This is a genomic window from Butyrivibrio sp. XB500-5 (genome assembly GCF_003625505.1).
GTDB lineage: Bacteria > Bacillota > Clostridia > Lachnospirales > Lachnospiraceae > Butyrivibrio.
In genome coordinates, this window is the sequence record NZ_RAIS01000004.1 from 230,686 (window position 1) to 339,823 (window position 109,138).

The following is a 109,138-nucleotide window of genomic DNA, read 5'->3' on the forward strand; positions in this document are numbered from 1 at the left end:
GGTCTATTCTCGTTTATCGCTTCATCAACCCATTCGTTGGTAAAATAACTTCTTACCATTCCTTCCTTGGGTGGAGCATCCTCGTCTGCCTCTTCCTCTGTCTCTTCTACAGATGCAGCCTCAACCGGCTGAACATCTTCCAATTTCTCAACACTGATGCCTATAACAGCATCGTCATTTTTCGCACCACAACCAATAAGCATAGATGCTATAAGTCCCACAAGCAAAAATGCCTCAACTTTTTTCATACTAAAATCCTCTCCCGGTAAAAATTATCTGCCTAAGTTTATCACATAATACGATCATTCGCCAAGGCCGGTCTCGATTGCCTGAATCATAGCATTCATAGCTTCTTCTTCATCCGGTCCCTCGCATTTAAACTCAAGTTCATCCCCACACTTGATACATGCGCCGAGCACACTTAACACGCTCTTTGCATTAGCAGTATTTTCCCCGTAGCTGAAAGTAATATGAGATTTAAAATTCATAGCCACCTTACATAAATTACCGGCCGGACGCAAATGTAATCCGGTAGGATTCGTAATGACTACCTTTTGACTAACCATATTACAGCATAACCTCCTCGATAAGCTTAGCAAGCTTATTAGCCTCTTTGTCGATCTCTGCCTGGTCTTTACCCTCGATCATTACTCTTACGAGAGGTTCTGTTCCGGAAGGTCTGATAAGTACTCTTCCGTCTCCGGCAAAATGTTTCTCCAATTCTTCGATAGCACCGGCAATTTCAGGATACTCCATGTATGCTTCCTTCTTGTGATTGGGAACATGAGCATTAACCAGCGCCTGAGGCATAACTTCCATAACTTTGGCAAGTTCTGAAAGAGGCTTCTTTGTGGCAACCATAACCTCCAAAAGATGAAGAGCAGATAACAAACCGTCTCCGGTAGTATTGTCATCCAAGAAGATAATGTGTCCGGACTGTTCGCCTCCAAGGTTGGCACCGATTTCTTTCATGTGCTCGAGAACGTATCTGTCTCCTACCTTGGTCTTATCGACACGAATTCCTTCTCTTTCCGCCATCTTAAAGAATCCCAGGTTACTCATTATTGTTGCTACTATAGTATCTCCGGAAAGTTTGCCCTTCTCCTTCATAAACTTTCCGATAATAGCCATGATCTCATCGCCGTCTACAAGCTTACCGTTCTCATCTACGGCAAGGAATCTGTCAGCATCTCCGTCAAAAGCAAGTCCTATATCTGCTTTCTCGGTAACAACCCTTCCCATCAACTCTTCCATATGTGTTGAACCGCAATTTGCATTGATATTGGTTCCGTCAGGATTGTTATGTATTACAATAACCTCAGCACCAAGCTGTTTGATCGCTTCAACAGAAGTGTAATATGATGCACCCTCAGCGCAGTCCATTACGACCTTCATTCCTTCAAGATTGATATCTACAGCTCTTAAGTTGTGGTTGATATATTCTTCTTTTGCATCACTTCTGTTCTTGATCTTACCGATTCCGGCACCGGTAGGCATCTTTACGCCTTCCATATTGTTCTTGATAAGTGCCTCGATCTCATCCTCAAGCTCGTCGGGAAGCTTATATCCGTTTCCGTCAAAGAATTTGATACCGTTAAACTCCATAGGATTATGGGATGCTGAAATAACTACTCCCGCATCAACTCTGTATTTTCTGGTAAGATATGCAACTGCAGGAGTGGGAATAATACCCACATTGACTACATCCGCACCTACCGAACATGCTCCTGCCATAAGTGCGCTGGCGAGCATATCGCCCGAAAGTCTTGTATCACATCCGACCATAATTGTTGGTCTGTGATTAACCTCTTTAGATAAAACATATGCGCCGGCCTGTCCAAGCTGCATAGCAAGAAGCGGTGTAAGCTCATCATTGGCTACTCCTCTTACACCATCTGTTCCAAATAATCTACCCATGATAAAAACCTCTTTAATCTTCTTTTTTAACTGTTATATATACACTAACGGGAGTCTTCTCTTTAATTCCGTTCGGAAGAACCCACTCTACCTCGGCACTGTATGTACCCTCGGCAAGTTCAGTAAGGTTGTTACTCTTCATGACCTTGTTAATATCCACTGTACCTCTGAGTGCATCGGTATTCAGAACGTTAAGCTTGCTCTCAAGTCCCTCAAGAGTAAGCGAAACCGTATCATATTCATTGTCATCGACCTTCACCTCAAAGCCTTCAGGTGCTTCGCCAACCGTAATGTTCTTAATGCTGACATCAACAGTCGATTCTGTAATGGCTCCTATATTTACTGCTATCATAGCCTTGCCATTGAATTTCGGATCTCCGAACGAGATGCCCGACGGAATATACTTAGTCAGGTCAACGCTATATAGCAGGTTATCTTTCAGTCCCGTTACATCAAGATCATCTGATTCAACCACGATCGAATCTACCTTTTTAAGGACATTGCTCTTACCGGCAATAAGTATTTCTCCCGGATCGGCCGCAACGTCACTGACTGCATATCCGTTTGCAGGTTGTCCCGAATATTTAACCTTGAGCGGTACTTTCTTGGTCTCCAATATCGGAACCTTGAATCCGACTTTTCTGATATTCATTTCCAGATTGGATTCATCCGGATCTATGACTTCGTTGTCATTGTCGTACAACACAATATCGCTCTCTGCGCTTACATCGTCCGCGTGTGCAAATCCGGTCACGTCAATATCTACCGCAGCCTTGGCAACGTTGTTCACAACCGATGCCGGACCGCTTATCTTGATCATATTCTGATTAAGCGCAACATCGCCCGTTATATAGCCGTCCTCAAGCTCTCCTGATGTTGTCGCCACCAATCTGAATGTTCTGGTTGCCTTTTTCTCAACATTTAGCTTGACCACATCTGAACTAAGTACTATGTTGTCTATCTTTTCACTGTACTTATTGGTAGTAACATTGATGCTTACTGTATTTGAAGGCGAAAGCTGCTGCATATCCGCAGTAGCAACTATATTATTTTTCTCAAGCTGCTCAACGATCGAACGCGCCGCATAAACAGTAACGGAACTAATGGTATTTGAACCGTCAAGAATAATTCCGACCTGTCCTCTTTCTTCAAGATAGTCGGGATTCTCTAATGTGACCGTCACATTACGGAAAGTCTTTGACTGCAGGGGATCGTTTATGTTGGTTACCAAAAACCACACAATAAATGCGAACAAAAGCGATACCAATTTAAGTACCCAGTTAGCCGTTAATTTCTTCATTTTTTCACCTTGGCCTTTCTGGCGAAGTACTTAATCGGTGCTTCCTCCTCATGTTTGTCCTGCAAGATACGGAGCCTCTCACGAAGTCTGTCACTGTCAAGAGCTCTTTCAAGCTCTCCTCCGTATGCCACGCTTATCTTACCTGTTTCCTCGGATACAATGATCGTAAGAGAATCGGTGACTTCCGAAACACCTACACCTGCACGATGTCTTGTTCCCAGTTCTTTTCCGATTCCCATATTATCAGAAAGCGGAAGATAGCATGTTGCAGACGTGATCCTGTCTCCTCTGATAAGAACCGCTCCGTCATGAAGCGGAGTATTATGCTCAAAGATATTGATGAGAAGCTGGCTTGAAACCAAAGCATCAACATCAATTCCTGTCCTCTCAAACTCTGTAAGCGGGTGATTCTGCTCTATAACTATAAGTGCACCCGTTCTGACTTTGGCCATCTCCACACTTGCTTTAACAATCTCATTTAAAGTATTGTCGGAAAACCTTCCCGACATTCTTGAATTACCGAGCGACAAAAAATTCGAGAAGAAATTCTTTCGTCCAAGCTCTTCAAGTGCCTTTCGAAGTTCCGGCTGCAATATAACAACCATCGCAATGATTGCAATACTGAACACTCTCTCAACTATCCACAAGATAGTCGACATTTCCATAAGTGTTGCAATAAGAATAAAAACAACGATGACAACTATTCCCTTAAGAAGCGACCATAATCTGGTGTTTTTTGCCCACACCAAAATATGATATACCAGAAATGCAATAATAATTATTTCCAGAATATCAGGGATTCTTATCATGGGCATATGAAGATTTGTTCTGTTTAGATCAAAAAGAGAACCCAAATCCAACTGTTTCATAGTGCTTCCTTAGAACATAGAATAATATCAGCGCTGTCCTGTGGCGCGATTTATCTTTTTAACCCTTCTGTTGGGTGCTGTAAGCGTTACCTTAGGTACCGCTTTTACATAGTAATAATAGTCGTCATCTTCAAACTGAACCTTCTCGGTCCTCGAATAATCAAGATTGAAGGAAAAGAACTCTATCACCAGCGTAAGAACTGCTGAAATGATGGTTCCGATTATAACTCCGGCGATGGAGATGTCTGCTTTGGTCGCAACCGCTCCGATTATCGCAACGATAACAAGAGCAATCGCACCGGATGCAATTGCGATTTTCCAACAATTATCAACTGAAGATCTGCGAATGATATATACAACCGCGATAGTAATTGCAAACGCAGCGATCATTACGATCATAGCCTTGTTTCCAAGCATTCCCGTGATCATTGATTTAAACTCAAGCGCTGCAGCTTCTACGTTTTCACTTCCCGCTCCGGTTGTCTTGGCCGAGAAGTACGATATCATGTACGAGATCACAAGTCCGAATGATACCGAAATTATAGATGCCGGTGTTCCGAGAAGTCCTGCTGCGATAGGTACCACATATGGAATATGCAGGAAGAAAAGCAGCGGAGTAAGAAGCACTGCCAAAGTATCTTTCGGTGAAAATCTAAAATACAAAAGAAACATAAGTGCAAACACTATAAGTGCAATAACTGCACACTCCGGTGCCAACGCAAACAGGTGTCCGATTATGAACACTGCCGCTATAAACACTATGAAATTGGCGGGAAGAATAGCACATAGCAATGATGCCATGAGAACAATAGCGATATTGTTGAGGCTACTCATATAGCCAAGCTTATTGTTGATAACCGCTATTGAGATAAGTGCCAAAAGGAACTTCCACAAATAAGTGATATAAACTTCGTTTTTGATATAAAATTTTCTAATAGCTTGTTTGATTTCTAGTAATGCTGTCATGTTACCTTTCCTTTTCGTACATTCTGGCGAGCCTCTTTAAGTCACCGTAATACCCCTTCATACTCTTACGCATCTTGGAATAGCGATAAGAATAAATAACGTATGATATAAGAGAATACACGCCAACAAGCAGGAGGTAGTAAATTAACAGCCTCCTGCCGGTATTTAATAAATTATTGGTATTGTAAACATCTGCCAAGACTTTCTCAAAGTCATACAAAACATAGGCCCCGACGATAATAACAAAGACGATAGTCGCGCTTATAACAGATTTGATCACATTCAATCCGATATAATCGCTCTTAAAATATGAATTTATCGCATCGTTCTTTTTACCCTCTCGGTCTATGAACGCAGCCATCCTAGTCATCAAGATGACTTTTTCTTCATTTAACATTCTTGCTCCTTAAGTATCCAGGAAGCGCATTCCGGCCTTGTTATCCTTTTTGACGGGCTGTTCAAGTGTAGGCTTGGGTCTGGCAAAGGTATTGTTGAGATTATTTGCCATTGTTGCCTTACATTTGGCACAAAATCTTCCTGTTAATATTGACGCGCCGCAGCTCTCGCACTGGAGCTGAATCGGTGAGCCTTCAGCAAACATCAGTCTCTCCTCACGGATCCACTGCTGGATTTGCTTAGATGATACCTCATTATCTTCTGCGATCTGTTTGAGACTTGCATGCGGATTATCCGCAATGTACTGCTTAACCTTCTGGAAATCCTCTTCGATAGCCTTCTTACAAGGTTCGCAGATTGGCTGACCTCCAATGTAATTAAACATCTTACCGCATCTTGAACAATTCCGTAAGTTCATAAAATGACCTCCATATATGTTAAGTAGTTTGCCCTATGGCAAGCGTAAGGACATAGATTCTGTCCACACCCGTCATACGAAACTCATGGGCGATCTCATCAACGGTACTTCCTGTTGTGTAGATGTCATCGATAATAAGTATACACCTAAATTTTACATCATTTCGCACTATATTAAAAGCTTTTTTCAAATTATTGCGCCTTGTTCGGGCGTCCAAACCCTTCATCGGTACTGTGCTTTTGACCCTTTTTATCACATCCGTGTAAGTGGGGATTCCGATTATCTCGGAAAGCTTCCTCGCATATATCTCCGCCTGGTTATATCCCCTCTCATTTCGCTTTTGTTCATACATCGGAACAGGTATAAGAGCTTGTATACCCAGGTTATTCAACCTTTTCCCAAGTCTTCTTACCGTTTCGGCCGCATAATAATCCGCATATTCGGCTCTTCCCGCATATTTAAACCTATAGATTGATCCTGATATGCTTCTGTACTTAAAAAGCGAGAAGCCTCGATCAAAATAATGCACATGTTTCCTGCAATCCAAGCAATATTCCTCATCCTCTTCAGTTTTCATCAGAGGTTTACCGCATTTCATGCATGTAACTCCCTTTACGGGCTTTGGTTTTTTCCTGCATCCATCGTGAATCAAGCCCCCACGCAATATTTTGCCATCCGAATATACAAAAGGTGGCACTATCCCGTCACATACAGGGCATCTTCTCGGAAAAAGAAGGTCAAACACGATACTCTGCGTTTCTTTTAGCTCTTTATTCTCTATCAACATCAAATACTTCTTTTATCCTATCCGCAAGTCCCGTATATCTCTTAAGCTGCTGCTCATTATCCACCATGTTCATGAGGGTAGCGCTGCTTCCGAGTATACATACCGTGCTCTTTGCTCTTGTAACCGCAGTATATAAAAGATTGCGATTTAAGAGCATCCTTGGTCCGCCAAGAATCGGCATAATAACTGCCGGATATTCACTTCCTTGAGATTTATGAATTGTTATGGCATATGAAAGTTCAATCTCATCAAGCTCAGAAAATGGATATCTGACTCTCCTGTTCTCATCAAATTCCACAACAACATCCTGTGAATATTCATTTATCTCTTTTACTATTCCCATATCGCCGTTAAAAACACCCATTCCCGAATCTATCGGAATATTATACTTTCCGATAACTTCCCATTGGGCTTGGTTATTGTTCCTTATCTGCATGACCTTATCACCCTCTCTTATGAGCTGGTCACCGTAAGCATGCTCTTTTTTGGACGACTCCGGCGGATTTAGGTACTTCTGAAGCACCTGATTGAGCTGTATTGCTCCCAACGGACCTTTTTTCATGGGTGTAAGAACCTGTATGTCGAGCGGTCCGGCGTCGACGTAGCTCGGCAATTTATCTCTGATAAGCTGTATCATGTGCTTGTATATTACATCTGCGTCACTTCTTTCAAGGAAAAAGAAATCTCGGCTCTTGTTATCCAAAACCGGTTTTTCTCCGTTGTGTATCCTGTGAGCATTCATGACAATGTCGCTCTCTTCAGCCTGTCTGAAGATCTTTTTAAGATATATGGTCGGAAATTCTCCGCTGCTAATCAGATCTCCAAGAATCTGACCTGGTCCGACGCTGGGAAGCTGCGAGCTGTCACCTACAAGTATTAGATGTACGCCGGGTACCAGTGCTTTCAAAAGTGCGCAAAAGAGATGAGTGTCAACCATGGACATCTCATCAATTATGATTGCGTCTGCTTCAAGCGGGTTGTCCGAATTCTTTTCAAATCTGGCTCCGCTATGTCTGTCATCGTCTTCTACCTGTCCTGACACTTCCAAAAGCCTATGGATCGTTCTGGCTTCATAGCCTGTCGCCTCGGTCATTCGTTTTGCCGCTCTACCCGTAGGCGCAGCAAGCATGATATCAAGCCCCTCGCTTGCATAGTAATTTATTATGGTATTTATCGTTGTTGTCTTTCCGGTTCCGGGGCCGCCCGTTATTATCACAACTCCGTTGGATATACTCTTTAAAACGGCCTCTCTTTGCAGCTCATCAAGCTCGAGACCTTTTCTTTTTTCAATATCCAGAATGCGCTTTTTATATACTTCTTCCTCAGATGCGGTTACTTTCTCCGATATGTTAAGGTCATGAAGCATCACGGCGCATGCCTGTTCCTCATAGAAATAGCCTGAAGCATAGATATTCCGGTTATTTTTGCACACAAGCTTCTTATCCATTATTAGGTTATCTATCTGCATAGAGATAGAATCGGTATCAATATAGTCTTCCGGACCGTTTCTCAAAAGCTGATCGGTCTTTGAAACAAGCTCTTCTCTCGGAAGATACGTGTTTCCATCCATTGAAGACTGCAAAAGAGTATAAAGAATACCGCTTCTTATGCGATATTCCGAATCCACTCGAATTCCCACTTTGCCCGCTATCTCATCAGCGATCTTAAAGCCGATTCCGCTTATGTCATCTGCAAGTCTATATGGATTCTCCTTTAATATTCCGTATATTCCGGTACCATATCTGTTGTATATCTTTACAGACATGGCATTACTGATCCCATATTGCTGAAGGAATATCATAGCGTCACGCATTTCTCTCTTCTCAGCCATCTGCATCGCTATGTCTATTGCCTTTTTCTCGCTTATTCCCTTTACTTCAGCAAGTCTTTCGGGCTCATCTTCTATGATCCTAAATGTATCGTTTCCGAACTTCTTGACTATCCTAGCCGCAAGAGCCTCTCCGATTCCTCTGATCGCCCCCGATCCCAGATATCTTTGCATCGATACGGCGTCATCCGGAATGGAAATTTTGTAATGCTCCGACTTCAGTTGGTGTCCATAGACGGGATGATCGACAAAAGTACCGGTTATCTCAAGGGTATCGCCGATATCGACATCCTTAAAATTACCGGTGCAGGTGAGTTCATCATCCTCTGTGACAAGATTGAGTACCGCGTAGCCGTTTTCCTCGTTCTTATATATAAAATGTTCTACATAACCTTTTATTGTTTCGTTTTCCATAGTGAATATAGTATAGCACAATAAAAAGCGCTCAATTCTTAAGTTTTCTTAAGAATTGAGCGCCTGAATTTTAGGCTTTATTCGTCCTTTTTCTCGGGAGCATTCGGGATGTCGTAATTGCGTTTTAGATTCTCATAAAGCATCTTGGCAAAACCATTACTCTGAGAATCTACAGAATCGGCACATATATCCTGAAGGGTCTGATCTTTAAAGAAATTGACCAGTGTATTTGTAGATCTGTCCTGAGTTTCCGGTTTAAGTGCATCTACCGACTTCTGCATCTCTTTGTACATCTGCTCAAGGAAATATGCTTCAAATCCTTTACATGCTGCCCAGAGCTCTTCGTCTGTCGACTCCTTGGATGTAGATGAAATCTTGTTCTGAAGCATCGATGCGGAAGCATTCTTGCTTTCCTGCATTGCATATTCAGTTATAGCAGTGGCATTGAGCCCCTTAATATCAAATCCTGCCATATCTATTCCTCATCTTACCTCTTAAGGCCGTTAGCTGTCTGCATCATCTCGTCGGTTGTCTGAATCGCTGTTGAGTTCATTTCATATGCTCTCTGTGCAACGATAAGATTAACCATTTCGGTTGCCACATTAACGTTTGATCCTTCAAGATATCCCTGAACGATCTCACTTCTCTTCATCTCGGCATCGCCTTCAAGCTCTGAAATAGGCTCTCCGCTTGCTGCAGTCTCCTGCCATGCTGCGCTTCCGACTCTCTCAAGTCCTTCTCTGTTTCTGAACTGCCAAAGTCCGATCTGAGCATCGCCTACCTGCTGAGGAACACCTTCCTCATCGGGATAATATATTCTGCCGTCACCGCCGATCGTAATACGGCTCGCAACTGCATTGTTTTCAACAAGAATAGGATTTAAATTCGCATCAAGAACAGGGTTTCCTTCTGCTGTTGTAAGCTCAAGAACATTACCGCCTGTCTCCTGGAGCGCCCATGTGAAGTTACCGTTTCTGGTATACTGCACTGTCTCTCCATCTGCTGCCATGTAAGCAAAGAAACCGTCTCCGCTTATGGCAAGAGCAGCCGGATTGTCACTGTTCTGGAAAGAACCCTGTGAAAAGAACTGATTTATTGTTGAAGTACGAACACCAAGTCCAACCTGTGAATTGGTTGGCTTAGGCGCACCGTTAGCTGTCGTAGTTACAGTTTGCAGCTCCTGATACAAAAGGGATTTAAACTGTGCTCCCTGTGCCTTGTAGCCTACTGTATTAACATTTGCCAAGTTGTTGGAAATGGTATCTACATTAGTCTGTTGAGCATTCATTCCTGTTGCTGCTGACCATAAACTTCTAACCATGTGTCACCTCCGATAATCAAGTTACCGTCCTCCGTGACTGGTAATTTTCATCTCTCTGACTATATATCGGCAAAAACCGAAAAAATAATTATAAAATTTTTATAAAATTTTATCCCATTCTTCCGAGCTGGTTAGCTGCGATATCAAGCGTATCATCTATTGTTGTGATAACTCTCTGGTTGGTATCGTAGTTTCTCTGCACTGCGATCATATTGACCATCTCATCAACAACAGATACATTGGACTGCTCCAAAAATCCCGCATAAATCTGACCATTTGCCTCTACGGGAGCGGTTCCTTCTATAGGAATAAACATATTCTCGCCGTAATGCTCCAGATTGTTATAAGCAATCCTTCCATCGGGATGTATTGTCTTTTCAAAATCAAAAAGACCTATTCTCGCAACTACATCTCCGTCCTGAATAACATCTCCCAATGTGTTGATCTCTACGGGAAGATTGGGATCGATCTCTATATGTCCGCCATCCTGTGAAAGAACGAAATCACCGTCCTGTGTAACAAGTGCTCCGTCAGCGGTAAGTGTGAAATTACCGTCTCTTGTGTACATAATATCTGTCTGGCTCGGAACATCTCTCTCGATGTTGACCGCCTTGTTGGTATATTCAATTCCGAAGAATCCGTATCCGCCGATAGCAAGATCAAACTTGTTGTTTGTCTCCTTCATCGGTCCTTCCGACCAATCAACATAGCCTTCGCCAATCTTAACACCCGGATTAATAATGCCCAGTCCACGAGCTGTGAACGGGGCATCAGTATAGTCTTTGATTTTGAGCGCAAGCTGATCACTGAAAGACTGTGCAGTTGCGCCTTCCTTTTTGTATCCGTTGGTATTGGCATTAGCAAGATTGTTGGTGAGCACATCCATTCTGTGCTGTTCATTGATCATTCCAGTGTAAGCTGTGTATAGACCTTTTACCATACAATTTCACCTCATACCGTCCTGGTCTTACTTATCCATTCAATCCCTGAACGGCGTTGCTGTTTTAATCTTGACGATAGCCAACGATGAATTCCACATAACGACCGGTTCCGATAGCAACCGCTGTCATGGGATCCTCTGCTGTCATTGTATTGATTCCTGTCTTGGAATATATAAGTTCCTCAAGTCCGCGAAGAAGTGCTCCGCCTCCTGTAAGTACGATTCCTCTGTCTGCAATATCCGCAGCAAGCTCCGGAGGAGTATTCTCAAGTACGCTGTGGATAGCCTCTATGATCTGGGATGTAGGCTCTCTGAGTGCTTCCTCAGTCTCCTCGGAAGATACTCTTACAGTCTTGGGAAGACCTGTTACAAGGTTTCTTCCTCTTACATCCATATAATCGTCCTCAGCTCTCGGATAAGCTGAACCGATCTTGATCTTGATATCCTCGGCTGTTCTGTCACCGATAAGAAGATTATGCTTCTTTCTCATGTAACGAACAATTGCCTCATCAAAGTCATCTCCGGCAACCTTAACGGAAGTGCTGACAACTGTTCCGCCAAGTGAGATAACCGCGATATCTGAAGTACCACCACCGATATCTACTATCATATTACCGCAGGGCTTAGTGATGTCGATTCCGGCACCGATGGCAGCCGCGATAGGCTCCTCGATAGTCTTAACATCTCTTGCTCCGCAAAGTCTTGTAGCATCTTCAACAGCCTTCTTCTCAACCTCTGTTGCTCCACTGGGAACACAAACCGCAATAAAAGGCTTTCTGTGAATTCTTTTTCCTATTGCTTTCTTGATGAAATATCTCATCATCTGCTCAGTTATCTTATAGTTAGAAATAACTCCCTGACGAAGCGGTCTTACCGCAACGATATTGCCGGGTGTACGTCCAAGCATAAGTCTCGCATCCTCACCGATTGCCTTGATCTCCTCGGTGTCTCTGTCGTAAGCCACAACTGATGGCTCTTTAAGAACAACTCCCTTTCCTCTTATATACACAAGAACAGACGCTGTTCCCAAATCAATTCCTATATCTGCATACTGCATAATCCTAGAATCCCCTTTCAAAAACTGTGTAGCATTTATTTCAGCGCATAAATGCGGATATTAATATAGTGATTATAATTTCATTGCCATTATAAACCAAAACAGCCAGTTTTAAAAGGGGCTATGCACTTTTATATATTATCGGCATGTTTTCAACATGTCTTTACTTCAGCATTTTCTTGATATAAGCGCCTGTGTAAGACTTCTTACATTTTGCAACTTCCTCGGGTGTTCCGCACACAACAACGGTACCTCCCTTTGATCCTCCTTCGGGTCCCATATCGATAATATAATCTCCCGTTTTTATAACATCGAGATTGTGCTCGATAACGACAACCGTATTTCCTTGTTCAACAAGTTCGTGCATGATCTTTACAAGCTTTTGAACGTCGGCAAAATGAAGTCCTGTCGTCGGCTCATCAAGAATATAGACCGTTTTTCCGGTGCTGACTTTACTTAGCTCGGTCGCAAGTTTAATTCTCTGTGCCTCACCACCTGATAATTCCGTGCTGGGCTGACCAAGTTTAACATATCCAAGTCCTACATCATAAAGCGTCTGTATCTTACGCTTTATTGTCTTTACATTCTCAAAGAAGGTAAGTGCTTCTTCAACGGTCATATTGAGTACATCATAAATATTCTTGCCCTTGTATCTAACCTCCAAAGTCTCGTGGTTATATCTCTTACCTCCGCAAACTTCACAAGGTACATATACGTCGGGAAGGAAATGCATCTCGATCTTTATGATTCCGTCTCCTCCACAGGCTTCGCATCTTCCGCCTTTTACATTGAACGAGAATCTACCCTTCTTGTATCCTTTTGCCTTGGCATCGGGTGTTCCGGCAAAAAGATCTCTTATCATATCGAACACGCCCGTATATGTTGCGGGATTGGATCTGGGTGTTCTTCCGATCGGAGACTGATCGATCGCGATCACCTTATCGACCTGGTCTATTCCCTCAATTGAGTCGTGCTTTCCGGGAATACATCTAGCTCTGTTAAGATCTCGGGCAAGGTGCTTATAAAGAATCTCATTGACAAAAGAGCTCTTTCCGGATCCGGAAACTCCCGTAACTATGGTCATCACTCCGAGCGGAACATCTATATCTACGTTCTTAAGGTTATTTTCTTTGGCGCCTTTTACTTTCAGCCATCCCTTAGGTTGTCTTCTCTCCTTCGGTACTTCTATCTTAAGTTTTCCCGAAAGATACTGACCTGTAATGGACTCTTTTACCTGCATGATCTCTTCTGCGGTTCCGACAGCAACAATCTTACCGCCTCTAGAGCCCGCCCCGGGACCTACATCCACAATGTAGTCAGCCGCTCTCATCGTATCCTCGTCATGCTCGACAACTATAAGTGTATTTCCAAGGTCTCTTAGATTCTTAAGAGTATTAAGCAGTTTATCATTGTCTCTTTGATGAAGTCCGATACTGGGCTCATCAAGGATATAGCATACTCCGCAAAGTCCCGATCCGATCTGAGTCGCAAGTCTGATTCTCTGCGCCTCACCACCCGAAAGTGTTCCCGTTGCTCTGGAAAGGGAAAGATAATCAAGACCTACATCCACAAGGAAGCCGACCCTTGCCTTGATCTCTTTTAATATCTGTCCTCCGACCATAAGCTGGTGCTCGGAAAGCTGCATATTTTCTAGATACTTCTGAAGTTCGTCGATAGACATTGAAGTAATCTCGTAAATATTTTTCCCGTCTATAGTTACGGCGAGTGCTTCTTTCTTAAGCCTCTGACCGTGACATGTGGTACAAGGAGTTATTCTCATAAACTCCTCATACTCCGCTTTGGCTGTCTCTGAAAATGTTTCTCTGTATCTCTGCTCAACATTTCTTATAAGTCCGTCAAAAAGAATAGGATAATCACCCTCTCCTCTTGAGCCCTTGTAATGTACATTGACAGTCTTATCCGCTCCGTATATGAGCATGTGTCTTACTTTCTCGGGAAGATCTTGATATGGCGTGTCGAGACTGAACTTATAAGCCTTGGCCAATGCCTTTAGAGTAGCGTTAGAAAAGCTGCCTTCTTTGTTGGAAGACTGCCATCCCATTACCACGATACATCCGTCATTAAGCGAAAGCGACTTATCGGGAATCATGAGATCTTCATCAAATTCCATCTTGTATCCGAGACCTGCGCAGTCGGGACATGCACCGAAAGGATTATTGAAAGAAAAGCTTCTTGGTTCGATCTCCGCTATACTGATACCACAATCGGGGCAGGCAAAGTTCTGGCTAAAACTAAGCTCTTTTCCTCCAAGAACATCAACCGTAAGAAGTCCATCGGCAAGTCCCAGTGCACTCTCAACAGAATCCGTAAGTCTGCTCCTAAGGCTGTCACTGTCCTCATGAACGACAATTCTGTCGACTATTATCTCTATGTTGTGCTTGATATTCTTATCAAGCTTGATCTCTTCATCGGTAAGGTCATACTGACTTCCGTCAATTCTCGCTCTTACATATCCGGCACGTATCGCTCTGTCGAGCGTCTTGGCATGCTCGCCCTTCTTGCCTCTTACAACGGGAGCAAGAATCTGTATCTTTGTTCCCTCACCCAGTGCAAGAATATGATCGCACATCTCATCCACGGTCTGTCTTCTTATTTCTCGTCCGCAGTTAGGGCAATGCGGGATTCCGATCCTGGCATAAAGAAGCCTGAAGTGATCATAGATCTCAGTAACCGTACCGACAGTTGATCTCGGGTTCTTGTTGGTCGATTTCTGATCTATTGATATGGTAGGAGAAAGTCCCTCTATTCTCTCAACGTTGGGCTTATCCATCTGTCCGAGGAACATTCTCGCATATGAAGAAAGAGATTCCATGTATCTTCTCTGTCCTTCGGCAAAGATGGTATCAAAAGCAAGAGATGACTTACCCGATCCCGAAAGTCCCGTAAATACCGTAAGAGTCTCTCTGGGAATCTTAACACTTACGTGTTTAAGGTTATGCTCATCAGCACCTCTTACCCTGATATAGTCATGTATATCTGAGGGAAGTATTCTCTTGGTCGTTGTATTTTTTTTGGTCATTCTGTTGTTATCAGACATATATTCTCCGATCTCACTTCTTTTTATCAATCCAAAGAGGTTATGATTCATTTGCCTTCCGTAAGGTCATTGTATATTTTTTTGAGATTTATCATCTCGTCGCGAAGCGTTGCTGCGGTCTCGAAATCAAGTTCCGTAGCCGCACGTTTCATCTTCTTCTGTATCTGAGCTATAAGCTTCTCAAGTTCTTCCTTATCCATTGATTCCGGATCTTTCTCAAACTTGACTTCTTCCTTAGCTATGGCCTTGGTAACGGCAATAAGGTCCCTTACCGCCTTCTTGATAGTCTGCGGGGTAATACCATGCTCCTCATTGTACTTTTCCTGAAGCGCTCTACGCCTTCTCGTTTCATCAATAGCCTTCTTCATGGAATCCGTCATGTTGTCGGCATACATGATGACACGACCTTCTGCATTTCTCGCAGCACGTCCTATCGTCTGGATAAGAGAAGTCTCCGAACGAAGGAAACCTTCCTTATCTGCGTCAATTATAGCAACCAGCGATATCTCCGGAATATCAAGTCCCTCTCTGAGAAGATTGATACCCACCAGAACATCAAACACATCAAGTCTCATATCCCTGATAATCTCCGCTCTTTCAAGCGTATCAATATCCGAATGGAGATACTTGACTCTTATACCGGATTCTGCAAGATATTCCGTAAGATCCTCAGCCATCCGCTTGGTAAGCGTGGTGACAAGCACCTTGTTCTTTTTATCTATCTCGGTTCTTATCTCACCGATAAGATCATCAATCTGTCCCTCGACAGGGCGAACCGAAATCTCAGGATCAAGAAGTCCGGTGGGTCTTATAACCTGCTCAGTCCTAAGAAGCTCGTGTTCCTCCTCATATTTACCGGGAGTTGCCGAACAAAAGAGCATCTGATCTATATGCGATTCAAACTCCTCGAAATTAAGCGGTCTGTTATCAAGCGCAGAAGGCAGTCTGAATCCGTAATCAACAAGAGTAAGCTTTCTGCTCCTATCGCCGTGATACATAGCTCCGATCTGCGGTATAGTCATATGTGACTCATCGATTATTATAAGAAAATCCCTGTCAAAGAAGTCCAAAAGAGTGAGCGGCGGCTCACCCGGCTTCATGAAATTAAGGTGCCTTGAATAATTCTCAATACCTGAGCAAAAGCCCGTTTCTCTGAGCATCTCTACGTCAAAATTGGTTCTCTCGGATATCCTCTGAGCTTCAATAAGTCTATCCTCACCCTTAAAGAACTTAATCTGCTCCTCGAGCTCTTTCTCAATATTGTCGCAAGCCGCATTGATCTTCTCCTGCGGAACAACGTAATGAGATGCGGGGTAGATCATAACATGGCTTAATTCGTTTCTGACCTTGGCGGTCACAGGCTCTATCTCCGTGATCCTGTCTATCTCGTCTCCGAAGAACTCAACTCTGATAAGATAGTCATCTGCATTGGCAGGAAATATCTCAATCGTATCTCCTCTGACTCTGAAGTTACATCTTCCGAGCTCCATGTCATTTCTGTTGTACTGAATGGCCACAAGCTCTTTGATCGTTTCATCTCTGTCTTTCTGCATGCCCGGACGCAGAGAAATAGACATCCCCTTGAACTCATCCGGACTTCCCAGTCCATAAATACAGGAAACACTGGCTACTACGATGACATCATTCCTCTCTGAAAGAGAAGCTGTCGCAGACAGTCTGAGCTTATCTATCTCATCATTTATCGAAGAATCCTTGGCTATATATGTATCAGTCTGAGGAACATATGCCTCCGGCTGATAATAATCATAGTAGGATACAAAGTACTCAACGGCATTTTCCGGAAAGAATTCTTTCATCTCGCCATATAACTGACCAGCAAGTGTCTTGTTATGTGAAATGATAAGTGTGGGTTTATTCAGGGCCGCAATAACATTGGCCATGGTAAAAGTCTTACCGGAACCGGTAACTCCAAGCAAAGTCTCAAACTGGTTTCCTTCACGGAAACCCTTCACAAGATCCTCTATTGCCTTGGGCTGATCGCCGGTAGGCTTATAATCAGAATGTAGTTTGAAGTCCATTATTTCTTATAACCTCATCTTCTATGGATAGACCTGAAACAAGTACGGTATACCATTCGTAGTATATCATTACGAGTGATAACTGTCTATAAAAATCTGAACATACGTTCGCGAGTTTCCTCAAGCAAAAGCCGTAGGCTTTTTATTTGCCTACGGCTTTCATCAATGCTCTTTCCTTATTTAGTTTGCAAATTCTTGGACAAAATATACTGTTCCGCCTTCAATATAGTATCCAAACCCAACGTATTTCCATGATGCATCCAACATATTCTCATTATGTCCGGAACTGCCTTTAAACAATCCCATTGAGTTTGAAATATTGGCTTGCGGATCGGTCGCACTTGAATAGATCATACCAAGGTTTTCACCGACAGCCTGCGTTGTATATCCAAGTTCTGTGTACGCTCCCGCAAAATCTGTACCGTTGGGACGATTATGCGAGAACTTCTTAGCTATCTCTTTTGCTCTTAAGTTTCCGACATCAACACATTTCTGGCTGAGTTCGAGCGCCGGCAATCCGTTTGATGTACGATAAGCATTGAGTTGTGCAAACATATCCAGCACATACTTATCCGCAACAACATTGCCCGCCTGATTTGGTCTGACCGCTCCCTGAACCGCTGCGGCTTCGTCCGGGCAGCACTTCCTGCCTTCTTTTTTGCCGAATGTGATATAGTGTTTTTTAAGCGCTTTCTCGTCATATCCGAAAGTCGCTTTCAGATCCGGGTACGTATCAGCGTAATAATGATAATCGAACTTCGAATCCGCCTGTGTTTCTGCTGCGTATGTGTCAGCAGACTTAGTACATATCAGCATTACAGCTATGGCAATAGTTGAAAATCCCTTTATTGCTGCCTTTTTGATTAGTAATAATTTCTGCTCTTTTTTCAACATAGGGTCCATTATACTTGAAATAAAATATAAAAAAACCTTTTTCACACTTTTTTGACACTTTTTTACTTAAATATTCAATTTTTTTATAGGTTAAAAGAGTCATATGTATAGACCATATCCTGCTCTATAACGAAATCATCCATGCTGATCCTGTCTTCAGGACAGTAAGTATCAAGCAGTCTTGTGGTACACATTGCAGCCGTCGCCTCGCCCTCCGTAATCTCCGCCGGGGCTTCACCCTCTCCGACCAGAAGACTTCCGACTCCCAAAATAAGCAGTAACGCTATAAAAATAACAACAAAAGTGTATATAAAAATAATCATTTAAACTCCTCTAAATATTCTTCAATCCTTATCCTAGCAACTCCGAGTCTCTCTTTGACCGCAGGAATTCTCTTTCTTGCATCCTCCTGCACATAGTCTTTTGCAGGTGTGTAATATGCCATTCCGGCAGATATTACCGCTGAAAGACAAGCTGCTGCTACACCGGCCTTTATAACCATTATCATCTTTCTGAACATGACCGTTCTCGGATATCTCATAAGCGCCGCTTTTATCTCATCACAGCTTTTAAACCTATCCTCTCTGTCAGGTTTAATACATTTATCGATCAATGACATAAGCTCAGGTGATACGCCTCGCACTCCCGCTTCTTTGGCTCTTGAAACAGCCACGTCATCTTTGGGATCGATCCCTGACACCATCTGCAAGAGAGTCATCCCAAAGCAGTATATATCTGTCTTTGGATCCGTTTGCCCAAGATGCCCGTATTGTTCGGGTGCAGCAAAACCGCATGTTCCCAGATAGGTACTGTCAGTTGTCTCTCCCTCTCTGTAAACTCTGGCAACTCCGTAATCTATAAGTGTCACGACATTATCATTTCCCAATATTATGTTTGACGGCTTTAAATCTCTGTAGATCACCGGTTCTTTTAACCCGTGGAGATAACCGAGTATTGTAACAAGCTCAGTTCCTATCCTGACCGCTTCTTTTTCCTTAAGTCTTCCGTTTTCACCTATTATGGTAAAAAGACTTTTCCCCGGAATATACTCTGTAGCTATATATCCTTCTCCGCAATCTATAAGCCTCGGTATTCCTTTGAATTTAAGCCTCTTAAGGATATCCGCCTCGTTTTTAAGACTCTCGCTTGCCTTTTTGTACCTTTTATCACCTGTATCTCTCAAGATCTTTAAGGTCACGAGTTTCCCGCCCGCTCTGTCGCGTGCAAGAAAAGCATCTCCGCATCCTCCTCTGCCGAGCAGCTTTATCCGCTTATATCTATGTAAAACCATATTATCCATACGTCAGAACTCCATGCAAAGCGCTGCTACGGAAACGTTGTCTTCTTCATTTCTTGAATATGCTCTTTCAGCAAGTTTTTTGCACGAATCAAGCATATCTTCAGATGTCACGCACATCTGAGGGCATAGCATTTTAAAGGCCTCATCACTGTTCATGGTCTTCCAAAAGCCGTCACTGCACGCCAGAACAGTTGAATTGCCGTCAAACTGCCCCACCTCTATTTCAGGCTCAGGCGTTCCTGACGTTCCGACACATTGCAAAAGAACGTTTTGCGCAATACTCTGATCCTTTGTAAGCTGCCTTACATCATCCTTCCCGGCGATATAGATTCTGGAATCTCCGATATTCATGAGAATATATTTTGTCCCTATCTGTAAAAGTGCGGTAAGTGTCGTTCCAAGCTTAATACGTCTGTGTTTTCCGTATCTTCTTATCTCACCGTTCACTCTTGCGATAAGTCTTCTCCAAGACTGCTCTATTACTTCAAACAATCTCTCGCCCTCTAGATCCTGCATAAGGCACAACTCTTCATGGAACCAGTTTTCCAAAGCTCTTATAACCTTGCAGCTTGCTACCTCTCCCTTAGACAAGCCTCCCAATCCGTCACAGACTGCGACAAAAGAGATTCTTCCCAAATTTTTAGTTCTTGCTACTTTTACCAAAACAGAGTCTTGGTTTACTTTACGGGCAATACCCGCATCCGTGTAAATACATGCTTTTACTTTCATAACTTACCTTTCAAAAACAAAAAATAACAGTGTGGAATACCGCCCGATACGGGCAAGAAGTATTAACCGAAATAAAAAGAAAAACTGTGCCAATGAATGACACAGTTTTGTATGGTACTCTCAATTTAATTATTTGTCAAGAAGGTCTTTCATAACCTCTACAGCCTTATCAAGCTGATTGTCTGTTTTATCCTCAGTATAAGCGTCGGCGTCAAATTCTACCTCAACATCAGGTTCAATTCCTATTCCGTGGATATTGTTTCCGTTGGGCGTAAAGTAACTGCTTACGGTAAGCTTCACTGCAGTTCCGTCATTAAGATTATATACACTCTGGACAATTCCTTTTCCGAATGTTTTGGTTCCGACAAGCTTTGCCAATTCGTAATCCTTTAAGGCTCCGGCCAATATCTCCGATGCACTCGCCGAATATCCGTTTACAAGAACAACGATCGGTATCTCCAGTTTGCTTTCATTTTTACATGTGTAATCTACTCGATTACCGTCTCTGTCCACGGTATATACGATCGTACTGCCTTTTGCAATGATCTGATCCGCTATATCACAGGCAGTCTTAAGGTTTCCTCCAGGATTACTTCTAAGATCGATGATAAGACCTTTCAAATCATCAGCCTTAAGTTCCGCCAATCTCTCTACAAACTGATTGTAGGTAACTTCATCAAATTCAGTTATCTGAATATATCCGATTCCGTCATCCAAGGACTTAGCTTCAACAGTGGGAACTTCTATCTTTTTACGATATACGTCCACCTCGACAGTTTCCTTGGCACTTTCTCTTTCAAGTGTCAGATGTACAGTCGTTCCTTCTTCGCCCTTTATTCTTGAAACAACCTCTTCAGTCGTAAGCCCCTGAACGCTTTCTTTGTTGACCTCGGTAATAATGTCATCAGCCAGAATTCCGGCCTCTTCAGCAGGTGTTCCGGGCATAACCTTGCTTATACGCGGCATATTGATTGTGGTGTCCATTGATATATAGGCACCTATACCGAAGTATATTCCCTGAGTTTCGTTCTCAAACACTGTAAGATCTTCTTCGGAATAATATACCGAATAAGGATCGTCCAAAGAATCAAGTAGGCCTTTATAAAGTCCGTCTCTCTCCTTTTTCTTATCTACATCGGTCTTATAATAGCAAGAATCTATGAGCGCTTCGAGCCTATTTATCTTGGCGGCAGTCTCATCATTCATTATCCCCAATCCATTGCTGTTGCCAAAGGATACGTAGTGTAATGCTATGCCCACAGCAGCACATATAAAAGCCGTGCACATAGTTCCTATAAGAATTCCGCTTATAAATCTTCTTCTAAGCCTTTTTTCTTCTTCGTTGTCGTAAAATCTCGCTTCACTTACAGTTTCCGCCGCAGTAAAGTATTCTGACTTAGTTTCTTCTGTCTTAGTCTCTTCTGTCATGTTGTTGTTAAAATCCACTTTTTACTCCCCACTCCTTGAAATCATTTAAGGTAATTCCAAGGGCTTACATATGCGCCGTTAAGTCGAACTCCAAAATGCAAATGAGGTCCTGTCGACCTTCCGGTTGATCCAACCGCAGCTATCTTGGTTCCTGCAGTAACATCCTGTCCCTTTGAAGCATACACCGCAGAGCAGTGCATGTAGACAGTATATAATCCGTTACCATGATTGATCATAACATAATTACCCATGGTAGCATTGTAATCAGCAGCCACAACCGTTCCGTTATATGCTGCAAGTATCGCCGATCCCGTAGGTGCCGCAAAGTCTACACCGTTATGCATCTTTTCCACACCAAGTGTAGGATGCATACGCATGCCGAAATTATCGGATACTCTGGTATAACTCGGACATGGGAATGTAAACATTCCGCCGTCATATTTATATTTGCTGTTAAGAGCCTCTTTATCTGCGGCAACTTCCCTCTCGAGAGCTGCAATGGTTGCATTCTCTGCCTTGATCTCAGCTTCGTATTCTGCTATGGCAGCCTGTTTGTTGTTGATATCTGCCTTTACGGTATTGAGCTCTGCGTTCTTTTGATCCATAAGAGACTGCATGTTTGCTTCTTCTTGCTCTTTGCTCTCTTTGGTCGCATCCAGGGTCGCTTTTTCTTCTTCCAAAGCTTCCTTGGTAAGCTGTATGAGTTCAGTTGTAGCAATGTACTCATCAAGCTTCTTTCTGTCATAGCTTGAGAGCATCTCAATATATTCCGCTTTATTAAGCATATCGCCAAAGCTTCCGGACTCCATGAATAATTCCATGTATACCGCATTTCCGCGCTCATACATGAACTTGATGCGTTTCTTCATGGCCTCATACTGCTCTTCCTGAATTCGTTCCGCCTCTTCAAGCTCAGCCGTTGTCTTTTCAATTTGAGCAACCTTTTCATCAATCTTGGTGTTTAGCTCATCTATCTTGTTCTGTATATCCGTTATCGAAGCATCAAGCTCGGTGATATATTTATCAAGATTGGATTTGCTTGCTTCAAGATCTTTTTTTATCTTCTCAAGGTTACTTTTTGCATTGCTTAAGTTGTCTCTTTCCTTTTTAGCCTCTGATATCTGATTCTCTTTTGCCTTAATGCTCTCTTCGGTAACTTCGGCACGTGTCGGCAAAGAACTGTTAAAAAACACCAGAATCACGATTATCAGACACGACAACACATTAAACAATCTTTTCCTTGTGCTGCAAATTGATCTGCTCAAAACAAAAATGTCCTTTTAATTATTTCTTATACATGCAAGTGTTTTCTAACCGTTGCGAAACTTCCCAAAAATCCGATTCCTATACCGATCGCAAGCGATATCGGAAGAAGCTTGTTGTAAATAACCTCAACCGGAAGGAAATTAAGGATTGATGAAAGCATCGTAAATTTGGTTCCTACATACTCGATCGCATGAGTATATACAAAATAAATGATCACAAGCGGAATTGCTGAACCGATCATTCCGATGAGAATACCCTCAACCACGAAAGGTGCTCTTACAAAAAAGTCTGTGGCGCCGATGTATTTCATGATATTGATCTCATCTTTTCTTACGGCAATACCCATTGTAACCGTATTGCTGATAAGGAATATTGATACCAGCAAAAGAATTATGATGATTCCGGCAGACACATATGCGATAAGTATATTGAGTCCGCTAAGTGTGTTGGCCGTAACTTCCGATCTGTTGACTTCTCTGACAACATCAATTGATTCTATGTATGTTACGAGTGCAGGCTGCATGGATACATCTTTAAGATATATCTGTAGGTTGGCTGAATCGGCAAGCGGATTCTCGGTAAATCCGTCGGCATACTCTCCGAGGTACTCCTCTTTAAAGCCTTCCCATGCCACATCTGCAGACACATATTCAATCTCTCTTACTTCGGGACGATTCTTCTCAAGCTCCGACTTCACAGCCAGTATCTGCTCTTCGGAAACTCCCTCGTTAAAAAACACTGTTATTGATACGCCTTCTTCGGCGGTCTTAACGACGTTCTGGAAATTGGTAACTATTGAATAAAAGATACCGAACAGAAATAGGCAAGCACCGATAGTTGCTATAGATGCCAGTGTATACCACTTATTTCTGCCAAGGTTCTTGATTCCCTGTCCTAATGTATAGAAAAAACTACTAATCCTCATCGATGTACATACCTTCTTCCTCGTCTTCTATGATGACGCCCTTTTTCATGGTGATAACTCGTTTCTTCATGGCATTAACGATCTCTCTGTTATGTGTTACCACAATAACAGTTGTACCGTTCTCATTGATCTGTTCCATGAGCTTCATGATTTCCCATGAATTGTTGGGATCGAGATTTCCGGTAGGCTCATCGGCCAAAAGAATGGTCGGCTTATTTACCAGAGCCCTTGCAAGAGCAACTCTCTGCTGTTCACCGCCGGAAAGTTGATTGATCTTACTTTTGTACTTACCCGCAAGGTTAACGGTTGCCAAAATTGAAGGCACGTTTCTCTTTATCTCTCTTGTGGGAGTCTGAACGATTCGCTGCGCAAAAGCAACGTTCTCATAGACATTTCTGTCTTTTAAAAGTCTGAAATCCTGGAATACTATTCCGAGATTACGCCTGAACTTCGGAATCTTGCGATGCTTGATCCTCTTGAGATTGTATCCGAGAACCGTGATCTCTCCCTCTGTCGGTGTAAGCTCTCTGAGTAAGAGCTTAATAAGCGTAGACTTTCCCGATCCGCTGTCTCCGACTATAAATACAAATTCACCTCTTTTAATGTGAAGATTGACTCCGTTTAAAGCAGGTGCACCCGTTGAATAAGACTTGGTCACATTCTCAAGTGTTATTATCTCATCTTCAGGTATCTGCCTGTTTAATCTCTTTTTCCTGTATCCTCGTTCCATATCTGTCTCCCGAAATATATTGTGATTTATGGATGATTAAGTGAACTTCTCCATGTATTTCATATACCTTACAACCATGAGCGCGATCTTAAATGTGATCGCATCATCAAACACCCTAAGATCAAGGCCTGTACTCTTCTGAAGCTTATCGAGACGATAAACCAAAGTATTTCTGTGAATAAAGAGCTGTCTTGATGTCTCTGACACGTTAAGGCTGTTCTCAAAGAACTTATCAATAGTTGACAGGGTCTCCTGATCAAAGTCGTCGGGATTTCTTCCTCCGAATATTTCCTTGATAAACATCTTACACAAAGGAATCGGAAGCTGATAGATAAGTCGTCCTATACCCAGCTCGCTGTAGCATATTACTTTTCTTTCATCAAAGAAAATCTTTCCTACATCAAGAGCCATCTTGGCTTCTTTATAAGAACGGCTGACCTCCTTGATCTCACCCACAACCGTTCCGTAAGCTATCCTAACCTTGGAAAGGCCGTCTTTTTCAAGTACGGAAAGCATTTCTTCCGCTGTCTTGGTAATATCCGAAGGCTTTGTAATATCAGTTACATCCTTGACGATAATGATATTGTCCTCATCTACCTCGGTCACAAAATCAGTGCCGTTACCGAAATGAGTCCTTGCTATCTCAAGGGCATTATTGTCTCTTCCGTTATGTGACTCCACGATCATCGCCACTCTCTTGGCGTCAGACTGAATATGAAGTTTCTTGGCTCTGCTGTATATATCCACAAGAAGGAGATTATCAAGAAGAAGGTTCTTAATGAAATTATCCTTATCGAAGCGCTCCTTGTATGCGACAAGAAGGCTCTGGATCTGATAAGCGATCATCTTGCCGAGCATATAAACATTCTCGCCTGTTCCGGCACAGATAAGAATATACTCAAGCTGCTGCTCATCAAAAATCTTGAAATATTGATGTCCCTGTATCTCTTGGGAATCAGCTGCAGACTCCACAAAATCTCTGGCAACCGCTGATACATTGCCCATGTCCGATGATGTTGACGCTACCTCTCTTCCATCGATGTCTAACACATATAGCTCAACATGAGCGATATTCTTAAGGCCGTCGATTGTGTTCTGGAGAATCTGATTTGAAATCATTTGTCACTCTTTCTGCCATCCCTAAATAGGGGCTAACGAATAATATACAAAGCCATTTTAATATAAATGTACAAAAAAATCTACCTTATAGCAGTCTTTTTTTGTACATTTTTTTGATTATCCCGTCAAAATCTACAAAAAGGGATTCTTTTTTTGGTATGAAATTTATCATTATATGGCTAAATATTCGATTATAATATTACGATATAAAAGATGAGAAATGGTATAATATACATTCCTCGAGGAACTGATATCCGTAGGGAAACGGAGGTGCTTATGGATATTCCTTCATTATCGATGGCTTTATCACAAAATCGCGTTCTTACAGACGTGGGCGTAGCTATGCTGTCAAAGAACCTGGATTTCATGAAAGACGTAGGCAGCAATTTTGCAGAGCAAATAGACTCTGTTTCTGAACTGTCCGTTAATCCCAATGTAGGTTCCAACATCGACATAAGACTTTGATAATGTCATCAACACAAAGAGGAGGGTGAATGCCCTCCTCTTTGTTATTTTAGATATGGTGTGATAGCAATAATGCCCATATAACCGACTGCTATAACAATTCCCACGATAAGCGGAAATGATATAAGGCTTCCTCTGTTATTATCTTTTTCGCCTTTTAATATCGATGTCAGTGCCGCTTCTCTTCCCTCTATCTTAGCGATCTTATAAACTATGCAGATAGCTATGGGTGTAAAGATAGCCGCAAGCAATAAATAAAGACCTATTGCCGGAAGAAGGCCATAATCGCCTCCCACCTGCGTTTCTGCGATCTGTTCTACGTCATCCATAAAATATTCGGAAGTATAAAGGAAGATCACCTCGATCGAATTAAAAACACCGTGCGCCAAAAATGATGACCACACGCTTCCTGTAGCTTCTACGAGCAAGCAGAACATAACGCCCATAACAGCTGCGTATGTAAACTGATTAAAATTAAGGTGCATCATTCCGAACAGCACAGATGACAATATGATCGATGCAAGAATCCTACCGCTCCTCTTATATGTATGGAAAAAGATTCCTCTAAATACCACTTCTTCAACAAACGGACTGATTACTCCCATTGACAGAAGCATGATCCACATCGGCATTGCTATAACACTGTCAGAGATTGAATCAACCATATTCTCTACAAAGATCATGGATATAGAATTCACCAACGTGATCAGTGGGAAGAGTGCAAATACATATAGAATTGTCAGAAGAACCGACACTATATTGTATTTCTTAAGCGAGATCACCGAGCCTAGGCTTTCCCCACTGTAAAGCACAGCAGCAATCGCCGGTACGATCACAACAAGCTCGCAAAGAACATTATTCCAAAGGACCGAAAGTTCCTCACCTGATGTAAGATACCATGCCGATATCAAGACGCCCATCAATATTGTTGACAGTATCATAAACATGAATGCCCTGTTTGCTCTTCTATATTCCATAGTCACCTCATTTAAGCTCAATCGAATCCGTCTTTATCTCTATCTTGCCCTCTTTAAGAAGCCTTCCTACAGCCCTCTTAAATTCATTTTTGCTCATTCCTGTCTTTTGACGAATAAGCTCGGGAGATGCTTTATCTGTAAAAGGTATTTTGCCGTTATTATCATCCATCATGGCAAGAAGCTTCCGGGCATCCTCATCCATCTGAAGATATGCCTTTTCCCTGACGCTAAGATTAAGCCTTCCGTCCTCTTTTACGGAAGTAACACGCGCATCGATCCTGTCTCCTATACCAATATTACCGTAGAGCTCCTTCTTTGGAATTAGTGCCGAATAAATATCATCCACCGCTACAAACGCCCCGAAATTATCGCTCAGTTCGTATACGGTACCTTTAACCTTATCGTCTTTCTTATAAGGACTTGTGTTCAAAAGATATTTATAAACATTCATGGTTACGCAGAGTCTGCTACTCTTATCGATATAGAGCGCGCAAAGTACCTCTTCGCCCACCTTAACCTTCTTGGTCTGTTCCTTGAACGGAAGAAGAACATCCTTCTCAAGGCCCCAGTCCATGAATGCTCCGATCTTACCGACTTCCTTAACTCTTAGAAGTCTTACATCTCCAAGCATTATCTTAGGCTCGCCTGTAGTTGCAATAAGCCTGTCGCTTGAATCTCTGTAAATAAACACTTCTATATCCGATCCGACTTCCGCATCCTTCGGAACCTGCTTAGCGGGTAAAAGAACTTTCTCCTCGCTTCCCTGTTCCTCTGAAAGGTAAACACCGAAGTCGACCTTCTTTACAACTATTAATTTCTGTTTTTCACCTAATCTTATCATTTATCCTCCGGTTAAATAAGCTCAACCAAACATACCGGATCGCCTTCACTGTTATTAAGGCATACCGTATAGATATCATTATCCTCTTTTTTGCTCTTTATAACAACAGGGAAGAGCACATCCCCAAGCCTTGCCTGACGCTTGTATTCCGCGCGAAGCTTCGAGATCTTGAACTCCTCATTGCCAAGGCAATCAACCGCCATCCTTATGTACTGACCGTTATTCACATGCTTGTTGGTATCAATCTGGCCTCTTGTGATCTCAATACTCTGGCATTCGATCTTCTCCCCGTCTTTGGGAAGCAGGATCTTTCTGCTGCCATAATCCATATCAAGCTTCTCATCAAGAACATACGCTGATGCGATTTCTTCCGTGATCCTGCTTGGCATCTCTTTCTCAACATCGACAAGTGTCCATATGGAGTTGGCAACAGCGAGCCTTTCTCCGTCGGCGCTGTCCATAAAGAAATTCCTAAGTCCCATTGCCCCTTTGAGTTCATAAGGCATTGTTCCTATCGTTACATCCTCACACAGCTTGGGATATCTGTTTACCGTTATCTGCCAAGCCGACAGGACCCACGCCAGACCGTTTTCCTTAAGATAGCCAATCGATGCCGGTCCGCTCTGTGTCTGAAAGATCGTACTGTCCTGAAAATAATTGATAAGCGACTCTATCGTAAGCGCAGCGTCACTGCCAACTTCACTGTATCTGATTTTGGAATTAAATGTATACATGAGTCTTTCTCCCAATATTATGAAAAAAGCGAGATTGTCACCAATCTCGCTTTCACATATTAGCTGGGCTAGTAGGATTCGAACCTACGTAATGACGGAGTCAGAGTCCGTTGCCTTACCGCTTGGCGATAGCCCACCGACAAGAAATGATTATACGTGAGGCGTCACAAAAAAGCAAGTACTTTTTTTGAATTTTTTTCATTTCTCGTATGTATATTATACCCCCTCACAACAAAAGTTGCGAGGGGTATATATTACTTAGGAAAAATCAACCCTCAAAAAGAAGATCTGCGTATGTCGGAATAGGCCAATCTTTCTTATCTACAAGCATCTCAAGCTTGTCTGCGGGGGTTCTGAGTGCCTCCATGATAGGAAGGATCTTATCCTTGTAGAAGAAAGCCAGCTCACGCTGATCTTTGATCTTCTTGGCCTTCTCTTCGCCTGCTTTAAGCTTATCAAGAGCAGTCTTCATCTTGGCAAGCTGATCCTGGATCTCTTTAAGCTCTGCGACCTCAACCGACGCATCAACGCCTGCTGCCTTGATCTGGTTGACATCCGTGGCAACTCTTCCGGCATACTTCATAACTGCAGGAATAATCTGCTTGGAAGCCATATCGATCATTGTAAGAGCCTCGATATTGATAGTCTTGGCATATGATTCAAATATGATCTCTTTTCTTGACTCAAGCTCAGTCTTTGTATAAACACCGAACTTCTGAAAAAGATCGATAGCTTTCTTGGTAGTAAGTGTATCTGCTGCCTCAATGGTTGACTTAATATTGGGAAGTCCGCGTCTCTCAGCTTCTTTTACCCATGCATCCGAATATCCGTCACCGTTGAAGATGATTCTCTGATGCTCGGTAAGATATTCCTTGATAAGGTCATGTACAGCCATATCAAAATCATCTGCCTTTTCAAGGATATCGGCAGCTTCGGCAAATGCCTCGGCAACAATCGTATTAAGTGTAGTGTTGGAACTTGCCATGGAATCGGAAGAACCAACCATTCTGAACTCGAATTTATTACCTGTAAACGCAAAAGGTGATGTACGGTTTCTGTCCGTAGCATCCTTCTCAAACTGAGGAAGAGTGGATACACCGGTCTTGAGCTTTCCGCCCTTCTTGCTGGACTTGGCAACACCCGTCTCGATAAGCTGTCTTACAACGTCCTCAAGCTGCTCTCCGAGGAATACGGAAATAATTGCCGGAGGAGCCTCGTCAGCGCCGAGTCTGTGGTCGTTACCTACATCTGATGCGCTCTGTCTCAAAAGATCGGCATGCTTATCAACAGCCTTTAAGATACATGAAAGCACAAAAAGGAACTGTACGTTCTTGTTGGGTGTATCACCGGGATCAAGAAGGTTAACACCGTCATCTGTGCAAAGAGACCAGTTGTCGTGCTTACCGGATCCGTTAACGCCCGCAAAAGGCTTCTCGTGAAGGAGACATCTCATGTGATGATGCTCTGCTACACGCTTCATTGTCTCCATAATAATCTGGTTGTGATCAACCGCAATATTGGCTGTCTCATAAACCGGAGCAAGCTCGTGCTGTCCGGGAGCAACTTCATTGTGCTGTGTCTTGTCAGGAACACCGAGCTTCCAGAGTTCTACGTTGAGGTCTTTCATGAACTCTCCAACTCTTTCTCTGATAACTCCGAAGTAGTGATCCTCCATCTCCTGTCCCTTGGGGGGCTTTGCACCGAAAAGAGTTCTTCCGGTAAAAAGAAGATCCTCTCTCTTCATTGCCTTGTCCCAATCAACAAGGAAGTATTCCTGCTCGGGTCCTACAGATACATTGACCTTGGTAGCTGTAGTATTACCGAAAAGCTTAACTATTCTGAGAGCCTGCTTGTTAATAGCCTCCATGGATCTGAGAAGCGGAGTCTTCTTATCAAGCGCCTCTCCTGTGTATGAACAAAAGGCAGTGGGAATGCAAAGTGTAACGCCTGCGCCCGACTCTTTAAGGAATGCGGGAGATGTGATATCCCATGTCGTATATCCTCTTGCCTCAAATGTGGCTCTGAGTCCACCTGAAGGGAAAGATGACGCGTCAGGCTCACCCTTTATCAGTTCTTTTCCTGAAAAAGAAGTAAGCATCCTTCCGTCTTTTTCCGCGCTTCCCACAAATGAATCATGTTTCTCGGCCGTGATACCTGTAAGCGGCTGGAACCAGTGCGTATAATGTGTCGCTCCGTTCTCAACAGCCCACTCTTTCATAGCGTTGGCAACAACATCAGCGGATTCCTTGGATAATGCCCCGCCGTGCTCAGTAACGCTCACAACCTCCTTGTAAACATTCTTGGGAAGTCTCTCTCTCATCTTTGCAAGAGTAAAAACGTTCTGTCCGAATATCTCTTCTACGTTCACCCTATTGCTCATCAGTGCCCCTTTCTGAACTACAAATTTTAACTGTTTAACAGTTTACATCAACTTACAAAAAACTACTACCAAAATATTATTATTTTTTCTCATTTTCTTTTGAAGGGGCTCTCAATATGTCGTACTTCTCGGCTGACTCAGACAGCTCCACATAGATAACCTGTTTGGGATGAGGGCATGATTCGATACTCTCGCCATCCTCGGTGTAAAGTCCTTTGACCGTAACCTTCACATCGGTTCCGTCAGGCTTCATGATCTCTATCTCATCACCCACAGAGAACTTGTTTCTCTGCTCAATCTTAGCAAAGCCTCTGTCATCAACCTCGCCGACTATTCCAAGATAGATATACTCATTAACATATGTGTTTACGTCGTAGATCTGCGTCTCATCACTGGGCTTTCCGAAATAGAAGCCTGTGGTGAACTGTCTGTATGTACACTTTGAAATCTGCTCTTTGTACCAGGGCATATTCTCCCTGTACTTTTCTTCGGATTCAAAGAAATCGTCAATTGCCTTTCTGTAAGTTCTTGCAACGGTCGCTACATAGAGGGCCGTCTTCATTCTTCCCTCGATCTTGCAGCTGTCGACTCCGGCATCCACAAGCTCCGGAATATGCTCTATCATGCACAGATCCTTGGAGTTAAATATATAGGTACCTCTGTCGTTTTCATAAACAGGAAGGTACTCTCCGGGTCTTTTTTCTTCGACAACGGCATACTTCCATCTGCAGGGATGAGTGCACGCACCGTGGTTGGCGTCTCTTCCCGTGAAATAATTGGACAAAAGACATCTTCCCGAATATGAGATACACATTGCCCCGTGAATGAAGCACTCCATCTCAAGATCATCGGGAATTCTTTCCTTGATCTCTTTTATCTCATTCATGGAAAGTTCTCTGGCCGCCACTACTCTCTTGGCTCCAAGATCTCTCCAGAAAAGATATGTCTCATAGTTGGTATTGTTGGCCTGCGTCGAAACATGTATGTCTATCTCGGGGCAGATCCTTCTTGCCTTCATGAAAATACCGGGATCTGCGATAATAAGCGCATCGGGCTTAAGCTCTTTTAACTCATGCAGGTACTCTTCAACACCGTCGAGATCATAGTTATGGGCAAGAATATTTACCGTAACATGAACTTTCACTCCATGCTCATGGGCAAAAGAAATCCCTTCCTTCATCTCGTCTTTACTGAAGTTTTTAGCCTTTGCACGCAGTCCGAAGGCATCTCCTCCGATATAGACCGCGTCAGCTCCGAATATAACGGCAGTCTTTAATACTTCAAGACTGCTCGCAGGTATAAGTAATTCCGGTTTTTTCATTGAAATCTCCATTTAACAGATCAAAGCTTGACGGAAAGTGTCATTCCGTCGCCAACGGTAAGTATCACCGTATTTAGTGCATCGTTATGCTTGAGTTCATACAGATACTCACGCATTCTCGCATGGATGGTCCGATCTCTCCTTGTGACCGCAAACCTGGATTCTATTATGTCTCCGTCCTGAAGCACATTATCCGAGACCAGAAGTCCACCCTTATTAAGTATCCTTATGCAATCGGGCAAAAAATTGATATATTGGCCCTTTGCCGCATCCATAAAAATAAAATCATACCCCGGGGCCAGCGTTCTTAGTATATCGGTCGCATCACCTTCCAAAAGTGTGATTTTATTATTTTTGTCGTACTTTATGAAATTATCTTTAGCAACAGGAATTCTCTTCTCGTACTTCTCAATAGTCGTGATCTTGGTATCATCACCGCTGTACTGCGCCATTAAAAGAGCCGAAAATCCAATGGCACATCCTACTTCCAAAATGTTTTTGGGTTTGGATGATGCCATAAGGAACTTAAGCAAAGCCTGAGTATCCTTTCGGATAATGGGAACATCCGCTGCCTTGGCTTCTTTTTCAAGAGCATCAAGATATTCCTCATTTCCCGGATCCAGAGAATTGATGAAAGCAGTCATTCTATCCTGTTCAATCACCGTTTTCTTCCTCCGAAGCGTCTGAATCCTCAGATTCATCTTCAGACTCATCATCTTCTTCACCTTCAGATGTATCATCTGCTGTCTCTTCAGAGCTTTCTTCCTCGGTATCTTCCGCTTTCTCTGCGGATTTAGCCTCCGAGCCTCCCTCGCCCTCAGCGTTTTCTGCACCTGACATTATCACTATCATACGCTCGGGAGTCATCGCTGTACTGAGCTGATATGTTCCCGGCTGTTCCTTGCCATGATATTCGGAAAAGCGCTCCTGGAGTATGAACAAGGTCTTATCTGTGATAAGCCCCGCACCCGCAAGCTTATTTCCTATAGTCTTGGCGCCGTCTCCCTCGCTTATGGTGACGGTAACTTCCCTTCCCGTTCCCGAAGCGGAAACAGGCTTCTGATTAAAGATCTGATATCCGTAATTGTAAGCAAGCTTGGAATATTTGCTTATAAGCATGACCATAAGTAAAACAAAGGCAACTTTTACTACGGTATCAAGAATTCCTAAAATTCCGTTTTTTGCATTCATAAATAGTCTTTCCTCTTACAGACCGAGCATCAATTATTGGAGTCCATAATTATCGGCATGATCATCGGTCTTCTTTTTGTCTTCTTCCAAATATAATCGCTTAAGACGTCTTTGACAATATTTTTTAGTTTTCCCCAGTCGGTAATACCCTTATCAAGTGCCTCGGTAACCTCGTCGTAGACAAGATCCGTAGCATCGTCAATGAGTTTGTCGGACTCTCTTACATAAACAAAACCTCTTGATACGATGCTGGGGCCTGATACAAGCGTTCCATTGGACTGATCCAGCCCGAATACAACGATCACAATTCCATCCTCGGCAAGATGCTGTCTGTCTCTGAGCACGACATTTCCTACATCTCCTACGCCAAGTCCGTCTACAAGAATAGCTCCGAAAGGAACCTTTCCGTTTATGGCAGCGCCTTCTCCGTTAAGCTCAAGTATATCACCGGAATGAAGAATAAAGATATTCTCCTTGGGTATTCCAAGATCCTTGGCTATTCTACGCTGAGCCATAAGGTGTCTGTATTCACCGTGAACGGGAATCGCATATTTAGGTTTTACCAAAGTATAAAGAAGCTTGATATCCTCCTGACAAGCATGTCCCGAAACATGGACATCCTGGAAGATAACGTCGGCTCCCTTCATCTGGAGTTCATTAATTATATTGGTAACGGCCTTCTCATTACCCGGAATCGGATGTGATGAGAAAATAACCGTATCACCCGCACCTATAGTGATCTTCTTGTGCTGACCGCTTGCCATTCTGCTGAGTGCGGCCATACTCTCTCCCTGGCTTCCCGTTGTGATTATAACGGTCTTGTTCTCAGGGTAGTTCTTGATCTGGTCAATATCGATAAGTGTATCATCAGGAACCTGTATACACTCAAGCTTCTGAGCAATGTCGATGATACTGACCATGCTTCGGCCTTCGACAACAACCTTTCTTCCGAATTTATGTGCCATATTGATTATCTGCTGAACTCTGTCAACGTTGGAAGCAAAAGTCGCAACGATGATCCTTGAATTCTCGTGCTCTTCAAAAAGTGAGTTGAGCGCTCTTCCGACTGTCTTCTCGGAAGGAGTAAAACCGGGACGCTCTGCGTTGGTTGAATCGCACATGATACCAAGGACATCCTTTTTACCGATCTCAGCGAAACGCTGAAGATCTATGGGATCTCCGTAAACAGGTGTGTAGTCAACCTTAAAGTCTCCCGTATGCACGATCGTACCTGCAGGCGAATAGATCGCAAGCGCTGCTGCATCAACGATCGAATGGTTGGTTCTTATAAACTCAACTCTGAACTGTCCAAGGTTAATGGACTGTCCAAACTTAACCACTTTTCTTCTTGTGCTCTTTAAAAGGTTATGCTCCTCGAGCTTGTGTTCAATTATACCCATTGTAAGCCTTGTTGCATATACGGGTACATTGAGTTCATGCAAAATATACGGAAGAGCACCGATATGGTCCTCATGTCCGTGGGTAATAACGAATCCTTTTACCTTATCAATGTTTTCCTGAAGATATGTGATATCCGGAATGACAAGGTCGATTCCCAACATGTCATCGTCAGGGAATGCCAATCCGCAGTCAACCACAATAATACTGTCTTCATATCTGAAGGCAGTGATGTTCATTCCAATCTGCTCAAGACCACCCAAAGGAATGATCTGCAGCTTGGACGCATTTTCAATTTTCTTTTTGTTCAAAATTATTCCTCCATCTTTTGTAGAAAAGACGCAGAACCCAATAATAACCAGTTACCCGTTAAATATCGAGATCTATGTCGTCTTCTGAAAGCAGCTTGCGAAAAACGCCTGCGACCGCATCAAGTTCTTTTTCGTCATCTACGATCACATAAACCGCTTCTTCATCTTTAATATCGGAGTCGTCGCGCAAAATGAGCGCTTCTCCGTCACCATCCTCTTCATCTGTTACAAGCAAATATGTTTTTGCACCAATAACTGTCTGTTCAAGGCAATAGAACTCTACAGGTTCTTCGCCGTCGGGACTAAAAATAATCTTTTCCAAATCGGTTTTCTCTCAATCTTTTCTGTTGTTCAGATAATCCTGAAGTATTATCTGAGCTGCGATCATATCTACGTATTCTTTTCTCTCGCGACCTCGTATTCTGAGTTCGTCCATTATCTCATCCGCCTCTACCGTAGTAAGGCGCTCATCCCACATTATTACGGGGATGTTTGTTCTTCTCTCAATCTTGTCCTTGAATTCAAGGCATAACTCTGATCGCACAGAAGGTGTGGTATCCATGTTAACAGGGAGTCCCAGAACTATCTTCTCGACTCCGTATTCCACAATAAGCTCCTCTATGCGTGCCAGCGTTTTTCTAAGTTTATTCTCTTCTTTTCTACGGATTATCTCTTTACCTTGAGCGGTAAGAAGAAGCGCATCGCTGATGGCTACTCCGACCGTCTTGGAACCGTAATCAAGCCCCATTATCCGCATATTATCGTATTACTTTCTAGCCCAATCGTTGCTCTTGATGTACTCTGCAAGCATCTCTTCCACGAGTTCATCTCTCTCAACCTTCATAATAAGGCTTCTTGCACCCTTGTGGCTTGTAATATAAGTGGGATCTCCCGACATGATATATCCGACGATCTGGTTGACCGGATTGTATCCTTTCTCAAGAAGAGCATCGTATACCACAGAAAGAACCTTCTTAACACCTGTCTCGGGTTCAATCTCAACTTTAAAAAATTGGGTGTTTCCTAAATCCTGCTCTGCCATAGTATTCTCCATTCATATATTATTGAAGCGGACTTCTCTCTCCGCTTGGAATCTGTAAAAAAACGGTACACAATTATTATGACATAAGAAAATCAAATAAGCAACGTATCGGAGCTTAAGAAAGCTCTGGGTATAACAGTGGTAATGTCTCCTGAGCCTGCATTTTCAGAGGCTTCGTCGGGCATAGGAGCTGCAATTCTGACATATCTGTCAGTATGCCCTATCATGTATCTCTTACCGCTTATTCTTTCCTCATCTTCCCATAGAACCGAAAGTTCTTTACCAATGAAGAGTTCACGATAACACTCAGACTGCTTCTTTGTCAAATCAAGAAGCACATCGCTTCTGGCACTCTTTTCCTTGTCAGTGAGCTGATCCTTCATTCCTGCCGCAACAGTTCCTTTTCTCGGAGAATACTTGAACACATGCATCTCGTAGAAATCGATCTCCTCGGCAAACTTTCTGCATTCCTCAAACTCTTCCTCGGTCTCTCCCGGGAATCCCACGATAATATCTGTCGTGATCGCAGGCTTATCGAAATACTCACGAAGAAGCTCTACACCTTTTCTGAAATCGTCGGCTGTATAATGCCTGTTCATCCTCGCAAGCACACTGTCACATCCACTCTGAAGGGAAAGATGGAAATGGGGACAGAGTTTCTTTACAGCTGCAAGTCTCTTGACGTTTTCTTCGGTCATTATCCTGGGTTCAAGAGAGCTTATTCTGATCCTGTCTATTCCTTCAATATCACCTATCTTCTCGATAAGCGGAATAAGGAGTTGTTCTCCGTTTTCCATCCCGTATGAGCTTATATGAATTCCCGTAAGGACAACTTCTCTACATCCTTTATTCACAAGACCTTTTATCTCATCAAGGATATCCTTCATATCTCTGCTGCGCACTCTTCCTCTGGCATAAGGAATAACGCAATAAGTACAGAACTGATTGCAGCCGTCCTGAATCTTGATATAGGCTCTCGTATGCTCGGGAAGCTCAGAAAGCGTCATGTTCTCGTACTCATTCGTGTGATTTATGTCTATTATAGACGTTCCGTGAAGAGTCTTATCATCTTCCACGCTTCTGATGTCTATAAATTCATCGAGTATCTCAACAATCTCGGATTTCTTGTTGTTTCCGACAGCAAGATCAATGCTCTCATCCTTGAGCACCCCCTCTTTTCCCGTCTCAACATAGCATCCGACCGCAACCACTATCGCCTCAGGATTCTCTTTCTTTGCTTTATGGAGCATCTGCCTGGATTTTCTGTCCGCGATATTGGTAACCGTACAGGTATTTATGATATAGACATCGGCCTTATCGGAAAAAGGCACGATAATCCCGCCTGCTTCCTTGATTTTCTGGCCCATGACATCCATCTCGTAATTATTAACTTTACAACCCAGATTGTGCATGGCAATCTTTAGTCCTGCGACGTTTTTTGGCATTGACTTTTACACTTTCTACGTATACTATGAAATAAAAGAAGGAGGTATTTGCGCAATGAAGACCGTAAAAATTTCTTTAAATTCAATCGATAAGGTAAAATCTTTCGTAAATGACATCACAAAGTTTGATTATGACTTTGATCTTGTTTCAGGAAGATATGTTATCGACGCTAAGTCTATCATGGGTATTTTTTCACTCGATCTTTCTAAGCCTATCGATCTGAATATCCACGCTGAAGACGGCGCAGATGAGGTTCTTAATGTATTAAAGCCTTACATGATCTAATCTTTTTGGGATTAGATCCATAAAAAAGACATTTCAGACCATCCAATCTTGGATGGTCTTTTTATTTGAGCAGAGCACTTAGCGAGGTCTTTTCGAGCTTAGTGCGAGCCATGGGGATGCACTTAATGCGGTCCTTCCGAATTTAGTGCATATCCCAGAGCAGAGCACTTATCACGCCCCTCTATTTTTCTATAACTATCACCTCATCAGTCTCAATTGCTGTCTTTACCAGCTCATCAATCTTTTCCGTAAGGTTCTCTTCATGCTTCCTAATAATCTCGGCCCTTGGCTTTGTAACGGGATGCTTTGCAACAAAGATCGTGCAGCAATCCTCGTAAGGAAGAATGGAAGTCTCATAAGCATCAATCTTATAAGAAATATCAACAATATCCTGCTTATCAAATGCGATAAGAGGTCTGTAAACAGGGATATCCGTTACTACTTCACCCGTGCACATAAGGCTCTGCATGGTCTGAGAAGCCACCTGTCCGATACTCTCACCTGTTACAAGTCCCATACATCCTGTCTGTCCAGCGATGATATCAGCGATCCTCATCATATATCTTCTCATGATGATAGTAAGCTCATCGTGCGGGCACTGCTTGTAGATATACATCTGAATATCCGTAAAGTTAATTACGTGGAGTCTGACCTTGCCCGTGTACTTGGCAATAACTCCCGCAAGATCGATAACCTTCTGCTTAGCTTTCTCACTTGTATAAGGAGGCGCATTGAAATAAACAGCCTCGATATCAACACCTCTTTTGGCGATCATGTATCCGGCAACCGGTGAATCGATTCCGCCTGACAAAAGAAGCATCGCTTTTCCTGCTGTTCCGATCGGCATTCCGCCGGGTCCCGGAATTACTTCGGAGAAAATGTTGAGTTTTTCTCTGATCTCTACATTTATGAGAATGTCGGGATTATGTACATCAACCGTCATCTCATCATATGCATCAAGGATCTCTCCTCCGAGATGAGCCGCAAGCTCCATGGAATCCATGGGGAAGCTTTTATCAACACGTCTTACTTTAACCTTAAATGTCTTTTTCTTATCGGGATAAACTCCGTCAACGAAATCAACAACAGCCTTGGAAATGCCTGCAACATCGGGAAGATTACCGTCTCCGTTTCTCTCTATTGATACTGCGGGACAGATTCCCGTAACACCGAAGACAGTCTTGAGCTGATCCACAGTCTCGTTAAAATCAAAATTCTTGGCGTCAACATACATTCTTCCGTTTACTCTGGTTACGTTAAACTCACCGTCGCACTTGGAAAGAACACGCTCTATCTGCTTAACGAGCGCCTCCTCGAAAATGTATCTGTTTTTTCCTTTTACACCTATCTCCGCATACTTAATTACAAAAGCATGGTACTGCATATATGATCCTCTTTCATTAATGGCGATAGAATTCTCTCATGGTCTCTACCTGTGAGCAGAGTGTATCCAGCAAAAGATCTATCTCTTCCTTTGTTGTCATAACCGACATACTGATACGAATCGTTGATTCAAGAAGCTCTCTCGGAACTCCGATGGCTTTGAGCGTATCGGATACATGAGGGTTGTTGGACGTGCATGCCGATCCCGCTGAAACATAAATACCCTTTCCGCTCAGCATGTTAAGAACCGTCTCCGCAGCAAGTCCTTTGATGGAAAGACTGACTATATGCGGCGCTCCCTCATCGCATTTTGGTCCGTTTATCTTGATATCCGTAAGCCTCTCTTCGAGATTGTCTATCAGATATTTCTTAAGTTCATAAAGCTTTTCGCTGTGCTGCGAAAGTCCGTCGCAACACATCTTGGCGGCAAGCGCAAGTCCTGCGATACCGGGCACATTCTCGGTTCCGGATCTCATTCCCTTCTGCTGGCCTCCGCCATAATTTATAGGAACTATCTTTGTTCCTTTTTTTACATATAAAAAGCCTATTCCCTTGGGTCCATGGATCTTGTGTCCGCTGACAGACAAAAGATCTATATTGAGCGCTCTGGGACGGATCAAAACCTTTCCGTACGCCTGAACGGCATCAACATGGAAAACGATGTCCTTATTTGCGGCTTTTATGATATTGCCGGCTTCCTCAATGGGCTCTATCGTACCGATCTCATTATTAACAAACATAAGAGATACCAGAATGGTCTCGGGTCTTATAGCTTCTTTTAACTCATTAAGATCGATACGTCCCGTCTCATCAACAGAAAGATATGTGATATCAAAGCCCTCTTTCTGCAGATATTCCATTGTGACAAGCACTGCGGGGTGCTCGATGGAGCTTGTGATAATGTGATTGCCGCGCCACTTATTGGCTCTGGCAGCACCTATTATCGCAAAATTATCGGACTCTGTTCCGCCCGATGTAAATACTATCTCTGCCTGATCAACCTTAAGCGTCGATGCGATAGTCTCCCTCGCATCCGCAACTCTCTCAGCGGCAACAGCACCCAAGTGATGAACACTTGAAGGATTGCCGTACTCTACAGTCATCTCCTTGGCAACGAGCGCGGCCACTTCATCAAACGCTCTGGTCGTTGCCGAATTATCCAAATATGCTTCCATTTCTTATCCTTCTAAATGATACATTAACCATGAAATAATGGTAAAACCAGCTGTTTCGGTCCTTAGAATCCTCTTTCCGAGCGTGATCGGCTGTATACCGTTTTCTTTGCAAAGCGCAACTTCCTCTTCCGAAAAACCGCCTTCCGGCCCGATGAACACGCCTATACTCTGTCCCGGCTCTATGGATTCTATAATCTTCTTAGTTTCATCTATATGTTCAGCAAGCTCATAAGGAATGAGCTTAACATCAAGTTCTTTTGCATAAGCGACAGCCTGCTTGATCGTCATTGGCATTGTCACCTTGGGAATAACTGCTCTCTTACTCTGCTTAGCGGCAGCTTCCGAGATCGCATTCCAGCGCTTGATCTTATTTTCCGCCTTCTTTTCATCAAGCTTAACGACACATCTCTTGGTAGACATGGGAACTATTTCAAAAGCCCCTAGTTCTACGGCTTTCTGGATGATAAGCTCCATCTTGTCCACCTTGGGTAGTCCCTGGAAAAGATATATCTTGGACGGAAGTTCGTTCCCTACTTCTTCTATAAAACAGAGGTTTCCGATAACAGATGAGCCTGTGATCTCTTCTATTTCGTAAAAGAGCTCTCTTCCGTCCCCTTCTTCTCTGACACTGACGGAGAACTGTTCTCCAACCTTCATCCTAAGGACATTGGCTATATGATTGTAATCGTCTCCCGTTATCTCCACTTTCTTAAGGTCTGCGGAAATGGCTGAGCTTTCAACAAAAAAGTGATACATCAATTTTTCCTCGAAGTAATTGAAACCCAATCTCCCTGATGGTGGATCTCGAGAATCTCAAGTCCGGCATCAAGATGCGCCTTTTTAACCTCTTCTTCCTTGGTATTGATGATACCTGATGTAATATAGATACCACCCTTTTTGAGCTGATCCAATATAACGGGTGTAAGCGGAACAAGCACGTTGGCCAAGATATTGGCAACTACAATGTCGTACTTATCATAACCGACTTTATCCTGAACTTCCTTATCATCAATGATATTACCGATCAGCATGTCGAATTTATCGGGAGCTATCCCATTATTCTCCATATTTTCTTTTACAGCGGGAACCGCGCACTTATCAAGATCTGTTCCCATTGCATGCTTGGCACCGAACATAAGCGCCAAAATAGATAAAACACCGCTTCCCGTTCCGACATCAAGAAGCTCCGTCTCGGGAGTCACATACTTTTTGAGCATGCGGATGCAAAGCTGTGTTGTCTCGTGCATTCCCGTTCCGAAAGCCGTTCCAGGATCGATGTGAAGGACCATCGAAGCCTTGTCTTTATCTTCATCATTCTCTTTTTCCCATGAAGGGATAACGAGAATATCATCTATATAAAACTTATGGAAATACTGCTTCCAGTTATTGATCCAGTCTATGTCTTCGGTAACATCAACCGATATGGTTCCGTCGCCGATATCGGAAAAGCTTCTGAGTTCATCCAGCTTTTCCTTCATCTCTTCCTTAACTTCTTCGGGAGTTTTCTTTATCTTAACGTACTCTCCGTTATCATCAGGAAGCTCTATGGTGAGCATATTGTCATCATCAATCTCCAAAAAGAAATTGAGATATGCCGCACCGCCTGTAAGCTCGGTATTGATCTTGTCAGGCTCAAGTTCGGGAGCATCAATAAACATCTGCTCCTTATCCGCTGTTGAAAGCGGTGCATTATCTTCAATCTGAGCGCCCTCAAGACCGATGTCCTGAAGGTAACTTACTATTATATCTTCCGATTCTTCATTGGTACGAACTCTAAAACGCATCCATTTCATGATAATCACCTATTTCAATGAGGTTCCGCTCTCGCATCCGCTCGCCGGAACTAAGTAGTACACCACGACTCGATAATACCGAGTCTGGTGATTACTTAAAAAACTTCCGTAGTTATTATTCTAACTACGGAAGTATAACACAAATCGTTTTTTATGCAAAATCACTTCCAGAAAGATTTCTTTTTCTTTCCGCCGTTACCTCCGGGGCCGTCGTCATCGGAATCTTTTGATCCCATCATACGCTCGGCGGCTGTAAGTGAATCACCTGTCTTCTCATCGAACTTCTTAAGCAGTTCTTTTGCTTCCTTGGAAAGCTTATCGGGAACCTGAACCACAAGTGTTACATAGTGGTCGCCTCTAGCATCCTTATCACGAAGTGAAGGAACGCCCTTTCCGCGAAGTCTTACTCTTGTATCTGTCTGAGTTCCGGCCTTTACATCATATGCAACCTTACCGTCAACGGTATCGATAAGAACCGTTCCGCCAAGTGCAGCAATAGCAAATGAAACGGGAACCATTGAATAGATGTTGATACCCTCTCTCTGGAAAATAGGATGATCGGATACAACAACTTCAACAAGAAGATCTCCTCTGGGTCCGCCGTTAATTCCGGGCTCACCCTTATCTCTGATCCTAACGCTCTGTCCGTTATCGATTCCCGCGGGAATGCTGACCTTGATCTTCTTTCTGCTTGCGATATAACCGGATCCGTGGCAATCAGGACACTTCTCTTTGATGATCTTACCTGTTCCTCCGCAATCGGGGCAGGTCTGAACATTTCTTACGGTACCAAAGAAAGACTGCTGTGTATATACAATCTGTCCCTTACCGCCGCATCGTGTACAAGTTGAAGCGGTAGTTCCGGGCTTAGCTCCTGTGCCGTGACAATTAGGGCAGGGATCTTTAATGGTGAGCTCAAGCTCCTTTTCACAGCCAAAGACAGCCTCAAGGAATGTGATCCTGACGCTGGCTCTGATGTTGGCTCCCTTAGAGGGGCCGCTTCTTGCTCCGCCACGTGACCTTCCGCCACCGAAGAAGTCACCGAAGATATCGCCGAAGATATCACCGAAATCGGCACCGTTAAAGTCAAAGCCTCCGAATCCACCGGCTCCGCCTCCTTCAAATGCCGCATGTCCGAACTGATCGTACTGGCGCTTTTTCTCGGGATCGCTAAGAACCGCATAAGCCTCAGAAGCCTCTTTGAACTTCTCGGCTGCAGATGCATCACCCGGATTCATATCCGGATGATACTTCTTGGCAAGCACTCTGTATGCTTTTTTTATCTCGTCGTCCGAGGCGCTTCTGCTAACGCCAAGCACCTCGTAGTAGTCACGCTTTTGTTCTGACATAATACTCCTCAATCATCAAACTTCTCTGTAATCGCCGTCTACAACATTGTCGTTGTTATCAGCTGCATTTGAAGCTCCGCCCATGTCAGGACCTGCGCTCTGTGCACCCATATCAGGGCCCGCGCCTTGAGCCTGTGCATTCTCATACATCTTAGCAAAAAGTGCCTGAGCGTCATTCATGAGCTTTTCTTTCTGGCTCTTGAGTGAGTCGATCTCACTGTCTGAAAGCTCTTTATCCTTAGTCTGCTCAAGTGTCTCCTTAAGAGCCTTGATGTCATCTTCTACAGTCTGCTTCTGAGAAGCGTCGATCTTGTCGCCTGCTTCCTGAAGAGCCTTTTCTGTCTGGAATACGAATGCATCAGCATCGTTGCGGGCATCAATACCCTCTTTACGCTTCTTATCCTGAGCCTCATACTCCTGAGCCTCTTTTACAGCCTTATCGATATCCTCATCAGACATGTTGGAGCCTGCTGTGATAGTGATGTGCTGCTCCTTACCTGTTCCGAGGTCCTTAGCTGATACGTTAACGATACCGTTTGCATCGATATCGAATGTAACTTCGATCTGAGGAACACCTCTCATTGCCGGAGGGATTCCGTCAAGTCTGAACTGTCCGAGCGACTTATTGTCTTTAGCGAACTGTCTCTCACCCTGAAGAACGTTGATGTCAACGGCTGTCTGATTATCGGCTGCAGTTGAGAATACCTGGCTCTTCTTGGTAGGAATTGTTGTGTTACGCTCGATAAGTCTTGTAGCAACACCACCCATTGTCTCGATTGAAAGTGAAAGAGGTGTTACGTCAAGAAGAAGGATGTCGCCTGCGCCTGCATCTCCTGCGAGCTTACCGCCCTGGATAGAAGCACCGATAGCTACGCACTCATCAGGGTTGAGGTTCTTGGAAGGCTCCTGGCCTGTGAGCTGCTTAACCTTCTCAACAACGCAAGGAACACGAGTTGATCCACCAACAAGGAGAACCTTTCCGATATCTGCGTTTGTAAGACCTGCGTCCTTCATAGCGTTCTGAACAGGGATAGCTGTTCTCTCTACGAGGTCGTGGATAAGCTCTTCGAACTTAGCTCTTGTGAGATCTACGTCAAAGTGCTTAGGGCCGTCAGCGCCTGCTGAGATGAAAGGAAGGTTGATGTTGGTTGTTGTAGAAGAAGAGAGCTCCTTCTTAGCCTTCTCTGCAGCTTCCTTAAGTCTCTGCATAGCCATCTTGTCGCCTGAAAGGTCAACGCCTTCTTTATTCTTGAAATCCTGTACCATCCAATTGATGATAGCCTGGTCAAAGTCGTCACCACCAAGGTGTGTATCACCGTTTGTTGAAAGAACTTCGATGACACCGTCACCGATCTCGATGATTGATACGTCGAATGTACCACCACCAAGGTCATAAACCATGATCTTCTGCTCTTTCTCGTTATCAAGTCCGTAAGCAAGAGCTGCTGCTGTAGGCTCGTTGATGATTCTCTTTACATCAAGTCCTGCGATCTTACCTGCGTCCTTTGTTGCCTGACGCTGAGCGTCATTGAAATATGCGGGAACTGTGATAACCGCTTCTGTAACTGATTCGCCGAGATACTGTTCTGCATCAGCCTTGAGCTTCTGAAGGATCATGGCTGAAATCTGCTGAGGTGAATACTTCTTGCCGTCGATTGTACGTCCGTTGTCAGTACCCATATCTCTCTTGATAGAAGCGATGGTGTTGTCTGCGTTTGTTACTGCCTGACGCTTAGCGGGCTCACCTACGATTCTCTCGCCGTTCTTTGTAAATGCTACGATTGAAGGTGTTGTTCTTGCGCCCTCTGCGTTTGCAATAACAGTAGGCTTTCCACCTTCCATAACTGCAACGCAGCTATTGGTTGTACCTAAGTCGATACCTATGATCTTACTCATTTTAAATTTCCTCCGTATACTATCTTAATTTTCTGTATTTTTTATTGTGAAACACCAACCATGCTGTGTCTGAGCACGGTATCGTGGAACATATATCCCTTTTGAAGTTCCTGTGCAACAACTCCGGATTCATACTCCTCGCTGTCCACCTGCATAACCGCATTGTGAAGGTTTGGATCGAATTCTTTACCCACAGCTTCAATTGGGGTTACTCCAAGATCTTCCATCTGCTTCATAAGCTGCTTGTAGATCTTGTTCATACCATCCGCAAAGGCTCCGTCTTTTTCCTCTTCGGGAACCGCCAAAAGTCCTCGCTCGAAATTATCTATTACAGGAAGAAGCTTTTCAAGGACACTTCCCTGGCCCTGCTCAAACATCTGAGCCTTTTCCTTATCTGTTCTCTTCCTGAAGTTATCAAACTCAGCGACCTGTCTGATAAGTCTGTCGTTAAGTTCGTCAACTTTTTCTTTAAGAGGGTCCTTCTTTTCTTTTTTATTAAAAAGACCTTTCTTCTTTTCGTCAGCATTTTCTTCGCCTTCAGCTTCTGTTTCTGCCTCGGCTGCCTCTGCTTCCGTTGTCTTGGCTACAGTTTCTTCTTTTTCCTGAGCCTCTTTCTCAAGTTCATCCATGATGTTCTCGAGAACTTCTTTTTCTTTCTCGCTCACAGGCTTCTTTGCCTTTGACTGAGCCTGCTTATCTGTACTACTCAACTCATTGCCTCCTGAACTTATTTCTTTTTATCAAAGTACTACTTGCCCTTCTTGTAGAGATCGTCTAGGGCATGTCTCATATTCTTAAGTGTTGAGATAACCTTGTCGTAGTCCATTCTCTTGGGACCGATTATTCCGACCGTTCCTCTCATTCCGTCCCCAAGCTCGTAGGTTGCGGTTACAACGCTGCAATCCTTCATCGCCTGTACGGGAGTCTCACTTCCGATGTAAACCTGGATTCCGGTCTCATCGGTCTCTGCGGAAAGCGTTCCCTCTACGATACTGCCAAGATCCTTGGTATCCTCAAATGTGCTGATGAGTTCGCCCGCCTTGGTGCTGTCCGTAAGTTCGGGATATTTGAAAAAGTTCATCGTTCCGCTTGTGTATATCTGAAGATCTTCATCTGCAGTGATTGATTCAGCCGCAGCATCGATCACGTTTCCGATGATCCCACTGTGAATACCCGCTTCCTGCTTGACTGCGGATATAAGTCCGAGGTTGATATCCTCAACCGCAAGTCCGTCAAGTCTGGTATTCAAAAGTATGTTGAGCTTGAGCATAGTCGCATCGTCAAGAACCTCCTCTACAGGGATGATCTTGTTCTTGATGACATTACCTTCAATGACAATTGTCGCAAGAAGATGCTCATCATCTACTTTGGAAATCTGTATGAACTTGAGCTTGTTCTTCTTGATCTGAGGCGCTGAGATCATCGTGGCATAGTTGGTATCGATAGCCAGCGTCTTAGCCACTTGCTTAAGGAGATTCTCAAGCTTCTCTTCTTTATCAAGAAGCATCTCCTTCATGTTCTCAACTTCCTTCTCCTTATCTCTGAGCATCTCGTCTACATAAACTCTGTAGCCCTGATCCGAGGGAATACGTCCTGCCGATGTATGCGGCTGGATAATAAGCCCCATTTCCTCAAGGTCCGCCATCTCATTTCTGATAGTAGCGGAGCTCAGATTAAGATCGGTATATTTGGAAATTGTACGGCTTCCGACGGGATCGCCTGTCTCCAAATAGTTCTGAACTATAGCTCTTAATATTTTTCTTTTTCTCTCATCAAGTTCCAAAATGTCCACCTTCCTATGTATTCACCGGTAAAATTCATGGGATGGTTTTTAAGGTGTTAGCACTCACCATGATTGAGTGCTAACATTAAAATATCACTACCATAGGATGATGTCAACTATCTGAAATAATGAAAAATCTGTAAACTCGACTTGCGGCTCATCGCATTTCGAATCTACAGATTTTTTATTATTTATTAAAGAACTCTTTTGCCTTAAAAAAGAAGTAATACAATCCTCCGGTAAACCCGCTTATCTCAACCGGTGAAATTCCCTTTTCCTCATTGAGTTCCCTGAGCTTCTCCATATCTTCCCGATCCAGTTCAAAGTCGAATATATCAAGATTTTGCTTCATTCTTTCTATATGTGTGGATTTAGGTATAAGGATAATATCCGATTGGAGCATGTAGCGCAGACAAACCTGCGAAGAACTCTTCATGTGCTTTTTACCTATCTCGGTAAGTACCGGATTTTCAAAGATGTTTCTTTTCCCTTCCGCAAACGGTGCCCAGGACATATGCTTGACTCCAAGCTCTTCCATGCATTCATGAAGCTTTTTTCTCTGATAAAAAACATGAGTCTCGACCTGGTTGACCATGGGCTTGATCTCTGCAAACTCATAAATCTCACGAAGTTCTTTTTCATTAAAAGAAGAAACTCCGATAGCTCGTACTTTTCCTTCCCGATACGCTTCCTCCATTGCGCGGTAGATCCCGAAGTAATCACCGGCGGGTTTATGGATAAGGAGTAAGTCTATGTACGGCGTCTGTAATTTTAAAAGTGATTCTTCTATAGAAGTTTTGGCTCTTATATATCCCGAATTGGTTATCCAGACTTTGTCGACTATAAAAAATTCTTCTCTGGGCACCGCACTCTTTTTTATCGCCTCTCCGACTTCCTCTTCATTTTTATAAAACTGTGCTGTATCTATCAGACGGTTTCCCGCACCTATCGCATCTTGCACGCATCTGACACACTCTTGTGGTTCGATCTTGTAAACGCCATATCCAAGCATAGGCATTTTTACGCCGTTAGATAATGTTGTGTATTCCATTCGTCTCCTGTTCCGAAATCAGAGTCTGAAAAGAATCATCTTATTGTGCAGGCATTCTCAGAAATCTTCTTCATAGTAGCATTCCTCGTTTAACAGTTCCTCAATATGATCAAGCAGATCTCTGACCTTCTTTATTCCCGCTCTGTCCGCATTGATAGAGTAATAGATCATTGTTCCTTCTTTTCTTGAAGTAACAAATCCCGCGTCCTTTAATATCTGCATATGATGAGAAACGGCAGGTCTTGAGAGATGCGTCTTTTCAGCCAGATCTACCACTCTCGTTCCTCCGCATTTTTCCATTATCATCACAGACATCAGGTACTGCCTCGTTTCATCACCGATCGCCGCAAGCATTTTCTGACATTCTTTAAACTCAGACAGTAATTTCTTTGATTCTTTTTTGGAGTCCATGGATCACCTCCGATGTACTTTTGGGTGCACATCGCTTTCAGTTAATCTGTTCATTTGTTTAAACAGTTGCATTATAGCATCATTTTATTTTGACAGATCATTCGTAAAGAAAATCAAGACGGATTCAAAATCCCATAGAAAAAAGCGCAGACTTCACCCTTTATCCGTTTCAGCAAAAGTTATCGTAAATTCTTTCATATCATCAAGTCTCAAGAGGATAGCTCCTCTTGAATCTTTATTATCTCTCCCGCCGCTTGCGCAGCCGCCGTCTATATCGATCACATTCTCTACGGTAAAAGACGAAAGCTCATGCTCGCCTTCGCCGTATACGATATCTGCCATGTAACATGCGGGAACATGACCAATGATAAACGTCCACGGCTTGTAGTAGATATAATCGCGAATATCCTTATAAAGGTCCGGCCTGAAAGGAGAATTCCAAACGATGTAATTCACATCATTTTCATTCATCTCTTTAAAAGGTATATTGATCTTGTCAGGCAAAAACGCCGTATGGGTTAAAAGAAATATCTTTTCATTTACTTCTATCTTTAATGAAAGCGGACAGGAATAAAGCCAGTCCATAAGCTTCACACGCTCTTCCTTCTTGAGGCGTTTGTACTTGTTGAATGTCCTGTCGCCTCCGTTCCACCAAAGCCATCTGTCAGCTTCCGGTCCATGATAACCGCTTATATCAGACTTGGCGCTTCCGCGCGGATCAAGCACTTCAAGCATCATGACCTCATGGTTTCCCAAAAGAAAATGCATGTTGGGAGAGTTCATCACATGCTGCAAGATCTTTATTCCGTCGGGTCCGCGATCCACCGCATCACCGAGCATATATAATTCGTCCGCGTCAGAAAAAGCCACTTTCTCAAGTAGCTTTAAAAACATTTTATATTGCCCGTGAAGATCTGATATTACGTATGTCGCCATGTTGTCTTTCCTTTAATCTGAAATATGCTAAAAGCATTTACTCTAAGTAAACATTATACACTTTGTTTTAGTTTCATCACTGTATTTGTGATAAAATTCTAATGATAAAAAATAACAGATTATTTAGCGCTTGATGATTGGAGACATTATTTATGAGTGAAAACAAAAAAGATCTAAAAGTATACTTCTTTAAAAACGTTCCGGACAGCTTGGGAATGATCGCACTTACAGGCATTCTCCTCTTTATAGGAGGCATCGCCGCCTTTGTGATAAATAATAAATCTCTTACAGATTCGCATGGCGGTCTTACAAACGTCGGTATCATTGTTCTCATAATCGTTACCGTTTTAGGACTTGGCGGTCTTATAGTTGCATTCAGATGCATTGGTTTATCAAACAACTTTGCTCACGGATTTATGGCAGAGCGCGACGGACATGTTTATGTATTCACTATTAATCCGCAGCGTTTAAAAGACGGAAACGCCGTTCCGAATATAGGAAGGATCGGAAGAGCCGTAAACGGCGTGCTCCAGATGCAGACCGTAAATAACTATTACAAGCAAATGGATGAAGATAAAGAATCCATAGATTTTTATAATGATGTCAATACATGGCTTGATGAAAACTACTCTTTCTTTTATAGGATAAGAGATCTGGAATCAAATGATTTTTCGAAATATGAAAAGTCATTGTATTTAAAAGCGTACGACGAAAGAATCAAAGCTTCTTCATAAAGAATCTATCCATCGTACTGTGTCCGACTTCTTCAGGTCTTTCTATTTCTGTATATCCGCACTTCTCGTATAGATGAACAGCAGCTTGCAGGTTACTGTGCGTTTCAAGATATGAAAACTTATATCCGGCTTCACGCATTTTATCTTCTGCAAGCTTCATCATCTCATATCCGAGTCCCTTGCCTTTTGCGCAGTCATCCAGATATAACTTTTGTAGTTCGGCGGTATCTTTCATGGGCGAAAATTTAGAAAAACCCACGCCGCCGATCACATTATCAAACTCATCAAGAATAACAAAATATTTGCTGTCATCTGTTCCATACAGCTCGCTGAAATGATCTAGCCCCTCGTCATAGTACGCTGTTCCGGGAATATCGAGCCCGAAACTTTTAAGACTTGTTCTTATAAGAGCAGCGATCTTTTTATTGTCTTTTTTCTCAATCTCACGGTAATTCATTATAGATTACCTCTTTTTTTCATCATATACTTCAATCTTCACCAACCAGATGCACGATCATGGGTTCATGTCCAACTTCGGGCAGGAACTTATTAAAGATATCTTCTGTCTTGATCTTGAGGCTTGATGTACATACACATGGATGACATCCAATGTATTCACCCTTCTTTACATCTTCATCAATAAGAAGTTGAACCGCATGCTCCTTGTCATTCATGAGTCCCATGATGCTGACAGCGCCCGGCTCGATATCAAGAAACTTAAGCATATCATCTGCATCCGCAAATGAAAGTCTTGCTGAGTTGATCTGAGACGAAAGCTCTTTTGTCTTAAACTTTTTATCCCCGGGCATCATAAGAAGATAGTATTTTGTCTTCTGTCTGTTGCAAAGAAAAAGGTTCTTGCAAATAATAACTTCAAGCACCTTATCTATTTCATTACATGCTTCCATATTGTCTGCGGGAGCATGATCTGTTCTCTTATAATTTATTCCAAGCTTATCAAGAAAATCATAAGTGCGAACTTCTCTTGAAAGTCTTCCTTCTGTGCTATCGGGTCTTCCGTCAAATAATTCCATCTTGCGATTCCTTTCATTTATGCAAAATCTTGTGTCCTGTTATATTCTACCACTTTTATTGAAATTAAATAGCAACTACCCAATCGCTTGGATAGTTGCCATTATAATGATCAAAACTCAAATATTTCGGGTCATCAAAAATATCTTTTTTAGATATCCGCCTTGCCCTGAACCTTATCGTTTACAACATAGTATGCTGCATTCTCTTCGGGCTTGATATAAATGCTGAGCTTCTTGATACCGTTAACATCTCCGGCCATCTCATTCTTATAATTTTCCTTTACGCATGCAACGATATCATCGTAAGGAAGATGCTTGTAAGAATACTGAAGCTCGATATTAACCTTCATATTGGTAACGGCCTTCTTAGCTGTAGTCTTCTTTGCAGTAGACTTTTTAGCCGTTGTCTTTTTAGCTGTAGTTTTCTTTGCTGTTGTCTTCTTTGCTGCCGTAGCCTTTGTAGCAGTCTTCTTAGCTGCTGTTGTTTTCTTAGCTGTTGTAGCTTTCTTGGCTGTAGTCTTCTTTGCAGCTGTCTTAGCTGTTGTAGCTTTTTTAGCTGTTGTTGCCTTCTTAGCTGTTGTAGCTTTCTTGGCTGTTGTTTTCTTTGCAGCTGTCTTTGTAGCTGTAGTCTTAGAAGCAGCAGCTGTTGTCTTCTTTGCGGTTGTCTTCTTAGCCGCAGTAGTCTTCTTTGCAGTAGACTTCTTAGCTGTTGTCTTCTTTGCTGCAGGTTTCTTTGCAGCGGGCTTCTTTGCTTCAGCCTTTACTTCAGGCTTAGCAGGTGCTGCCGCAGGCTTCACCTCTGCTGTAACTGTAGGTGTCTTGATTGTTGCAACAGGCTTGATAGTAGCTTCGGGTTTGTTAATCTCAGCCATTTATTCATCCTCCTCAATAAGAAAAAACATTATGTTTTTTATAGCTCGTTATAACAATAAAGTAGTTACGTAATATAGTTTACGCTTGTTTTGATACATTGTCAACGTCCGCACATAAGAACAGCGCTGTGTTTCGAGGTCATCACAAAACACAGCGCCGCATTTTTTCTAATTATTTAGTTCAATCTTTTGAAGAAACCCTGTCTGCCACGGAAGCATAAGCTGCCGTAAGTGTAAGAAACATCAGCACTCCGCCGACTATATCAGTGAACCAATGAACACCCGAAAGAAGTCTTCCGATCACAGTCATCACGATAATAAAAACAGAAACATAAGTAATTATTTTTATAAGTTTTTGATTTTCGATTTTCTTTTTAAGATTAATAACTGCAGTACTTAAAATAGTTCCTACAACAAGTACGTGTGTTGATGGAAATGATGTCTCAAGCTCAGTCTCTCCGGGTGAAAGAAAAGGTCTGTAGTTGATCGGTATCTTTGAAAAAGCAACATAAAGAATTGCGATCACAACATAAATTCCGGCAAGCACATAGAGATCTTTATCTACTTTAAGAAGACTCTTTTCCCTGATCAGACTAAGAAGTCCCATCACTGCAAAGTACAATGCAACAAGAACTGCGATGAGCATAAACACATCCGTGATCTTGTCCCACATAACATTAAGTCCTATCGCATCACGTATCACTGTGTTGAAACAAGAAAAGCCTACGCTTGTTCCTTCCGCGCCGACGGGCTTTCTGTCAACGAATGTGATAAGCAATGTATATACAACGGTTATAACAAAAAACACAAAAGGTTTTGTCGTCTTTTTATTATTCATATTTAAACTACCACCTTTAAATTATTTTCCATAAACCTCTGCTACAAATTTACGAAGTCTTTCCATAGCTCTTTCTACTTTTTCGGTATCGATGCAGTAAGCCATTCTGAAATATCCGGGTGCTCCGAATCCGTCTGTCGGAACAAAGATAAGATCATAGTCTTTGGCCTTTTTGCAGAACTCGATTGAGTTCTCTTCAAGTGCCTTGGGCATGATGTAGAAAGTTCCGCCGGGCTTAACCACTTCAAATCCAAGCTCTACAAGTGTGTTGTAGATGATGTTCATGTTGGTCTCGTAAACAGAAAGATCCGCTGTCATGCCGCAAACTTTTGCAACTGCCATCTGGATGATAGAAGGAGGACAGTTATGTCCTGTTCCTCTAGAGATCTGTCCGCACATGGGAACGATGAACTCAGCGCCTTCGCAAGCAGGATTGACCGCAACATAACCGATTCTTTCTCCGGGAAGTGAAAGTGATTTGGAGAATGAATAGCAGCTCAAAGTATTGTCGTAGAACTTTGATACGTAAGGAGCATCAGCACCCTTGAACACAATCTCTCTGTATGGTTCATCTGACATAAGGTAGATGACATGTCCATACTCTTTTGACTTAGCTGTAAGTATCTCAGCAAGCTTTGTAAGTGTCTGTGTAGAATATGCAACACCGGAAGGATTGTTGGGTGTGTTCACAAGAACAGCCATTACTCCGGGATTCAACATCTCTTCAAACTTCTCGAAATTGATCTGGAAGCTTGTTGTATCAGCTGGAACGATGCTGAGCTTGCAACCTGCTCCTGTGATGTAAGGTCCGTACTCGGGGAAGAAAGGTGCAAATGCGATCACTTCATCTCCGGGTTTTGTTATCGCACGAACAGCGTGAGCGATCGCGCCGGCAGCTCCCGTTGTAGGGAAGATGTGCTCGGGACCGTAGTTCATTCCGAATCTCTCATTAAGTGACTTAGCTATCTCCGCTTTGTATAAAGGATTACCAAGACTTGGTGTGTATCCGTGAAGTGTCATGGTATTCTCTTCCTGAAGAAGTCTTATCATCTCTTCTGTGAATTCCTTGGGAACTTCAACACTGGGATTTCCGAGACTGAAGTCAAAGACGTTCTCGTATCCGATCTCTTTTCCTCTTGCAGTAGCATACTCTGAAAGCTCTCTTATTACGGACTTAGCTCCGAGCATACTCTTGAAACTTTCGTTAATCATTACTTCCGATCTCCTCCGTACTACTTAATATAATTTGGGCAAAAGAAATTTCGCCATAAATTTTTCTTTTCTAAATGAAAAACATCTGCCTTACATAATACCACATCTTCAAAGAAGTAGCTCTTCCATCTTTGCAACGATGCTCTCAGCATCATCCAAAAGCTGACGCTCTGCCTTGTTCGTATTTTTATCCTTCACATACTTATAGACAAAGACGGGTGTCTTGGCTGTATGGAAAACCATCTTCCCTTTATAGGAATCAAGGAACGCAGGGATGTTCTCCGCTTTGATCTTGGCAGTCGGGCTGACGCTTATCTCTATCTTTCCGTTGCCACCTTTGATCTCATATATAAAAAGAGAATGTGCCTTTGTTCTAAGAAGTGAAATGCGCAAAAGATTTGTCGCGGTGTCCGGAACTTTTCCGAATCTGTCGATGAGCTCATCTTTCATATCATCACACTCACCTTGATTTTCAAGACTCGCTATACGCTTATATATCTCAAGCTTCTGCTCTTCGTTTAGTATATATGTGTCGGGAATAAATGCGCTGACATCCAGATCGATCGAAGTATTAAATACTTCTTCCGTATCATCTCCGCCAAGGCTTCTCTTATGTCTTACTGCTTCCTCGAGCATCTTGCAGTACATGTCGTAGCCAACAGCCTGCATGTGTCCGCTCTGTTTTTTTCCAAGGAGGCTTCCCGCACCTCTAATCTCAAGGTCTCTCATCGCGATCTTAAAACCGCTACCAAGATCCGTAAATTCTCTGATCGCAGAAAGTCTTTTTTCCGCAACCTCTTTTAGCATCTTATCCCTCTTGTACATAAGGAATGCATAAGCAGTTCTGTTGGAACGACCTACTCTTCCTCTTAGCTGATAGAGCTGAGAAAGTCCCATTTTATCCGAGTCGTGAATGATCATTGTATTTACGTTCGGAATATCAAGTCCCGTTTCAATGATGGTTGTCGATACGAGTACATCGATCGTTCCGTCTATGAAATCATACATGATCCTTTCAAGCTCGGATTCCTTCATCTGTCCGTGAGCAAAAGCGACATTGGCTTCCGGGACAAGCTTCTGTATCTGCGCCGCTGTATCCGCGATCGTATTTACCCTGTTGTATACATAGTAGACCTGACCGCCTCTTGCAAGCTCTCTTACAATAGCTTCTCTCACAAGCTCATCGTTGTACTCCATGACATAAGTCTGGATCGGAAGTCTGTCGTTGGGTGCTTCCTCAAGAACAGACATCTCTCTGATGCCGACAAGTGACATGTGGAGCGTACGCGGAATAGGCGTTGCCGTCAGTGTAAGAACGTCAACACTCTCTTTCAATGTCTTTATTTTTTCTTTGTGTGTTACGCCAAATCTCTGCTCCTCATCGACGATAAGAAGTCCGAGATCTTTATAAGCAACATCTTTTGAAAGAAGTCTATGCGTACCGATAACGATATCCACAAGACCTTTCTTAAGATCTTCAACCGTCTTTTTCTGTTCGGAAGCAGTTCTGAACCTCGACATTAGATCGACTCTTACAGGGAAGTTTCTCATACGTTCAGCAAAAGTGTTGTAGTGTTGCTGCGCAAGGATTGTCGTCGGAACAAGTACTGCGACCTGCTTTCCGTCCTGTACAGCTTTGAACGCAGCGCGGATCGCGATCTCTGTTTTTCCGAATCCGACGTCTCCGCATATAAGTCTGTCCATGATAACTGAAGACTCCATATCCCTCTTGGTGTCCTCAATAGCCGTCATCTGATCTTCGGTCTCCTGATACGGGAAAGAATCTTCAAACTCCTGCTGCCAAACGGTATCTTTACTAAACTCATAGCCCTTGGTCTGCTGCCTCTTTGCATAGAGATCGACAAGGTCCTGAGCAACTTCTTCAACGGCTGCTTTAACTTTGCTCTTTGTATGTGTCCACTCAAGTGTTCCAAGCTTGTTGAGCTTTGGTTTGTGGCCCGTCTCTGAGTCTCCGCCTGAAGCATATTTCTGTATTACGCCCAGGCCGGTCGCGAGAATATAGAGATTTCCTCCGCCGCCGTATTCAACTTTAATGTAATCACGGACAACATGATCGGTCTCAACCTTTTCTATACCTCTGTAGATTCCGAGTCCGTGCTCTTCATGAACGACGTAGTCGCCAATCTTAAGGTCGGCAAAATCGGAGATCTTTTCTCCGGTGTATTTTGATTTTTTCTTCTTTCTCTTTTTAACGTGTTCGGTGAAAATATCACTCTCTGCGATGACCGCAAACTTAATATCCGGATACTCAAAGCCCTTAAGTATCCTTCCGTAGTAGGTCATTATCTCGCCCGGTCTTAGAACTCTTCCGGGATCTTCACTGTAGAATGCGGTAACAAGATTATCGCGAAGATCTTCTACGATCCTCTTAGCTCTTGTCCTTGATCCGGACAGAATAAGAACCCTGTATCCGTTCTTGGAATAGTTCTTAAGATCGGACACAAGGGAATCGAAACTGTTATTGTAGGGCGCTACACTTCTCGCCCTGATATCCCAGCTCTTCTCGGGATTAAATGCGTTCTGACTCTTTGGCATCGCTAGCGCGGAAATAAGAACTCTTCTTCCGTTTTCCATTCTTGCGATACAGTTATCTACAGAATAAAGGATGTCCATCTGGCCCGGAAGGACATAGCCCTTCTCGGCTCTGTGGGTCATGCTCTCTTTAAACTCAAGCTCAACTGCACTTGCGTGCTCAAATACTCTCTGCGGTTCATCAATAAAGATGCAGCTCTTTCCCTTAGGGAACATCTCCTGCATCGTAACGGTGTCGTCGTAAAAATATCTGATATAGCTCTCAAGATTTACCATGGAATGAAGCTCAAAAAGCTGTTCTCTTAGTTCCTCGGTAAGCTTCTTAAGCTGATGTGCTTCTTTGGTCTTAAACTCTTTTCGAAGGGCCTCGTAAGCTGTGTCCGTTTCTTCCTCGATCCTCTGCATTCCTTTTTCAAGGCGCTCATCATCCAGGATGATCTCGGATGCGGGATAGATCTCTATGGATTCAAGCTTTTCAAGCGATCTCTGCGATAAGATGTCAAAGCTTCTGATCGACTGGATCTCATCTCCCCAAAGCTCTATTCTGTATGGATTATCTTCGGTAAGATCAAAGACATCAACGATATCACCTCTAACCGAGAATTCGCCGGGACCTTCAACCTGATAGTTACGAACATATCCCATTGCGACAAGTTTCTTGGCAAGCTCTCTTTCGTCTATGGGTCTGTGCTTGTCGATGCTTAATATACTCTCTTTGATAACTTCGGGTTTTATCTGCGGAGACATAAGGGCCGCAAAAGTAGTCACAACCGTGACGGGACGTCCCTCAAGAAGTCTTCTCATGCAGCGGATCCTCTGTCTTACAACTTCGTTACTGTGAACATCCGCCTGATAAAAGATAAGGTCTTTGGCAGGGTACACAGTGACATTCTTATCATAAAACTTGTAGTCCTCATAGATCTCTTTTGCCCTGAGGTCACTGTAAGTGACTATGATCCTATACTTAAAATCAGCGCCGAGTCCGTCTATGAAATGAAGCTTCTGCGAATCAACACAGCCCGTCACCTCTGCGCAGGCGAAGGGTTTGTTGAGATATTCATTTATTTCATCAAATTCTTTAAGTTCCTTTAAAGGACTCGTGATCGCTCTCATTATTTCTTCCCGTTGTATTTATTCATGGCGCTGTCCACACCGTTATCAATTATCTCTTCTATCGCTGCGACAGCTCTTTCTTTTCCTTCTTTTATAAGAACTGCTGCCTCTCCTTCAAAGTGACCTAGAACCCAGTTCACCATATCGTATTCCTTAGGCTTCTTTCCGACACCGACTCTCACTCTTGAGAACTCGTCGTGTCCAAGAAGCTTGATTATATTCTTAAGGCCGTTGTGTCCGCCCGCGCTTCCCTTGGGTCTTACTCTGATATTACCCTCATCAAGTTCAACGTCATCGGATATGACTATGAGTTCAGTCTTTGTGTCTACTTTAAAGTAATCGCAAAGAGGCCTGATGGCTTCTCCGCTTAAGTTCATATATGTAAGGGGCTTTGCTAGGATGACTCTCTGACTTCCTATTCTTCCCTTACCATACGCCGCTTTAAACTTGGTCTCTGTCAGCTCTATATTGTATTTGGTCGCAAGGGCATCGATCACATCGAAACCGATGTTGTGCCTTGTTCCAAAGTATTTCTTTTCGGGATTTCCAAGTCCCGCTATCACTATCATATTGCCTGTTTCCTCTTCTTTATTTCCGAATAGTCTTTTTAACAAACCCAACACTACTACATCTCCTCCAATATTACAATACGCCTTATTCAGGCATTCCGTACAATTATAATATCATACCACGGCGCCAATATGATTCCTAAAGTATTCCGTAATTAGTTTTGTTTTATTTGTATAAATAATTAACATAATTTCATATAATTTTCGCTAAATTATGCTACTATTATCTTATTGTAGCTGCAATACCAACAAATTCATTTTAGAGGAGGGATTCAATGAAAAAAAGTATTTCTAAGATCAGTATCTTGGCTTTATCTTTTATGTTCTCCCTGATACTGTTCAAACTGCCCGCAGAGGCAGCCGAACCGACAGTAATAAACTTAAGTGATCTTGAAGAAGGACAGGCATTGGAACTTCAGGAAGATACAATTCTGAATCTTGATACCGACAAAACGCTTTCGGAAATAAAACTGACAGATTGCGATTTAATAATCGAAGGTGACGGATCGCTAACGCTTGATGGCGGCGCCTGTTATTCGGGTATATATGTATTTGGCAATTGCAAAACAACAATAACCAGTGGCTCAATAACATCATTTTGCGATCTTGAAGGCAACTACGAAATAAACGGTGGAATCGTAAACGTATCATGTAGTATACGAAGCTTTGAAGAAAATGGTTTTTTCACCATGAACGGAGGTAAAGTAAGCGTTTCCGGAATCTATTATGACGAAAAAGGCTCAACAGTTACTATAAACGATGGAATCCTTGAAAGCTTTGGATACATTAAATCTAATGATATTGTCATCAGCGATAACGAATTCATTCAATTTCCTTGGGGCGCTGTTGTTGAACGCCATGACGACGGCTTCAGCTGGTTAGACTCCGGATACTATGATGGTACTCACTATCAATTATTAAAAATAGTCCCTAAGTCAGAAGTGAATCTCGTAACAGGAGTTTCGCTTAATGAAACATCACTCACACTTAAAAGATACGAATTTTTCCAGCTTTTTGCTAATGTCACACCCGATAACGCCACAAACAAAAAAATAGTATGGAGTAGCAGTAATAAAGACGCTGTATACGTTGATAATAACGGTCAAGTTTTCGCCATCAAATCCGGCACCGCTGTTATCACTGCCAAAACCGAAGACGGTAATTATGAGGCGTCATGCGAAGTAACTGTTCCCGAGGGCGACGAAGGAAGCAATCTTGGTCTAAAGATTGAATTGATCAATAATGGCAATACTCCATCCGTAAATATAAGTTATAACGGCTCTCCTATATATGAACAACGTGATTATGTTCTACGATTTGGAAGTGACGAAGAAACCGGTTTATCAAAGGTTGCAATATTAGGAATGGATGACTACCTTTGGATTTACAGCGATCCTACATTAGATAAAGATTATCCGGCTTCCGAATATTCCGAGGAGCGCTTGAACAGAACTCTCGGATTAAAAATTGAATTAAGCGATTATGATAATGGCGAAAAGCCAACATTAAAATTTATTTATGATGGCTCCACTCTGAATGAAGGTACCGACTACTTCGTTGACTACAGCACAAATACAGATGATGATTCCAGCTGCTTTGTTATCACCGGACTTGACGATTACATTTGGAATGATAATCACTAAAAACTATTGAATAAGACACACATAACTTTCTGAATAAAATAAAAGAGAAATTCAATGAAAAAAAATTTCTAAGATCACTTTCTTTGTTTTATCATTGGCCATGGCACTAATAATCTTAAAGGTGCCGGCGGAAGCAGCAGAACCGACACGCATAAACTTAAGCGAGTTAGAAGATGACCAAGTATTGGAACTTCAGGAAAATACCATCCTTAATCTTGATACGGATAAAAGGCTTACGAAGATATCATTAACCGGTCATGATTTGACAATCGAAGGCAGTGGAAGCTTAACTCTTGGATTACCCGGTCCGGGCTATTGGGATAATTTAGTATCCAACGGAACCGAGACAATTACCATAAACAGTGGCGTGCTCGTGGCAAAACAATTAGAAGGAAATTTCATAGTAAACGACGGAAAAATCAGTATTCCCGAAACCGGCCCAAGTTTATGCAATTACTCTGATAACGGATTTTTCATAATGAACGGTGGAGAAGTCGATGTGGACAATCTTTATTATCCCGGCGAAAACTCTGAAATCACCATTAATGGTGGCTATTTAACACTTCATAACATTCATTTTTTGGGCGAAACCAAGCTTAATATTTCCGAGAATGAATACCGTATGTCTTATGGATTGGATGGAATTAAAGTATTACCAAAATCCGAAGTAACTTACTTAGAGGGTATTTCATTTGCCGAGCCTTCATATACTTTAGACAGATACGATTACAAAAAGCTTCCTATCAATTTCTATCCAGAGTCTGCAACAAACAAAAATCTTACATATACCAGTAGCGATCCTTCTGTTGTAAGAATGTATGATAATGGTTATGCTGATATAGCTAACTACGGAAGCGCTACCATCACTGCTACATCTGAAGACGGAGATTATACAGCCACATGTGAGATTATTGTTCCCAGACCGAACGATCTTCCCGGTCTGTCATTGAATTACAATGTTGACGGTGTTAATGCTCCTCAGTTTACAGCTGTAAAATATGGTAGCCTTGTTTTTGAAGATGGTCAAAATAGTCAATATAATTTTGAGAATGATGTGATAACTGTAACCATCCCGAATTTCGTGGACTATGTTCTTACAGACAACAACATTGCTCCGGAAGATAAGAAAGAGTTGACAATACAATTCTGCGAAGATGCAACCAAAAGCAATCATCACATCAAACTGATGTTTGGTGATACCACACTAACTGCAGGCGAAGATTATTTCTATGATATTGATGATAATTCGGAAAATGGTATCTTATCTGTAGTTTTCCCTGAACTCGAATATTACTTTGAAAACCTTTATAACAATTAATTTCTATAAGAATTAGACTAAAAAAAAGGCCGGTGCTTGAAGATTCTATCTTCAGCATCAGCCTATTTTTAATGCTTATATTTTCAATTTTATAATACAGGCTCTTCCTCGCCCTCTTCGACAGCGGCTTTATCGTAAGCCTCAAGGATCGTATCCTGCAGGATCTTTCTGGTATCCGAATTGATGGGATGAGCTATGTCTCTGTACTCGCCGTCCGTAGACTTCTTGCTCGGCATAGCGATGAACAAGCCCCTCTCGCCTTCTATTACTTTGATGTCATGAACAACGAATTCATTATCAAATGTAACAGATACAACTGCTCTCATTTTGCCCTGCTTGGTAACCTTTCTTACTCTGACGTCTGTAATTTTCATCGTGTAACCCCCTCTTGGTTAATCTGATCTAGAAAACTAGATTACATAGCGTTCATTATTTTCTACCACTATCTTGATGCCGTTATCTTCTTTGTAGTACGAGTTCGCTTGGATCGTACCGTGGCTCTCTACAATGCAATTTTCTATATGCGTGTTGTCGCCGATATAAACATCATTCAAGATGATAGAATTCTTAATATAACAGTTATTGCCTACAAAAGCTCCTTTGAATATCACCGAATCTTCTATGGTTCCGTTTATGATACAGCCGCTCGATATAAGACTGTTCTTAACGTTAACTCCGACGTTGTACTTGGCCGGCGGAAGATCTACTATCTTGGTGTAGATTCCGGGATACTCTCTAAAGAAGTACTCTCTTACTTCAGGTTTTAGGAAATCCATATTGGTCCTAAAATAATCATCAACCGAAGCAATGTTGTTCCAATACTCTTTTATCTTGTATCCGTAGATACGTTTCATATCCTTGTATCTTACAAGGATGTCTCTAACAAAGTCGTATCTTTCTTCTTCCTCAGCTCTTTCTATAAGCTCAATAAGCTGTCTTCTTCGGATAACGTATATACCGCAGGAGATTGTATTTGATCTTGATACAACAGGTTTTTCCTCAAAATCCTCAATCCTGCTCTCTTCGTTCATCCTTATCGTACCGAATCTCTCGGTGTCAAAAGATGCCGGCATATCCTTACATACAACGGTTATATCTGCCTGCTTCCGGATGTGATATTCCAAAAGCTTACCGAAATCCATCTTGTACACACAGTCACCCGATGTAATTACTACATACGGTTCGTGGCAACTTCTGAGGAAATCAAGGTTCTGAGCTATCGCATCCGCGGTTCCTCTGTACCACAGGTTTCCGGACGCCTTAACTGCCGGTGTGAAAACATACAATCCACCCTGCTTTCTTCCGAAGTCCCACCACTTTGAAGAACTAAGGTGTGAATTAAGACTTCCCGCATTGTACTGAGTAAATACCGCAACCGTCTGAATATGAGAGTTTGTCATGTTACTCAGAGCAAAATCTATGCTTCTGTAAAAACCTGCAACAGGCATCGCACATACGGCTCTTTTCTTGGAAAGCTCCTGCATTCTACTACTGCTTCCGCCCGCTAAAATAATGCCAATCGCCCTCATGTCAATCACCTGCCTTATCTAGTGTTCTTCCGCTGTCCAAAACACCGTCCGGATAATCTTCCGAAGATGTCTTTCCAAAGATCATGGTGTTCTTTCCGATGGTTACATTGTCGGGAATCTCGGATTTCTCTCCTATTGTGCAGATCCCCTCGCAGTAAATGCCCGGTTTTGTTTCGTTGGGCTTTTCTTCAAATGCACCAATGTGCACGTTGTTTCCTATCTTAACCTTCTCGGCGATTATACCCTTTTCTATGTTGCAGCCTTCCCCAATCTCTGTTTCGTTCATTATGATGGAGTGGCTGACCACAGTGTCTTTTCCTATCTTTACACCCGGACCGATGATCGAGTTATATACTTTACCGTATATCTCACATCCCTCGCCCGCTATACACCTTTCCATAGCGCTGTCGGGTCCCAGATACTGTGGCGGTTGAATGCCGCTTGAAGTATAGATCTTCCAATACTCTTCGTAGAGATTAAACTCGGGAACGATATCTATAAGCTCCATGTTGGCCTGCCAATATGAAGTAAGTGTTCCTACATCCTTCCAGTATCCATCAAATTCATAAGCAAAAAGAGATTGTCCCTTTTCCTTACAGTAAGGAATAATATGCTTACCGAAATCAAGTCCCGGAAGATCTTTATTGTCTATAAGAGCCTTTTTTAATACTTCCCATGAAAAGATATAGATACCCATAGAAGCTAGGTTGCTCCTGGGATGCTCGGGCTTTTCTTCAAAATCAACAATCCTCTTGTTCTCATCAGTGATCATGATTCCGAACCTGCAAGCTTCCTCGATGGGCACAGGCATAACGGCAATGGTAACGTCTGCGTTACTTGCCTTATGAAAATCAAGCATGGTCTCATAATCCATCTTATATATGTGATCTCCGGAGAGAATCAGCACATAATCCGGATCATAGTTTTCCATGTATTCAAGATTCTGGTAAATAGCATTGGCTGTACCGGTATACCACTCACTGTTGGCACTCTTTTCGTAAGGCGGAAGCACAGTTACTCCACCGAAATTACGATCCAGATCCCACGGTATACCTATTCCAATGTGAGAATTAAGTCTGAGCGGACGATATTGTGTAAGGACACCCACAGTGTCCACTCCGGAATTAATACAGTTACTAAGCGGAAAGTCAATTATCCTGTACTTTCCCCCAAAAGATACTGCCGGCTTAGCCATATTGGCTGTCAGCACTCCCAGTCTGCTACCCTGGCCCCCTGCCAGTAGCATGGCGATCATTTCCTTCTTTATCATGTTCCACCTCATGTTGCAATTCAAGTCGTAAGTTCTAGTGTAGTTGAATCACCAAACCAGCTGTCTGTCTTTCATAAGAAAAAAGATACTTTTATATATAAAAGTATATCATTATTAAGCTAAATATGATACTGTTTTGTTTGTTTTTTCGCTTAATCCCTTCATTAATAAATTTTTGACTTTAAGTAAATAAGTGTTAGAATATATTCCGTTATATCTTTATTATTAATCAGAAAAAAGGAAACGAGGATCATCATGTACACTATTGATTTTAATAAGCCTGTCCACATCTATTTCATGGGAATCGGAGGCATTTCCATGAGTGGGCTTGCACATATTCTCATTGAGAAAGGTTTTAAGGTTTCAGGTTCTGATTCAAAAGAATCTGCTATGACCAGAACTCTCAGTGATAACGGCGTTACCGTTTTTTACGGCCAGTGTGCAGAAAATATTGAGAACTCGGAACATATAGATGCAGTTGTTTATACAGCAGCAGTTCACCCCGACAACCCTGAATTCATTGCGGTTAAGAATGCAGGGATACCTATGCTTACAAGAGCGGAACTGCTCGGCCAGATCATGAAGGAGTATAAGCTTCCCGTTGCCATTAGCGGAACTCACGGAAAGACAACAACCACTTCGATGCTTTCCAAGATCCTTCTTGAAGCAGGCACAGATCCTACTCTTTCTATCGGTGGCGTGTTCAAGGATATCGGCGGAAATATCAGAGTCGGAAGCTCTGACTTCTTTGTAACCGAAGCGTGTGAATACACTAACAGTTTCCTTAGCTTCTTCCCAAAGATCAGTGTAATTTCCAACATTGATGCAGATCACCTTGATTTCTTCAAGGATCTTGATGATATCAGACATTCGTTTAAGAGATTTGCCGCTCTTCTTCCGGAGGACGGAACTCTTGTTATCAACGGTGACATTGACAATGTAGATGAGATCACAGCCGGATTAACTTGTGACGTGATCACATACGGCTCCAAGGATTCTTTTGATTACTATCCAACTGATATTACTTACGACGAAAAAGGCAATCCTTCCTACAAGGCTCATATGCCCGGAGGAAAAGTCCTGGATATAAAGCTTGCCGTTCCCGGCATTCACAACGTTTACAATTCACTTGCCGCCATTGCAGTAAGCAATGTTCTCGGAATTGACGAAGACCATATGATCACAGCTCTTTCTCTCTTTGGCGGAACAAGCCGAAGATTTGAACACAAGGGTGATATTCACGGCGTTACCATAATAGACGACTATGCTCACCATCCTACCGAGATCAAAGCAACTCTCACCGCAGCACAGAATTATCCTCACAATAGAATCTGGTGCGTTTTCCAGCCTCATACTTACACGAGGACAAAAGCTCTTTTAAATGAGTTTGCTGAAGCTCTTTCTCTTGCCGATCACGTTATCCTTGCAGATATATATGCCGCAAGAGAGACCGATAACCTCGGAATCAGCTCCAGAACTCTTCGCGACAAGATAGTTGAACTTGGTCATGAATGCAATTATTTTCCTACTGTTCAGGGCTTTGGAGAAATAGAAAAATTTCTTTTGCAAAATTGCACTAAAGGAGATTTGTTGATAACCATGGGTGCCGGAGATGTCGTTAAAATCGGGGATGAGCTCCTTGGTAAATAATACTTATCCACATATCCACTTTTAGTTTGAACTATATGTAAATCTTTTTCGGTGGATAACAGCCTACCGCTTTATGCTCAGGTAATTATATCGGGCATCAGCGCGGTTTGGCTGTTTTTTATTTTATCTCCAATAAATAATCCACGTTATCCACATTGTCCACAAGAAATATAAAAATCCCGAAATGCGCTCTGCTACTGGATTTCTTCGTCACTTTTCCCATATCTTTTAAAAAATCACCATGCTATAATCGAACCTGTGATGAAAAATAAAAAGCAGGTGATTAATTAAGATGATGGGGCGTGTAACTATAAGTCATAATCTTGGGGAGGATTCAACGAATGTTTCCAATATATTCATTGATGAATATATGCAAGATGCCAATGATGCGCAGATTAAGATTTATCTTTATCTGCTAAGAATGATGAATGCAAATTTACCCACCAGTGTTTCGGCTCTGGCAGATAAATTTAACCATACAGAAAAAGATGTAATACGAGCACTCAAATATTGGGAAAAGAAAGAACTGATCAGCTTGGAATATGATGCCATGGGTAATCTCACAGGCATCCACATGGAGGATATCACTTCTCCCGTGAAGGTTTCGGCAAGAAAGAGCGAAACCGTACTTAAGCCCGTTTCTTCTATCAAACATGAAGCTACGGACGGTGTTCCCGAAAAGCCAAGCTACTCTGCAGCACAGCTTCGTTCATTCAAGCAGTCTTCGGAGTCCAGCATTCTCTTTCCGGCAGAACAGTATTTCAACAGACCTCTTACTTCTACAGAGATCATGACACTGTTCTATATCAAAGATGAACTGAAGTTTTCCGATGATCTTTTGGACTATCTGATGCAATACTGCGTCGATAATCATAAAGCTGATTTCAGGTATGTAGAAAAGGTGGCTATAAACTGGGCTCAGCAAGGCATCAAAACGCCAAAACAGGCTCGCGTGGAAAATTACAAACGTGATCCCGAAATCGTCGAGATCATGAAAGCACTCGGTATGGAAAACAGCCCCACTGAGAAGGAAGGAAACTTTATCCGTTCCTGGCGTGGGGAGTTGGGATTTTCAATGGATATTATCATGGAAGCCTGCGACCGCACTGTTCTGGCTACACAGAAGAATCGCCTTAGATATTGCGACGGCATTCTTCGAAGCTGGCATGAGAGTAAGGTTAAAACAAGGGAGGACATTGCCAGATTAGATGCTGACTTTACCGCCGATCTTCGCAAAAAGAAATCGAAGGCTTCCGTGTCATCCATTGACAGCAAACTCCGCTCTGACGAATCATATATTCGCCACGGCGGCGCCCAGAACCGTTTCAATCAGTTCCAGCAAAATACATATGATTTTGCCGAGCTCGAAAAGAAACTTCTGGACAATTAAGACTCTTATTCGGTTGGGGAATCGGTAAGAGTTACACAAAAGCAAGCCCTGTACTTTGGTTTGGCGGCGGCACACAGCCTTCCCCAAAACACGTGCAGGGCATAACTTTGTGCTAAGAGGAGAATCACATGGCACTTTCAAATGCTCAATTTGATGAAATAATGCATGAATACGAAGAAAGACGCGCGCTCCACAGGCAGGAGCTTGAAGAGAGACAGCGCTACGTATATGATACCGTTCCGGGCTACAAAGAGCTCGAAGACAAGACTGCAACAGCCAGTGTTGACTTCGGAAGAAGACTTCTTTCCGGAGAGAGACTGGACAAAAGCGCTCTTAAGCGTGAATTGGAAGAGCTTGCACGCCAAAAGAAGACTCTTTTGACTGAGGCAGGTTTCTCCGACGATTATCTTGATATGGGTTATACCTGCAGTGACTGTAAGGATACCGGCTATATCGGCAACGAAAAGTGTCACTGTTTCAAACAAAAGATCATAGAAACTCTCTATGACCGTTCCAATCTTAAAACTCTGGCCAAAACAGCCAACTTCAAACTCCTTACAGACAAGTACTATCAAGGCGAGGATTTAAAGCGTTTTCAGGGAGCTGTAAAAGCTTCAGAAAAATTTATAAATAATTTTAACTCCGACTACCAAAATCTATTTATTTATGGTACAGTTGGTGTTGGCAAATCATTCCTGTCCACATGTGTTGCCAACGAATTGCTCAAAAAAGGGCATTCGGTTATTTATTTTAGTTCTTCGGGACTGTTTGAACTCTTGGCCGAGAACTCATTCGACTATCGTAACAAGCAGGAGCTTAAGAGTATATATGATGATATATACAATTGCGAACTGCTGATAATTGACGATCTCGGTACAGAGCGAACCAACAGCTTTGTGGCATCTGAGCTTTTCTCATGCCTCAACGAGAGAGATTTAAGAAAAAAGTCTACTGTCATTACAACCAACCTTTCTCTGGAAGAATTACAGGCAACCTATTCGGAAAGAATCTTTTCGCGAGTAACCAGCAATTACACGCTTCTTAAATTAACCGGACAGGACATTCGTAAAATCAAAAAGATTGCCAGAAAAGAAAGTGAGGATTTTCAGTAATGCCAAAAAGAGAAGAGAAACGTAATCTGGAAACTATTCCTGTAGGTTCCCTAGGAATCATTCCACTTAAGGGAGTTAAGCCTTTAGCGGAAAAAGTCGATTACTACCTCGTTAAATGGAGAGCAGAAAGAGAGAACGAACACAAAGGAAGCTTGGCCTTCACAGGTTATGAGCGCCCCTCTTACATTCTCGATGCCGAAGTTCCGAGATTCGGAACAGGTGAGGCAAAGGGTGTAATTAAGGCATCCGTTCGCGGTGATGATCTTTATCTGCTTGTAGATGTATGTAACTACTCACAAACCTATTCTCTTTTCGGACAAGAAAATCATATGTCTCCTGATGATCATTATCAGGATCTTAAAAGAATAATCGCTGCTGTCGGCGGAAAAGCAAGAAGAATCACTGTTATCATGCCTTTCCTCTATGAATCAAGACAGCACAAAAGAAGTTCAAGAGAGTCTCTCGACTGTGCAATAGCTCTTCAGGAGCTTGTAAACATGGGTGTTGATAACATTATCACCTTTGATGCACACGATCCGAGAGTTCAAAATGCTATTCCACTCAACGGTTTTGAAACCGTAAGAACAACATATCAGTTTATTAAGGCCCTTCTCAGAAATGTATGGGATCTTAAGATCGACTCCGACAACATGATGGTAATCTCCCCCGACGAAGGCGGTATGAGCAGAGCAATCTATCTTGCCAGCGTTCTTGGCCTTGATGTCGGAATGTTCTATAAGAGACGTGACTACACACAGGTTGTAGACGGAAGAAATCCTATCGTATCACACGAGTTCCTCGGAACAAGCGTTGAGGGTAAATCAGTTATCATCGTAGACGACATGATCTCTTCAGGTGAGAGTATCCTCGATGTTGCCAAGGCACTTAAACAGCGCAAGGCTGCAAGAATATATGCATTCTCTACATTCGGTCTTTTCACAGGCGGACTTGCAGCATTTGATAAAGCTTACGAAGAAGGACTTATCGACAGAGTATTTACAACTAACCTCGTATATCAGACACCTGAGCTTCTCTCTCGTGAATGGTATATCAGCTGCGACATGAGTAAATACATCGCTTACCTTATCGATACACTTAACCACGATGCTTCAATAAGCGACCTTCTCAATCCTGTTGAGCGTATCAACAACATCATTGAGAGATATAACAGCGGAGAGCTCAGAGCTTCTCTTGAGGCAGAAAAGAAGATCTGACTGTAACCGGCTAAACTATATTTCGGCGGGCAAGCGCCGGGATCATGATAGGAGGTTCTTATGGCAATAAATGAAAACATTACTAAGAGAAACGATCTCTTATCCAAGAAAGTAATAAGCGGACTTGAATCACGTAATATGACAGGTTATTATGCCAAGGACAAAGAAGAAGCTCTTAAGATCGCACTTAGCATAATTCCCGAAAACAGCACAGTAACAATGGGCGGTGCCATGAGCGCCGTTGAGATCGGACTTGTAGATGCTCTTAAAAACGGCAATTACAATTTCATCGACAGAAACGAGATGACTGACAAGCGTGCTGCAATGCTCGCCGCATACGACGCCGATGTATTCCTTTCAAGTGCCAACGCCATAACTGAGGACGGAATCCTTGTAAACATTGACGGCAATGCCAATCGTGTATCTGCGATTGCTCAGGGTCCCAAAAAGGTTGTATTTATAGTCGGAATGAACAAGGTATGCGATGATGTCGACGGTGCCATGAAGAGAGCAAGAAACGTTGCGGCTCCTATAAATGCACAGCGCTTCGGACTTAATACTCCTTGCGCAAAGACCGGTTCTTGCATGAATTGTAAATCACCCGATACTATCTGCTGCCAATTCCTTATTACTCGCTTTTCCAAGCATGCGGACAGGATTCATGTGATCCTTGTAAACGATAATCTCGGATTCTGATAAAGAACTGATATTTATAGAAATAATTGCATTATAAAACGCGGAAATGACCTTAGATCATTCCCGCGTTTTTTCATTATTTATATTCCTTTAAAACTAACAATAAATGAAATCGGTTTATCACTCGGAAGCAGAAACTCTTCATGCGTCCTGGATCCCCATGTATCATCTCCCGCAACACCCATCTGCATAAGGCTGCATCTGACTACAGTCTTGCACACACGCGGCAGTTCAAACGGATGCATAGCCGCTTCAAGTTCCTCAGGCGCATAAGGTATTGCACTGAAATTCATCGTATCGGGGGCTTCAAAAAGAATACCTCTTCCGTCTTTATCCGTGATCTTCGCCCATCTTACATCTACCCTGTTTCCGGTTTCCTGTGGACGTAGATACTTCTCCATACAATCCGTAGCTGTTGTCTGAAAAAGTCCGAGCCTTGCTCCCATGCATCTGTCTACATAATTCTCTTTAGGTCCTCTTCCGTAATACTCCACATTCTCATAATCCGCACTGAATCTAAACATCATTCCAAACTCAGGCATTTCCGAAAGACCTTCTACCGGTTCATATTCCTCTTTTATCCATACTCTTCCATCGCCGGTAACCGTATAAGTCACAAGCACTGAAGCTTCAGGAGTTGTGGGAAGTGTAAACCTATAACTTACAGATACGGAATTCTCGTCACTGTCCACATCTTCAAGCTGCGACGTTGCGTACATACTTGCAATCTTCCACTGTGCATAGCGCTGAGGCTCTCTGTTTCCACGGTCGTTATCTACGGGCGCTCGCCAGAAATTAGGTTTCGGAACTCCCTCTATAAGCTCTTTTCCCGCATAGTTATATGAAACAATATTGCCCTTATCCTTGGAGAAAAGAACCGAGAAATTCTTGCCATGTACTCCAATATTAAACTTTCCGTCTACAACTTCCATTGGACTGCAGGTAATATATGTTGCAGCTGCATTTCTATATATTCCCTGTCCAAAAGATACCTCGTGACCTCTTTTAGCCCATAGTGTATCATCGCGCAGTCTAAATGATACTGTCACCACATATTCGTCCAGAGGAAACGGCCCGTTTTCATCAAATACTCCCGCGCCGGTCACCATTAGCTTATTTACAACAGACTCCGGAAGATCATACTCTTTTTCGGAAAGAGGAGGGACATCTGTCGCCATGAGTTTTCTCATAACTTCTTTTCCGTCTCTTTCAAGGATCACTACGCAGTCGTATTCCCAAGTTCCGGTAAAAAGACTCCTATTAATGATCTTGACCTTATAATCCTCAACAAAGACTTTGATATCCCTGTAGTTGTACTTAACTTCCTGCATCTTGGCATAAGGTTCTCTGTTAGCGTCAACTATTCCGTTTCCGCTAAAGTTATAATCGGTCGGCCTCTCGCCGCAATCTCCGCCGTATGCCATATAATACTCGCCGAATCTGTTCTTTTTTCTGATAGCCTGATCCACAAAATCCCAGATAAAGCCGCCCTGATAGCGCGGCTCTCTGTCTGCAAGCTCCGTATATTTAAACATACCTCCGCAAGAATTACCCATTGCATGCGTATACTCGCAGCATATAAACGGCTTATCATCGTGCTCGGAAAGATATTTCTCAATATCTTTTACCGGAGCATACATCCGGCTTTCCATATCACTTGTGTCATTATATCTTCTGTCGTTAAAAATACCCTCATAATGAACGAGCCTGTCGGGATCAAGTTCTCTAAAGAGCTTACTCATCTCATACGGAACTTTTCCGCCATAAGACTCATTTCCGATAGACCAGATAAGCACACTCGGATGATTCTTATCAAGCTGATAAGTGGAATTGACCCTATCAAGCAATGCGGGCAGACACTCCTGTCTGTCCCCCGGAATCGCATTTTCTCTTCGTTCTTCATCATCCCATGTGTACGTCCAGGTTCCGTGCGTCTCCATGTTGTTCTCTGCGATCATATACAGTCCGTAGATATCGCAAAGCTCATATATTTTGGCAGAGTTCTGATAGTGACTGGTTCTTATGGCGTTGATGTTGTTTCTTTTCATCGTAATGATATCTAAAAGCGTATCCTCATCGGAAACGACTCTTCCTTTGTCACATGAGAACTCATGCCTGTTTACGCCTTTAAACACAATGCGCTTTCCGTTTATAAGCATCAGTCCGTCTTTTAACTCGAACCGTCTAAAGCCTACGTTCTGCCTTATAACCTCACAGATTTCTTTATCTCCACCGTTTACATAAAGAACAAGCTGATAAAGCTGCGGATCTTCCGCGCTCCACCGCACAGGTTCATGTACGGTTTCACTTATCACAACCGATTTGTCATTATCAACAGTTCCTTTTAAAACCTTGTGATTATTCCTAAGCAGCACATAATCGGTCGTTCCGACAGCCTCATTATATTTGAGCGTAACTTCAAGCTCCGCCTCGGAAAAATCGTCATTTAAAAGAGTCCTCACCTTTATATCTTCAAGGTGTACATCGGGAATCAGCTTTAAGAAAACATTTCTGTAGATACCTGAAAATCTGTAGAAATCCTGATCTTCGAACCAGCTTCCGCTTGTGTGCTTAAATACCTGCACCGCAAGCTTATTCTCGCCTTCTCTTAGAAAAGACGTAAGATCGAATTCAGAAGGGGTAAAAGAGTCTTCGCTATAGCCCACGAAGTTCCCGTTAAGCCAAAGCGCGTATCCGCTCTCCACTCCGTCAAACACGACATGCACTTCTTTGTCTTTCCAAAGAAGCGGCAAAGTAAAGTATTTTACATAACTTCCGACGGGATTGAATTTAGTGGGAATCTCTCCCAACTCAATATTCTCTTTTCCATCCCACGGATACTGATAATTGATATATGCAGGGATATCATATCCCTCAAGCTGCATATGGGATGGCACTTTAATGTCATCCCATGAATTGCAGTCATAGTTATCTTTTTCAAACCCCGGTATGGCGCAGCTACACTCCTTGGCATAATGGAATTTCCATGTGCCGTTTAAAGACACTACAAGCGAGCTGGCGCCCTCTTCCAGTTCATCTGTTGACGCATATGCGGTATGATCCGAATGCGCCGGCAAAACTCCAGTCTTAAATATCTTCGGATCTTTTACCATACCAAAGTCGAAATACTTCATTTTATTATTCCTCCCTAAGATAGGTTATAAAATGATTTCCGTTCTCTTCAAATAATTTCTTGGAATCGTTCATTCCGTATTTGTACCAATTTCCCGTTGAAGGATTGACAATAACCGTATTCTGTTCGTTAAAACCAATGATCAGCACTGATTCACCATTGCTTAGCATTGCCATAACGGGAGTTTCTTTATTCACATAATATAAGATCGAATCCAGTGAACATCCGTCCAGATCTATCACTTTTCCATTGGGAAGTGACTCATCAAGAATCTGTCCAACACTCTCCCCTCCGGAAATAAGCGCCTCAACATTCCTGTTAACGCCTTCAAATTGTAGCATAAGGTCAATGCAGACTGCCGCAGAATTCTTGGATGTCATATCCTCATATTCTTCAGCTCGTCTGGTTATGTCCATAATCTGATTGGACGCTTTACGATTACCTTTGTACCAAACATAATTGTTTTTATCACTTACAACCACTCCCGAAGATTGCTCAGCGGCAATAACAGCTGAAGCCGCATCGGAATATGTCTTTTCGCTTCCTGCTATATCATATACATAATACAAAGGATTCTTTTCTATATCCCTATCATTGGAAACAGGTACATTTCTGTCACCTTCATAGAGAGTAAGATTAGGAGTAAGTACCCTTATCTCTTTAACCTTAACCTCACTCTTGGTCAGTATACGTGTGACTTTTTCATATCCTTCCTCTGCAACGGTCGCAACAGTATTACTTCCTTTTTCAGCCGGCAATGTGTATGTGATCGGGTCATCGTAGGTAGGAACATATGAATCCGTCTCAGCATCCTTGACCGCTCTTGATAAAATGATCATATCACCGCGAATATCTACACCGGTGATATATATTCCGTTTGGATGATAATCCTCAAGAATATTACCTTCACTGTCCTGAATCTTCATACTATACATAGCATAGATGGGATTACCCATCTGGTCGTTTCTGATATCCGAAAGATTAACCGTTCCGTACACAAGGTCCTCTCCTCTAAATCCAAGGACAATAATGTATTCTCCGGGATTAGCCTCAACAGGCGTAATGGCCCTGGTATTCAGATTCATAACGTTAAGTGATGTCAGTTCATCACCCTGCCATGCTATAACGTTCTTTGATTTGGATATCTTATACGTTCCCGAACCAATATCCTCTACAACCGCCTTGGATGTTTTGTCGACCAGATCCACCTCGTATATATTCTGATCAAGCATTACATAAAAAATATCATTACTGCTGACATATGCCAGCTTGTCAACATAGCTTGTGATCACTTCTGCCGACTTATTACTCTCGATAAATACAAGTTCTTCAACAGCATTGATAGATGAATTGTAATCATATACGGCAATTCCCGTACATCCCTCATGGATACCTCTGTTCATATATCCGGAAACCGCAAACTTTATATTACCCGCTTCATCAATACTTAGTATCTTGATACTGTTTCTGTTCCATCTTGCTCTGATATCATCATTATCCGAATCATAAAAGCCAAAGAGATATGCAAGTTTATTCTCGGTATTGTTAAATGAATACAATCTGCCACTGTTTACAAATGCAAATACACTTCCGCTGCTGCTTTCTTTGAACTCTATATCGGGATCGGAAATTCCAAGATCTATCGAATTGGGAGTAATGGAATATGAATCGGAATCAAACACATAATCCATACTTCTCTGATAATCAAGGAGATACATTCTTTCAGAAGTATATCTGACTCTGAAATCCTCAACGATGTCATAGTCACTTACAGTAGAACCGTCCTTGACGCTTACTCTGTACTTAAGCTCATAACAGCCTGTCTGCTCATGAATATCCGTTATATAGATCTCAGGTTCCGTATGTTTGGATATCTTATCTTTTATCTTCCCCCATGTGATCTGATCCATCGTGCTGTGGATATTGATCTTGCTAAGTGTGGCATGATCGGTCTCAGTGCTTGTTTCAAGATACTTGGAATATTCTTTTGCCTTGGCGGTATCAAATGTCGCGCCGGAAAAACCAAGAACAAAATCAAGCTCGTCCTTTACATGATAGCGTTCATCAGCACCTGTCCATATAAATCTTGTATAATACTTGGCCTTTCCGATATCAGTATTCATAAATACTACAAGCATATATTCTCTGTTTTGATCGATCAGATCTTTAAGCTGAATATCGGCGTATACGGTGTCGTTATCCTCTTTGTAGTCGGTCAACATAACGCTCTCTACAAGGCCTTTGCCATCTACACTCCTTACTTCGTATCCGATATCCGTGACATCTTCGCCGTAAGTATTTATGTTAAAAGAAAGCGATCTGTTCTCTCCCAGAGGCACAACGGTTCCTCTGATATTAGCCACGTCAACATCAGAGATATAACCGTGCATGGTGTTTATATCTCTGCCATCTTCCTTAATAGTAACTATTGGAAGCGTAGCTTCCGACATCTTAGCAGTCATATCCGCATGATCGCCTTTTGCCAGATGTCCGAGTACTATGATCGTCAGAATAAAAATGACTATAAAATATGCAATTTTACTTATCGTTTTTTTGATTGAATTATCTCGCATAATTGACTTTCATTTTCTTTAATAGTAAGATTTTCATAATATAGATTTGGAAAGGAATACTATGGAAAATCCTATTCTTTATCGTAAACGCTTCATTCCCGATGAGACCATCAAGTTAAAAGATGATGTGATCCTTGAATGCAACGATTCTATATTAGTCACCAAGTGGAAAACCTTGGGAAAGGTACATGACTTTTCTCACGGTTATTCATGTCTGTATCTGAACGAAGGCTATAAAGTCAGTAAGTTTCTCAAACCGGATGGGTCTCTTTGTTGCTGGTATTGCGACATAGTCACCTATGATTATAACAAATCAGACAACACTCTTACCACTATCGATCTTCTTGCGGATGTAATAATATATCCCAACGGCAAAATGAACGTTGTCGATCTTGACGAGCTCTCCGAAGCTTTTGAAAAAAAGCTTATAGATGAATCTCTTCTTAAAAAGAGTCTGCTCTCACTGAACAGACTCCTTGATGAAATCAACAAAAACGGTATGTCTAATCTTATAAAACCGATTGAAGATCATATTCAAAACTAAATATCAGTAGAAAACATGTCCTCCGATATTGGTTCCCGAAAGGCCCGGTATCGGAGTTCTGAAATATACGCAGTTTCCTACGTTAGAATAGCCCTTCATAGCTTCATCTGCTGCCTGGTAACAGGATGCTGTTGCTTTACCGTTTGCCAGAGCAAGTGCAAGTCGTCCGCTTGCCACAGGAGAAAATTGCCTGTTCTGATATATCACTCCCACAACCGTATCGGGATATACAGAACTTAAAACTCTGTTGATAACAACGGCTCCTACAGCTACCTTTCCTTCATACGGCTCAGATCCCGCCTCACAGTAAATAAGATTTGCCAAAAGATATCTGTCTCCTTCGGCAAATGTCACCTCCGAAATGTCTCTCCAGGTAGAAGCGGCGGCAAGCTTGGACAATCGCATCTCTTCGGCTAGCTTGGCTTCAAGATTTTTGATATCCTGCTCCTGCGCTTTTATCTGTTCTTCAAGTGCCTGTGCCTTGGATTCGGCATCGGAAATATCATTGGCATATTGCTTGATCGATCCCGATGTCTGATTAACAAGTCCCGCCACTCTGCTCTGCTCCGCCTTTTGCTGAGTCTGATACTCTTCGAGCTGCTTGCGTTCAACTTCCAGCGTTGCCTCTTTTTCCTCTATCAGTTCTCTTGTCTCAATATACTGAAGAAACATCTTTCTGTCATACGCAGAGAGCTCTTCAATATAATGATTCTGATTAAGAAATGCAGCAAAGTCAGTGGCTCCAAGAAGCATATCAACCAGTACAAAGTTCTGCTTTTCATATATAAACTGAACTCTTTTCTTCATCGAAGCATACTGATTTTCTTCAGTTTCTTTTGCGGCGGCAAGCTCAGCGAGCGTATTCTCTATCTCTGTCTTCTTGTCACCGATCTGCTCTTCTATTGCTTCGAGATTGTTACTGACTTCCGTAAGCTGAGCGTTCAAGGTGTTAAGCTGGCCTTGAAGAGAAGATTTCTCCTCGTTCATCTCGGCAATGTTATCTTTAGTGCTGTTCAGTTCATTCTGGGACTTGGCTTTTTTATCTTTTGCTTCCTCAAGCTTTTTCCTAGTCGAATCTGTCGCATAAGAATCTGTTCCCAAAGATAGCGATAATAAGATTACCGACATCAAAAGAGCAACTGCTCTGAATAACACGCAAACGCTATATTTTATTTTTGTTTGTATTATGATTACCCCTCTTTTTTTCATAACCCCAAACTGTAATTATATTGTTATTTTGATGTTCCTTCCGCTTGGCTGATATTGATAGTAGCGGACCCCCGCAGCATCAAACATTCTCTTTGCAGCTTTGGTCGATGCAGATGTACTGTATTTGTCACTGTCGTACACAACAGTCCTTATTCCTGCCTGAATTATTGCCTTGGCACACTCGTTGCACGGAAATAGTGATACGTACAATTTGGAGCCGATAAGGCTTCCTCCCCTGTAATTCAGAATGGCATTGAGTTCACTGTGCGTAACAAACGGATATTTGGTACTAAGTTCATCTTCACCGTCTCTTTCCCACGGAAAATCCTCATCCGAACATCCCTTAGGAAGTCCGTTATATCCCATAGAAAGAATATTGTTATCTTCACTGACTATACAACTACCGACTTGGGTATTGGGGTCCTTGGATCTCATTGCGGCAAGCTTGGCTACACCCATGAAATACTCATCCCAGGTTATATAATCCTCTCTTTTCATCTATTCTCCTTATTTTGTTCCGAAAATTCTGTCTCCGGCGTCTCCGAGTCCGGGAACAATGTATCCGTGCTCGTTAAGCTTCTCATCAAGTGCGCCTACATAGATATCAACATCAGGATGCGCCTCCTGCATAGCCTTAAGTCCCTCGGGAGCAGCGATAATGCACATGAAATGAATGTGTCTGCATCCTCTGTCTTTGAGCATCTGTATTGCTGCCACGGATGATCCTCCTGTAGCAAGCATGGGATCAACAACAAATATCTCTCTTTCTGTTATGTCCGCAGGCATCTTGCAATAATACTCAACAGGCTTAAGTGTCTCGGGGTCTCTGTAAAGACCTATATGTCCAACCTTTGCGGCGGGAATAAGTGCGAGCATTCCGTCAACCATACCAAGACCTGCTCTTAAGATGGGAACAACACAGAGCTTTCTTCCCTTAAGCTCTTTTACCGTGGTCTTACAGATAGGTGTCTCTATCTGAACATCCTGAAGCTGAAGGTCTCTTGTTGCTTCATAACATATAAGCATTGCAATCTCACCGATTGTCTGCCTAAAATCCTTGGTTCCCGTATCGATTCTTCTGATATAACCAATCTTGTGCTGAATAAGCGGATGATCCATTATTACAACTTTTCCCATAGTATCCTCCTTAGAGATTAATTATTGTAACTGCATAGTTCGGAATTACTGCTCTCCGGCAGCAACCTTGGATATTCTGCGGCTATGCTTCTCAAGCCCCGAAAAAGGAGTATCAAGAAATGTATCCACGATCTCCATAGCAAGCAGTTCTCCTGTAAATCCTCCCCCCATCGCAAGCATGTTGGCGTCGTTGTGTTCTCTTGTAAGTCTTGCGCTTGTTACTTCCGAGCAAAGTGCACATCTGATTCCTTTGACCTTATTGGCAACAATACTGATTCCTATGCCTGTAGTGCAGATAACAATGCCCTTCTCGCATTCTCCGCTTGCAACGGCTTCCGCTGCCGGTCTTCCAAAATCCGGATAATCGCAAGAGCTCTTGTCATAAGTACCGAAGTCCTTAACTTCCAGTCCCCTTTCTTCCAGATGCTTTTTTACGGCCTCCTTCAAGTCAAATCCGCCGTGGTCACTAGCTAACGCAATCATTTGTACACCTCTTTTCATATAATTATAGTACTTATATTTTTACAGGACTATAACATTATGTCCTGCTGCCTTCAAAAGCCTGTTCATGATTGCCTGACCGATACCGTTGTCATCAAAAGATTCCGAAAACATGATATCAACTTTATCATCATCAAACTCTCTTAACGCTTTGAAAAGCTCGTGAGCAATAGTGTTCTCGTCTTCTCTGTCACCAAGGCTCTTTACTATATCCGCCACATACTTATCCTTGGTGGCGTCGGTTCCTATCACTCCGACCCTCTTTCCGCTTTTCTTGGCACAAGCGGCCTTGTCATTGATATATTTAATAACTTCTTCCATGGGCCCCTGAACAATGGTAAGCTCTCCTTTTGGAGCATAATGCTTGTACTTCATTCCGGGCGCCTTGGGTTTTAACGTCGATGTACTGTCAATGATGGTCTTGTCTATGCTGACTTTCCCCAAAACCTCTTTTATCATATCCGCAGTGATATATCCGGGGCGTAAGATCATAGGTTCATCTGAGGTAAGATCGACTATAGTCGACTCAAGTCCTATTCCCACCTGTCCACCATCTATTATCATCTCTATCTTGCCCGAAAGATCTTCCACGCAGTATCTGGCAACCGTGGGGCTTGGTCTTCCCGAAGTGTTGGCACTGGGTGCAGCAATATATCCGCCCGAAGCCTTAATAAGCTCGAGAGCGATCTTGTTGTTTGGCATTCTTATAGCCACAGTATCAAGACCGCCTGTTGTCTCGTAAGGAACGGCATCTGTCTTATTCATTATCATTGTAAGAGGTCCCGGCCAAAATGCATCGGCAAGCTTTTTGGCTGCTTCGGGAACTTCTTTAACTATTTTGGTAAGTGCATCCATATCGGATACATGGACTATGAGCGGATTATCGGAAGGACGGCCTTTTGCCGCATATATTTTCTCCGAAGAATGCTTGTTAAGCGCATCCCCACCAAGTCCATAAACGGTCTCCGTAGGAAAAGCCACAAGTCCTCCGCTTTTTATGATGTTACCGGCTTTATCTATAGAGGCTTTGGCAGCATCATCTATATTCTTTTCATCAATTACTACCAGCTCTGTATTCAATTTTTATCCTCCGACATAAGCGGAAATCGCATCCCATACATCCGATGTCTCCATTCCAAGTGACCACTCGGCGATACCTGCGATATTATTGGACTTCATTACAGTCAACTTCTGCTCAAGAGAAGCCTTGTCTTCCATCCAGATCTGATTAAGCGTTCCGTCTGAAGATGTGTACTCTCCGTAATTTTGAGCGGTTTCCGGATCCCATTCCAAAGAAATCGAATGATTGCTTATATATTCCTTGGCATTATTCATGGGATATGCCTTACTTGTAACCTTTCCGTCCTTGGTCTGCCAGACTCTTGTATAGAAAGGAACGGCATTTATTACTTTTGAAGGATCAACCTTAGCTACAGTATTGATGATACCGTTCTCCACATAACTAAGGGAAGCAACCGAACCGGCTTCGGAAGATCCACCGTAGTGCTCATCGTATCCCATGATGATAACGTAATCGGCCACTATTCCCTGCTCAGTAAGATCATAGTGATCGTTGAAATGCATGGGCACATAATTGTCTATTGAAAAGACTAATCCGTTGGCTCTGCAGGCAATTGAAAGCTCACGAACAAACTCAACATATGACTGTCCGTCTTCTCCCGAAATGCTCTCAAAATCCAGGTTGATTCCGTCAGCTCCGCATGCGACCGTTTCCTTTACAGCAGCATCGATCATAGCTTTTCTGGTATCTGCATGTGAAAGGACCTCTGACATGGAAATGCTGTCCTTATACGTTATATTTTCGAAAAGAACCCATACCTCAAGTCCCATCTTGTGCGCCGAATTAACATAGCTTGATGAAGCATAGCTTGTAATACCGCCTGAATTATCAGATACCATAAGCCATGTGGGTGATATTACATTAAGACTCTTGGCATTTGATACAAGCTCTGACAATGTATCATTTCCCGAAGGACCTTTTACATTGTGGAAGCCCATATTGATCTTGAAATCCTTCTTGATCGAAGTATACTCAGGTTCTGCATAATCCGTAACGGGTATGGGAGTCTGAGTGGTTATATCCTTAAGCTTATTGTTCTCGACAAATCCAATGAAAGAATCAGTACTCTTAACCTTGGCCCATTTCTCCATCTGATCGAGCACAATAACCTGATCTCCTGCTGCCAGCTCTTCTATAACGGCACTCTTTACGCCTCCCCTTACTCTAAGCTGTGTATCCTTGGAGATCGTAGCCACTTCCTGCTCTTCCCACTTTGTGTCAAGCTGAATGTGATTGGGCTCCGTAAAGCTCTTGAATGAGAAATTGGTATATTTCTTTACATAATCAAGCGCGACCAAAAGAGTTCCGTCATCGTCAAGCCTGGCTATCTGATAATCTTCCTCTTGTGCTCCGTCCTTGGTACTTTCATATTTACCTGTGCCTATCTTGGCTGTAATTATGGCATCAGGGGTTGTATACACGAGCGTTTCATCGCTCTTTCCATAGTAAAATCTTCTGTTAAGATACTTGCGAACGGAATTGAAATCCATATAGTATGTTCCGTCAAGCAGTTTTGCTCTTTCCTCAAGATAATCATTTCCCAATAAAATGGCTACATCCGTGTCACTTGTGATGTCAAAATACTCATTTAAATCTTTTTTCTCTTCACTATAAGAAAAGCGCTCTCTGTAAATCTGAAGTGCATAAATACATCCTATAATAAAAATAAGGGCGATTATAATAATCGCCGGAATCACCTTTTTTTTCATGTTCTAGCTCCTTTACAATCGCCCTTTATTATAACAGACTATTATGTTTACGTCATTATGAAAGTCAATATCTACACAAAACAATCATGTGATTTGTATGTTATGGTGGGGTCCATTTATAAACTTTTAATAATTGATTGTTTTTATGAAATATTGCTCATGTCTTAGGGGTATTTTCTGACCAAAAGGCTGATAATCGTGATAATTCCATGCTTGCATTTTTTCGCTCAAAATACCCGGTTTGACATATTTTAATCTATGTAAGACGCCGACCTCAAATCCTGCTTTTTAGCGCTATTTAAGCGCCTGATTATGCTATAATAAAAGTGTAAACATAGTAGTTGTTTACTGTTGTTGATTATTTTTGTTTTGGGGATTTCTTTTTAGAAACTAATATAGACATTCCGCAGATTGCGGAACGATAGAAAGTCTAAAAATTATTCCTTTATCGCCTCCTTCCCGGATTTATTTCCTCGAAAGGCGTCTCACAAAAATAATCATATCAGACAAATCTTAAGAAATACCGTCGAAATTTCTTAAGATTTTATGTAGATGGTGATTTATTTTTAAAATATGTCGATACATGTATTGACATAAAATTATCTTTAAATTAGTATCTATGTATTCCAAAGTCAGGAGGTGAGCATCATGAAAATAGAAAAAGTCAATGACCACCAAATCAGATGCACCCTTACCAGAGATGACCTTGCGAAGCGCGATCTTAAGATTACGGAGCTTGCATACGGAACAGATAAAGCCAAAGAGCTTTTCCATGACATGATGCAGCAGGCTAATTTAGAATACGGATTCGATGCAGAGGATACTCCTCTTATGATAGAGGCTATTCCGATCAATTCAGAATGTATCGTTCTTATCATTACCAAGGTAGACGATCCCGAGGAGCTTGATACAAGATATTCCAATTTCGCTCCTTCCGTTCACGAAGAAGATGAGGATGATGAAGACGAATACGACGAATATGATGATGATTCTTACGAAGAGGACGAGGACGAAGATGTCGCAAGTCTATTCAAGAGACTTCAGCATAGCAACATGTCCGATTTTATTGAATCTTCTTCAAACGGCTCATCAACAGATGCCAAGAAGGTAAAAGAGAAAACTTCCGGAGCCAAAAAGAAAAATCAGCCGACAAGGCATGGTTCCAAGATCTTCTCATTTGATTCAATGCATGAAGTTACAAGATTCGCTGCTATAGTAAGCAGGAAATTCAACGGTGAGAATACATTATATAAGAACGATGCCAAGGGTAAGTATTATCTGATTCTTCACCAGGGCGATATTCAGGATAATGTTTTTGCCAACATCTGCTCGGTTCTTACAGAATATGGAAAGACTGAGATAGGAAGCACTGCCGAAGAACAGTATTTGGCAGAGCACTACGAGGTAGTCATCAAGGATAATGCCGTTCAGACACTTGCAAAGATCTGATACGCGCAGGATTACCGCTTTAATTATTTGGAATTACAACATTAAAAGGCAGGTCCTTTCGGACCTGCCCTTTTTATGCCTTTTAGGCTTTTATGACCTATTATTTGTCTCCGTAAAGAGTAACAAGCTTTTCAAGATAAGCTCTGTGCTCCTTAGCGTGCTCAGCAGCCATAGCGTTGAGCTTAGCAGCTCTCTCGGGATTCTTGAGCTTAAGTGAAAGGTATCTAACCTCACCGTCAAGGAAGCTCTGGAAGTCCTCTGTAGCAGGCTTGGAATCAAGTGTGAACTTCTGCTCAGCCTGAGGATTGAATCTGAACATATCCCAATATCCTGTAGCTACAGCCTTCTTCTCTTCATCCATAACCTTGTTCATGCCGGCCTTAAGACCCTGGTTGATACAAGGAGCATATGCGATGATAAGTGAAGGTCCGGGATAAGCCTCAGCCTCTGCGATTGCCTTAAGTGTCTGATTCATATCGGCACCCATAGCGATCTGTGCTACATATACATAACCGTAGCTCATAGCGATTGAAGCAAGATCCTTCTGCTTGATCTCTTTTCCGCCTGCAGCGAACTGTGCAACAGCTCCTGTAGGTGTAGCCTTAGATGACTGTCCGCCTGTATTTGAGTAAACCTCAGTGTTAACAACGAGAACGTTTACATCCTTACCGGAAGCAAGTACGTGGTCGAGACCACCGAATCCGATATCGAATGCCCATCCGTCACCACCGAAGATCCACTGTGACTTCTTAGCAGCGAAGTCTTTATTCTTAATGATGTACTTAGCAGCATCTGAGCTGTCGCCCTTAAGTGCTTCGATAAGTGCATCTGTAGCAGCTGTATTCTCGGCACCGTTGCTGAATGTATCAAGCCACTTCTGAGCAGCATCCTTAGCAGCGCCGCCTGCAGCTACAACAGCCTCAACCTGCTCCTTGATAGCATCACGAAGTGCGTTCTGAGCAAGTACCATACCCATACCGAACTCTGCGTTATCCTCGAACAGTGAGTTGTCCCAAGCAGGACCATGTCCCTTGGCATTTACTGTATAAGGAGTTGAAGGTGAGGAGTTACCCCAGATAGAGGTACATCCTGTTGCGTTAGCAACATACATTCTGTCACCGAACAACTGTGTAACGAGTTTAACATAAGGTGTCTCACCACAACCTGCGCAAGCTCCCGAGAACTCAAGGAGAGGCTGCTTGAACTGAGAACCTCTGATAGTTGTTTCTTTAAGCTTCTCGATTACTTCTGTCTTCTCAGGAAGAGTTACAGCATAATCGAAATACTTCTGCTCATCCTTGTTATCTGCGATTGCACCCATTGTAAGTGTCTCGCCCTGCTTGTTTCCTACGCAGACATTAGCGCAAGATCCGCAACCTGTACAGTCAAGAGCTGAGATAACAATTGAGAACTTGTATCCGGGAACACCGTTAACATCCTTAGTCTGAAGTCCTTCAGGTGCCTTAGCAACTTCGTCATCTGTAAGAGCAACTGTACGGATAGCAGCGTGAGGACAAACAAGTGAACAGAATCCACACTCTACGCACTTTGTTGCATCCCACTTAGGAACGTTAACTGCGATACCTCTCTTCTCGTATGCAGCAGATCCTGAAGGTGTAGCACCGTCAACATAAGGAAGACAATCTGAAACCTTAAGGTTGTTACCTTCCTGAGCGTTAACCTTGGTCTGGATATTATTAACGAAATCAATAACGTCTTTTCTTGATCCTTCTGCTTTCTTGAAGTCAAGACCTTCGTCCTTGGCATCCTTCCAAGACTCGGGGATCTCAACCTTGATAAGGTTCTTCGGATCTGCACCTGCATCGATAGCAGCCCAGTTCTTCTTAACAACGTCTTCACCCTTACGGCCGTATGTCTTCTGAGCAGCGTCCTTCATGAACTTGATAGCATCCTCTTCAGGAATGATCTTTGTGATATTGAAGAATGCCGACTGAAGGATTGTGTTAATTCTTGTAGGTCCCATTCCAACTTCAACACCGATCTTGGAACCGTTCATGATGTAGAAGTTGATCTTGTGATCATACATGAATTTCTTAACCTGTCCGGGAATCTCAGCCTCAAGCTGATCTACTGTCCAAGGACAGTTAAGAAGGAATGATCCTCCGTCCACAATTTCCTGAACCATGTTGAACTTGCGGATGTATGAAGGATTATGGCATGCTACGAAGTCTGCCTTCTTGATAAGGTATGTAGACTTGATAGGAGTCTTACCAAATCTAAGGTGAGACATTGTAACACCGCCTGACTTCTTGGAGTCATAATCAAAGTATGCCTGAGCATACATATCAGTGTTGTCACCGATGATCTTGATAGAGTTCTTGTTAGCACCAACAGTACCGTCAGCACCAAGTCCCCAGAACTTACAGTTTGTTGTTCCCTCGGGAGTAGTAACGAGCGGAGCACCAACCTTAAGTGAAAGGTTAGTTACATCATCCTCGATACCGATAGTGAACTCTTCTTTATCTGTATTCTCAAATACTGCAACGATCTGTGCAGGAGTTGTATCTTTTGAACCAAGTCCGTAACGTCCGCAGAATACAGGAACGCTCTCAAACTTTGTTCCCTTAAGAGCAGCAATAACATCAAGAGCGAGAGGCTCGCGATATGATCCGGGCTCCTTAGTTCTGTCGAGAACCTGGATTCTCTTAACAGAATCGGGAATAGCTGCTACAAGAGCTTTTGCTGAGAAAGGTCTGTAAAGTCTAACCTTTACAACGCCGACCTTCTTGCCCTGCTTCTCAAGGTAGTCGATCGTCTCTTCAATAGTATCGTTTACAGAACCCATAGCTACGATAACAACCTCAGCGTTGGGATCTCCGTAGTAGTTGAAGAGCTTGTAGTCAGTACCGATCTTGGCATTGACTTTATCCATGTACTTCTGAACGATGTCAGGAAGTTCATTATAGCCTGTGTTACAAGCTTCTCTTGTCTGGAAGAAAATATCAGGATTCTGAGCTGAACCCATCTGGCAAGGATGATTAGGATTCAAAGCGCCTGCCTTGAAAGCATCGATTGCCTCGTGATTAACCATCTCATCGAGATCCTTGTAGTCCCAAACCTCGATCTTCTGAATCTCGTGGGATGTACGGAATCCGTCAAAGAAATTGATGAAAGGAATACGTCCTTCGATCGCTGCGCAATAAGCAACAGGTGTAAGATCCATTACTTCCTGTACACTTGAATCGCAGAGCATTGCAGCACCTGTCTGACGACATGCATAAACGTCAGAGTGGTCTCCAAAAATGTTGAGCGCGTGTGATGCTACACAACGAGCTGATACGTTGAATACTCCGGGGAGTCTCTCGCCGGCAACCTTATAGATGTCGGGTATCATCAAAAGAAGTCCCTGAGATGCTGTGTAAGTAGATGTAAGTGCACCTACTACGAGTGAACCGTGAACCGCACCTGCAGCGCCTGCCTCAGACTGCATTTCTGTGATCTGTACAGTACGTCCGAAGATGTTCTTCTTTCCGGCTGTTGCCCACTCATCTACATGCTCGGGCATAACTGATGAGGGTGTGATTGGGTACATGGCTGCAACTTCGGTAAACGCATATGAAGCATATGCCGCTGCCTCGTTACCGTCCATGGTTTTCATGTTTCTTGCCATTTGGTTTCCTCCTACCTTCTATTTTGGAATAATTTGGCTGCAATATTAAGTTGTGTAAATATAACTTTGAAATAGCGCAAAAACACCGTTCACGCCTTTTCCCCCAATGAAAAAGTTGTGACGGGTGAATTTTACTCGTATTCTGCCAAAATCAATAGTATCATTTTAATGCACTTTATGTCAATGGAATCAAGGATTTACGGGCTTTTTGAGCAACTTATTCAAAGTCCCTGTTTTATCGCAATTGTCTGTCAATTTATAATAATTTTACGATTTCATCTGATAAAAGTTTTCGTTTATGCTATTGATAAAAAATTATTATTATTATATCATTATCGTGTATCAAAGGTTGGTAACGGCAAAGCCAACCGGTATTTTGTTACAAATTCAATTCTGTATTACATTATGGAAGGAGATTAATTATGGCATACGTTATAAGTGATGGTTGCATCAGCTGTGGATCATGTGCAGGTCAGTGCCCTGTTTCAGCTATTTCTCAGGGAGATTCACAGTTCGTTATCGACGCTAACACATGCATCGATTGCGGTTCTTGTGCAGCTCAGTGTCCTGTAGGTGCTATCACTCAGGGCTAAAACCAAGCAAGGAAATAAACAAAGAGCATTTTCCAAGTTCACTTAGGAAAATGCTCTTTTTTATTTTCTTATTTGGCGCAGCCGATAGAACGAGGAAACGCGTCAGCATTTCCGAGTGCCCGGCTTGGCTTTAGCCCTGAGAGATTGGCTCATCCCTTCCGCTATCTCTTTAATGGCCCTTCTCCAGATTTGCAAACTTCGTAAATTCCGGAAGCCATAAAAGATCTACCGTTCCGATCGGGCCGTTTCTTTGCTTAGCTATGATTATATCCGCGATACCCTTCTTCTCGGTATCTTTATTGTAATAATCATCTCTGTAGATGAACATAACCATATCGGCATCCTGCTCGATAGCTCCCGATTCACGAAGATCGGAAAGCATCGGCCTGTGATCCGGTCTTTGCTCAACCGCACGGGAAAGCTGTGAAAGCGCTACAACAGGAACATTGAGCTCTCTGGCAAGAGCCTTGAGCGATCTTGAAATATCTGAGATTTCCTGCTGTCTTGACTCAGAACTTCTTCCAGATCCGCCTGTCATAAGCTGAAGATAGTCGATCATAATGATCTGGAGATCATGCTCCATCTTATATTTTCTGCACTTTGATCGAAGCTCCTGAATAGAAATACCGGGAGTATCATCGATGATAAGTTTGGAACTGCCGACAACATCAGCGCTCTCAATAAGTTTCTCCCAGTCCATATCTGACATGTTACCTGTTCTGATATGCTGTGAATCAACATGAGATTCCATCGCAAGAAGTCTGTTTACAAGCTGTTCCTTCGACATTTCCAGCGAAAAGATTGCAACACATTTATCGTCATGGAATGCCATATGCTCTGCGATATTAAGAACAAACGCAGTCTTACCCATTGAAGGACGCGCAGCGATAAGAATAAGGTCGGAAGGTTGGAATCCTGCCGTGCTGTAATCAAGGTCCAGGAATCCTGTGGAAAGACCCGTTACGTTGCCCTTCATCTTGCTGGCTTTCTCTATTCTGTTAAGGGCATTCATAACGATCTGATCGATCGATACGAACTCCCCTATATTTCTCTTTTGAGTGATCTTAAATACGTTCTTCTCAACGTCATTAAGAATCCCTTCCATATCCTCGCCACCGGAATAGCAGGTGTTGATGGTATCCTCGCTTACATGAATAAGCTTTCTGAGCGTTGATTTATCAGCCACTATCTGTGCATAGTACTTGATGTTGGCCGAAGTGGGAACTGCGGAAACCAGTTCTCCTATGTACTCAGCGCTGCTAACCTGCGGAGGAACATTCTTTTCCCTAAGTCGGTTCTGCAAGGTGACAAAGTCAACGGCGCTGCCCTCCTTGTTGAGTTCCACCATTGTCTCAAATATTGTCCCCAGCTGCCTGTTGTAAAAATCCTCCGGGATTATTATTTCGGATGCAATTTCTATCGCCTCTTTATCCATCAGCATGGCGCCGACAACGGATTGTTCAGCCTCCAAACTGTTGGGAGAAACGCGCTTTATAGGGGTTTCATCTGCCATGTTTACTGTTCCTTTACGCAAACCTTAAGTGTAGTGGTGACCTGTGGATGAAGCTTTACCGGAATCTCATATGTACCGAATGCTTTAATAGGTTCCGGCATCTGAAGTTTCTTTTTATCTATATCAAATCCAAACTGTGTCTTAGCGGCAGTAACGATTTCTTTGGAAGAAACCGATCCGAATACTCTTCCGCCCTCGCCTGCTTTCATGGTAAGTTGAACCGTCTCCTTGCTGATCTTCTCACCATATTCCTTAGCCGCATCAAGCTGCTGCTTTGCAATTATTGAATCTCTTTTCTGCTGGTTCTTAAGTTCATTAAGATTTTTCTGTGTAGCCTCAACTCCCAGTTTCTTGGGAATAACGAAGTTTCTTGCATAACCGTCATTTACTTTGACAACTTCGCCCTTTTTACCAAGGCTTTTTACATCTTCGAGTAATATTACCTGCATTTATGATAACTCTCCTTCTTCAATCATATCGTCTATTGTACGCTTAACAGCTTCTATCGCTTCCTCTACGGGCACGTCCTGCATCTGGGTTCCGGCAGAGCTCATATGGCCGCCGCCTCCCATTCTTTCCATGATCACCTGAACATTGACCTCATCAATGGATCTCGCGCTTACATATACCTGATTCTGATACTCGGTACATACAAAGCTTGCTTTTACACCCTTGATGTTAAGGAGCTCATTGGCTGCCTGCGCACCAATTATAGTCGGGCTCTCTATATCCCCCGTTCTAAGCACGGAAATTGCATATCTGTCTCTATAGATCTCAGCCTGGCTGACCGCATCGGCCTTAGCCTTATATTCAATGGCGTCTTCTCTAAAGAGCTTACGCACTCTTGTAACATCGGCGCCGTTCCTTCTAAGAAAAGCAGCTGCCTCAAATGTTCTTACACCTGTCTTGTTCATGAAGTTATTGGTATCAACCATCATTCCCGAATACAGACTGTCTGCTTCTTCGTTATGGATCTTGACGTTTTCACCTATATACTGAAGAATCTCGGAAACCATTTCACATGCCGATGAAGCATACGGCTCTACGTAAGAAAGCGTTGCGTTCTCAATAACTTCTGTTCCCTGTCTGTGATGATCGAGAACCACTATTGTCTTACAGAACCTAAGAAGCTCAGGACACTCTGTAATACTTGGTTTATTAACATCAACAACAACAAGAACCGTATTGCTGCCCGCAATATCGATTGCCTGCTGATTGTTTATTATCATATCTTCTTCATAGTCGGGATTGCTTCTGAAAAGGTCAACCAAAGGAGACATCGAAGCCGTAACGTCATTTAATACGATATGGCATTTTCTGTCCAAAGTCTTGGCAATCCTATATATTCCGACCGATGATCCGAAACTGTCCACATCGCCCATTCTATGTCCCATGACGATAACGGAATCTTTTCCGGAAATGATCTCTCTAAGGGCATGAGCTTTGACTCTTGCCTTAACTCTCGTACTTTTTTCAATCTGCTGACTCTTTCCGCCGTAATAAGAAATATTGTCAGCACTCTTAACTACCGCCTGATCTCCGCCTCTACCGAGCGCAAGATCAATGGCGTTTCTTGCAAATTCGTAGTTCTGCGCATAAGACAGACCGTTAATTCCTATACCGATACTGAGGGTAACAGCCATTTCATTACCGATATTTACCGTCTTAACATCCTCCAAGATATCAAAGCGCTGCTCAGTTAGCATCTCACATGATTTCTTGGGCATAACAACGAAATATTTATCCTTCTCGATCTTCTTCGCAATTCCGTTGCAGGATGCGATATATTTGTTGATCTTTCTGTCTATGAGAGCAGTCAAAAGAGATCTTCTTACTTCCTCAACACTGTCCAGAGCCTCATCGTAGTTATCAAGATAGATAAGACCTGCCGCAAGAGACTGGTTATCTACTTCCTGGATGGCAAGGCGAAGAGCCGTCTCATCATAAAGATATACCGCGATAAGACTTCCTTCATATCCGTCAGCGTCGATTATGTCACTGTTCATAGCCATCTCTCTGAGCGATATTCTCTTGAGTTTGATGGTATAATTACTGTCCTCATAATCAAGCTTATAGGAAACTTCTTCATTTCCCTGTGGGAATTTATCTGCTGTTATGGTAGGAAAAAGAGAAAAGATAGTCTTCCTGAAGCCTTTTTCCTGATGAACCACTCTCTCAAACGCCTGGTTGGTCCATACGATCTTGCCGGAATCATCGAGCACGGCATGCGGAAGATCAAGCTCTCTAAGAAGCCTTTTCTGAATCTGTCCGTACTCCGTAGCAAAGCTTACAAGCTCATTCATGATGATCGGCCTGTTATAGAAATTAAGATACACGATCGCGATAAAATACAAAGCGGTAAATGCAAGAAGCATAAGACCTGCCGTCAGATTCATTGTAAATATCGCCACATTAACAAGTGCCAGTAAAATACCGAGATATGTAAATATCCTAAGATATGTTATCAACTTGCCCTTTAATTTAACTCTGTTCTTATTTGACATTATGTTGTCCTCTTCCTGTCCAATGGACATTCCAAGTTTTATTATAACATAAGCAGGGCATCTGCGAAATAATCGCAAATGCCCTACTTATATATATCGTTATTTAAATCCGCAAAAGATTATTTAACGCCTGTCCACTTCCACTCTGCAACTTCAGGCATATCAACACCTACATCATGGATGTAAGCCTTGTGCTCAACGAGCTTATCCTTCATCTTCTGGATGAGGAATGCTCCCTTATTACCAAGCTGAGGCATATTGTTGAGCATAGCGATAACGAGATTGAAACGGTCAATCTTGTTCTGAACTCTCATATCGAAAGGAGTTGTAATGGTTCCTTCCTCATGATATCCGTAAACGTGGATATTTCTGTTTGTTCTTGTATATGTAAGCTCATGGATAAGAGTCGGATATCCATGGAATGCAAATACAATAGGCTTATCCTTTGTAAAGATTGTATCGTACTCTACGTCTGAAAGTCCGTGAGGATGCTTGTTCTTAGGCTCCATCTTCATAAGGTCTACAACGTTAACAAAACGAACCTTGATCTCAGGCATCTCCTTGTGAAGAATATCAACAGCTGCAAGTGCCTCAAGTGTAGGTGTGTCACCACAGCATGCAAGTACGATATCAGGCTCTTCACCAGTGTCTGTTGAAGCCCAATCCCAGATACCGATACCCTGTGTGCAGTGCTTAACAGCCTGTTCCATTGTAAGCCACTGAGGTCTGGGATGCTTACTTGCTACGATAGCATTTACATAGTTCTTACTCTTCAAGCAGTGATCCATAGTTGAGAGCAAGCAGTTAGCGTCGGGTGGAAGATAAAGTCTTACAACGTCTGCCTTCTTATTTGAGATATGATCAAGGAATCCGGGATCCTGGTGTGTGAATCCGTTGTGGTCCTGCTGCCATACGTTTGATGTAAGAAGAAGGTTAAGAGATGCAATAGGACGTCTCCATGAAAGTCCGTTACATACCTTAAGCCACTTAGCATGCTGAGCAGCCATTGAATCGATTATACGGATGAATGCTTCGTAACTAGCGAAGAATCCGTGTCTTCCTGTCAAAAGATATCCCTCAAGCCATCCTTCGCACATATGCTCGGAAAGCATTGAATCCATTACACGACCGTCCTGTGCAAGGAACTGGTCTGTATCCTTATCGATAGCATTGTTCCAATCACGATTTGTTACTTCAAATACCTTGTTGAGACGGTTAGACATTGTCTCATCGGGTCCGAAGATACGGAAGTTCTTCTGATCGTCGTTAAGCTTGAATACGTCTCTGATATATCCGCCAAGCTCGATCATATCCTGCTTCTCAACAGAACCGGGAGTAGGAACATCAATAGCATAATCACGGAAATCAGGAAGTCTTAAGTCGTGAAGAAGCTTACCGCCGTTAGCGTGAGGGTTGGCACCGATACGCTTATCTCCCTTAGGTGCAAGCTCCTCAAGCTCGGGAATAAGACGTCCGTTCTTATCAAAGAGCTCCTCAGGATGATAGCTCTCAAGCCAAGTCTTGAGGATATCAAGATGCTCGGGCTTATCCATCATTACAGGAACCTGGTGAGCCTGGAATGATCCCTCGATCTTGTTACCGTCAACAACCTTGGGACCTGTCCATCCCTTAGGTGTACGAAGAACGATCATAGGCCATACAGGTCTTGTTGCATCGCCCTTATCTCTAGCATTCTTCTGAATAGCCTTGATCTCGTCCATAGCCTTGTCGAGAGTCTCAGCCATCTTACGGTGCATTTCCTTAGGATCTGAACCTTCTACGAAGTAAGGCTTCCATCCCATTCCCTTGAAGAATGACTCAAGCTCTTCATGTGAAAGACGAGCGAGAATTGTAGGATTAGAAATCTTAAAGCCGTTAAGGTGGAGAATAGGAAGAACAGCTCCGTCTGTAACGGGGTTAAGGAATTTATTTGACTGCCATGATGTTGCAAGAGGTCCTGTCTCAGCCTCACCGTCACCTACTACGCAAGTAGCGATAAGATCGGGGTTATCAAATACGGCACCAAAAGCGTGTGCGATTGAATAACCAAGCTCACCACCCTCGTGAATAGAACCGGGTGTCTCGGGAGCTACGTGGCTTGAGATACCGCCGGGGAATGAGAACTGCTTGCAGAGCTTCTGCAAACCGTCCATATCACGGCTTACGTTAGGATATACTTCACTGTATGATCCCTCAAGATATGTGTTGGCTACGAAGAAGTTTCCGCCGTGGCCTGGACCTGAAATAAGGATCATATCCTGATCGTACTTGTTGATGACACGGTTAAGGTGTACATAGATAAAGTTCTGTCCGGGAACTGTACCCCAGTGTCCTACGATCTTCTTTTTGATATGCTCTTTCTTAAGAGGCTCACGAAGGAGCGGATTCTCAAGAAGATATAACTGAGCTGCAGCGAGATAGTTAGTCGCACGCCAATAGGCGTCCATTTTGGCTAAGTACTCGTCTGTTAATTCGTTGTGGTTCATACTTAACTCTCCTTTACTACTTGTATGTTAATACTCGCAGTCACTTGGCTGCTCATAGAAACTTTTGCATCCATACTAAACTAAAATATTTCAGGCAGATATACTATACATATTCTTGCTAATTTTTTATCAATTATTGCTATCTTTATGAAAAAAGGACACTTCATGGGATTTCTCCCAATCGTGTCCTTTTTCTGACAATGACAAACTCCTGATCAATAGCATGTTACTCCGCCATCAATCGGCATACTTATTCCATTTATAAAAGAAGCCTCTTCACTGGAAAGATATAGAACCGCATTGGCAACATCCTGTGCTGTTGCAAGTCTTCCCAGAGGTACTTCGCCAAGTCTTTCCGCTGCTCTGTCCGGATTTTTGAGCATCTCCTCCACCAAAGGAGTCTTAACAGTGCTGGGATGGATCGAGTTACATCTTATTCCGAATTGTCCGTATCTTGATGCAACTGCTTTTGTGAACATTGTTACCGCACCTTTGGCTGCTGTATATGCCTCCGGTGTATACTTATGTCCTATCAGACCGCACACAGAAGAAGTGTTGATGATAGCTCCTCCTTTTTGCTCTTTCATTATAGGAATAACCGCTTTACATCCAAGGAAAGTGCTGCCTGTATTTACAAGCATCATCTTACCCCACTCTTCAATGCTCATCTCTTCAATCGGCTTCCTGATGTTGATGCCTGCATTATTTACAAGAACATCAATCTTTCCCTCAATATTTTTAATATCGTAGATAACATTGTTCCAATCTTTTTCCGAAGTAAGATCGATTCGGTAAAAAGCTGCTTTTCCACCCTCATTTTCAAGCGATTTCGCTGTTTCTTTTCCCCTCTCTTCGTCCAGATCCAAAAGATAGACTTTTGCGCCTTCTTTGCAAAGAAGCCTTCCCATCTCGGATCCCAGGCCGCCGGCGCCACCTGTAATTACTATAACCTTGTCTTTTACGTTCATGATAATCTACTCCTCTTTTATCCCTTAAGGCCCGTTGTGGCAATCCCCTCAACAAAATACTTTTGGGCAAAGAAGAACAGGACAACCACCGGCAAAACTGCCAGACATGACATTGCCATTACGTTTTTCCAAATAACTACCGACTCGGTATCAAGTGAAAGCCTGAGAGCCATCGATACTGTATATTTTTTTACTGTATTTATGTATATAAGTGAATTGAAGTAATCATTGTAGGTCCACAAAAACTGGAACAATCCTGCGGAGAATAATGCCGGTTTTAAAAGCGGCAAAAGAATGTGCGTGAGCGTCTTAAATGTTCCGCAGCCGTCTATATATGCGGACTCGTCAAGGTCTCTGGGGAGTCCTCTCAAAAACTGAATAAGCATATATGAAAAGAACGGATAACACGCAAATGCCGCCATGAGATAAAACGGTCCGTATCCGTCGAGCACGTTCAAGTCTCTGAAGATCGCATATCTTGGAATGATAAGGATAGCGTTGGGCAACATAAGAGTTGACATAAGCAGCACAAACATTGCCTTTTTTCCTTTAAAATTAAACCTTGCAAATCCATATGCCGTAAGCGTACTTGCAACAACCGTAAGTATCGTTGTGGGAAGTACCAGAAGAAAAGAATTTCTGAAAAATACCGCATACGTATTTCCGCCTATCGCATTCCATCCGTCCACAAAAGCCTGAAAACTGTAGCTTTTCGGAAGGAGTGCGATGCTTCCGTATATTTCCTCATTTGTTTTAAAGCTTGCAAAAAACATCCATATGAGAGGGTAGATCATTATAATTCCGATAGTGATCAGAACCACATACATGATTACCTCATTGATCCTGTTTTTTAATTTCTTTGACATACCCTTCTCCTATCATTCATCTCCGTAAAATACCCAGAATTTGGATGTCCCGAACAATACCAAAGTAAAGATTGTTACAAGACCGAAGATTATCCAACTCGTTGCACTTGCATAACCCATCTTCATGAAAAGGAATCCGTCGTTATACAATTTAAGACCAAGCATATATGTACTCTTTACCGGTCCGCCCTGTGTAACAACAAATGCCGATGTGAAGTTCTGAAGTGCGTTTATTGTCTGCATGATGATGCAGAAGAAAATGATCGGTGAAATCTGAGGAATTGTTATGGAGAAAAAGCTTTTTATCCTTCCTGCTCCGTCAATTCTCACAGCTTCGTATAACGACTGAGGTACCTGCTTAAGTGCCGCCAGGAACATTACCATTGACGATCCGAACTGCCATACTTCAAGCGCGCTCAGTGTCGGCAAGGCTGTAGCGGGATTTCCGAGAAAAGATATCGTTTCATGTCCAAAGCTGTGAAGGAAAGCATTGATCATTCCGTCATCCATGAACATTATTTTCCAAAGAATCGATACCGCCATGCTTCCGCCAAACAATGAAGGCAGATAGTAGATCGTCCTAAGTGCACCTATTCCTTTTCTTCCCTTATTCAAAAGAATCGCAATAAAAAGAGACATGATTATCTTAAAAGGAACGGTAAGTACCGCATATGTCACCGTCGCTGTAAGTGACTTGAAAAACTCTTTATCTCTGGTGAAAAGGCGTATATAATTCGCCATCCCTACAAATTTCGGATCGGTAAGTGCATTGTATTCAGTTAAAGAATAATAAAACGATGTGATAAAAGGATAGATCTGTAAAACAAGCATTCCTACGATCCACGGAAGCAAGTATAAATAAGCCTGATTATCACGGGAAAAAAGTTTCTTTTTCTTCATAATACTTCTTCTTTCTACCTAAGATAGCCTGCGCGCCGACATAACCGGCGCGCATTCAATCTTATATTTATAAGGATCATTTATGAGCTTCACAGAAGTCTTTAAGAAGTTCCATTGTTTCCTTAGCTGCTTCTTCAGGGCTCATTGTGCCATGAGATATATTCTCATAAGCATCTGTCAAAATGGCTGTAACCTCTGATCCGGTTGTAGGGCCACTGTCAGATTTTCCGTTGTACTGCATGCTGACCTCAACGCTCTGCTTGGTCAAAGGATTAAGTGTGCCTTCCTTAGCACAGATCTCCTGTGCCTTTGCTGTAGGAGGAACACTTCTTACAGTGCCGAGAGTTTTCATAGCACCCTCATCATTGTAGAAGAAGTTAAGGAAATCGATTGCTTCCTTAGCATGCTGTGTTCCTGCATATACACCCATAAGCTGAGGGCAATCGTTAACCCATCCGTCGCTCTTTCTGTCTGCATAAAGAGGAAGCTGTCCTGCAATATAATCTACAGAATCATTAGCTGCCGAAAGTACGTCTGCTGATGATGTATAACCGATAGAAGCAACATAGTTACCCTTGATCCAGTTGGGATCTTCCTGGTCCTGATCTCCGAAAGGAGCCTTGTATGCAGCGGGAGCACATACTTCTTCATCATAAAGTCTCTTGATATATGTGAAGAGTTCAACGAACTGCTCCTCTGTCATGTTCAGATTGTAATCATCGTCGATGATAGGCTTATTGTTCTTCTGTCTTGAATATGTACGTGTAAAGAATGCTGAAGCATAAGATGTATTAGCTGAAAGGAGATAACAATCCTTGCTATACTCTCTTACCTTCTTACCCCACTCAAAGAACTGATCCCAATCATAAGGCTGAGAAAGATCGATTCCTACCTTGTCCATAAGTGTCTTGTTAACAATAAGTGCGGTTCCTGCCTGTCCTGTAGGCATAGCATACTGTGCGCCTGAACCAAACTGACCGTTCTCTTCAAGGAATGAAGCATCAAAGTTTGAAAAATCCATTCCACCTTCTGTCAGATTATAGAGCACTCCCTGGTTATAGTACTCGGGTCCGAGTCCTGTCTCTATCTGGAAGATATCAGGAGCTGTGCCTGAAGCAAACTCAGTAGTCTTTTTCTCTGAATATCCGTCATATGATCCATATTCAGGCTCTATAGTTACATTTGGATGAAGCTTTTCATATGCCTCAATAACAGCAAGTGTAGCCTCATGTCTTGCATCTCCACCCCACCAAGAGAATCGCAGTGTAACCGGCTCGGAACTGTCTGATGCAGGAGCAGCAGCGCTAGGTGCTGCAGGTGCATTCTGATCTGCGCCGGTGCCTGTAGTCTGCTCAGGAGCGCTGATTCCGCATCCGGACATAACGCCTGCGAGCATAGCTACAGAAGTAACAAGTGCAATCAATTTCTTTCTCGTCATTACGTAACCTCCCTTTTTGTTTCCAATATCGTATTAGGTAAAATTATGTTAGCATTCACTCGAAAAACAAAACAGAATTCCCACTTACAAAAAAGACTCTTTTTTTATAGGAATTCTGTTATTGGTATCATTTTTTAATTATTGGTTTCTTTAATGAATGTATAGTTTCTTTTTATTGTATCGGATCGTTTTTCGGAACCGAAAATGAGACTTCTGTTCCAAAGCCCGCTTTACTTCTTATCTTCAAAGCATGGTCTTCCCCGTATCTTAATATAAGTCTCCTGTTCAGATTGGTTAGACCTATATTTCTGGAGTCCTTATTATTTATCTTTTCATAGAGCTTTTTGAGTTCATCACCCGTAATTCCGCGTCCGTTATCAACCACAAAAACAGTGATCTCGTCACCTCGGTCAAATATCTTGACCTTAACATGGATCTTGCCCTCATCGTTATTGATTCCATGCTCAAAACAGTTCTCAAGAACAGGTTGAAGCATCAGCCTAAATACCTTGCATTCATAAATGGTCTCATCAACTTCAAAATACGTAATGACATTTCCGCCAAATCTTATATTCTGTATCTCAAGATAAGCCTTTAAATATTCAAGCTCCATCCTGATCGTCACATCTCTGGTCGGCTCCGAAAGTGCATACTTTACTACCATTGATAGATTCTGTATCATCCTGTGAACTTCGGAATCATAGCCTTCTTTTTTTATCGCCTCGAAGTCCAAAGTCTGAAGTGTATTAAATATAAAATGCGGATTGATCTGAAGCTGTAATGCATTCATCTGCGCCATCTGAGCCTCGTGCTGCTTTTCAAGAAGATCCATCTGCATTTTGGAATTATTAAGATGCATCCTGATAACATTATTAAAGATTAAAGAATACTCATCATCCGCCGACCGGAATCTCTCTTCCACCGCTTCTCCTCTTTCTGCTGCGGAAAAAACATCCACGCATTCCTCGATATATGAGAAATTCCTTTTTGTATATATGTACGCAAGAAGGATCATTAAGATAATTTCCACAAAAAGGATAACTACAGCCATGATTATGTAGATGCGCAGATCCTCCATGAGCTGTGCTCGCGACGTTACGGATACCTCGTACAGATTAAGATATTCTGAATAAAGCATATCCGCAAAATAGTATTTCCCGTCCAGTTTGACCCATTTTTTTGACCCAAGTTCAGTCTCTTTTCCCTGAATCCTCTTTTTGATATCTTCGTTTATCACCGAAGCTTCAAAATCTTCAAGTTCAGGATCGGTAATACATATAATGTCACCTTTGGAATTATAAAGAAGGACCTTCTGATTCTCCGATATCAGCACACTGCGAAGAAGCTTTCCGTACTCGCTTTTATCGATGTTAATGACAATGACCCCGTCCATATATGTCATCCTATAGAAAATACTTATTACTTCTACAGGTTCCGCATACGAATGCCTCTGAATCCATCTGTGGTCGGTGTAAACCCTCTCATCCTCTGCCATGCTCTTATACTCATCGAGCCATTCCCGGTCAAAATAGGTATCTACATTGGCAATCTGTCTTGTATCCGAAGTAAGAAACCTTTCCCTGCCATCCAAATACATATAAACCGAATGGATATATGAGTATGAGGACTCATAGCTGTTAAAAAGATATTTAAGCATATTAAAAGTAGTAAGATCCGAATGGCTCAAACCACGATAATCCAGCATCGTTTTAAACGCCAGGGAAAAAGAAGAATTACTCATGAGCGTATCCAGCTGATACCCCATGTTATATATAGAAGCTTCCAGACTGTCCTCAAAGCTCTCAAGCGATTTCACCGACTCTTTTTCAACGCTTGCTCTCTGAGAATACAAAAAGAAAACCCCAAAAAGAAAAAATATAAGCAAAGTGGGTATTATCATTACGATAAAGTTCCATCTTGCACGTTTGATAAAATATTTCCTCAGCAATTTTACTCTTTACCCCTTATACCGTTTCTGTAGTCTCTCGGTGTAACACCAAAATAAGCCTTAAAAGCTCTTGTAAAATTCTTAGGACTGTCATAACCCACCTGATATGCGATCTCATAGCTCTTATATGAAGGATCCATAAGCATGTTTGCTGCCTTTTGCATTCTTACATTGCTCAGCTGTTCCTGAAACCCCACACCCTTTTTTTCTTTATATATCTTCGAAAGATAACCCGAACTGATTCCTACGCTCTCTGCCGCACCAACCAAACTTGCTCTCTGAAAGTTTTCCTCAAGATAATTGTCAATCTGACGAATGATCTTGTCATAATACGGCGCCTCATCATTTCCGCTCAGCTTATTTCTGGAATCAAGAATTCCCTTTATTTTGTCAAAGCACTCCGATAATTCCCCATAATTAATAGGTTTCAAAAGATAATCCGTAACCTCAACCTTAAGCGCCTTACGCATGAACTCATAATCGCTGTAACTGCTTAATATAACCACTATGCTGTTTGGATCTTTTTTGAGTTTTTCGGCAAAAGAAAGACCGTCAATCCCGGGCATCTTAATATCAGTCATAACAACATCCGCCGGATCACTGTCAAGGTACTCCAATGCTTCTTTAGCGTTGGTAAATTTTCCAACCACCTTAAAACCTATATTTTCCCACGGAAAAAGATCTGCTATTCCATCCAATATCTTTTGCTCGTCATCGACGATCACCAAAGTATACATTGACACCCTCCATAAGTCAGCCCTCATCCCTTAGCATCTTTAGATAATTATGCTCAACATCAGAGATATATTTTCGCAAGGCTTCCTTGTCAATAAATGATCTTCCCTCTTTATGTCTAGCAAGAATATCGCTTTGAGTTGTATGATTTCCCAAATATATATCTGGCTCCATGCTCTTCCAAAGCTTTATACTCCGCTCAAAATCTTTCCTGTAATTAACCCCGTATTTCTCCATAAATTCAAGGTTAAGCGTATTTAATCCTGTTCCTCCGCACAAAAGAGCTTTCTTCTCCCCTTCATCACCCTTAAGTGCTATCTCATAGCTCATTGCCCCCGGAGTGTGACCGGGAGTAAGGATACACTTTACTTTTGTGTTTCCAAGTTCAATTATTTCTCCGTCTTCCAGTTCCTTGTCTGTGGTAAAAAATTCCGTCTTAATTCCGGGAAGATAATAGTCCAGAGCAAGCTCAGGTCTATCTCTAAGAATACGTGTATCTATTGCACTCATAAGTGTCTTGGCACCGCTTCTCTCGATAAGAAGCTTTGTCGCTCCGAAATGATCGAAATGCCCATGTGTATGAAATATCAACTTTATATCAGAAATCTTGAATCCAAGCTTTTCGATTGACTCAAGTAAGAATTCCTGCATATTCGGATATCCCGTATCAAAAAGCATCAGTCCGTCGCTTGTATCAACCAGAATGCTCGAACTGTCTTTGGTTCCGACAAAAAACAGATTTCCATATATTCGGAATGGATCGGTCTTGTAAGATTCCGGATTGCCTACAATATTCTCATACCACTCCCACTTATAAGCATATTCTGACTTCATAACATTGATTGTAGTATATGGTCATACCCATATCAATATTCTTTATTTAATATTTATACTCTTAAATCCGAATTTATAAATGATAAAAAGACACTTCTTGGAATCTCTTCCAAAAAGTGTCTCTAATTCTTTTATCTAACTGCCAATTACTCAGCTACGTAAGGCATAAGTGCAAGATGTCTTGCTCTCTTGATAGCAGATGTAAGCTCTCTCTGGTGCTTAGCGCAGTTACCTGTGATTCTTCTGGGAAGAATCTTGCCGCTCTCAGAAACGAACTTCTTAAGCTTAGCTACATCCTTATAATCAATAACATTATCTTTGCCACAGAATACGCAAACTTTCTTTCTTCTGTGCATTCCACCCTTTCTCCTTACAGGAGCATCGGATTTCTCAGACTTTGTGAAAGCCATTGTTTATTCCTCCTTAACTACGGATAACGCTTACATAACTGTAACGGTCATGCCAAAGCAATATCCTCGAATCAGTTAAACGGCAGCTCCTCGTCAATTCCGTCGGGAATATTCATGAAGCCATCGCTTGCTGCAGCAGGAGCCGGTGCCTCAGCTGAAAAATCAGAACCGAATGAACCTCCGTTATTGGAAGCAGCGTTCTTGGATTCAGCAAATTCCTGGTCCTCCGCAACTACATCAGTTGTGTATACCTTAACGCCATCCTTGTTCGTATAAGAACCTGTCTGGATGCGTCCTGTTACGATAACCTTAGTGCCCTTCTTAAGATATTTCTCTGCAAATTCGCCGGCTCTACCGAATGCAACAATACCGATAAAATCAGCTGTCTGAGCATCCTGCTGGTCTCTTCTTGCAAATCTTCTGTCAACAGCAAGAGTATATCTTGCGACTGCTGTTGCTGTGTCTCCCTGTGAATATCTAACATCAGGGTCTCTTGTCAAACGTCCCACTAGTATAACTTTATTCATATTTTCGTCCTCTTGTATTTAAGCCTCGTTCTTAACGCATAAATATCTGATGACGCCGTCCATGATACGCATGCGAGTCTCAATCTCTGCGGGAGTTGTAGACTCACCATCGAACTGGATGAAATAGTAGAAGCCTTCTGTCATCTTCTCGATCTCATAAGCGAGCTTCTTCTTTCCCCAATCATCAATGTTGGTAATCTGACCACCATGCTTCTCGATAGTCTTCTTAACCTTCTCGATGAGGGCTGTTCTGGCATCGTCCTCGATCTTTGCACTAACAACAACGGCTAATTCGTATTTGTTCATGCTATTTGTTACCTCCTTTTGGTCTCTGGCTACTTGTATCAGTCAAGCAGCAAGGAATTTATCACAGGATGATATGTTATCATATACCCATGATAAATGCAAGCTTTTTATCGTATTCCTCTAATGTTTTTTTCCACATTTTTACGGGATACCATAATCTGATGTCCACAGCCCAGGCACTTAAGCCTAAAATCTGCTCCGACTCGCAAAACTTCCCATTCATAGCTACCGCAAGGATGTTGTTTCTTTAGTTTTATTATGTTTCCAACCTGAATATCCATTAAATCTGATCCAAAATCTCCCCAATAGGGCCTTGTATAACAAGATCCGCCTGTCTGTCCCTTGGTGTTGCCGACTTATTTATCAAAACAAGTTTATTTCCGGAATAATAGTCTATGAGACCTGCTGCAGGATAAACAGCAAGTGATGTGCCTCCTATAATAAGCACATCTGCGTTCCTGATATAATTTACAGATTCCTCTATAACCTGCATATCAAGGCCTTCCTCATATAAGACAACATCTGGCTTAATCCTGCCTCCGCATTCACATGTGGGAATTCCGTCATAACTTGCCATAAAATCGAAATCATAGAACTTATGACAACTCTCACAGTAGTTTCTATGAACGCTTCCATGTAATTCCAAAACCTTCTTACTTCCTGCCGCTTGATGCAAACCGTCAATATTCTGGGTTATTACAGCTTTGAGTTTACCTTTGCTCTCAAGCTCAGCAAGTTTAAGATGTGCTTTATTCGGCTTGACACCTGTGATCAGGAGCTTGTCCTTATAGAATCTGAAGAATTCCTCAGGCATTCTTTCATAAAAGGTATGACTGAGTATCTGCTCGGGCGGATATTTATATTTCTGATGATAGAGTCCGTCTTCACTTCTAAAATCCGGAACTCCGCTTTCTGTTGAAACCCCTGCTCCGCCAAAAAAGACAATATTGTCGGATTCGTCAATCATTTTTTTTAGCTCTTTTACCGCCTCGTCCATATTATCTCCTTTCATCGTATACTTCCGGAATCACAAAAACCGGTTTGTTCGGTACTTTATCAAAATCCTGCATTCTTTAAAAGGGCTGCAAGTGATGTTGTTGCAGCACCGTCACTCGTATATTCGATCTTTTCCTCTCTGATCTCAGTAGCTGCTACTTCTTCAAGCGCTTTCATGCTAAGACTGAGTTTTCCGTCCTTAATCGAGATAACTTTTACTTTCACCTTCTGTCCGACTTTAAGTACTGCAGAAGGATGCGCAATCCTGTTATTACAGATCTGAGATATGTGCACAAGTCCGCTCATTCCCTTTCCAAGGTCAACGAATGCTCCGTAGTTCTGTAAGCTCTCAACCGTACCCTCTGTCACAAGACCAACCTCCACATTTGAGATCATCTCTTTTCTCTTAATATCAGCCTGTTCCTTGAGATATTCTTTAGCTGAAAGGACAAGCTTTCCGTTCTCTTCATCAGCAGTTATAACTCTTGCTTTTACTGTTTTTCCGACATAATCCTTTATGTTGTCTTCTTCAACATATGAAAGGTCAAGCTTGGATGCCGGAATAAATCCTCTTATTCCTTCGAGGAAAGCAACAGCTCCGCCCTTTACCGCCTCAGAGATCTTAACATCAACATATTCTTCCGACTCAAGTAATGCCTTCAGTTTATCCCATGCAAGAACTTCATTTGCCTTTCTCTTGGATAAAAGAATATTCCCTTCTCCATCATCTGTAGATATAACAGTAGCTGATACTTCATCTCCAACATTTATATCTTTATGGATTGAGAATTTGGGATCATCACTGAGTTCCTCAGCTCTGATAATTCCCTGCGTATAGTATTTGATATCAAGAATAACTTCAGAATCAGTCACGCCAATGACTGTACCGTCTATAATATCTCCTTCCTTTATCTTTCTGAAGGAGTTCTCTATCTCCCTGGTATAATCTTTCATTGTCTCTTCTGCCATATTTTGTGCCTCCAATATTATTAGTCCATATGATTATACCATATAGAAAAAAGGACAAAAAAAAATCTGTAAGCATTCCACTTACAGATTAGAGGTGACAGGCGGATTTGAACCGCCGCTCAAGGTGTTGCAGACCTATGCCTTACCGCTTGGCTATGTCACCATAATATTTGATTAATGACTCCGACGAGAATCGAACTCGTGTTACCGCCGTGAAAGGGCGATGTCTTAACCGCTTGACCACGGAGCCTAATGCTTAGCGGGCGTCTTTTGAACGCTTAGCAGTAGGCTCTGCTGTTGTTCTTAGTGAGGTCTTTCCGAACTTAGAACTTCAGTTGAGCCATTTGGCCAGACGACCACTTTAGCTCCCCCTGTCGGACTCGAACCAACGACACTTCGGTTAACAGCCGAATGCTCTACCGACTGAGCTAAGGAGGATTATTTCCTTTATTGTACCTTCAAAACCGAACACTGAATGCTTCCAGATCTATACATCTTTATGGATAAGCCCTCGACCTATTAGTACACATCAGCTGAACATGTTACCATGCTTACACCTTGTGCCTATCTAACCTCGTACTCTCCAAGGGGTCTTACTGCTAATGCAGGGATATCTCATCTTGAGGGGGGCTTCACGCTTAGATGCCTTCAGCGTTTATCCCTTCCGGACGTGGCTACCCAGCCTTATGCATCTGGCGATGCAGCTGATACACCAGCGGTCCGTCCATCCCGGTCCTCTCGTACTAAGGACAGCTCCTCTCAGATATCCTACGCCCGCGCCGGATAGGGACCGAACTGTCTCACGACGTTCTGAACCCAGCTCGCGTACCGCTTTAATGGGCGAACAGCCCAACCCTTGGGACCTGCTACAGCCCCAGGATGCGATGAGCCGACATCGAGGTGCCAAACCACTCCGTCGATGTGAACTCTTGGGAGTGATAAGCCTGTTATCCCCAGGGTAGCTTTTATCCGTTGAGCGATGGCAATCCCACTTTCATACCACCGGATCACTAAGTCCTACTTTCGTATCTGTTCCACCCGTCGGTGTCACAGTCAGGCTCCCTTCTGCCTTTGCACTCTACGAATGGTTTCCGTCCATTCTGAAGGAACCTTTGAGCGCCTCCGATACTCTTTCGGAGGCGACCGCCCCAGTCAAACTCCCCGGCAGACATTGTCCCCGGACCAGGTAATGGTCCTTGGTTAGAAGCCCAGCATCATAAGGGTGGTATCCCAACAGCGACTCACATGCAACTGACGTCACATGATCATAGTCTCCCACCTATCCTGTACATATAATACCGGACCCCAGTATCAACCTGGAGTAAAGCTCCATGGGGTCTTTCCGTCCTGGCGCGGGTAACCAGCATCTTCACTGGTACTTCAATTTCACCGGGTGCATTGCCGAGACAGTGCTCAAATCATTACGCCTTTCGTGCGGGTCGGAACTTACCCGACAAGGAATTTCGCTACCTTAGGACCGTTATAGTTACGGCCGCCGTTTACTGGGGCTTAAATTCAAAGCTTCGCTTGCGCTAACCTCTCCTCTTAACCTTCCAGCACCGGGCAGGCGTCAGCCCATATACCTCACCTTTCGGTTTCGCATAGACCTGTGTTTTTGCTAAACAGTTGCTTGAGCCTCTTCTCTGCGGCCTGATTGCTCAGGCTCCCCTTATCCCGAAGTTACGGGGACATTTTGCCGAGTTCCTTAACAATGCTTCTCCCGTCGGCCTTAGGATTCTCTCCTCATCCACCTGTGTCGGTTTACGGTACGGGTTGTATATACACAATAGTGGCTTTTCTTGGCAGTCATATCTGATGCTTCACTACTTTACTTCGTTCCCCCTTGCGGGACCGGTTCTTCCTTCCCCGGCTCATCCCTTTTGCCTGCGTCCCCACAGTTCTGATATATACAAGTGCAGGAATATCAACCTGCTGTCCATCGCCTACGCCTCTTCGGCCTCAGCTTAGGTCCCGACTTCCCCAGGGCAGATCAGCTTTACCCTGGATTCCTTGGATATTCGGCCTGAAGGATTCTCACCTTCATCTCGCTACTCATTCCGGCATTCTCTCTTCACAGCGCTCCGCTGCTCCTTTCGGTACAGTTTCTACGCCCCTGTGAATGCTCCCCTACCGATCATAAGCACCCGTAGATACTTACAATCCCTAGGCTTCGGTGTCGTGTTTCAGCCCCGGTAATTTTCGGCGCAGGACCTCTCGGCTAGTGAGCTATTACGCACTCTTTGAATGTGTGGCTGCTTCTGAGCCAACATCCTAGCTGTCTATGAAATCCCACATCCTTTTCCACTTAACACGTACTTTGGGACCTTAGCCGTAGATCTGGGCTCTTTCCCTTTTGACTACCCAACTTATCTCGTGTAGTCTGACTCCTGTGCATCACCTACTTGGCATTCGGAGTTTGATAATCTTTGGTAAGCGGTGAAGCCCCCGCGGATATTCAGTGCTCTACCTCCAAAAGGCTCGCTACAGGGCTAGCCCTAAAGCTATTTCGGGGAGAACCAGCTATCTCCGAGTTCGATTGGAATTTCTCCCCTATCCACAGCTCATCACCACCCTTTTCAACGGATGTGTGTTCGGACCTCCACAGCCTTTTACGGCCGCTTCATCCTGTCCATGGATAGATCACCCGGTTTCGGGTCTATGTATAAAGACTATACGCCCTATTCAGACTCGGTCTCCCTTCGGCTATTCACCTTAAGTGCTTAACCTCGCCTCCATACATAACTCGCCGGACCGTTCTACAAAAAGTACGCGATCGCACTAATTGCTTATAGTGCTTTCGCAGCTTGCAGACACAGGGTTTCAGGTTCTCTTTCACTCCCCTCCCGGGGTTCTTTTCACCTTTCCCTCACGGTACTATTCGCTATCGGTCACTAAGGAGTATTTAGCCTTACGGGGTGGTCCCCGCATATTCAGACAAGGTTTCACGTGTCTCGTCCTACTCTGGATACTGTCTCGCTTTGTCCGCTTTCGTATACGAGGCTTTCACTCTCTTTGGCAGGGACTTTCCATTCCCTTTCTACTAGCAGACTCCATCGATTATACAGTCCGAACCCCGGGGAGCAAGCTCCCCGGTTTGGGCTCTTCCGCGTTCGCTCGCCGCTACTTACGGAATCACTTTTGTTTTCTCTTCCTCCGGCTACTTAGATGTTTCAGTTCACCGGGTTCCCTCTACATACCTATGTATTCAGTATGCAGTGACAGAGGTCTTCTCTGCCGGGTTGCCCCATTCAGATATCTGCGGGTCTCAGATCATTTGCATCTCACCGCAGCTTTTCGCAGCTTATCACGTCTTTCTTCGGCTCTTAGTGCCAAGGCATCCGCCCTGCGCCCTACATAGCTTAACCATTACCCTTACTTTCGTAAGTGGTCAGCTGTATAGAATCAGTCGTATCTTTCGATAACTATTCTCTGATATGTGTGATATAGCGTTATCACTTCATATCTTAAAACTAAAATCTTGATTGTTTCTGGATTTTCGATGTCTTTTAATCGTAGTTTCTGATTAAAATCTTTCTTTCAGTATTCGGTTTTCAAGGTACAA

Annotated in this window: 97 protein-coding genes, 4 tRNA genes and 1 rRNA gene (1 of these 102 cut by a window edge); 13 read left to right on the forward strand and 89 right to left on the reverse strand. The window is 42.7% G+C overall.

Features of this window, described 5'->3' with window-relative positions; all coding sequences use genetic code 11:
- From D6856_RS09095 to D6856_RS09215, 25 genes are all read right to left on the reverse strand, one after another.
- Positions 1–248 carry the start of a DUF3048 domain-containing protein gene (locus D6856_RS09095; RefSeq protein ID WP_120686622.1) on the reverse strand. The gene continues 922 nt to the left of window position 1, outside the view, so 248 of the gene's 1,170 nt are visible here — the first part of the coding sequence; the start codon lies at positions 246–248; the stop codon falls past the left edge of the window.
- 54 nt (positions 249–302) lie between these two features.
- Positions 303–566: an HPr family phosphocarrier protein gene (locus tag D6856_RS09100; RefSeq protein ID WP_092247419.1), complete on the reverse strand. Its 264-nt coding sequence runs from the start codon at positions 564–566 to the stop codon at positions 303–305.
- A 1-nt stretch (position 567) separates the two neighbouring features.
- Complete coding sequence (glmM, locus tag D6856_RS09105; protein WP_120686623.1) at positions 568–1,917, reverse strand: phosphoglucosamine mutase; 1,350 nt, start codon at positions 1,915–1,917, stop codon at positions 568–570.
- 13 nt (positions 1,918–1,930) lie between these two features.
- Positions 1,931–3,217, reverse strand: coding sequence for a CdaR family protein (locus D6856_RS09110; RefSeq protein WP_120686624.1), 1,287 nt, complete (start codon positions 3,215–3,217; stop codon positions 1,931–1,933).
- On the reverse strand, positions 3,214–4,086 hold the full coding sequence (cdaA, locus tag D6856_RS09115) for a diadenylate cyclase CdaA (RefSeq protein ID WP_092247427.1): 873 nt from the start codon (positions 4,084–4,086) through the stop codon (positions 3,214–3,216). The genes D6856_RS09110 and cdaA overlap by 4 nt, the downstream gene beginning before the upstream one ends.
- A 27-nt stretch (positions 4,087–4,113) precedes the next feature.
- Positions 4,114–5,052 (reverse strand): hypothetical protein, encoded by a 939-nt coding sequence (locus D6856_RS09120; protein WP_092247430.1) that lies wholly within the window; start codon positions 5,050–5,052, stop codon positions 4,114–4,116.
- A 1-nt stretch (position 5,053) separates the two neighbouring features.
- A complete protein-coding gene (locus tag D6856_RS09125) occupies positions 5,054–5,449 on the reverse strand; it encodes a hypothetical protein (protein ID WP_092247433.1) in 396 nt (131 codons plus the stop codon).
- Positions 5,450–5,458: 9 nt separating this feature from the next.
- Positions 5,459–5,866 (reverse strand): flagellar protein, encoded by a 408-nt coding sequence (locus D6856_RS09130; RefSeq protein ID WP_199704132.1) that lies wholly within the window; start codon positions 5,864–5,866, stop codon positions 5,459–5,461.
- Positions 5,867–5,885: 19 nt separating this feature from the next.
- Positions 5,886–6,653 (reverse strand): ComF family protein, encoded by a 768-nt coding sequence (locus tag D6856_RS09135; RefSeq protein WP_120686626.1) that lies wholly within the window; start codon positions 6,651–6,653, stop codon positions 5,886–5,888.
- Positions 6,637–8,895, reverse strand: a complete 2,259-nt coding sequence (gene recD2 / locus D6856_RS09140; protein ID WP_120686627.1) for an SF1B family DNA helicase RecD2 — start codon at positions 8,893–8,895, stop codon at positions 6,637–6,639. The genes D6856_RS09135 and recD2 overlap by 17 nt, the downstream gene beginning before the upstream one ends.
- A 77-nt stretch (positions 8,896–8,972) precedes the next feature.
- A complete protein-coding gene (locus tag D6856_RS09145) occupies positions 8,973–9,368 on the reverse strand; it encodes a hypothetical protein (protein ID WP_092247443.1) in 396 nt (131 codons plus the stop codon).
- A 14-nt stretch (positions 9,369–9,382) separates the two neighbouring features.
- A complete protein-coding gene (locus tag D6856_RS09150) occupies positions 9,383–10,216 on the reverse strand; it encodes a flagellar hook-basal body protein (RefSeq protein WP_092247445.1) in 834 nt (277 codons plus the stop codon).
- Between the two features lie 109 nt (positions 10,217–10,325).
- Positions 10,326–11,156, reverse strand: a complete 831-nt coding sequence (locus D6856_RS09155) for a flagellar hook-basal body protein (RefSeq protein WP_092247447.1) — start codon at positions 11,154–11,156, stop codon at positions 10,326–10,328.
- Positions 11,157–11,220: 64 nt separating this feature from the next.
- Positions 11,221–12,213 carry a rod shape-determining protein gene (locus D6856_RS09160; protein ID WP_092247449.1) on the reverse strand — a complete coding sequence of 331 codons (993 nt, stop codon included), beginning with the start codon at positions 12,211–12,213 and terminating at the stop codon, positions 11,221–11,223.
- A gap of 163 nt (positions 12,214–12,376) precedes the next feature.
- The gene (uvrA, locus tag D6856_RS09165) at positions 12,377–15,253 is read right to left on the reverse strand and encodes an excinuclease ABC subunit UvrA (protein ID WP_120686688.1); all 2,877 of its coding nucleotides are present in this window, start codon (positions 15,251–15,253) and stop codon (positions 12,377–12,379) included.
- A 65-nt stretch (positions 15,254–15,318) separates the two neighbouring features.
- A complete protein-coding gene (uvrB, locus tag D6856_RS09170) occupies positions 15,319–17,310 on the reverse strand; it encodes an excinuclease ABC subunit UvrB (RefSeq protein WP_120686628.1) in 1,992 nt (663 codons plus the stop codon).
- Between the two features lie 180 nt (positions 17,311–17,490).
- Entirely contained in the window at positions 17,491–18,204 is a 714-nt protein-coding gene (locus D6856_RS09175) for a CAP domain-containing protein (protein ID WP_207667274.1), read from the reverse strand.
- A gap of 83 nt (positions 18,205–18,287) precedes the next feature.
- The gene (locus D6856_RS09180; RefSeq protein ID WP_092247455.1) at positions 18,288–18,527 is read right to left on the reverse strand and encodes a hypothetical protein; all 240 of its coding nucleotides are present in this window, start codon (positions 18,525–18,527) and stop codon (positions 18,288–18,290) included.
- Positions 18,524–19,504: a serine/threonine protein kinase gene (locus D6856_RS09185; RefSeq protein ID WP_120686630.1), complete on the reverse strand. Its 981-nt coding sequence runs from the start codon at positions 19,502–19,504 to the stop codon at positions 18,524–18,526. The genes D6856_RS09180 and D6856_RS09185 overlap by 4 nt, the downstream gene beginning before the upstream one ends.
- Before the next feature lie 3 nt (positions 19,505–19,507).
- Positions 19,508–20,233 carry a PP2C family protein-serine/threonine phosphatase gene (locus D6856_RS09190; RefSeq protein ID WP_120686631.1) on the reverse strand — a complete coding sequence of 242 codons (726 nt, stop codon included), beginning with the start codon at positions 20,231–20,233 and terminating at the stop codon, positions 19,508–19,510.
- Positions 20,234–20,362: 129 nt separating this feature from the next.
- Positions 20,363–21,679 (reverse strand): S41 family peptidase, encoded by a 1,317-nt coding sequence (locus tag D6856_RS09195; RefSeq protein WP_243114063.1) that lies wholly within the window; start codon positions 21,677–21,679, stop codon positions 20,363–20,365.
- Positions 21,680–21,702: 23 nt separating this feature from the next.
- Positions 21,703–22,926, reverse strand: coding sequence for a murein hydrolase activator EnvC family protein (locus D6856_RS09200; RefSeq protein ID WP_120686632.1), 1,224 nt, complete (start codon positions 22,924–22,926; stop codon positions 21,703–21,705).
- Positions 22,927–22,952: 26 nt separating this feature from the next.
- Positions 22,953–23,852, reverse strand: coding sequence for a permease-like cell division protein FtsX (ftsX, locus tag D6856_RS09205; protein ID WP_120686633.1), 900 nt, complete (start codon positions 23,850–23,852; stop codon positions 22,953–22,955).
- Entirely contained in the window at positions 23,842–24,528 is a 687-nt protein-coding gene (ftsE, locus tag D6856_RS09210) for a cell division ATP-binding protein FtsE (RefSeq protein WP_092247564.1), read from the reverse strand. The genes ftsX and ftsE overlap by 11 nt, the downstream gene beginning before the upstream one ends.
- A gap of 90 nt (positions 24,529–24,618) precedes the next feature.
- A complete protein-coding gene (locus D6856_RS09215) occupies positions 24,619–25,701 on the reverse strand; it encodes a PucR family transcriptional regulator (RefSeq protein ID WP_092247465.1) in 1,083 nt (360 codons plus the stop codon).
- A 276-nt stretch (positions 25,702–25,977) separates the two neighbouring features.
- Here D6856_RS09215 and D6856_RS09220 point away from each other — a divergent pair, with 276 nt between their 5' ends.
- Positions 25,978–26,166, forward strand: coding sequence for a YjfB family protein (locus tag D6856_RS09220; protein ID WP_092247467.1), 189 nt, complete (start codon positions 25,978–25,980; stop codon positions 26,164–26,166).
- Positions 26,167–26,210: 44 nt separating this feature from the next.
- Here D6856_RS09220 and D6856_RS09225 read toward each other — a convergent pair whose 3' ends face one another.
- From D6856_RS09225 to mtaB, 13 genes are all read right to left on the reverse strand, one after another.
- On the reverse strand, positions 26,211–27,143 hold the full coding sequence (locus D6856_RS09225; RefSeq protein WP_120686634.1) for a CPBP family intramembrane glutamic endopeptidase: 933 nt from the start codon (positions 27,141–27,143) through the stop codon (positions 26,211–26,213).
- A gap of 7 nt (positions 27,144–27,150) precedes the next feature.
- Positions 27,151–27,984 carry a CvfB family protein gene (locus D6856_RS09230; protein WP_120686635.1) on the reverse strand — a complete coding sequence of 278 codons (834 nt, stop codon included), beginning with the start codon at positions 27,982–27,984 and terminating at the stop codon, positions 27,151–27,153.
- 11 nt (positions 27,985–27,995) lie between these two features.
- Entirely contained in the window at positions 27,996–28,718 is a 723-nt protein-coding gene (locus D6856_RS09235; protein ID WP_120686636.1) for an acyl-[acyl-carrier-protein] thioesterase, read from the reverse strand.
- A 63-nt stretch (positions 28,719–28,781) separates the two neighbouring features.
- Positions 28,782–28,854, reverse strand: a tRNA-Gln gene (locus D6856_RS09240).
- A 132-nt stretch (positions 28,855–28,986) separates the two neighbouring features.
- On the reverse strand, positions 28,987–31,098 hold the full coding sequence (locus D6856_RS09245; RefSeq protein WP_120686637.1) for a glutamine synthetase III family protein: 2,112 nt from the start codon (positions 31,096–31,098) through the stop codon (positions 28,987–28,989).
- A 79-nt stretch (positions 31,099–31,177) separates the two neighbouring features.
- Entirely contained in the window at positions 31,178–32,419 is a 1,242-nt protein-coding gene (locus D6856_RS09250; RefSeq protein ID WP_120686638.1) for a peptidase U32 family protein, read from the reverse strand.
- A 20-nt stretch (positions 32,420–32,439) separates the two neighbouring features.
- Positions 32,440–33,081, reverse strand: coding sequence for an O-methyltransferase (locus D6856_RS09255; RefSeq protein ID WP_120686639.1), 642 nt, complete (start codon positions 33,079–33,081; stop codon positions 32,440–32,442).
- The gene (locus D6856_RS09260) at positions 33,074–33,610 is read right to left on the reverse strand and encodes an endolytic transglycosylase MltG (RefSeq protein WP_120686640.1); all 537 of its coding nucleotides are present in this window, start codon (positions 33,608–33,610) and stop codon (positions 33,074–33,076) included. Before D6856_RS09260 ends, D6856_RS09255 begins: the two co-directional genes overlap by 8 nt.
- Before the next feature lie 29 nt (positions 33,611–33,639).
- Entirely contained in the window at positions 33,640–35,319 is a 1,680-nt protein-coding gene (locus D6856_RS09265) for a ribonuclease J (RefSeq protein ID WP_120686641.1), read from the reverse strand.
- A 58-nt stretch (positions 35,320–35,377) separates the two neighbouring features.
- Complete coding sequence (locus tag D6856_RS09270; RefSeq protein WP_092247485.1) at positions 35,378–35,641, reverse strand: DUF1292 domain-containing protein; 264 nt, start codon at positions 35,639–35,641, stop codon at positions 35,378–35,380.
- A gap of 12 nt (positions 35,642–35,653) precedes the next feature.
- Positions 35,654–36,076, reverse strand: a complete 423-nt coding sequence (ruvX, locus tag D6856_RS09275) for a Holliday junction resolvase RuvX (protein WP_120686642.1) — start codon at positions 36,074–36,076, stop codon at positions 35,654–35,656.
- A 9-nt stretch (positions 36,077–36,085) separates the two neighbouring features.
- A complete protein-coding gene (locus D6856_RS09280) occupies positions 36,086–36,361 on the reverse strand; it encodes an IreB family regulatory phosphoprotein (protein ID WP_092247489.1) in 276 nt (91 codons plus the stop codon).
- A 92-nt stretch (positions 36,362–36,453) separates the two neighbouring features.
- Positions 36,454–37,806: a tRNA (N(6)-L-threonylcarbamoyladenosine(37)-C(2))-methylthiotransferase MtaB gene (gene mtaB, locus D6856_RS09285; RefSeq protein WP_120686643.1), complete on the reverse strand. Its 1,353-nt coding sequence runs from the start codon at positions 37,804–37,806 to the stop codon at positions 36,454–36,456.
- Positions 37,807–37,861: 55 nt separating this feature from the next.
- Here mtaB and D6856_RS09290 point away from each other — a divergent pair, with 55 nt between their 5' ends.
- Positions 37,862–38,092, forward strand: coding sequence for an HPr family phosphocarrier protein (locus tag D6856_RS09290; RefSeq protein WP_026650798.1), 231 nt, complete (start codon positions 37,862–37,864; stop codon positions 38,090–38,092).
- 181 nt (positions 38,093–38,273) lie between these two features.
- Here the strand turns inward: D6856_RS09290 and thiI are convergent, their stop codons facing one another.
- The 11 genes from thiI to D6856_RS09345 all read right to left on the reverse strand — a co-directional run bounded on the left by thiI (position 38,274) and on the right by D6856_RS09345 (position 49,869).
- Positions 38,274–39,476: a tRNA uracil 4-sulfurtransferase ThiI gene (gene thiI, locus D6856_RS09295; protein WP_120686644.1), complete on the reverse strand. Its 1,203-nt coding sequence runs from the start codon at positions 39,474–39,476 to the stop codon at positions 38,274–38,276.
- 16 nt (positions 39,477–39,492) lie between these two features.
- Positions 39,493–40,650, reverse strand: a complete 1,158-nt coding sequence (locus tag D6856_RS09300; protein ID WP_120686645.1) for a cysteine desulfurase family protein — start codon at positions 40,648–40,650, stop codon at positions 39,493–39,495.
- 3 nt (positions 40,651–40,653) lie between these two features.
- Positions 40,654–41,406 (reverse strand): RsmE family RNA methyltransferase, encoded by a 753-nt coding sequence (locus D6856_RS09305; protein ID WP_120686646.1) that lies wholly within the window; start codon positions 41,404–41,406, stop codon positions 40,654–40,656.
- Positions 41,406–42,443: a 50S ribosomal protein L11 methyltransferase gene (gene prmA, locus D6856_RS09310; protein ID WP_120686647.1), complete on the reverse strand. Its 1,038-nt coding sequence runs from the start codon at positions 42,441–42,443 to the stop codon at positions 41,406–41,408. Before prmA ends, D6856_RS09305 begins: the two co-directional genes overlap by 1 nt.
- Before the next feature lie 161 nt (positions 42,444–42,604).
- Positions 42,605–43,792, reverse strand: coding sequence for a molecular chaperone DnaJ (gene dnaJ, locus D6856_RS09315; protein WP_120686648.1), 1,188 nt, complete (start codon positions 43,790–43,792; stop codon positions 42,605–42,607).
- A 15-nt stretch (positions 43,793–43,807) separates the two neighbouring features.
- Positions 43,808–45,688 carry a molecular chaperone DnaK gene (gene dnaK / locus D6856_RS09320; protein WP_120686649.1) on the reverse strand — a complete coding sequence of 627 codons (1,881 nt, stop codon included), beginning with the start codon at positions 45,686–45,688 and terminating at the stop codon, positions 43,808–43,810.
- A gap of 41 nt (positions 45,689–45,729) precedes the next feature.
- Complete coding sequence (gene grpE, locus D6856_RS09325) at positions 45,730–46,398, reverse strand: nucleotide exchange factor GrpE (RefSeq protein ID WP_330544229.1); 669 nt, start codon at positions 46,396–46,398, stop codon at positions 45,730–45,732.
- A gap of 38 nt (positions 46,399–46,436) precedes the next feature.
- The gene (gene hrcA / locus D6856_RS09330; protein ID WP_120656237.1) at positions 46,437–47,471 is read right to left on the reverse strand and encodes a heat-inducible transcriptional repressor HrcA; all 1,035 of its coding nucleotides are present in this window, start codon (positions 47,469–47,471) and stop codon (positions 46,437–46,439) included.
- 187 nt (positions 47,472–47,658) lie between these two features.
- Positions 47,659–48,522, reverse strand: coding sequence for an aldo/keto reductase (locus D6856_RS09335; RefSeq protein ID WP_120686650.1), 864 nt, complete (start codon positions 48,520–48,522; stop codon positions 47,659–47,661).
- 57 nt (positions 48,523–48,579) lie between these two features.
- The gene (locus tag D6856_RS09340) at positions 48,580–48,933 is read right to left on the reverse strand and encodes an ArsR/SmtB family transcription factor (protein ID WP_120686651.1); all 354 of its coding nucleotides are present in this window, start codon (positions 48,931–48,933) and stop codon (positions 48,580–48,582) included.
- A 153-nt stretch (positions 48,934–49,086) separates the two neighbouring features.
- A complete protein-coding gene (locus tag D6856_RS09345; protein WP_120686652.1) occupies positions 49,087–49,869 on the reverse strand; it encodes a metallophosphoesterase in 783 nt (260 codons plus the stop codon).
- Between the two features lie 152 nt (positions 49,870–50,021).
- Here D6856_RS09345 and D6856_RS09350 point away from each other — a divergent pair, with 152 nt between their 5' ends.
- Positions 50,022–50,603, forward strand: coding sequence for a hypothetical protein (locus D6856_RS09350; protein WP_120686653.1), 582 nt, complete (start codon positions 50,022–50,024; stop codon positions 50,601–50,603).
- Here D6856_RS09350 and D6856_RS09355 read toward each other — a convergent pair.
- The 7 genes from D6856_RS09355 to pth all read right to left on the reverse strand — a co-directional run bounded on the left by D6856_RS09355 (position 50,587) and on the right by pth (position 58,794).
- Complete coding sequence (locus D6856_RS09355; RefSeq protein ID WP_120686654.1) at positions 50,587–51,060, reverse strand: GNAT family N-acetyltransferase; 474 nt, start codon at positions 51,058–51,060, stop codon at positions 50,587–50,589. The two genes, D6856_RS09350 and D6856_RS09355, sit on opposite strands and share 17 nt — an antisense overlap.
- Positions 51,061–51,091: 31 nt before the next feature.
- Positions 51,092–51,637 carry a prolyl-tRNA synthetase associated domain-containing protein gene (locus D6856_RS09360; protein ID WP_120656242.1) on the reverse strand — a complete coding sequence of 182 codons (546 nt, stop codon included), beginning with the start codon at positions 51,635–51,637 and terminating at the stop codon, positions 51,092–51,094.
- A gap of 149 nt (positions 51,638–51,786) precedes the next feature.
- On the reverse strand, positions 51,787–52,509 hold the full coding sequence (locus D6856_RS15270) for a DUF6465 family protein (protein ID WP_199704134.1): 723 nt from the start codon (positions 52,507–52,509) through the stop codon (positions 51,787–51,789).
- 181 nt (positions 52,510–52,690) lie between these two features.
- Positions 52,691–53,347, reverse strand: a complete 657-nt coding sequence (locus D6856_RS09370; protein ID WP_120686655.1) for a phosphatase PAP2 family protein — start codon at positions 53,345–53,347, stop codon at positions 52,691–52,693.
- A 21-nt stretch (positions 53,348–53,368) separates the two neighbouring features.
- Positions 53,369–54,559: a pyridoxal phosphate-dependent aminotransferase gene (locus D6856_RS09375; RefSeq protein ID WP_120686656.1), complete on the reverse strand. Its 1,191-nt coding sequence runs from the start codon at positions 54,557–54,559 to the stop codon at positions 53,369–53,371.
- Between the two features lie 108 nt (positions 54,560–54,667).
- A complete protein-coding gene (gene mfd / locus D6856_RS09380; protein ID WP_120686657.1) occupies positions 54,668–58,225 on the reverse strand; it encodes a transcription-repair coupling factor in 3,558 nt (1,185 codons plus the stop codon).
- Complete coding sequence (pth, locus tag D6856_RS09385) at positions 58,225–58,794, reverse strand: aminoacyl-tRNA hydrolase (protein WP_120686691.1); 570 nt, start codon at positions 58,792–58,794, stop codon at positions 58,225–58,227. Before pth ends, mfd begins: the two co-directional genes overlap by 1 nt.
- A gap of 275 nt (positions 58,795–59,069) precedes the next feature.
- Here pth and D6856_RS09390 point away from each other — a divergent pair, with 275 nt between their 5' ends.
- Entirely contained in the window at positions 59,070–60,437 is a 1,368-nt protein-coding gene (locus D6856_RS09390) for an Ig-like domain-containing protein (protein WP_120686658.1), read from the forward strand.
- 184 nt (positions 60,438–60,621) lie between these two features.
- On the forward strand, positions 60,622–61,755 hold the full coding sequence (locus tag D6856_RS09395; protein WP_158588892.1) for an Ig-like domain-containing protein: 1,134 nt from the start codon (positions 60,622–60,624) through the stop codon (positions 61,753–61,755).
- Positions 61,756–61,844: 89 nt separating this feature from the next.
- Here the strand turns inward: D6856_RS09395 and spoVG are convergent, their stop codons facing one another.
- The 3 genes from spoVG to D6856_RS09410 are packed head-to-tail and all read right to left on the reverse strand — an operon-like array spanning position 61,845 to position 64,554.
- Entirely contained in the window at positions 61,845–62,129 is a 285-nt protein-coding gene (gene spoVG, locus D6856_RS09400; RefSeq protein ID WP_120686660.1) for a septation regulator SpoVG, read from the reverse strand.
- Positions 62,130–62,165: 36 nt separating this feature from the next.
- Positions 62,166–63,284, reverse strand: a complete 1,119-nt coding sequence (glgD, locus tag D6856_RS09405) for a glucose-1-phosphate adenylyltransferase subunit GlgD (RefSeq protein ID WP_120686661.1) — start codon at positions 63,282–63,284, stop codon at positions 62,166–62,168.
- Position 63,285: 1 nt separating this feature from the next.
- Positions 63,286–64,554: a glucose-1-phosphate adenylyltransferase gene (locus tag D6856_RS09410; protein WP_092247548.1), complete on the reverse strand. Its 1,269-nt coding sequence runs from the start codon at positions 64,552–64,554 to the stop codon at positions 63,286–63,288.
- Between the two features lie 255 nt (positions 64,555–64,809).
- On the opposite strand from D6856_RS09410, the gene murC reads away from it, so the two are divergent.
- From murC to D6856_RS09435, 5 genes are all read left to right on the forward strand, one after another.
- Positions 64,810–66,204, forward strand: a complete 1,395-nt coding sequence (gene murC, locus D6856_RS09415) for a UDP-N-acetylmuramate--L-alanine ligase (protein WP_120686662.1) — start codon at positions 64,810–64,812, stop codon at positions 66,202–66,204.
- A 292-nt stretch (positions 66,205–66,496) separates the two neighbouring features.
- Positions 66,497–67,594 (forward strand): DnaD domain protein, encoded by a 1,098-nt coding sequence (locus D6856_RS09420; RefSeq protein ID WP_243114064.1) that lies wholly within the window; start codon positions 66,497–66,499, stop codon positions 67,592–67,594.
- A 128-nt stretch (positions 67,595–67,722) separates the two neighbouring features.
- Positions 67,723–68,706, forward strand: coding sequence for an ATP-binding protein (locus D6856_RS09425; RefSeq protein WP_092249007.1), 984 nt, complete (start codon positions 67,723–67,725; stop codon positions 68,704–68,706).
- Entirely contained in the window at positions 68,706–69,920 is a 1,215-nt protein-coding gene (locus D6856_RS09430; protein ID WP_120656251.1) for a ribose-phosphate pyrophosphokinase, read from the forward strand. Before D6856_RS09425 ends, D6856_RS09430 begins: the two co-directional genes overlap by 1 nt.
- Positions 69,921–69,986: 66 nt before the next feature.
- A complete protein-coding gene (locus tag D6856_RS09435; RefSeq protein WP_120686693.1) occupies positions 69,987–70,616 on the forward strand; it encodes a lactate utilization protein in 630 nt (209 codons plus the stop codon).
- A gap of 80 nt (positions 70,617–70,696) precedes the next feature.
- Here D6856_RS09435 and D6856_RS09440 read toward each other — a convergent pair whose 3' ends face one another.
- Positions 70,697–73,750: a glycoside hydrolase family 2 TIM barrel-domain containing protein gene (locus D6856_RS09440; RefSeq protein ID WP_120686663.1), complete on the reverse strand. Its 3,054-nt coding sequence runs from the start codon at positions 73,748–73,750 to the stop codon at positions 70,697–70,699.
- 4 nt (positions 73,751–73,754) lie between these two features.
- Complete coding sequence (locus tag D6856_RS09445) at positions 73,755–76,322, reverse strand: hypothetical protein (protein ID WP_120686664.1); 2,568 nt, start codon at positions 76,320–76,322, stop codon at positions 73,755–73,757.
- A 61-nt stretch (positions 76,323–76,383) separates the two neighbouring features.
- Here D6856_RS09445 and D6856_RS09450 point away from each other — a divergent pair, with 61 nt between their 5' ends.
- Positions 76,384–76,866 carry a DUF402 domain-containing protein gene (locus D6856_RS09450; RefSeq protein ID WP_092249019.1) on the forward strand — a complete coding sequence of 161 codons (483 nt, stop codon included), beginning with the start codon at positions 76,384–76,386 and terminating at the stop codon, positions 76,864–76,866.
- Between the two features lie 3 nt (positions 76,867–76,869).
- Here D6856_RS09450 and D6856_RS09455 read toward each other — a convergent pair whose 3' ends face one another.
- The 6 genes from D6856_RS09455 to D6856_RS09480 all read right to left on the reverse strand — a co-directional run bounded on the left by D6856_RS09455 (position 76,870) and on the right by D6856_RS09480 (position 82,503).
- Complete coding sequence (locus tag D6856_RS09455) at positions 76,870–78,021, reverse strand: cell wall hydrolase (RefSeq protein WP_243114065.1); 1,152 nt, start codon at positions 78,019–78,021, stop codon at positions 76,870–76,872.
- A gap of 69 nt (positions 78,022–78,090) precedes the next feature.
- Entirely contained in the window at positions 78,091–78,573 is a 483-nt protein-coding gene (locus tag D6856_RS09460; RefSeq protein ID WP_092249024.1) for a deoxycytidylate deaminase, read from the reverse strand.
- Positions 78,574–78,582: 9 nt separating this feature from the next.
- Positions 78,583–79,212 (reverse strand): uracil phosphoribosyltransferase, encoded by a 630-nt coding sequence (gene upp / locus D6856_RS09465; RefSeq protein WP_092249027.1) that lies wholly within the window; start codon positions 79,210–79,212, stop codon positions 78,583–78,585.
- 45 nt (positions 79,213–79,257) lie between these two features.
- Positions 79,258–79,695, reverse strand: a complete 438-nt coding sequence (rpiB, locus tag D6856_RS09470) for a ribose 5-phosphate isomerase B (protein WP_092249098.1) — start codon at positions 79,693–79,695, stop codon at positions 79,258–79,260.
- Positions 79,696–79,734: 39 nt separating this feature from the next.
- A complete protein-coding gene (locus D6856_RS09475) occupies positions 79,735–80,793 on the reverse strand; it encodes an L-threonylcarbamoyladenylate synthase (RefSeq protein WP_120686666.1) in 1,059 nt (352 codons plus the stop codon).
- Between the two features lie 3 nt (positions 80,794–80,796).
- A complete protein-coding gene (locus D6856_RS09480; protein ID WP_120686667.1) occupies positions 80,797–82,503 on the reverse strand; it encodes a glycosyl hydrolase family 18 protein in 1,707 nt (568 codons plus the stop codon).
- Positions 82,504–83,151: 648 nt separating this feature from the next.
- Here D6856_RS09480 and D6856_RS09485 point away from each other — a divergent pair.
- Positions 83,152–83,952 (forward strand): adaptor protein MecA, encoded by an 801-nt coding sequence (locus tag D6856_RS09485; RefSeq protein WP_120686668.1) that lies wholly within the window; start codon positions 83,152–83,154, stop codon positions 83,950–83,952.
- Between the two features lie 100 nt (positions 83,953–84,052).
- On the opposite strand, the gene nifJ is transcribed toward D6856_RS09485, so the two are convergent.
- Positions 84,053–87,583, reverse strand: coding sequence for a pyruvate:ferredoxin (flavodoxin) oxidoreductase (nifJ, locus tag D6856_RS09490; protein ID WP_120686669.1), 3,531 nt, complete (start codon positions 87,581–87,583; stop codon positions 84,053–84,055).
- Between the two features lie 422 nt (positions 87,584–88,005).
- Between nifJ and D6856_RS09495 the strand changes: the two genes are divergently transcribed.
- A complete protein-coding gene (locus D6856_RS09495) occupies positions 88,006–88,176 on the forward strand; it encodes a DUF362 domain-containing protein (RefSeq protein WP_120686670.1) in 171 nt (56 codons plus the stop codon).
- A 169-nt stretch (positions 88,177–88,345) separates the two neighbouring features.
- Here the strand turns inward: D6856_RS09495 and dnaB are convergent, their stop codons facing one another.
- The 21 genes from dnaB to D6856_RS09600 all read right to left on the reverse strand — a co-directional run bounded on the left by dnaB (position 88,346) and on the right by D6856_RS09600 (position 108,941).
- On the reverse strand, positions 88,346–89,689 hold the full coding sequence (dnaB, locus tag D6856_RS09500) for a replicative DNA helicase (RefSeq protein ID WP_120686671.1): 1,344 nt from the start codon (positions 89,687–89,689) through the stop codon (positions 88,346–88,348).
- 2 nt (positions 89,690–89,691) lie between these two features.
- Positions 89,692–90,138 carry a 50S ribosomal protein L9 gene (gene rplI / locus D6856_RS09505; RefSeq protein ID WP_092249117.1) on the reverse strand — a complete coding sequence of 149 codons (447 nt, stop codon included), beginning with the start codon at positions 90,136–90,138 and terminating at the stop codon, positions 89,692–89,694.
- A complete protein-coding gene (locus tag D6856_RS09510) occupies positions 90,139–92,193 on the reverse strand; it encodes a DHH family phosphoesterase (RefSeq protein ID WP_120686672.1) in 2,055 nt (684 codons plus the stop codon).
- A gap of 119 nt (positions 92,194–92,312) precedes the next feature.
- Positions 92,313–94,679 carry a phosphoketolase family protein gene (locus tag D6856_RS09515; RefSeq protein WP_092249123.1) on the reverse strand — a complete coding sequence of 789 codons (2,367 nt, stop codon included), beginning with the start codon at positions 94,677–94,679 and terminating at the stop codon, positions 92,313–92,315.
- Between the two features lie 215 nt (positions 94,680–94,894).
- Positions 94,895–95,647, reverse strand: coding sequence for an SDR family NAD(P)-dependent oxidoreductase (locus tag D6856_RS09520; protein WP_120686673.1), 753 nt, complete (start codon positions 95,645–95,647; stop codon positions 94,895–94,897).
- A gap of 17 nt (positions 95,648–95,664) precedes the next feature.
- Positions 95,665–96,513, reverse strand: coding sequence for a carbohydrate ABC transporter permease (locus D6856_RS09525; RefSeq protein WP_120686674.1), 849 nt, complete (start codon positions 96,511–96,513; stop codon positions 95,665–95,667).
- Between the two features lie 12 nt (positions 96,514–96,525).
- Positions 96,526–97,413, reverse strand: a complete 888-nt coding sequence (locus D6856_RS09530) for a carbohydrate ABC transporter permease (RefSeq protein WP_120686675.1) — start codon at positions 97,411–97,413, stop codon at positions 96,526–96,528.
- Between the two features lie 76 nt (positions 97,414–97,489).
- Positions 97,490–98,851: an ABC transporter substrate-binding protein gene (locus D6856_RS09535; RefSeq protein ID WP_092249135.1), complete on the reverse strand. Its 1,362-nt coding sequence runs from the start codon at positions 98,849–98,851 to the stop codon at positions 97,490–97,492.
- Between the two features lie 172 nt (positions 98,852–99,023).
- Positions 99,024–100,703: a cache domain-containing sensor histidine kinase gene (locus tag D6856_RS09540; RefSeq protein WP_207667275.1), complete on the reverse strand. Its 1,680-nt coding sequence runs from the start codon at positions 100,701–100,703 to the stop codon at positions 99,024–99,026.
- Between the two features lie 98 nt (positions 100,704–100,801).
- Entirely contained in the window at positions 100,802–101,536 is a 735-nt protein-coding gene (locus tag D6856_RS09545; RefSeq protein WP_158588894.1) for a response regulator transcription factor, read from the reverse strand.
- A gap of 16 nt (positions 101,537–101,552) precedes the next feature.
- A complete protein-coding gene (locus tag D6856_RS09550) occupies positions 101,553–102,368 on the reverse strand; it encodes an MBL fold metallo-hydrolase (protein ID WP_120686678.1) in 816 nt (271 codons plus the stop codon).
- A 146-nt stretch (positions 102,369–102,514) separates the two neighbouring features.
- Positions 102,515–102,778, reverse strand: a complete 264-nt coding sequence (rpsR, locus tag D6856_RS09555; RefSeq protein ID WP_092249147.1) for a 30S ribosomal protein S18 — start codon at positions 102,776–102,778, stop codon at positions 102,515–102,517.
- A 71-nt stretch (positions 102,779–102,849) separates the two neighbouring features.
- Positions 102,850–103,305, reverse strand: coding sequence for a single-stranded DNA-binding protein (locus tag D6856_RS09560; protein ID WP_092249150.1), 456 nt, complete (start codon positions 103,303–103,305; stop codon positions 102,850–102,852).
- A gap of 18 nt (positions 103,306–103,323) precedes the next feature.
- Positions 103,324–103,611: a 30S ribosomal protein S6 gene (rpsF, locus tag D6856_RS09565; protein ID WP_092249153.1), complete on the reverse strand. Its 288-nt coding sequence runs from the start codon at positions 103,609–103,611 to the stop codon at positions 103,324–103,326.
- 107 nt (positions 103,612–103,718) lie between these two features.
- Positions 103,719–103,892 (reverse strand): DUF951 domain-containing protein, encoded by a 174-nt coding sequence (locus tag D6856_RS09570; RefSeq protein WP_092249156.1) that lies wholly within the window; start codon positions 103,890–103,892, stop codon positions 103,719–103,721.
- Positions 103,892–104,608, reverse strand: a complete 717-nt coding sequence (locus D6856_RS09575; RefSeq protein WP_120686694.1) for an NAD-dependent protein deacylase — start codon at positions 104,606–104,608, stop codon at positions 103,892–103,894. Before D6856_RS09575 ends, D6856_RS09570 begins: the two co-directional genes overlap by 1 nt.
- A 59-nt stretch (positions 104,609–104,667) precedes the next feature.
- Complete coding sequence (locus D6856_RS09580) at positions 104,668–105,576, reverse strand: S1 RNA-binding domain-containing protein (RefSeq protein WP_120686679.1); 909 nt, start codon at positions 105,574–105,576, stop codon at positions 104,668–104,670.
- A 92-nt stretch (positions 105,577–105,668) separates the two neighbouring features.
- A tRNA-Cys gene (locus D6856_RS09585) sits at positions 105,669–105,739 on the reverse strand.
- Positions 105,740–105,754: 15 nt separating this feature from the next.
- Positions 105,755–105,826, reverse strand: a tRNA-Glu gene (locus tag D6856_RS09590).
- Positions 105,827–105,941: 115 nt separating this feature from the next.
- Positions 105,942–106,014: transfer RNA gene (locus D6856_RS09595), tRNA-Asn, on the reverse strand.
- 61 nt (positions 106,015–106,075) lie between these two features.
- Positions 106,076–108,941: ribosomal RNA gene (locus tag D6856_RS09600) — 23S ribosomal RNA — on the reverse strand.
- Between the last annotated feature and the right edge of the window lie 197 nt (positions 108,942–109,138).

Bases quoted from the DNA above. Each gene is read 5' to 3' on its own strand.
- D6856_RS09100 (WP_092247419.1), bottom strand. From the start codon at position 566: ATGGTTAGTCAAAAGGTAGTCATTACGAATCCTACCGGATTACATTTG.
- glmM (WP_120686623.1), bottom strand. From the start codon at position 1,917: ATGGGTAGATTATTTGGAACAGATGGTGTAAGAGGAGTAGCCAATGAT.
- D6856_RS09110 (WP_120686624.1), bottom strand. From the start codon at position 3,217: ATGAAGAAATTAACGGCTAACTGGGTACTTAAATTGGTATCGCTTTTG.
- cdaA (WP_092247427.1), bottom strand. From the start codon at position 4,086: ATGAAACAGTTGGATTTGGGTTCTCTTTTTGATCTAAACAGAACAAAT.
- D6856_RS09120 (WP_092247430.1), bottom strand. From the start codon at position 5,052: ATGACAGCATTACTAGAAATCAAACAAGCTATTAGAAAATTTTATATC.
- D6856_RS09125 (WP_092247433.1), bottom strand. From the start codon at position 5,449: ATGTTAAATGAAGAAAAAGTCATCTTGATGACTAGGATGGCTGCGTTC.
- D6856_RS09130 (WP_199704132.1), bottom strand. From the start codon at position 5,866: ATGAACTTACGGAATTGTTCAAGATGCGGTAAGATGTTTAATTACATT.
- D6856_RS09135 (WP_120686626.1), bottom strand. From the start codon at position 6,653: ATGTTGATAGAGAATAAAGAGCTAAAAGAAACGCAGAGTATCGTGTTT.
- recD2 (WP_120686627.1), bottom strand. From the start codon at position 8,895: ATGGAAAACGAAACAATAAAAGGTTATGTAGAACATTTTATATATAAG.
- D6856_RS09145 (WP_092247443.1), bottom strand. From the start codon at position 9,368: ATGGCAGGATTTGATATTAAGGGGCTCAATGCCACTGCTATAACTGAA.
- D6856_RS09150 (WP_092247445.1), bottom strand. From the start codon at position 10,216: ATGGTTAGAAGTTTATGGTCAGCAGCAACAGGAATGAATGCTCAACAG.
- D6856_RS09155 (WP_092247447.1), bottom strand. From the start codon at position 11,156: ATGGTAAAAGGTCTATACACAGCTTACACTGGAATGATCAATGAACAG.
- D6856_RS09160 (WP_092247449.1), bottom strand. From the start codon at position 12,213: ATGCAGTATGCAGATATAGGAATTGATTTGGGAACAGCGTCTGTTCTT.
- uvrA (WP_120686688.1), bottom strand. From the start codon at position 15,253: ATGACCAAAAAAAATACAACGACCAAGAGAATACTTCCCTCAGATATA.
- uvrB (WP_120686628.1), bottom strand. From the start codon at position 17,310: ATGGACTTCAAACTACATTCTGATTATAAGCCTACCGGCGATCAGCCC.
- D6856_RS09175 (WP_207667274.1), bottom strand. From the start codon at position 18,204: ATGTTGAAAAAAGAGCAGAAATTATTACTAATCAAAAAGGCAGCAATA.
- D6856_RS09180 (WP_092247455.1), bottom strand. From the start codon at position 18,527: ATGATTATTTTTATATACACTTTTGTTGTTATTTTTATAGCGTTACTG.
- D6856_RS09185 (WP_120686630.1), bottom strand. From the start codon at position 19,504: ATGGATAATATGGTTTTACATAGATATAAGCGGATAAAGCTGCTCGGC.
- D6856_RS09190 (WP_120686631.1), bottom strand. From the start codon at position 20,233: ATGAAAGTAAAAGCATGTATTTACACGGATGCGGGTATTGCCCGTAAA.
- ftsX (WP_120686633.1), bottom strand. From the start codon at position 23,852: ATGAGGATTAGTAGTTTTTTCTATACATTAGGACAGGGAATCAAGAAC.
- D6856_RS09215 (WP_092247465.1), bottom strand. From the start codon at position 25,701: ATGATTTCAAATCAGATTCTCCAGAACACAATCGACGGCCTTAAGAAT.
- D6856_RS09220 (WP_092247467.1), top strand. From the start codon at position 25,978: ATGGATATTCCTTCATTATCGATGGCTTTATCACAAAATCGCGTTCTT.
- D6856_RS09225 (WP_120686634.1), bottom strand. From the start codon at position 27,143: ATGGAATATAGAAGAGCAAACAGGGCATTCATGTTTATGATACTGTCA.
- D6856_RS09230 (WP_120686635.1), bottom strand. From the start codon at position 27,984: ATGATAAGATTAGGTGAAAAACAGAAATTAATAGTTGTAAAGAAGGTC.
- D6856_RS09235 (WP_120686636.1), bottom strand. From the start codon at position 28,718: ATGTATACATTTAATTCCAAAATCAGATACAGTGAAGTTGGCAGTGAC.
- D6856_RS09245 (WP_120686637.1), bottom strand. From the start codon at position 31,098: ATGAGCAATAGGGTGAACGTAGAAGAGATATTCGGACAGAACGTTTTT.
- D6856_RS09250 (WP_120686638.1), bottom strand. From the start codon at position 32,419: ATGAAAAAACCGGAATTACTTATACCTGCGAGCAGTCTTGAAGTATTA.
- D6856_RS09260 (WP_120686640.1), bottom strand. From the start codon at position 33,610: ATGAATGCAAAAAACGGAATTTTAGGAATTCTTGATACCGTAGTAAAA.
- ruvX (WP_120686642.1), bottom strand. From the start codon at position 36,076: ATGCGGATAATGGGGCTTGATTACGGTTCCAAGACGGTCGGAGTAGCC.
- D6856_RS09280 (WP_092247489.1), bottom strand. From the start codon at position 36,361: ATGGCAGAGCAGGATTTAGGAAACACCCAATTTTTTAAAGTTGAGATT.
- mtaB (WP_120686643.1), bottom strand. From the start codon at position 37,806: ATGCCAAAAAACGTCGCAGGACTAAAGATTGCCATGCACAATCTGGGT.
- D6856_RS09290 (WP_026650798.1), top strand. From the start codon at position 37,862: ATGAAGACCGTAAAAATTTCTTTAAATTCAATCGATAAGGTAAAATCT.
- thiI (WP_120686644.1), bottom strand. From the start codon at position 39,476: ATGCAGTACCATGCTTTTGTAATTAAGTATGCGGAGATAGGTGTAAAA.
- D6856_RS09300 (WP_120686645.1), bottom strand. From the start codon at position 40,650: ATGGAAGCATATTTGGATAATTCGGCAACGACCAGAGCGTTTGATGAA.
- D6856_RS09305 (WP_120686646.1), bottom strand. From the start codon at position 41,406: ATGTATCACTTTTTTGTTGAAAGCTCAGCCATTTCCGCAGACCTTAAG.
- prmA (WP_120686647.1), bottom strand. From the start codon at position 42,443: ATGAAATGGATGCGTTTTAGAGTTCGTACCAATGAAGAATCGGAAGAT.
- dnaJ (WP_120686648.1), bottom strand. From the start codon at position 43,792: ATGTCAGAACAAAAGCGTGACTACTACGAGGTGCTTGGCGTTAGCAGA.
- dnaK (WP_120686649.1), bottom strand. From the start codon at position 45,688: ATGAGTAAGATCATAGGTATCGACTTAGGTACAACCAATAGCTGCGTT.
- D6856_RS09335 (WP_120686650.1), bottom strand. From the start codon at position 48,522: ATGGAATACACAACATTATCTAACGGCGTAAAAATGCCTATGCTTGGA.
- D6856_RS09340 (WP_120686651.1), bottom strand. From the start codon at position 48,933: ATGGACTCCAAAAAAGAATCAAAGAAATTACTGTCTGAGTTTAAAGAA.
- D6856_RS09345 (WP_120686652.1), bottom strand. From the start codon at position 49,869: ATGGCGACATACGTAATATCAGATCTTCACGGGCAATATAAAATGTTT.
- D6856_RS09350 (WP_120686653.1), top strand. From the start codon at position 50,022: ATGAGTGAAAACAAAAAAGATCTAAAAGTATACTTCTTTAAAAACGTT.
- D6856_RS09355 (WP_120686654.1), bottom strand. From the start codon at position 51,060: ATGAATTACCGTGAGATTGAGAAAAAAGACAATAAAAAGATCGCTGCT.
- D6856_RS09360 (WP_120656242.1), bottom strand. From the start codon at position 51,637: ATGGAATTATTTGACGGAAGACCCGATAGCACAGAAGGAAGACTTTCA.
- D6856_RS15270 (WP_199704134.1), bottom strand. From the start codon at position 52,509: ATGGCTGAGATTAACAAACCCGAAGCTACTATCAAGCCTGTTGCAACA.
- D6856_RS09370 (WP_120686655.1), bottom strand. From the start codon at position 53,347: ATGAATAATAAAAAGACGACAAAACCTTTTGTGTTTTTTGTTATAACC.
- D6856_RS09375 (WP_120686656.1), bottom strand. From the start codon at position 54,559: ATGATTAACGAAAGTTTCAAGAGTATGCTCGGAGCTAAGTCCGTAATA.
- mfd (WP_120686657.1), bottom strand. From the start codon at position 58,225: ATGAGAGCGATCACGAGTCCTTTAAAGGAACTTAAAGAATTTGATGAA.
- pth (WP_120686691.1), bottom strand. From the start codon at position 58,794: ATGATAGTGATAGCGGGACTTGGAAATCCCGAAAAGAAATACTTTGGA.
- D6856_RS09390 (WP_120686658.1), top strand. From the start codon at position 59,070: ATGAAAAAAAGTATTTCTAAGATCAGTATCTTGGCTTTATCTTTTATG.
- spoVG (WP_120686660.1), bottom strand. From the start codon at position 62,129: ATGAAAATTACAGACGTCAGAGTAAGAAAGGTTACCAAGCAGGGCAAA.
- glgD (WP_120686661.1), bottom strand. From the start codon at position 63,284: ATGAGGGCGATTGGCATTATTTTAGCGGGCGGAAGCAGTAGTAGAATG.
- D6856_RS09410 (WP_092247548.1), bottom strand. From the start codon at position 64,554: ATGATAAAGAAGGAAATGATCGCCATGCTACTGGCAGGGGGCCAGGGT.
- murC (WP_120686662.1), top strand. From the start codon at position 64,810: ATGTACACTATTGATTTTAATAAGCCTGTCCACATCTATTTCATGGGA.
- D6856_RS09420 (WP_243114064.1), top strand. From the start codon at position 66,497: ATGATGGGGCGTGTAACTATAAGTCATAATCTTGGGGAGGATTCAACG.
- D6856_RS09425 (WP_092249007.1), top strand. From the start codon at position 67,723: ATGGCACTTTCAAATGCTCAATTTGATGAAATAATGCATGAATACGAA.
- D6856_RS09430 (WP_120656251.1), top strand. From the start codon at position 68,706: ATGCCAAAAAGAGAAGAGAAACGTAATCTGGAAACTATTCCTGTAGGT.
- D6856_RS09440 (WP_120686663.1), bottom strand. From the start codon at position 73,750: ATGAAGTATTTCGACTTTGGTATGGTAAAAGATCCGAAGATATTTAAG.
- D6856_RS09445 (WP_120686664.1), bottom strand. From the start codon at position 76,322: ATGCGAGATAATTCAATCAAAAAAACGATAAGTAAAATTGCATATTTT.
- D6856_RS09450 (WP_092249019.1), top strand. From the start codon at position 76,384: ATGGAAAATCCTATTCTTTATCGTAAACGCTTCATTCCCGATGAGACC.
- D6856_RS09460 (WP_092249024.1), bottom strand. From the start codon at position 78,573: ATGAAAAGAGAGGATTATATAACCTGGGATGAGTATTTCATGGGTGTA.
- upp (WP_092249027.1), bottom strand. From the start codon at position 79,212: ATGGGAAAAGTTGTAATAATGGATCATCCGCTTATTCAGCACAAGATT.
- rpiB (WP_092249098.1), bottom strand. From the start codon at position 79,695: ATGATTGCGTTAGCTAGTGACCACGGCGGATTTGACTTGAAGGAGGCC.
- D6856_RS09480 (WP_120686667.1), bottom strand. From the start codon at position 82,503: ATGAAAAAAAAGGTGATTCCGGCGATTATTATAATCGCCCTTATTTTT.
- D6856_RS09485 (WP_120686668.1), top strand. From the start codon at position 83,152: ATGAAAATAGAAAAAGTCAATGACCACCAAATCAGATGCACCCTTACC.
- nifJ (WP_120686669.1), bottom strand. From the start codon at position 87,583: ATGGCAAGAAACATGAAAACCATGGACGGTAACGAGGCAGCGGCATAT.
- D6856_RS09495 (WP_120686670.1), top strand. From the start codon at position 88,006: ATGGCATACGTTATAAGTGATGGTTGCATCAGCTGTGGATCATGTGCA.
- dnaB (WP_120686671.1), bottom strand. From the start codon at position 89,689: ATGGCAGATGAAACCCCTATAAAGCGCGTTTCTCCCAACAGTTTGGAG.
- rplI (WP_092249117.1), bottom strand. From the start codon at position 90,138: ATGCAGGTAATATTACTCGAAGATGTAAAAAGCCTTGGTAAAAAGGGC.
- D6856_RS09510 (WP_120686672.1), bottom strand. From the start codon at position 92,193: ATGTCAAATAAGAACAGAGTTAAATTAAAGGGCAAGTTGATAACATAT.
- D6856_RS09515 (WP_092249123.1), bottom strand. From the start codon at position 94,679: ATGAACCACAACGAATTAACAGACGAGTACTTAGCCAAAATGGACGCC.
- D6856_RS09520 (WP_120686673.1), bottom strand. From the start codon at position 95,647: ATGAACGTAAAAGACAAGGTTATAGTAATTACAGGTGGCGCCGGCGGC.
- D6856_RS09525 (WP_120686674.1), bottom strand. From the start codon at position 96,513: ATGTCAAAGAAATTAAAAAACAGGATCAATGAGGTAATCATGTATGTG.
- D6856_RS09530 (WP_120686675.1), bottom strand. From the start codon at position 97,413: ATGAAGAAAAAGAAACTTTTTTCCCGTGATAATCAGGCTTATTTATAC.
- D6856_RS09535 (WP_092249135.1), bottom strand. From the start codon at position 98,851: ATGACGAGAAAGAAATTGATTGCACTTGTTACTTCTGTAGCTATGCTC.
- D6856_RS09545 (WP_158588894.1), bottom strand. From the start codon at position 101,536: ATGTATACTTTGGTGATCGTCGATGACGAGCAAAAGATATTGGATGGA.
- D6856_RS09550 (WP_120686678.1), bottom strand. From the start codon at position 102,368: ATGAAGTCAGAATATGCTTATAAGTGGGAGTGGTATGAGAATATTGTA.
- rpsR (WP_092249147.1), bottom strand. From the start codon at position 102,778: ATGGCTTTCACAAAGTCTGAGAAATCCGATGCTCCTGTAAGGAGAAAG.
- D6856_RS09560 (WP_092249150.1), bottom strand. From the start codon at position 103,305: ATGAATAAAGTTATACTAGTGGGACGTTTGACAAGAGACCCTGATGTT.
- rpsF (WP_092249153.1), bottom strand. From the start codon at position 103,611: ATGAACAAATACGAATTAGCCGTTGTTGTTAGTGCAAAGATCGAGGAC.
- D6856_RS09570 (WP_092249156.1), bottom strand. From the start codon at position 103,892: ATGGATATTCAGGTTGGAAACATAATAAAACTAAAGAAACAACATCCT.
- D6856_RS09575 (WP_120686694.1), bottom strand. From the start codon at position 104,608: ATGGACGAGGCGGTAAAAGAGCTAAAAAAAATGATTGACGAATCCGAC.
- D6856_RS09580 (WP_120686679.1), bottom strand. From the start codon at position 105,576: ATGGCAGAAGAGACAATGAAAGATTATACCAGGGAGATAGAGAACTCC.